Genomic DNA, 115,343 nt, shown 5'->3' with positions numbered 1-115,343 from the left:
GCTGTTGAGGCGCTGTTCCTGCTTGGACCAGTCAAAGGAGTGCTCCCAGTAAGCTGCCATGTCCTTCACAAACGAGAGCGGTGCTCCGTAATTCCAGCCTGCGCCCGGAAGCTCATCCGGCCAGCGGGTCATGCTTAAGCGCTGCTTGAGGTCCTGGATCTCTGCCTGCGTCGTCTCCAAGCGGAAGGGGCGGATCGTACCTGGATTGGTTGGGCTACTAGCGAACATTTTCATTTTTAACATCCTCCTTGGGGATTCTTATGTCTTTATTGTAGGCGCCCCATCTTGACAACAGTATGTCAGCGAGAAATGCAGTGGATATAAAAAGTGATCTTTTTTTGTGAATCGCCATTTCTTAGATGAAGGAGAGGGGTAGCTTGAAAGTAGAACGGCTGCTTGGCATTACGATGATCCTGCTGAGCCGGCGCAGGGTGAACGCCCAAACCTTGGCCGATAAGTACGAGGTGTCGCTGCGCACGATCTATCGCGACCTCGAGACGATCAACGCCGCGGGCATTCCGATTGTCTCCTACGCGGGAACGGATGGCGGCTATGAAATTATGGAGAAGTACCGGATCGAGCGGCAGATCGTCACTTTGGAAGACCTGAAATCGATTCTCGTCGCCTTAAAAGGCGTACAAGCTTCGCTGGATGACCGGGAAATGGACGATCTGCTGACCAAGATCAAGGCGCTTGTCGCCAAATCCGAGCAGGACCAAATGGAGGAAGAGGGCGAAACGCTCGTGTTTGACACCAACCTGTGGCATGGAGGAGGAATCAAGGACAAGTCGGTCCTCGTTTCGCTAAGGCAGGCGTCTAAGCACCGGTCGGTGGTATCCTTCCTATACACCAATACGGAAGGGACGGCCGAGCAGCGCGAAGTCGAGCCTATCGGCCTGGCTTGGAAGGGGTACGCCTGGTACTTATACGCCTACTGCCGAACCCGTCAGGATTATCGGACGTTTCGGGTTTCCCGATTGAGCGGCTTAAAGGTGCATCTGGAACAATTTCCGTCCCGCGGCGTGCGCATGGAAGAACTGGATGCAAGGTGGGGCAACCAGGAGACCGGACCGGCAGTTTCCCTCCTGCTGCGTTTTAAGCCGCGGCTGAGAGTACGGGTAGAGGAGGCTTTTGGCGTTGACAACGTGGAGACGGAAGCGGACGGATCGCTGCTGGTCCGGGCGAGTTACCCGGATAATCATTGGATGTACGGCATGCTGCTCAGCTACGGACCGGATTTGCGGGTGCTTGAGCCAGCCTATGTAGCCGAGAAGATCCGGCATATGGCGGTACAAACGGCGGGGAATTACGAGGATTAAGGCAGAAAATTTACATACGATTATCTAAAGGTCAAATAAGGTCAAAATAATAATTTTCACGATAAATCCACCATAAAACGAGTCAAATCAGGCTATAATCGCGTGTAATCATCTGTAATCGTTTTTGTCATTTCACACCCACAGGCATATAATAAAGTCGTAAGGTCAAACAAGGTCAAATTGAAAGGGGAAATGAAGCATGTTTGACTTGATTCCTTTTGGAAAACGCAGAGAAGATGCCTTTGGACAATTGGTGAAATCCTTTAACGACGTGTTCAGCGACGATTGGTTTACATCTTTCAAAGGATCGTTGACGTCCTTCAAGACCGATATCCGGGAAACGGAGCAATCGTATCTGGTGGAGGCGGAGCTGCCCGGTTTTCAAAAAGAAGATATCGAGATCAGCTACGCTGAGCCTTACCTGACGATCAAAGCCGTTCGCAAGGAAGACCATAGCGTGGACAACCAAGACGAACAAGTCGTCCGCAGAGAACGCCGCTATGGCGAATACACGCGCAGCTTCTACGTACCTGATATAAATGCAGACGGTATTAACGCATCCCTGAAAAATGGCGTACTGAACATGGAAATTCCAAAACAGCCGAACAACCGCACCAAACGCATTCAAATTCGCGAAGACATCTAATCATATAGTAAATTGATATGAAGCATCCCGGACGGGGTGCTTTTTGTTAAGATAATAATTTTGAGATTTTTTTCACAAACCCCTTGCAAAGGTGAGAGGTAAGGTGTATGATTAAGCCATAAAGAGGTTGTGATATAAATCACAAATAGATCAAGGCAGCTAAATCATCGGAAATATTTTTTTAAAGTATATTGTGCATTATTTCACAAATGAGCAGTGTCCTTCATTCCGCTGCTTATCCATTAAGTTATCCATTCCGTTTCACATTATCCATTTCATTCCCTATAAGGAGGAATTACCATGAAAGTCGCAGTCATTGGATGTACCCATGCCGGAACCGCCGCTGTGAAAAGCATTGCCATGCAGCACCCGGAAGCCCAAATTACGGTGTACGAACGCAACGATAACATTTCGTTCCTGTCGTGCGGCATCGCCCTTCACGTCGGAGGCGTCGTTAAGGACGCTGGCGGATTGTTCTACAGCAATCCGGAAGAGCTGGCCGGTCTCGGCGCTGTGACCCGGATGCGGCACGAAGTTCTGGCCGTCGACACCAACGCCAAGACGCTGAATGTCCGCAACCTGGTGACCGGCGAAGAGTTTACGGACAGCTATGATAAGCTGGTGGTCACCACAGGCTCGTGGCCGGTTATTCCGAAAATGGAAGGAATCGATCTGGACAATGTCCAGCTGTGCAAAAACTACGCTCACGCCCAGGACATCATTGCCCGCGCTGCGGATGCAGAGCGCATCACCGTCATCGGCGCCGGGTATATCGGCATCGAGCTGGTCGAAGCGTTCCGCGAGCTTGGCAAGCAGGTCACTCTGATCGACAACATGGACCGTGTCATGGCCAAGTACCTTGACCGCGATCTGACCGACTTGGCCGAGCAGACGCTGAAGGACCGCGGTGTGCAGCTGGCGCTGGGCCGGACGGTGGAAGGCTTCCGCGGCAGCGAAGGCAAAGTGTGCGAGGTCGTCACCACAGACGGCACGTTTGAAGCCGATATGGTTGTGCTGTGCATCGGCTTCCGCCCCGGCACAGATCTGCTGAAAGGCCAGGTTGACATGCTGCGAAGCGGCGCGATTATCGTCGACGACTATATGCGCACGAGCAACCCTGATGTACTGGCCGCTGGCGACAGCTGCGCCGTACGCTACAATCCGACGGGAACGGCGATGTACATTCCGCTGGCCACCAATGCGGTGCGGATGGGTACGCTGGCAGGTATGAACTTAGTGCAGCCGACCGTGCGCTACCAAGGTACCCAGGGAACGTCGGCCATCCGGCTGTTTGACTGGAACATCGCTTCGACGGGCATGACTGAGGCCGCCGCACTTGCTGCAGGCTTGAATGTGAAAACTGTAACAATCCATGAAAACAACCGTCCGGAGTTCATGCCGACCTACGATGATGTCATGCTGAAGCTGGTCTTCGAAGCGGACGGCGGCCGGATCGTCGGAGCCCAGGTGATGTCGAAGGCGGATATGACCCAAGCAGCCAATACGCTGTCGGTGTGCATCCAGAACCGGATGAAGGTGCAGGAGCTGGCTTTTGTAGACTTCTTCTTCCAGCCGCATTACAACAAGCCGTGGAATGTGCTGAATACGGCCGGACTGGCCGCCATGGAGGAAATGAAGAAGGAGCAGACGGCTCCGGAAGCCGCGGTCCAAACGAAATTAGCCGTTTAATGTAATAACGAGTTATTTACTGAATCATTCCAACCACGAGGAATTCCATTCCGGCGGGAAGCGGGATTGCCAGCCTGCTTCTTGCCAACACCATAACCATGCTTGATTCCGGCCCGAAGGGGCCGGGATTTTTTTTGCTTTTTCGCTGACGGGGGGCGGAATGTACTTTATTTCTTTTAAAAAAAACTTAAGGAATCTATTGACAAATCACCTCCGTCCGCATATTATCTTAGTTAATCAAGATATTATATGTATCAAGATAATTAATGGGTCCAGTTAATGTCAGCGAACCGTTTCTTGAATAGCAAAGAAATCCGCATAATCAGGCGGCCATTCAATCAAAGGAGATGAAGGAAGATGAACATGAATACAAATCAGGCGCAAGACCGGAAAGAAATTGAGCAGCTGTTTGAAAAGCTGAAATGGGCTTGGGGAAAAGGGGATGGCGAGGCCTACGGAGCATGCTTTACCGACAAGGCCGACTATGTTACTTTTCAAGGCGAGCATTTGCAAGGAAGAAAGGCGATCGCCGATGTGCATCAGAAGCTGTGGAACGGCGTATTGAGAGGGTCTACGCTGGACGGGGAGATTGCGAAAATCGATTTTATTACGCCGGAGCTGGCGATCTTTCACGGACTGGGCGCCGTCAAAATGAGATGGCAGAAGCAGGCGCCAAAGAAACGTGACTCCATTAACACGAATGTGGTTGTAAAGCAAAACGGCGAATGGCGCATCGCCGCGTTTCAGAACAGCCGGATTTCCGGACCGGGTTTGATGCAAAAAATATTCACGAAGATGAGCTCGCGGCGGGCTGTTCAGCAGCAGCTTCGTTGAGACAGGTACAGGAGGATGGCCTGATCGGTGCATCAGCCTGGGAACGATTGAAGCATTACCCGAAAGAGCAGCAGAGCAGCCGGTCTTTTCCCTCACCAAAGAACCCCTTTCGTCCGCCGGCTGTCGCTGCATCTAACCGAAAAAACGAAAGGGGAAACTATTATGATGATCACCTTAATACCAAACCTGACGGTTCCTAATTAAAGTCACGAGGGAGTATCGGTTGAAGATCGCCGTATCAGGCTTTCTTTTTCCGCGACCAGACGACAACCGGAATCAGAAGCAGGGACAGGAACCCTCCGGCCAAAGAAAGTGTAGAGTAGCTGGATTGGGCCACAACCATGCCGGATAAAGCTCCTCCAGAAGCCCCGGCTAAGGCAATGAGCACATCCACCGTGCCTTGGGTCTTCGCCCGAGTATGTGGAGGCGTCGCGTCAACAATGGCTGCCGTTCCGCTAATCAGACCAAAGTTCCAGCCCAGCCCAAGGAGGGCAAGCGCAAGAACGAGAAATACCATCGATTCTCCGGGCGCGAGCCCAGCCAACAAGCCTGCCGCAAGCAAGGTGATTCCGGAAGCATAGGACATCAGAGTGTGTCCGTACTTATCGACTAGAACGCCGGTAATCAGCGAAGGCAGAAACATCGCAGCCACATGGATGCCGATGACGAGGCCGACCTGGCCCAGCCCGTGTCCATGATGCTTCATGTGGACCGGTGTCATGGTCATAATGGCCACCATCACGATTTGGGTCAGCACCATCACCGTCGCACCGATCATGATTCCAGTTTTATTAATGGCCGCGTCATTTACACCGGTGTTCTGCGTTCCGTTCAGGCTTTCATCTGCCCGCTGTGCCTCCACCATGGCCTTGGCTACGATCAGCGGGTCTGGCCGAAGGAAGATGAGGAGGACGACGCCGGCTATAATAAATGCTGCAGCAGCCAGCATGAATGGACCCGAAAGCGCTGGGAAACCTATGGAAGTGGCAAACCGTCCCGTGATATTGACCAGATTCGGTCCGGCCACTGCACCGAATGTGGTGAAGACCATAGCGGCACTGATCGCTTTAGCCCGCTGTGTTGGCAAGGCCAAATCCGTTCCGGCATATCGAGCCTGTAAATTTGTAGCCGTACCGGCGCCGTACACCAGCAAAGAAATAAAGAGAAGTGCCAGATTGCTTATGAGGGCTGCCAAAACGACGCCTAGCGCACCAAGCCCACCTGCCAGGAAGCCCGCTGCCAACCCCGTCCGACGCCCTAACCGCTGGGACAGACGGCCGACGATCAGCGCTGCAGCTGCTGATCCTAACGTAATTAATGCGGAAGGAACCCCGGCATAGCTGTCGGATCCAAGCATGTCTTGGGCAAGCAGCGCTCCTACCGTAACCCCTGCAGCAAAACCGGCCCCGCCGAAAATTTGCGATATGATGACGATCAACATCGTCCTTTTATGGAGCTGCCGCTGCCTCTCAGGCGATTCAACGTACTGTCTTAGAGGTGCAGGGAGGGGATTCACCCTTTCTACAACCGTGGTCTCTGACATCTATTTTTCCTCCCTATATTAGACGAACCGATTGAAATATGATTGACAGCTCCCTCACTTCAGACGGTCCTGGAATAAAGAAATGACGGTCTCCACTTCTTCTGTGGTGGTGTACCGGCCCAAGCTGAACCGGATCGCTCCCAGCCCTTCGTAATCGCTAAGGCCCATCGCCCGCAGCACCGGTGAAAGGGTTGTGCTTCCGGAGTGGCAAGCGGATCCGGTGGAAGCGGCGATTTCCGGAAAACGGCCCAAAATCTCCTGCCCGCTCAGCCCGAGGAAGCTTACGTTGAGCGTGTTGGGCAGATGGTTGCCGGGATCGCCATTAAACCGGACCCGGTCTCCAAAGGCTTCCTTGAGCCCTTCCTTCAATGCCTCCCGGAGGTGTCGGATTTCACGGGAACCGACCTTCTGCGCTGCCAGTGCTGCGGCTTTGCCCAAACCGACGATATAAGGCACATTTTCCGTTCCTGCCCTCCGGCCGGATTCGTGACCTGCCCCATGTACGAACGGGGCAAGCGCCGTGCCTTCACGCACATACAGTGCGCCGATGCCTTTGGGGGCGTACAGCTTATGGCCGGCGATGGATAACAAATCGACGCCCAAGGCATCGACGTTCACCGGGATTTTGCCAAAAGACTGTGCAGCATCCGTATGCATCAGGATACCGTAGCGTTTGGCGATACTGGCCACCTCTTCAATGGGCTGAATCGTTCCAACCTCGCTGTTGGCGTGCATGACCGAAATGAGGATGGTATCCTCGCGGATGGCACGCTCGATATCTGCCGGTGACACCCGGCCCCAGTGATCAACGGGAACGTAGGTCACTTCAGCGCCCAGCGTTTCGAGGAAGGCACAGGGATTGAGAATCGCCGGATGCTCAATGGTTGTCGTGATGATATGTCTGCGGGGCTGGTTGGATGCAAAGTAAACCCCTTTTAAAGCGTGATTGTTGGCCTCGGTTCCTCCACTGGTAAAAATCACCTCACTGGATTTCGCCCCGATCGCTGCGGCGATCCGGCTTCTGGCGTGCTCGATCGTTTCTTTGAGTGAAGCCGCCGCCCAATGCGACGAAGAAGGATTGCCATAGTGCTGCTCGAAAAACGGCAGCATTTCCTGGAGCACTTCTGGATCTAACGGAGTGCTGGCGTTATGGTCCAGATAAATGCGTTTCGTTACCTCTGTGCTTGAAATTCCCGCCATTCGTAAACTCCTTCCTCCACCCGGAATGCTGTAAAGCCCTCACGCTGCAATTTCTCAACCGCCTCGGCCGCTGCAACGCAGTAAGGTCCGCGGCAATATGCAGCGATTGGAGTTTCCTTGGGCAGACTTTGCAGATATTGATGAAGCTCCTCCATCGGAACGGAGATCGCCCTGGGAATGTGTCCTGCCTCAAATTCATCGGCCGGGCGTACATCCAGTAAGATCATGCTGCCTTCGTCCATTTTGCGCAATACTTCATTTAAAGACAGGGTTTGTACATCCTCGCACTGACTCAGAAAGTCGGTTTTCACCCGGGTGATGTCGGCCAGCTGCGTTTCGCTCATTCGCCATAGAGCATTCAAAAAGCCCTCAATATGGGGACCAGCCAAGCAGTAGATGACATACGTCCCCCGCTTGCTATACTTCACCAGGTTGGCATCCAGTAAAATTTGGAGATGCCGCGATACGTTGGCTACGCTCATTTCAGTGGCCTCGGCCAATTTTTCAACAGACTTGGGTCCTTGGGATAACAAATGCATGAGCTCGAGCCGTTTATCGCTGGACAGGCATTTCCCGATTCGGGCAAACTGCCGGTACAAGTCGTCTTTGAAAGCACGAACGGGAAAATCATGGTCCATATCTATTCCCACCTTGCTATAATATTCAATTAATTGATTGAATTATAGTCGCGGTTATCATTGACCGTCAAGATCATAATGAGCTCATAGCTTGACTATATTTTACGAAAGTTCTAATGATGGTTAGGCAAACTTGTCTTGAATGGGTAATGAATGATAGCTAACTTGCTTCCTTTATCTGCAGACTGTGTTAGTCTTAGTAGTAAATTTCTTGGTTAATGGTTAGATTGAACTAAAGTACTGCACACGGGATTTCTATTATAGCGGTTCAATATGGCTTATATCATTCATTTCTTTAGTTCATTCTAAATGGTTGAAAATGTATTTTTAGGAATGATTGGTTTTTTGGTAAAATAGGATACTAGGTGGGAGAATACCTGCCACCAAAAAAGAAAAAGTATGAAGGGGACAACATTCGGCGTTGACCGAGAAGGGGAGGACACATGAAATTATCCAAAAAGGTATCATTATTTTCATTAGCGCTGCTGCTCCTCGTGGTGACCGGATGGTCCGGTTGGACGGGGAGCGCCGCAGCTGCGCCGGATTCCGGCAAAACCTATGTCATCGGTACCGACATTACGTTTGCTCCGTTTGAGTTTCAGGACGTCAGCGGCAAGTTTGTCGGGATCGACATGGATCTGATGGAGGCCATCGCCAAGGATCAGAATTTCAAGTATGAGATCAAGCCGCTGGGCTTTAACGCAGCCGTCCAGGCGCTGGAGTCGAACCAGGTGGACGGCGTCATCGCAGGGATGAGCATTACCGACGAACGGAAGCAGAAATTCGACTTTTCCGAGTCCTATTTCGAATCCGGAGTGGTGATGGCCATCAGCAAGAACAATGACACCATCAAGAGCTATGAGGATTTGAAAGGGAAAAAGGTAGCCGTAAAGACAGGTACAGAAGGCTACAGCTTCGCTGAATCCATCGCTCCGAAGTACGGGTTCACCATCGTCCCGTTCGACGATTCCTCGCAAATGTATGACGATGTCAAAACTGGAAACTCCGTGGCCTGCTTTGACGATTATCCCGTGCTGGCTTATGGCGTGAACCAGAACAACGGTCTCAAAATCGTAACCGAGAAGGAAGCAGGCGGCTCCTACGGCTTTGCGGTCAGCAAAGGCAAGAACCAGGAGCTGATGCAAAAGTTCAATACCGGCCTGACCAATCTCAAAGCCAGCGGGGAGTATGACCAGATTCTCGAGAAATATCTGGGTGAAAATGCGTCCGGACCGGCAAATCAAAGCCGCTGGGGACTGATTCAGGATTCGCTGCCACCGCTGCTGACGGGTCTGGGCAAGACGCTGCTGTACACGATCGTATCGCTGTTCTTCGCCTTTATCCTGGGGTTGATCTTCGGCTTTATGAAGGTGGGTCGCAATAAGTTCCTTCGCGGCTTGGCAACGGTATTCGTCGACGTCTTCCGCGGCATTCCGCTGATCGTCCTGGCTTTCTTTATTTACTTCGGTATTCCTCAGGCGTTCGGCTTCACGATGCCGCTGTTCCTGGCGGCCATTCTGACGCTGACCCTGAATGCCGGCGCTTATGTAACGGAAATCATCCGGGGCGGTATTCAGTCGATCGACCGCGGCCAAATGGAAGCGGCCCGTTCGCTCGGTCTGCCGTACCACAAGGCGATGATGAAGATCATCATCCCGCAGGCGATCCGTGTCATGATTCCGGCGTTTATCAACCAGCTGGTCATTACGCTGAAGGATACGTCGATTCTGTCGGCGATCGGTCTGGTCGAGCTGACGCAGTCCGGCAAAATTATTATCGCCAGAACGTTCTCGTCATTTGATATTTGGCTGGTTGTAGCCATCATGTATTTGATTGTGATCACGATCTTAACGAAACTTTCAGGCTTCTTGGAAGGGAGGTTGCGCCGTGGGTAAAATCAGAGTTGAAGGATTAAAGAAGAGCTTCGGCGCCAATCAGGTGCTGAAGGGAATCGATATGCAGGTCAAGGAAGGCGAGGTCGTGTGCGTAATCGGTCCTTCCGGATCGGGGAAAAGTACGTTTCTGCGCTGCATCAATCGGCTTGAGGACATCACTGCAGGCCGTGTCATCGTTGATGACCAGGATCTGAACGATTCGAAGACGGACATCAACAAAGCACGTGAGAACATCGGCATGGTGTTCCAGCATTTTAACCTGTTTCCGCATTTCAACGTGCTCAAGAACATCATGTTCGCTCCGATGGAGCTGGGCAAAATGAACGCGAAGCAGGCGCGCGAAACGGCGATGCGCCTCCTGGAGCGCGTCGGACTCGCCGACAAGGCGGACGCGTTCCCGAGCCAGCTGTCGGGCGGGCAGAAGCAGCGGGTGGCGATCGCCCGCGCACTCGCGATGAATCCCGACGTCATGCTGTTCGACGAGCCGACGTCGGCGCTCGACCCCGAGATGGTCGGCGAAGTGCTCGGCGTCATGAAGGATCTGGCCCGCGAAGGCATGACGATGATGATCGTCACGCATGAGATGGGCTTCGCCCGCGAGGTGGCGGACCGGGTCATCTTCATGGACGGCGGCTACATCGTTGAGGAAGGACCGCCGGAGGAAGTGTTCGGCCGGCCGAAAAACGAGCGTACGATCAGCTTCCTGGAGAAGGTGCTGTAAGCACGCTATAAGCATGAGTGAAGCCGCGTACGTGATGAACCGTTACCCGGTGATCACAGCGGTTTGGATGAAAGCCCGGTCGGGCAGCGTTGGCTGCTTGGCCGGGCTTTTGTCATTTTGTCCCCATCTATTGCCAATCCAAATGCTGTCCGATATACTCATATACATAGTATTACGATGTATTGTAAATCTAGGTATTAGGAGAAGATCATGGCGATTAATAAAGAGCTTCTCAAGGGCAGCACGGTCATTTTGCTGCTGACGGTGCTGAACAAGAAGGAAATGTACGGTTACGAATTAATCAAGGAAATCGAGATGAGCTCCGAGGGCGTCTTTTCCATGAAGGAAGGAACGTTATATCCCATCCTGCACTCACTGGAGTCGGAAGGCTGGCTGGAAGCGTACTGGAGCACACATGACGGCCGCAAACGGAAGTACTACCGGATAACCGACCAGGGTCGGAGTCAGCTGAAAGAAAAGCAGCAGGAGTGGGTCCGGTTCCGCACGGCGGTCGATACGGTGATCGGGGAGGGAATCTGATGCGGGCTGTGGAAAAGGATGCGGCGGTTCAGGAGTTTCTCGACCGGGTGTGCCGGCATATCCGCGTGAAATCCATGCATGCCGAAATACGTGAGGAGCTGGGGAGTCATATTGCGGAACGGATGGACATGCTGGCATCCGAAGGAGTTGCAGAAGAGCATTGCGCGCAGGAAGCGATTAAGCTGATGGGCAATCCCGACGACATCGGACGAAGCCTTCACCGGGCGCATAAACCTGCGTTCGACTGGAAGCTTGTTGTTCTATTAGGGCTGCTGACGATTGTGGGGTTGTTTGGATTACTGAATGTGCAGATGTCTGGTTTGCAGCTGTGGAGCTCCATCCAACTGGTCGAGAAGAAGCTCTTTATTGTTGTATTGGGGCTTGCAGGTCTGTTTATTTATTATTTTCTGGACTACCGAAAGCTGAAAAAGTATTCCGGTAACTTGTTCTGCGGGACCATCGTTTTAATGGTTTTACCGATGATGACAGGCAACAACATAAACGGGGAAAACGTGTACTTGGCCTTCGGTCCCTTCGGCATTAATGTGATGGCTGCATCCATATTGCCATTGCTCATTGCGGCTTCAGGACTGAACTATAAGTTCCGGCGCAGCGATATTGTCGGCTGGATCAAGTTCGGGGTCCAAATGGCCGTTCCGGTCGTGCTGTATTGGCAGAGCGGCTCCTTGCTGTACGGCTGCATTTATTTAGCGGGGTTCGGAATCATTGCACTGCGGCACAACCGGTTTCCACTGCTGGCTATCGGACTGCCGATCCTTTGTTTGTACATACTCAAACTGACGCAGACCCCTTACCTTGTGGAACGCCTGCACTCCTTTTTGAGCGAAAAGGATAAGGATTACCAGACCTTGCAGACGATCGGAGCGATCCGTTCGGCGGGGTGGACGGGCCACGGATTTGCGGCAGCGAACGAGACCCTCCCGTTTATCTATGACGAATCGATGTACCCGTATCTCATTTACTGTTTTGGATGGGGTGCCGGGATCGTCATCGGGCTGCTGGTCATTGGATTCATGATACGAATTTGGAAGATGAGTGTGTCCATTAGGGATGAATATGCCACCTGTATATTTTCCGCGTTCATCGTCGTATTTGGCATTCGGCTGTTGTGGCCGCTGCTTATGGCGTACGGCGTGGTGCCCATCGTGGGGCAGAGCCTGCCCTTTGTCGGCTATGGCGGGTTCACGCAGGTGATTGATTTTTGCGCCATGGGGCTGCTGTTATCGATCTATCGGCGCAAGCAGATGCTTCCCGCAAGGATGGAGACCGTTTGAAATTTAGGCCAAGCCCAATACTTTCGGGTTTTGGTCTTTTTGCTATTGCAATATACAGTGACACTGTATATAGTGTAATTATACAGTTGAACGATATAAAGTGTGACTGAGCAAAAGGGAGGCACTTCATTGAGCAGAGATAAACATTTACCGCTGACCGAAACGGTATATTATATTTTGTTGGCGCTGCTGGAGCCGGCGCATGGTTACCTGATTATGCAGAAGGTGGAGGAGCTCAGCGCGGGGCAGGTCCGGATGGCGGCCGGCACGCTGTACGGGGCGGTGGACAACCTGCTGAAGCAGAAATTCATCCAGCCGACTGCGAGCGAGGACAGCCGCCGCAAGGTGTATGTCATCACGGATCTGGGACGGGAAATGCTTAGACAGGATTACGAGCGGATGCGCCACATGATCGAAGTGACCAATATGCAGTGGGGCAAGGAGGAGTTGCTGCATGAAAAAATATAAATTTTTTACGAATTTGGACCAGGAAGAACAGTGGCTGAACGACATGGCCCGGCAGGGCTATACGCTAGTCCGGAAATCCTTCGGCTATCAATTCGAGCGAAGCGTACCGGAGGAAGCCAACTACCGGATCGACTTCCGCACGTTTAAGAATCAGCGGGACTTTGAGGATTATGTTGCCCTCTTCGAGGACAGCGGCTGGACGCATGTCGCCGGCACGAAGGGGTCGGGGGCTCAATATTTCAAGCAGAACGGTGACCAGGGGAACGAAGATATTTTCTCCGATGCCGACTCCAAGGCGGCACGGTGTAAGCGGATTTCCGACATGTGGATGACGCTGTGCTGCTGCTTTATCCCGATTTTCGCGGCGCTGATTTCGACCGATGCCATTGACGCGTCCGTCATCATGAAGCCCCAATCGCTGTATTACACGCCGGGATTGTGGGAAATGAGCGGCCCAAGATTTTGGCAGGCGTTCCTGTTCGAGACGCCGTTTGCGCTGTTCCGCGGAATCGTCTGGATGGTCATTCCGGCCATGATTATCGTCTACTCGGTTTTCGCTTACAAAGCCAAAAAGGAATACGACAAGTCCCAGCAGCAGTAATGCCGAATGGGAGTCAATAGGGAGGATGCTGCGCTTGCCGGCATCGTCCTTTTTTTTAAGCAGACGGCCCGGTGTATTTCTCCGGCTCCAGAAAAGCGCGAAGCGCGCTGCTCAACGGTACATCCCGGCGATAGATAAAATAGACCACGACCTCGCGGTAGGACTCCGGCAGCGTCAAGGCTTCAAGGTTCTTCTCGTTGGGGATCTGAACGGTGTTGGACCTTGGGAGAAGCGCTACTCCGAGGCCCGAAGCCACACCCCCAAGCACGGCTTCAAGCGAACCGAACTCCATGATTTGCGGATGCTGAACTCCGGCTTCGGCCAGCAGGCGCTCCACTCTGGAGCGGTGGGTGCAGCCTGTCGATAAAATGAGCATCGGCTTCTGCAGCTGTTCCTGCAGGCTGGCCGCTCCGGCCTCGGAGAGCAGCACGAGCTCTTCATCGTAGGAAGGAATCTGCTCCAGCTGGGAATGCGGGACAGGGCCGTACACAAAAGCGCCGTCCAGCTCGCGGTCCAGCACCTGCTGCATGAGCACGCGGGAATTGCCCGTGGCGAGGGACAGGCTGACATGAGGGTAGCGGGCGTAGTAAGCGGCCAGACGTTCCGGCAGATGAGCTGCCGCGGCCGATTCAATTGCCCCGATCCGCAGCGGCCCCCGCGGCGCATCCTCCGCCTGCACGGATTTCTCCGCTTCATCAAGCAAGTTCAGAATTTGACGCGCGTATCCAAGCAGGCGCTCGCCGGCCGGTGTCAGCTCCATCCCCCGGTTGCTCCGGATAAACAGTGGAGTCTGTAAACCTTCCTCCAGCTGGCGAATCCGGCCGGTGACGTTGGAGGGAACATATTGCAGCCTTTGGGCCGCCCGTGTAATGCTTCCTTCCTCCGCTACCGCACGGAATATACGCAAATCTCCACTTTCCATTCGGCTCACCATCCTGACTTCATTTTGACTGAACGCCATATTCACTACTAATCATTTTACATGCTCTAAAGCGGCCTATACAATGAATCCCAAAACGGCCCTACACAGGCCGGAAAAAAGGGAGAGATTCATTTGAAAGCAGCTATTCATCATGGCCGGAGCGGTCTGGACGGACTGCGGGTCGCCGACGCGGAAACGAAGCGGCCGGGTCCCGGGGAGATCAGGGTCCGTGTAAAGACGGCCGGACTCAATCACCGTGATCTGTTTCTGATGAAGGGACGCCGTGCGGCGGATGCACCGCTCATCCTGGGCTCCGACGGCGCAGGCGTCATCGATGCTGTAGGCGATGGAGTGGCTGGTTTGACCGCCGGTACGGAGGTCATCATCCATCCGACGATCGGTTGGGATCGAACCGAAACGGTACCGGTGGTGCCGCAAATCCTGGGCGGGCCTACGGACGGGACGTTTGCCGAGACGGTCGTCATCCCCGTGGACAACGCCTTCCGGAAGCCGGCGTACCTGACCTGGGAGGAGGCGGGAGTATTGCCCTTATCCGCGCTCACGGCCTACCGGGCGCTGTTTACGAGGGCGCAAATCAAGGCTGGCGAGCACGTGCTTATCCCGGGCATTGGAGGCGGGGTTGCAACCTGCGCCATGCTCATGGCCCAAGCTGCGGGGGCTGTCGTCAGCGTCACGTCCCGAAGCGAGGCCAAGCTTGAAGAAGCGCGGCGTTATGCTGTGCGGGGAGCTTTTTCCAGCAGTGGAGACTGGAACGAGGGGCTGCAAGGGGAGAAGGTAAACGTGATCCTCGACAGCATCGGTCCGGCCACCTTTTCCAAATACTTGGAGGTGATCAAGCCGAACGGCCGGATCGTGAGCTTCGGGGCCAGCTCCGGTGACACGGTGGAGGTCCCGCTAAGGGCGTTGTTTTTTCCGCAGCTGTCATGGATCGGTACGTCGATGGGGAGCCGCGAGGAGTTCGGAGAGATGCTTCGGTTCATGAAGGAGCACGCCATTCGGCCTCTGATCGACCGGATGTATCCGCTGGACGAAGCGCCGGCTGCGTTCCGGAGAATGACTGCCGGCGAGCAGTTTGGCAACATCGGGCTCTGCATCGGTTGAGCATGGATGCCCGTTCATGCCAGCGGACCGGCTCTTTAATCTTTCTTTAGATTTCCTTTAATATTAATTTCTGTTTGCTTAACATCCTCTCCCTATAATCAAAAGCATCTTAGGTTCACGCTCAGGCGCTCACGCGGAGCGGGCACCGGACCGGAAATGGGGAGAAAGAGATGCAGAAAAAAACGATCGCCGTGCTGTTTGGCGGCTGCTCAACAGAATATGAAGTCTCGCTGCAATCGGCGGCTTCCGTCATAGATCATTTGGACAAGGCCAAATATGAGCTGGTGCTCATCGGCATTACCCGGGAGGGAGCCTGGCTGAGGTACCACGGAGATCCGGAGGAGATCCGCAGGGACAGCTGGCATCAGCATCCGGGTTGCATCCCGGCATTTCTGCCGCCAAGCAGGGAAACGGGCGGAATCGTGGAGTTGGTCGGGACGGAATACCGATTGACGCCGGTGGACGTCGTATTCCCGGTTCTTCACGGCAAAAATGGGGAAGACGGCACGCTGCAGGGGCTGCTGGAGCTGTCGGGCATTCCTTTTGTCGGCTGCGGCACACTATCTTCCGCCCTTTGTATGGACAAGGAGGTTGCCAGCAAGCTGGTCAAGGCGGCCGGAGTGGAAGTGGCGGGTTCGGTCACGGTCCTCGCAGGAGACGACTTGTATGCGGCCGCCAAATCGGCTGAGACGCTGGGCTATCCCGTCTACGTTAAACCGGCCAAGTCCGGTTCTTCTTTCGGTATTACGAAAGCGTACGACAGGCTGGCGCTAATGGACGGCATCCGTGAGGCACTGCAGCATGACGACAAGGTGGTGGTCGAGCAGAACATTGCCGGATTTGAAGTGGGCTGCGCGGTTCTGGGTCATCGGGAACCGTTCATCGGAGAAATTGACGAGATCGAGCTGCAGGGCGAGTTTTTTGACTATACGGAAAAATACCAGCTGATTTCGTCTAAGATCCATCTGCCTGCCCGGATTTCGGAAGAAACGGCGAACCGGGTCAAAGAGACCGCGCGCCGCGTCTATCGGACGCTCGGCTGCCGAGGCCTGGCCCGGGTGGACATGTTTATTACCGAAGGGGAGCGGATTGTATTCAATGAGGTGAACACGATGCCCGGCTTCACGTCGGCCAGCCGCTATCCGAACATGATGCGGGCCAGCCACCTGCCGTACCCGGACCTGATGGACCGGCTGATCCAGCTGGCCGAAGCGATGGAGGTGGTCCGATGATCGGGGTTGTAGGCACGGAAGGCCGCGTGATTCATATCCAGCCGAGCATGGTTCACCGGGGTCACCTGGTTCTCATTAACAGCGAGCATCCGCTCCGCCAGGCGCCTTATTCCAAGAGCCTCGCTCCCGTGGAATCACTCGCTCATGCCAGCACTCATGAGCGGGTGATGCGTCTGGAACGCAGCTGCCTGCAGCAGCTGGAGACGCTGCTGGACGCCTGCGGGGGCCGGGGAGGCATCGGAGTGGTCAGCGGCTACCGCACCGCGATGGAGCAGCAGCGCATCTACGACCGGTCGCTGGTGGAGAACGGGGAGATTTTTACTGCGAGTTACGTGGCTCGTCCCGGAGAAAGCGAACACCAGACCGGGTTGGCGGCCGATGTGGGCGATAAGCATACGGGGGTCGACTATTTATGCCCTTCGTTTCCGGAGGGTGGCGTTTATGCCTCTTTCCGGAAGCTGGCAGCGGAGCATGGCTTCATTCAGCGTTACAAGCAGGGCAAAGAGCATCTGACGCACATTGCCTGCGAGCCTTGGCATTTTCGCTATGTGGGCGTGCCGCATGCCATCATCATGGAGCAGTATGGGATGTGCCTGGAGGAATACACGGACTACTTGAAGCAGTTCACCCTAGATGGTCCGCATCTGTTCAAAAAGGTGAAGGAACATCTTGTGGAGATGTACTATGTTCCTGTTCATGAAGAAGAGCAGGTGCTGACGATTAAGGTCCGCCCCGAAACGAGGGTGGAGTGCTCAGGGAACAATGTGGACGGCTGCATCATCACCGTCTTCCATGATTTGCGGAAGGGGCTGGTGGGTTGAGGGCGCATCGTCTTCGGGCAGATACATTCCCTGTGAGATGGGGATACTCGCTTACTTCTCCAGGCGAAAGGAGAGAGGCCCGGCCTTCCTTATCCCACCGGGCGTGGGCGGAAATCAGCCTGGATCACTTGCGGCATAACGCCGCAGAGCTCCAGCGGCTTCTCCCTTCCGGGTGCCGCCTGATGGCGGTGGTTAAAGCTAATGCATACGGACACGGTATTACGGAGATCGCGGGGCATTTGAACCGTTCGGGGATGGATAGCTTCGCTGTGGCGGAAATCGGGGAAGGGATCCTTTTGCGGGAACAAGGCATCCAGGGGGAGATTCTAATCCTTGGCTACACCGATCCAGAGAGGGCCGCTGATTTAGCCAGGTACCATCTGACGCAGACGATGGTAAGTTTGGAATACGGGCAGGCCTTGGAGGCGCTCGGTATCGACCTGGAGGTTCATGTCAAAATCGATACCGGCATGAACCGGCTCGGCGTGCCCCACCAGGATACGGAGTCGATTCTGCAGTGCTATGACTTTGTCAATCTTCGGGTGACGGGTATATTCAGTCATTTGTCCATGTCGGACGGACTTGGACCGGAGGAGACCGAATTTACGCGCCGGCAGATCGCTCACTTTGATGGTGTGGTCGCGCAAATCAAGGAAGCGGGCATCGATCCGGGCCTTGTGCATCTTCAGAGCAGCTACGGCATGCTGAATTACCCTGAGCTGCGCTATGACCGGGCCCGGCCGGGGATCGCACTGTACGGCCTGCTCAGCCAGGAGGGCGACGCCGTGCGGTGCCAAGCCGAATTGCGGCCTGTGCTGGCGCTCAAGGCGACCGTGACGCAGGTGAAGGAGGTGCAGGCCGGCCAGCCGGTCGGCTACGGACGCCGCTTCGTGCCGGAACGCGATATCCGGATCGCGACAGTGTCCATCGGCTATGCCGACGGCGTTCCAAGGATGCTGTCGGACGGGGGTGGACAAGTCCTGATCCGCGGGCAGCGGGCCTCCATCATCGGCAGCATCTGCATGGATCAGCTGACCGTCGACGTCACCGGTATCGACGGCGTAATGCTAGGGGACACCGTCACGCTGATCGGCCAAGATGGCGATGAGCAGATCACCGCCGGCGAGATCGCCGCACGCTGCGGAACGGTCACTAACGAAATCGTGAGCCGGATCGGCAGCCGGGTGCAGCGCATATATGTTGAATAGCCGCTGGGGACAGCGGCTTTTTTGCGTTTATAGCTATGGTTGGGTTACCCCGTCACTTCGTTGTATTTCGGCGCTTGAACTCTTTTATGATGAAGTTTTTTGCGGAGACGATCAGCATTTCCGGGATGAGAACGCACCCGATGTATAGCAGGATGATGAACGGAAGGGAGGCCGTGAAAATAGCGAAGGTTTGTTCTTCCTTTGGTGCTACGATGACCAACCATAGAGGAATTGCGATCACCCAGGTGAATAGGTTGGATATCAGCAGATAGGTGAGGTTTTCCCACAGCAAGCTAAATAGAATCAAAACGGTAATAGGGATCGCCCACGATTCCAGCGGCTGATAGAGACTCAAAAAGCAGAAGAAAGCCATGGGATAGAACAGAGTAAGAACGATTTGACTGGCCTCAATTCGACTCCGTTTCATTTGGCTCCCCTTTCTTTTCCGTGATGTAAAAAAACCACCGCCTTGTGAATGAACCTCCAACGGTTAGCGGATGCCTAACTACGAGAGAATAGTTCAATGCAGGCGGTGGTTCTTTACATGTTAGACCATTTTTAAGCGCAGAACCCTAGGATTGCTGATCGTCCATCAGGCGAAGCAGCATGACAATGGCCTCGGCACGGGTCGTTCTGGCAGCGGCCGCAAAGTTCCGGCCGTCGCGGCCCACGGTCAGGCTACGCTCCTCCAGGGCGACCGCTGCGGGCTTCGCCCACGCCGGAATCAGGGCGTCGTCGTTAAACGAGGTGCGCCCCGCGGCTTCCTGCGTCAGGCCCAGTGCCTTGGCGGTCATGACCGCCATCTCCGCACGGGATATGGGTGCCCAGGGCCGGAATTTTCCGTCCGGATATCCGGCAGTCACGCCCGATTGGTACGCGGCGTTCACCGCATCTACGGCCCAGAACCCGATCGAGTCCTGATCGGTAAACCGGTGCGGAGGGTTATCCTGACGAGGCTGCAAATTCAGCGTATGCGCCAGCATGACGGTGAATTCCGCCCGCGAAACCGGCATGTTTGGCTCAAACGTACCGTCCGGGTAGCCGCGGACCAGCCCCAGCTCCACCGCCCGGAGGATATCCGCACTGGCCCAGTGGCCGGCGATATCGCTGAACGGATCCGGTTCAGGCGTCGGCAGCTCCGGCTCAGGGTCCGGCTCGGCAGGAGGCTTCAGCTCCTGAAACGGCTGGGCAGGCGTAGTAGAAGGCCAACTGCTCGAGGAGCCGGATCCTCCGCCAGGCTTGCTGGCGGTTACGGCACTTCCCTTCAGCGGCAGGCTTTCGTTGCCGGCTGCATCCAGGGCGGTGACGCTGAACGTATAGGCGGTATCGGCCACCAGCCCGGCAACGTCATACGCATAGACACTGCTGCTGACTGTCACTGCGTCGCCTGAACCGGACGTGACACGGTAGGATGCTACGCTGGTGTCGTCCTTCGCCGCCGGCCAGTTCAGGGTCAGGCTTCCTGACGTGACACCGGAAAAGGTCAAGCGGCTATCGGTCGGCCACGCGGGAGCTGTGCAGTCGTCCGGATGGGATGCTTCCACTGTATACAGACCTGTCGTCCCATCCTGTGCGGTGACGATCAAGGAAACTTCCGTCGAGAGGGGTTTTAGCGAGACACGAGTCTCCTGTCCGCTTACCGCCAGACTGCCGTTGATCGTCATCGTTGCTTTCGAATCCGCCACCGTGGCTTTCAACGTCACTTCTGAAACGCCACAGGGCACCGACAATTTGTAAGCCGAGGCGGCAGGATCAAATTCCGGACTCAACTGCCCCGCCGAAAAAGTCAAACTGCTCAAATTAGCATTATTACTCAATGGTTGTTCTTGGATCGTAATATTGACTTTAGCTTCCGTGGAGACCAGGCCTGCATTGGTCTTGGCTCTCCAGGTGAATGAAGCCGTGCCTATGAAATCGGGTGCAGGGACAAATCTCAAATTCCCCAAATCGGAAACATCAATTTCTTCAGCCTCGACCACGTCTTTCGAGGTGTCCCCGTCTGTAAGCTCCAGTTTCCCCATAGCAGGATCAGGCAGTGAGACAATCCGCACGCTGTTCAAAGCGTCTTCTCCGCTCCCGCTAATGTGGCCTGCAAACATGTTTTCCGTAAACGCTAGAACCGAATTCTTCGTGGTCGCCAGATCAAAATCGCTCGCCTGGAGAGAGGACCTAAGCACCAAATGGATCGTGGATTCCTTCTGAATGTTATAATCCGCGAGCGTCCGGCCATCTTCAAGCTGCTTTCCGGCAAAAATCAGGCGCTGCTGGTCGGGTGGAATGCCCTCCTTATCCTGAATCTTCTGTTTAACCTGCTCTATTGAATCCGACGGTTCAACGTTCAGCGTAATGGTTTTTCCAGTCAGCGTTTTAATGAAAATGATCATGCCACTTTCCAGAAAAGCCCGCTGCGGAAAGGCCAGCGTAAGCAGCATGATCAGGGCAAGACACGCTGCAACAATGCCCGGCCTTATTTTTCTTGCCATCGATGAATCCTCCATCCTTATTCGTTTCAAAACTCCATTGTATTCGCTGCAGACCAACGAAATCCCTTTTAAACGGACCGGAATAAACTATATTTTCATGCCTTGAAAAAAACACAGAAATTAACCGTTGACAGGGACCACCCCCGGTGATAACCTCAACCAGAGGAAAAAAGCCAACCTGCTATACGATATGTAAGATTGATCCACGCGGCAGACCCTTGAGGAGCCGTTTTCTAAAGATTATAGAATATATAAATTTTCAGCGAAGCTGAACGATTCTATAATCGCAAGCAAAACTTCCTCTGGACGCGGTCTGTCTTCTTTGAAGGTACAGAATAGACGTTTTGCTTATGACGTTATGTCCTTTGTGGACCCCTAGATCCGCATACCTGGCAAGCCGACTCTTCTTTCCGAAGGGTTTTTTCATTTTATAAAAACGTGGGCATGCTGCCAGATGCCTAATCCGACAAAAAGAAAGTGATCCCTTGTATCAGCTAAAGTTTAAGGCGAACACCGAGCGCCTGCTAGACAAACATCTTACCGGTGAATCGATCGATTACCGGCAGATTATTTCCCTGTTCATTCCGATTCTGATCGACCAGGCGTTTATTATTTCGCTGAACATGGTCAACGCCGCCATGATCAGTTCGGCCGGAGTCGCCGCCATCAGCGCCGTCAATATGGTCGACTCGCTCAATATTTTTCTGGTCAGCGTCTTTATCGCCATGTCGACGGGCGGAACCGTCGTCGTCGCGCAGTATAAAGGCAGCGGCAATGACCTGATGGTTTCCAAAGCGGCTTCCAGCACCGTCTCCGCCTGCGCGATCCTGGCGCTGGCTCTCAGTCTGATCCTGGTCTTGTTCCACCAACCGCTGCTCAGCGTGCTGTTCGGAGCGGCTTCGCCGGAAGTGATGGACAATGCCAAAGTGTATCTGCTCGGAGGCGGAGTGTCTTTTGTGGGGATCGCCATTACTGAAGCGGTGTGCGGGGCGCTCCGCGGGATCGGCAAATCGAGGGCTTCGCTCATGCTGTCCCTGTTCATGAACCTGACCTACGTCGCGCTGAATTTGGTGTTTATCAACCTGCTGCACATGGGCGTGCTTGGCATGACGATCGCGATCAACATCGCCCGGTACCTGGCGGCCGCCTGCGCGCTGTACTTCCTGGTGAAAAGGGACACCGATCTGCATTTCCAGCTCCGGTCCATCGTTCAGGTGAACCTGAAGATGCTCCGCAAAATCTTTTCCATCGGCATCCCGTTTGCAGCGGAGCAGATGTTCTTTAACGGCGGTAAAATGCTGACCCAGATCTTCATCGTCGGTCTCGGCACCTATGCCATCGCCACCAATGCGATCAGCGGGTCGCTGGCAGGCGTCTCCCAAATTCCGGCGAACGCTCTCTCGCTCACGCTGGTGACGGTAGTGGGGCAGTGCATCGGACGGAGAAACGTGGAGGACGCGCGCAAGTTCACCAAGACGTTCCTGTGGCTGGCGTCCTTCTCCTTCGTGCTGACGGGTGTGATCATGATGGCCTTGTTCCATCCGCTGGTCAGCCTGTTCCACCCGCCGAAAGAGATCGTCGGGGACATCTTCACGGTCCTGCTCATCAACCTGATCGCGCAGGTACCGCTTTGGGCTATCAGCTTTATTATGCCGTCGGCGCTGCGGGCCGCGGGGGACTCCAAGTTCACTTCGCTGGTCTCCATGCTGTCGATGTGGCTGTTCCGGGTCATCCTGGGCTATGTGCTCGGCATTGTGCTGCATTGGGGAATCGTCGGCGTCTGGCTGGCGATGAACTGTGAGTGGGGTGTGCGCGGCACCGTCTTCCTGCTGCGTTTCATGGGCAAAAAGTGGTATCAGCACCGCTTGATCGATTGAATATATACGATATCCAGATTTACGGTAAAAAAAGGACTTTCCCCGGCTTGTCAGCCGATCAGGGAAAGTCCTTTCGCGTTAGGCGGTTTCTCCGCTATTCGTCCGCTATTCGTCTGCAATAATAAGCTTCGTCTGCGTCTTCTTAAATTTGGCGGCATAGCTGCGGTCCACCAGGTTGTCTGTCACGATCGCATCGATTTTGTCCAGCGGCGCGATCGCAATGGTGACATCCCGGCCGAATTTGCTGCTGTCGGCGGCGACGAAAACCTCTTTGGACAGCTCGATCATCTTTTTGCGCGTGGTCGCTTCCTCCAGATTGTAGTCGGAAATTCCCCGTTCGGTTGTGATGCCGCTGCAGCAAATAAACGCCTTGAGGACGTTCAGTTCATGAAAGTTGAAAATATACTCGAACGATACGACCGACTGCTCGTCTTTGCGGATTTTCCCCCCGATGATCATCAGCTCGATGTCGGTGTTCATCAGCTCGGTAATGACCGGGATGGAGTTGGTAATGACCGTCAGCTTCTTCTTGTCCTTGATGTATTTGGCAATATGGTACGTCGTCGAGCCGCTGTCGATATAAACGCAATCCCCGTCTTGAATGTATTCGCAGCATTTCCGGGCGATGGTTTCTTTCTCCTCCAGGCGGTCGATCATACGCTCATCCATGGAAGGCTCGCCATACTTGGGCTCGGCCAGCTTGATGCCGCCATAGATTTTGACGATTTTCCCTTGATTGGCCAGCACGTTGATGTCCCTGCGCAGTGTGTCCACGGAGATGTCCAGCTCTTCGGTCAGCTCGTTCATCTTCAGCACCTTGCGGACGGTCAGCAGGTCGATGATTTTCTTTTGTCGTTCTAATGGCAGCATGTTTTTCACCTGTATTTATGACGTGGAAGCCTCGATATTCAAAGTTAAGTCAATTCCAGTGTACTGATTACACCTTGCAACTTCAATACCGTTTATACCTTGGAGCCACAGGTTTCTGTTGAGCATCCTGCCCGAAACTGCATGGTCTTGCTTCAGCTAAAAAGGGCCGTTGCCGGCCCTTCTGAATTCAATCCGTGACCCGAAGCACGATTCGTCCCCGTCCATGGCCGGTTTGGCATAGCTCGTGAGCTTGCCTGATCTCATGCAGTGGAAATTCCCTTCCGACCGGTGCTTGTATTTGTTCATCCGCGATCAACTGCCCTATTTGCTGGAAAACGGTATCGGGTGCGAGCTCATTGCTGAACCGCGCAGTAATGCCCAATTGCTGAGCCCGCTCCGTAGAGGGGACGTCTACAAGCGAGAGCAAGGTTCCCCCGCGTCTCACGATGGACCAGGAGCGCTCCAGCGTGTCCCCGCCAACTCCGTCCAGAACCAAGTCCACGCCCTGTACTCTGTCCTCAAATCGGGTTGTTCGATAATCGATGACGGTGTCGGCACCCAGCGATTTGACATAATCGATATGGTCCCCCGAACATGTGCCGATGACTTCGGCGCCTTTCCATTTGGCCAATTGAACGGCATACGACCCGACTCCTCCGGCCGCCGCATGAACCAGAACACGCTGGCCTGGCTGCAAATGGCCATGAGCGAACAACGCCATCCATGCCGTGGTAGCACCTCCTGAGATGGTGGCTGCTTCGCGGAAGGAGAGATTTGGCGGCAAGCTTGCGAGGGTGTTCACCGTTGTTGTAATGAACTCCGCGCAAGCGCCTTGACTGGCTCTGCCGAATACCGCCTGACCTTTCCGAAATTTCGATACATGGGAACCGACATCGGCGACGACTCCTGCTACAGCTGAACCCGAGATAAAAGGAAGCTGCAGCGGGACATGCTCCTTCATCAGTCCTTGACGATACGCCCAATCCACAGGCAGTACGCCGACGGCGTGAACACGAATTAAAACTTCCTCCGGCTTAGGAACCGGTACAGGCAGTTGTTCCAGTCTCAGCTCCTCCGGTCCTCCATACTGGTGAATACGAACAGCTTGCATCAAGTTTGAAGTCATTCTTCCATCTCCTTCGAAATCATTTTTGTGTGCTGGATATGGATGATCCAACGGTTTTACGGGCCCGCAGCAGAATAGAATAAAGCGCGACAACTACGACCAAGACGGTGAAAAGCAGGGAAAACGCGTTGCTGTAGCTCATCGCTTGCTTGTGATAAAGCAGCGGATTCAGCTGTACGGATGCTCCTCCATCAAGTACTTTGCCAATCAACGAGGTAGAGATGGCCCCGAATATAAACGTCATCATGGTAAGAAAGCCCATCCCAACACCCACATGCTCCTGTGTCAAAGTGAGGGAAACGCTGTTTGACGTAGCTACCTGGATAAAGGTCTGCCCCGTGCTGGCTAGAATCAGGAAGATCCATATATAGGCGGGCGGCATCCCGGGGAATACGGACAAGATACCAAAGGAAACTAATAGCGGGGCTGCAGCCAGATAGAAGAGAAAGCCACTTCCCTTTTCATCGGCGAGTTTCCCGCCTGTTCTTCCCAGCAAAGCGGATGCCATGGCTCCCGGAAACATGACAAAACCAATGAATGCGGGAGATACGTGGCTTATGTTCGTGAGCAGCTGCGGCATAATGAAAGGCATCCCGGAACTCAGGCTCGCCGCTAACAAAGCAATCCCTACGCCCAGGACATAACGCCGATTATGAAACAGGGCGGGCTGAACAAACGGCTCCTCTGCGGACCGGATGCGAAGGATGAATAGAGCAAAGAAGACGAAGCCGGTACCAAAGAACAGCCATGAACTATAAGTGATAGCAAGAAGGATTAACGCAATGGTACCTGCGAGCAGAAATCCGCCGATCCAATCCAGCTTGCTCCCTGTCCGCTCCGGTTCTTCCTGCAAATATTTGCGAAATACAGGCAGAACCAGCAGGATGAACAAAGAAAAACAAAAAAGCATACGCCAATGAAGCATACCTGTCACCAGACTAGCCGCTATAGGGCTAATGGCCGTCCCAAGAGCCAGCCCGCTTACCATGGTGCCAATGGCCCGGCCTCTGTTTTCCGGAGGGAAATATTTGGCCGGTATAATCATGGATACGGCGGGGATCACCGCTCCTCCGGCAGCCTGCAACATCCGTCCAGCCACCATCATCCCATAATGCTGTGCCAACAGCCCTAAGAGCGAGCCCGTGACCATAAGGATGAAGCCGAAAGTCAGCAATTCCTTCAGACGGTAACGGTCTGCCAATTTACCGTAGGTCACTGAACCGATCGCATACATGATTCCATAGCCCGTGGTCATCCAGCTCACCTGTGAAGCCGTCAGCATAAACTCCTCGCGAATGGATGTGAGCACCACGTTAAAAATCGTTGCGTTCATGACCGATATGATCAAGGTGAAGTACATGATATGAAGCAGCTTATTGGCTGCATCCTTTTGACCCTCCATCTCCGTAAGTCCCCTTTCCTTTGCGTTCCATCGTGAAGATGGAGATTCATCCACATTATAAAGTTGATAAATGACCGTTAAAAATATAAATTGGTCATAAGTTCATAACTCTAAAGATATAAACTTGATTCGGTCCATCAGAATGGAAGGGTGGAATCCATGGAATTATTGCAATTGAAGTATTTTCAAACCGTCGCCCGGCTGGAACATATGACAAAGGCAGCCGAGGAATTGCATATCGCCCAGCCCGCCCTTAGCAAAACGATCGCCCGGCTGGAGCAGGATATAGGAGTTCCGCTATTCGACCGCCACAAACAAAAAATCCGCCTCAATTCGTATGGCAAGCTGTTTTTACAGCAGGTCGAGCCGGCCCTGACGATGCTGGAAGAGGGGAGACGCCAGGTTGCCGATCAGGCTGGCCTCGAGCAGGGACGTATTGTGTTGGCCACAACGAACCACAAGTGTGACGCGGAGTTTATCAGTTCATTTTTATCGGCGTACCCGAAGGTCAATCTTCGCCTTACCCAAACTACCTCGCACGAGGAGAAGATCGAGCTCCTTCTTGACGGCGAACTGGACTTTTGCATTACTTCACTGCCGATTGAACATGAGGAGATCGAAAGTATTGAATTTTTGCGGGAGGAGATTTTTCTGGCTGTACCCTCCGGGCATCCTTTATCGAATCGCACCAGTATCTGCTTGAGCGAGTTGGCCGGGGAACCCTTTATCGGTTTGGACAGGAAGCACAGCTACCGGGTGTTAACCGATCAATTGTGTAAATCGGCGGGTTTTGAACCAAAGATTTCATGCGAAGTTGACGATACGACCGTTATGAGTGCTTTTGTCAAAGCGGGAATGGGGGTTGCCTTATTAACCGAGCCGGCGAAATTAAAAGAACCCTCCCTTGTCCTGCTTCCGATTGAGCAGCCTGTGTGCCAGCGCACTTTTTTGTTGGCCTGGTCGAGACATCATTACCTATCCAAAGCGGCTCATACGTTTCGTGATTTCCTGATCCGCTATTATGCCGACTTCACAACAGAATTAGCACAGTAAGCCTGGTCAATGCCATAGCGCCAAATCGGTACTCCAAAGTACTGGTTTGGCGCTTTTTTACGTATATATGAGAAGAAATTAAGTCGATTTAGGATAAAGTTAGTCAAAATATATGAATAACATATGCATAATTTACTTCTATTTTACACAATGGCCGATTTGGATTGACATTCGCTTTTTATACTGGGGTTGTGTTTATGGGAGGTGAGCCGTCTGCTCAAGCTGCAGCATATTCGTAAACAATTCGACGAAAAGGTAGTTTTGGAAGACATCAGTCTCGAGATCGGCACGGGCGAAATTGTATCGCTCCTCGGTCCGAGTGGAAGCGGGAAGACGACCCTTCTCGGCATTATTCTCGGGTTAACCGATATGGATCAAGGCAAGATCCTGTTTAATGGCAACGACATCAGCCGGGTGCCCATGAACAAGCGGGGTTTCAATATCGTGTTTCAGGATTATGCCCTGTTCCCGAATTTGAACGCTTACGACAATATCGTATACGGGCTTCGCAACAAGAAGGGCATCAGCAAGGAGGAGGTTCAGGAAACGATCGATTTTCTGGAGCTCGGGCCCCATCTGAAAAAAAGAATCAGCGAGCTGTCCGGGGGCCAGAAGCAGCGGGTGGCTTTGGCCCGAACGCTGGTCACCAAGCCGAAAATCCTGCTGCTGGACGAGCCGCTCAGCGCCCTCGACGGGGTGATCAAGGAGTCGATCAAGCAGCGGATTCAATCGATCGCGCGGGAGTTCAAGCTTACGACGATCATTGTGACTCACGATCCGGAAGAGGCGCTGACCCTGTCGGACAAAATTCTGATTATCAACCAGGGCCAAATCGCCCAATACGGCACGCCGCAGGACATCATCCAGCAGCCGGCGGATGCTTTCGTGGAACAGTTTATTATCCGGCAGCTGCTAATCAAACGGCAGAACATTTACCAGCTTTTTGGTGCGGCTCATGCTTAAAGTCAAGCCTGAAATGCGGGTGATCTTCATCCTGATCGTGCTGCTGTTCGCCGTGTTTCTGTTCATCCCGCTGGTGGTGCTGCTCATTCGCTCTTTGGAAAATGACCAGGGCTTTACGCTTGCAAACTATATCGATGTGTGGAGCAACCGGGACCTGCCCCGTTCCATTCTGAACAGCGTCAGAATATCGGCGCTGACCGCACTCATCACGACGGTGCTCGGCTTTATTCTCGCTTATGGTATTCACTGTACCAACGTGTACCGGCCCATCAAGGGCGCAGTAAGGATTTTGGTTGCGCTCCCGATGCTCCTGCCCACGATTACCTACGGATTCGCCATTATGTACTCCTTCGGCAACCAGGGGCTGATCACCCGGATTACGGGACGGAACTGGTTTGAAATTTACGGATTCAACGGACTGCTGCTCGGCTATGTCATTTACACGCTGCCGCCGGCCTTTCTGCTGATCCACAATGCGTTCCGCTACGTGGACCGGAAGTTCATCATCGTGTCCAGATTGATGGGGGACGGCACGCTGCGCAGCTTCAAAAATACGGTGCTGCGGCCGCTGGCGGGAGCGCTGGGCGGTGCGTTGATCCTGTCTTTTATCCTGAGCTTTACCGATTTCGGGATTCCGGCATCGGTCGGCGGCACCTACGAGGTCGTTGCAGGGCAGCTGTACCAGGTGATGCTCGGCTCCATTCCGGATTTCAACCAGGGGGCGGTCGTTGCGATCGTTATGCTGATCCCGGCGGTGTTCGGTATCTGGCTGCTGCAGGCGCTGGAGAAGCTCAATTTCCACGTCGACAAAATGGCCGATACGCCGCTGCCCAAGCACCGCATACGGGATACAGGCTTCGGGATCCTCTCCCTGGTGGTCGTGCTCGGCATGCTCTCTATCTTTGCGGTTATGTTTATCGCGCCGTGGATGAATGGATATCCGTACGACCTTACGTTTACCTTCAAGCATGTGGCGAGTGTGCTGGAATCCGGAGATCTCACAGGGGTGTACAAGCATTCACTGTGGGTCGCGCTGTTGACGTCCGTCTTTGGCACCCTGGCTGCTTATGCCGCAGCGCTGCTCAATGTGCGTACGAACCTGCGGTGGCGGGGAGTTACGGATACCATCTCGATGATCACCAACACGGTGCCGGGCATGGTGCTGGGGATTTCGTACCTGCTGTTTCTGAACGGGAGCAGTCTGAAGGGGACGTTTACGATTCTCGTGCTCTGCAACATCGTCCATCTGTTCACGACGCCATATCTGATGGCCAAAAACGCCCTTTCCCGGATGAACCCTTCCTGGGAAACGACCGGGGAACTGCTTGGAGACAGCTGGCTGCGGACCGTCCGGCGGGTCGTGCTGCCGAATTCGGCCGCCACGGTGGTCGAAATGTTCGGGTACTTCTTCGTCAACGCGATGGTGACGATCAGCGGAATCATCTTTCTGGTATCGGCGCAGACGTCGGTGGTGGCGAGCAAAATCAAAGAACTGCAGCATTTCGCCAAGTTTAATGAAATTTTCGTACTGTCCATGCTGATCTTCGCAACCAACCTGTTTATCAAGGTGCTGTGCGAAATATTGCAAAGACGGAGGGCGGTGCAGCGGTGAGCCAGGTCGCCAAGCCCAGCGGAGGGGCCGAAATCGGTTTGGAGAAGCGCAGCGATCGGAAACCCGATTCGGACCCGGAGCGGCCTCAGAAGGCACGCAAGCAGCAAGCCAGCATTACCATCATTTTATTTGAAGCGAGGGAATTTACCCATGTCCATGTCCAAGTTCAAAACGTTCAAAGGCCTTCTGCTCACCCTGCTTGCCATCAGCCTCGTATTCGCACTAGTCGGATGCAGCAGCAGTAAAGCGGAGGAGTCCAAGAAGGTCGTCATCTACACCAACGGCGACGAAGAAGCGGTGGCCGCCATGGAGACTGCGCTGAAAAATGCCGGTTACGACGGCAAATACGTGCTGCAGTCGCTCGGCACTTCCGAGCTCGGCGGAAAGCTGATGGCGGAGGGCAGCGATATCGAGGCCGATCTCATCACGATGAGCTCGTATTTTATCGACAGCTCGCAGAGCAAATACCACATGTACAAGGACCTGTCTTTCACCACGAACGCTATGGATTCCTACCCTTCCTACTATACGCCGATTCTGGCCAATACCGGATCGATCTTCGTGAATACCGAGGTACTGAAGCAAAAAGGATTGGAGAAGCCGGCATCGATCAAGGATTTGACGAAGCCGGAATACAAAGGCCTGGTATCGATTCCGAACATTATGGACTCCTCCACCGGCTGGCTGCTCGTGCAGGCCGTCATCACGCAGTACGGAGAAGTAGAAGGCAAGCAGGTGCTGCACGATCTGATCGCGAACGTCGGCCCGCATCTGGAGAGCTCGGGCTCCGGCCCGATCAAGAAGGTCGAAGCCGGCGAGGTTGCTGCAGGCTTCGGACTGCGCCACCAGGCGGTCAAAGCCAAGGCTTCGGGCGCGCCGATCGATTATGTCGACCCGTCGGAAGGCAACTTCTCGCTGACCGAATCGATCGCGGTCGTCGATAAGAAGAACGCCACGACCGACCTCGCCATGAAAATGGCCGAGACGATCATCAAGGATGCGCGCAAGGACCTGATCACGAACTATCCGGTCGCCCTCTACCAAGGTGAGACGGTCGAAGACATCAACAAGCCGGCCAAATCGATGAAGTTCGCCAAACCGCTGACAGTGGAGCTCCTTGAGGAGCACCAGAAGTTTTTTAACGATGCCAAATAACAAGTGACGACGACCCAAGAATGAACCCAATACACCGCAGGGAGTGACTTACCCATGAACCAATACAAGCTGTTAACCCCGGGTCCGCTGACCACGACTCGTACGGTGAAGGAGGAAATGCTCCTGGACCGCTGCACCTGGGACGATGACTATAAATCGATCACGCAGCGGATCCGGTCCCAATTACTCGGCATCGCCGGTGCCGATCCCGCACAATACACCGCCGTGCTGATGCAGGGCAGCGGCACATTTGCAGTCGAATCGGTCATGACTTCGGCCATTTCTGACCAGGATAAGGTGCTGATCATCACGAACGGCGCCTACGGCGAGCGGATCGTCCAGATGGCGCGGTATATCGGCTTGAACTATGCGGAATATCGCATCGACTATAACCGGCATCCCGAAGAAACGGAGCTTCGTGGCTTGCTTGAAGCCGATCCTTCCATTACCCATATCGCGATGGTTCACTGCGAGACGACGACGGGCATATTAAATCCGCTCGAAACCGTATCTGCGCTGTCCCAAGCGTATGGCAAAACCCTGATCGTCGACGCCATGAGCAGCTTCGGCGGCATCGCGATCGATGTGCCGGGCCTCGGTATCGACTATTTGATCAGCAGCGCCAATAAATGTATTCAAGGCGTACCCGGCTTCGGGTTTGTCATTGCCAGGCTGGAGAAGCTGAAGGAGCTTCAGGGCACAGCCCGCAGCCTGTCGCTGGATCTCTACGACCAATGGAAGGGCATGGACAAGGACGGCAAATGGCGGTTTACCTCACCCACCCATGTAGTGGCAGCCTTTGCCAAGGCGATCGACGAGCTGGCGGAGGAGGGGGGCGTAACGGCCCGGTTTGAACGCTACCGCCGGAACAACCGGCTGCTCCGCGACCGGCTGGCTGGAATCGGGCTGTACGCCTACATCGAGGAAGCGAAGCAGTCGCCGATCATTACGACGTTTTTATTCCCTGAGGGGCAGCATTTCAGCTTTGCCGACTTTTACGCCTACGTGAAAGAAAGGGGCTTCGTCATCTACCCCGGCAAGCTAACGGACGTCGATACGTTCCGCATCGGCAACATCGGGGAGATCTATGAGGAGGACATCGAGCAGTTGTGCGGTATAATCGAGGAATATATGGGAGGGATGAAGCGATGAACCGGATTGAGGGCGTGATTTTGGATTGGGCCGGAACGGCCGTGGACTTCGGCTGCTTTGCGCCGGTGAACGTATTTGTCGATATTTTCAACCAGGCTGGCATTGAGGTTACGATGGAGGAAGCCAGAGCACCGATGGGCATGCTCAAAATCGACCATATCCGCGCCATGCTGTCCATGCCGAGGATTTCCGCTCTCTGGAAGGAGAAGTACGGACGGGGTTTCAGCGAAGAGGACGTGCACCGGCTGTACGCCGCGTTTGAGCCTGCGCTGATGGCCTCCCTGTCCGAATATACGGATCCGATACCCGGCGTCATCGAGGCGGTGGAAGCGCTGCGGTCGAACGGACTGAAGATCGGCTCGACTACAGGGTATACGCGCTCCATGATGGACGTCGTCACTCAGGGCGCACGGGACAAAGGGTATTTTGCCGACCATCTCGTCACCCCCGACGAAACGGGATCTTACGGCAGACCGTATCCGTACATGATTTTCCGCAACATGGAGCATCTGAAGCTGTCCGCATCCTGGAAGGTGGTCAAGGCCGGCGATACGGCCTCCGATATCCAGGAAGGCGTACAGGCCGGCGTATGGTCGGTCGGCGTCGTCATCGGCAGCTCGGAGATGGGCTTAAGCCAGGAGGAATACGACCGCTTGTCCGCGGCCGAGCGGGCCAAGGCGATTGAGCGCACGAGACGGGCGTTCCTGGCGAACGGGGCCGATTTTACGATCGATACGCTGGCAGAGCTGCCGGCCCTCATCGGAACGATCAACCAGATGTTGGCCAAAGGCGAACGTCCCGGCCAAGCACAGCGGCTGCAGACCGCAGAGCTGTAATAGCATACAGTGCAGCTGTTATCCAACCGCGCTTCGGCGCGGTTTTTTATATTGGCCTGCCCTGTTGAGTTCATGCAACCCTAAAGTTGCTTATTGTTGACATGCAACCTCGGAGTTGCCTATAATGGGTTTATGAATGGGGACAAAGACACTATATTCAAAGCTCTTGCCGACCCGACTCGGCGGCTTATGTTAGACGAGCTATCCGAGCGTAACGAGCTGACGTTGTATGAACTTACGGCACGTCTCATTATGAAGCATGAGCTCTCCATTTCGCGGCAGGCAATTGCCAAACATCTTGCTGCATTGGAAGAGGCAAGGCTCGTCAAGACTGAAAAAAAGGGAAAGTATCGAGTCATTATTTTCAACAACGAGCCGCTTAAACATTTGCTGGAAGGATGGGAGAGTAATTTAAAGGCGCCGGATTGTAACGAGAGCACCAACACCACAATTTCAAAGGAGGCACAAAGGATGAAAATCGTTGTGACCAGTATTTTTGTATCAGACCAGGATCGGGCACTTCAGTTTTATTCGGAAAAGCTGGGGTTTGTCAAAAAGGAGGACGTTCCCGTCGGCGAATACAGGTGGATCACGCTTGTTTCTCCCGACGATCAGAACGGCACCGAGCTCTTGCTCGAACCGAATGACCACCCTGCCGCTAAAGAGTATCAAACGAAGATATTTGCTGATGGCATCCCGGCAGCGATGTTTGGTGTGGAGGATATTCATAAAGAGTATAAGCGGCTGTTGGAAAAGGGCGTGAAGTTTACGATGGAGCCGACCCAAATGGGCGATCTTACGATAGCCGTCTTCGACGATACATGCGGCAACCTTATTCAGATTGTGCAAAAGTAAAATAGGAGGGCGGCTGAAGAAGCCCTTGCAATAATGTACTATCCGCCTGCCGGCTCCGCACCCTATAATGCTAAAAAATGATGGTGTGAGGAGTATCCAACATGAACATTGCTTCTTTTCTGCTGTACTGTGTCATTGTTACCTTTACGCCGGGGCCATCGAATATTGTGATTTTAGCGGCGGTCCGGCAGGAGGGCTTCAGGCAGGCGGCCAGATATATTGCCGGGGCTTCTATCGCTTACTCTTTGCTGGTGGCTGCTTCGGTCGTGGTGAACCGGGAGCTGGTTACGGGGATGCCCGTCGTCCTGACGGTGCTGCGGGTCGCCGGCAGCTTGTTCATTCTGTACCTGGCTTATCAGATTTATCGCATGGACGTGTCCAAGGCAGCGGCCAAGCAGACGGCGTCTTTTATGTCGGGTTTTTGGATGCAGTTTTTGAACCCGAAAGTGGTGCTGTTCACCATTACCGTCATTCCCATTTACGTCATGCCGTATTATTCATCAGGTTGGGTCTTGGCCCTGTTTGTGGGATTGGTCTCGCTGATCGGCGTTGCCGCCTATTTTTCCTGGGGACTGTTCGGCACGCTGCTGAAGGGTATTCTGCAAAAATACCAAAAAATCTCGAATATCGTTTTCGCCCTGCTTCTGGTATACTCGGCCATAATGGTATCCGGGATCACGGACATCGCGAGGGGGTGAGCGGAGGATGGAGCGATTCGAGTATAAGCAGGCGGCGGGCATTACCGCGCTGTCGGCGAGCATTGCCGATTTTACGTACAAAAAGCACTGCCACGAGGAGTACGCGCTCGGCGTCACTCTCCGCGGCGTTCAGCAGTACGACCTGGAAGGGAGCCTGCAGTCCTCCCACCGCAGCGGCGTAATGCTGTTTCATCCCGAGCAGACGCATGACGGCTGGTCGCAGGAACGCTCCGGCATCGATTATGTCATGCTCTACATTCACCCGGATCAATTCCTGGAGGCTTTGGGGAAAAAGGAAGTGCTCCGCTTCTCCGACCCCATCGTGTACGACGCGGGGCTGCGGCGCAGTATTCTCGATCTGTCCACCGCCATTGCCGGCGGCCAATCCGAGGATGTATGCAGCGAGCTGCTGTTTCGGGTTGCGGGCCACTTTTCGCAGGATATTTTGCGGCCGATGGACATCAAGGCCCCGTCGTTCACCCGCAAAGCCAAGGAACGGATCCACGAAAACCTGGAGCATGTGCTTCGCCTGGATGAAATCAGTGGAGAGTTCGGGATGTCCAAATACCAGTTCATCCGGGCATTTAAGGCCAATACCGGGCTCTCCCCTTACCAGTACTTCCTGAACTGCCGCTTGGAGCGGGCCCGGCAGCTGATTGAAAAGCACCGGGACATTTACCTGGCGGTGAGCAGCTGCGGTTTTGTGGATCTGGCCCATTTGAACCGCCATTACAAGCATGTGTACGGCACGACGGCATTCGAATATTTGTCTTACTTGGAGGGGAAGATCTGACCTCGTTAGATTCGTTCTAATAAGTTCGTTATACGGCATGTCATCCGAAAGGATGGCGTGCCTTTTTGCGTTTTGCGTTGGAGACACCGGACTGGCTCCCGGATGGCGCCCCTGTCTTACAGAGAGGTTCTTTCGTCATTTCCCCATGGATCTTCGGATTGAACGGTTGCTTATGTGAGCGACGTTTTAAAAGAGAATGTATCGGGAACAATGGATGTCATGAAATGTTCATGATTATAGTATAGGGTACTAGGGTATATTAGAAGAGGACAGTCATTCTGAAGACGAAAAGGAGTGCTGACATGCTGAAAAAACAATGGCTTATGCTCATCGCCGCGGCTATGCTGGTGCTGGGAGGGTGCCAGAACAATGACACCGCGTCGGAGCCGGCATCCGTGACCCCATCGCAGCACGAGCAGGCAGCGGACGATTCGGACATGAACATGGACCAGATGGACGAGATGCATCATTCCGGCTCCGGGGAAGTCCCCGCGGGGCTGAAAGAAGCGACGAATCCGGCTTTCAAAGTAGGAAGCCAGGCGATCATCGAGGCCGGCCACATGAAAGGGATGAAGGGCGCCAAGGCTACCATTGTCGGTGCCTATGACACGACGGCCTATGCCGTCTCCTACACGCCGACGGCCGGCGGTCCCAAGGTGACGAACCACAAGTGGGTAATCCACGAGGAGATCGAGAACGCCGGTGCCGAGCCGTTCAAGCCGGGAGATGAGGTTGTTCTGGAGGCGGACCATATGCCGGGAATGAAGGGAGCCAAGGCGACGATCGATTCCGCCGAGAAAACGACAGTGTATATGGTGGATTATGAGCCAACGACGGGCGGCGATCCGGTCAAAAACCATATGTGGGTTACGGGAAGCGAGCTGTCGGCTGCCAAATAACCGTCCCGAATACCCCTAGACCATCCAGGGCCACGATCAAGTGGCCCTTTGTTATTTTCCAGGCCGATGCTCGTAGAAAAATTTCTATTATGGATTCATCGCCCTCCTCGCAACATTGGATAAGCCTCGAAAATAAGAAAGCACCCTCTAAGGGTACTCACGCAAATTTGGATCGGATCCCAATCCCTACTTTCCGGAAAGGCTAATGAGTTACTCTCCGGAATATAGGCCGATACGGTTCCCGAGGGTCGACAGCCTCTTCGGCTTTTGGTCCAGCTCACCGGCCAAGACGGTCAGTGCTTCTTTGAGCTGCTGCTCGTTCCAATACACATAAGGACTTTTCCACTGGCCCTCGACGGTCTGCATCTGGATTTGGTCCGGTTTCATTTTTTTGTAGTTGAGGAGCCACCGCTCCATGTTCTTGGCGGGAATGTCCGTCTGAACCTGTTCCCCGATAATGTCCAGCACCTGCCCCCATTGGCTGATGCCTTTAAATGAAGTGAGCTTGTCCAGGACCTGGTTCAGCACCTGCTGCTGACGCCGGTTCCGGTCGAAATCCGAAGACGGCGACGAACCGTCGTTGGACTTCCGGTAACGGACGAAGTCGAGCGCCTGTTTGCCGTCCAGATGCTGCATACCCTTGCGCAGATTGATATCCGTGCCGTCCGCCGTATCTTTGTAGCGCATGTCCATGTCGACGTCAACATCGACGCCGCCGACGGCATCGATGATCTGCCGGAATCCTTCAAAGTTGATCATAACCATATAATCAACCGGAATGTGGAACAAGTCACCAAAGAACTCCTTCGTGTCGGCCATAGCCGCCTTTTTGTCCTTGATATAGTAATGGGCGTAATAGTAGTTGGCTTTGTGCGTCCCCAGCTGGGATTGGCTGACTTTTAAATCCCGGGGGATGGATATTAAGCTTGCCGATTTCTTTTCAGGATTCAGCGCCCCCAAAATCATCACATCGGTATTGATCGTTCCCCCGCTGCCTTCGCGGTTGTCGATTCCGGCGAGCAGAAAAGTCATCGGCTTCATGTCGGCCTCGGTTACGCTTTCAACCAGCGGCTCGCTGACGGCCTCCCCCTGTTCCTGCTGCTGGGACTGGGGTGCGTAATATTCGGCGGCAGCCGATATTTTATGTAAGGTTGATATCGCTTTATGATGCAAAAATCCAAGGAATCCGCCTACTCCGATCAGCAGGAGCGCGATTACAGCCGTGATGCTGAGCATCCACTTGCGGAGCCGGCTCATTTTCTTCTTTTTTTTGGAACGTGGTTGCATAACATCCTCCAATCCTGTTCTATATAGAATGAACTAAAGAAATGAATGTTCTAGGCTTCTATTAGGCCGCTATAACCGAAAGTTCAATGCAAAACTTTAATTCATTCTATCTATCAAAAAAAGCACTATACATATGTATACTATAATTTTTACAAGCGAGCAACTTTACATAGGTTTCATTATACAATGTACAAAAATCTGCTTTGAATACATCCGGCGAGTGGAACTTCAACCAAATGATCATTCGTTCCCTTGACAATCGGCATATTCTGGAATAAGATGGTTCCATGAATGACAGTAAGTACTGACAGTCATCTTTACTTGGTATTTAAGGAGGAAAGGAAATGGGAGATGATAAAATGGGCGGAAAACCGGTCGTGTGGGTCAATGCCTTTCAAGTGAAGCCGGGCAAGCTGGACGAATTCATGCGGATTCAGTCTGAGGAGCTGCGTTCTTTTGCAGAACAGGACACCGTAAACGGAGCGCTTGGGAGCCGACTTCTGCGCGCATCCCATCGGGACCGGGCCATAGCCATTGCACTGTTCGAGAGTGTAGAGGCCCACCAATCCTGGCTTAAACAGGCGGATTTCTCAGCGCATTACGACAAGATCAAGGATCTGATCGAAGGGGCGGAAGGCGATTATTATACGGTTGAGGCCGCCTACGGGGCAACCATTGAGTAAACAAGGCGGCGAGAGTCGGGTGACGGGATGGCTGTGAGTGAGTACCTGTGAATGAAATGTACCCTTAATGACAGTAAGTACTTACTGTAATCTATGAATGAACATTTATGAGCTACTAATCTATTTTGAATAATGGAAGGGGTTATTAAGTCATGATGAATATTGGAATTATTATTGGAAGTACCAGACCGGGACGCAACGGGGAGGCGATCGGCCGCTGGGTGCATGAAATCGCAAGCAGTCGGAGCGACGCCAGATTTGAACTGGTCGATATCGCGGATTACCGGCTGCCGCTGTTTGATGAGCCGATGTCCCCGATTATGGGGCAGTACTCCAAGGAACATACGGTGACGTGGTCGAAGAAAATCGCCGAGTTTGACGGCTTCGTGTTCGTGACTCCCGAATACAACAAATCCATACCCGGAGCACTGAAGAACGCCATCGATTTCCTGTACCATGAATGGAACAACAAGGCGGCAGGCATTGTGGCTTATGGCGGCGGCGGAGGCTCGCGTGCAGCGGAGGCGCTTCGATTGATCCTTGGTGAGCTGATGGTAGCTGATGTTCGCGCACAGGTGGGGCTGTCCCTGCATACCGATTTTGAAAATTACACGGTTCTGAAGCCGGGCGCCCATCAGGAAGCGGCGGTTCACGCCATGCTGGATCAGCTTGTGTCCTGGAGCGAGGCGCTGCACACCGTTCGGCAGAAGGAGAAAGCCCACGCCTAAAAGGGCTCTCCATGTTATGTTCTTTAAAGCCAATCCGGAGGATGATGCCGGGTTGGCTTTTTTTCTACTATATATATTGATGTTTGGAGCAGGGCAGTTTATCCTCCGACCGAGTATCCCTTGACAAGACGACCAGGGATCGTTAAGATTAGAATGAACGTTCTATCGTGATTCAAATTTCGAAAGCAGGCTGGAGGCTAAACCGATCATGTTTGAGAAATATAACAAAGTTCAGCAGGCAGTGCTGGAAACGACGCTGCGCATTATTATCGAAAAAGAGCTGCAGGCGACGTCGATGGCGCTGATCGCCAAGGAATCGGGCGTGTCTACCGGAAGTATTTATCATTATTTTTCAAGTAAGGAAGAAATTATAAACGAATTGTATCGAGCGATCGTTCTATACAACGGAGAGTATGTAACACGGGGGATGGACGCCAAGGAACCGATCCGGACCCGTTTTAACCGCGCCTGGGAGAAGGTGTTCCAAGTCAGCCTTACACATCCGGAAGGTTTTCAGTTTATCGAACAGTATTCGTTCTCCCCGTATATTAACGATGCCGTCAAAAGGGAATCGTATGATGGCGGATGGTGTAAGCCGATGGCGGCTTTGTACGCGAAAGCGATCGATTACCAGCTGTTCATTGAGCAGGAGCCGGCCATGATGGTGCAGATGCATTACGGCACGATGGCTTATCTGGTCAAAGGGCATTTGCAAAAGCATTTTACGCTGACGGATGAAGTGATTCAGACGGTCATTAACTCCTGTTGGAAGTCGGTTGCCAAATAACGCCGCACCATAGGTGTGGTTTTTTCAGCCTGTTAGAATGAATGTTCAATATAGCAATCGAAAGGAGCTTATACAATGAGCAAAACGATATTAATTACCGGAACCAGCTCGGGTCTGGGCAAATTAACGGCCATCCATTTTGCGAAAATGGGCTGGAATGTAGCGGCGACGATGCGCACGCCGGAAAAAGAAACGGAACTGACGGCATACAGCAACATTCAACTGTTCAAAATGGATGTGACGGATGTAGACCAGGTTCAAACCGCCGCGAAGCAGGCGATCGATGCCTTCGGCACCATCGACGTCGTCGTTAACAACGCCGGGATGGGCACTTACGGGGCGCTTGAGCTGGCAGAAGAAGAGGCGATTGACTGGCAGTTTGCCGTAAACACACGGGGACCGATCAATGTGATCCGGGCGTTGCTGCCGCATTTTCGGGCGAACGGGGGAGGGATGTTCATCAATATCAGCTCCTTCATGGGCGTGACGAGCGCGGTTCCGCTGGGCTCCTTGTACAACATGTCCAAGTTTGCTCTTGAGGGATTGACGGAGGGGCTCTATTACGAACTGAAACCGCTGAATATCGAACTGAGGCTTGTGGAGCAGGGAGGATCGTCGGGGAACAACTTTATGAACAATATGGTCTGGAGCACGAATCCCGACATTCACGACTACGATGAGCTCACGGCCCAGCTGAAGAAGCGGTTAGAACAGCCGGAGGGGGCCGACGCGGATGATCCTCAAACGATCGTGGATGTCATTTCGGATCTGGCGACCGGCAAGAACAAGCAGTTCCGTACGCTCGTGGGGAATGCGGCCCATGAATTGATGCGGCTCAGACAGTCCGTGCCGATTGAGGAATACTTGGAGACGATGCGAAAGACATTTTTGTAAAAATCGATCCCCTGTTCAACGCATGCGGCATGTCATGTATAAACAAAACTGTACGGCTTTGTTCCAACCAGATTAGAATGAACATTCTATCGGTAACAGCGGCCATTTCATATCTAAAAAAGATCAACTCCGGTGGGGTTGATCTTTTTCCTTTTCGCAAATGATAAGACATGATGATACCGGCTAGGGTTAGAACCATTTCTCGGCCCATTCTTCCACGGCTTGAAGTGCTCTGCCGAGTTCGGTTCCCTTGCGTGTCAGAGAATACTCCGTACGGATCGGCCGCTCGGTAATGACATTGCGGATAATGATCCCGTTATCCTCCAGCTCTTTAATGCGTTCGTTGAGCATGCGTTTGCTGAGATCAGGGATGTATGCATGAATTTCGCTAAAACGCTTTGGTTCCTCCATTAGGGTATGAACAATCAGGCTGACCCACTTCTTTCCCGTAATCTGGTGTGCGAGCTCGACCTTTTCGCATAAAAGCCTGGCGCGTTTCTCATCCATAGTGCTGACCCCCCTGTGTGCACTGGTTACTTAATATTAACAAGTTATGATCTCTGTGATCTCTGTCAGGATTCCCAAATCCAGCCGCCAATGGCCATACATTGCCATTATAATATCATAGAAAGCGCTGTCATCAAAGGGATTTTATTTCCGTTCATAATTTGGACAAGAATCTGTTGACTAATCGCTTAAATGGGTTTATGATTGCCAATGTGAATTCAACAGGTTATTAAAAGTAACCTTGTTGCAACGGATTTATCTGCCAGCATGCGCATGGTTTTTGGTGGGAATGGAATGGAGGAGTCATACGTGGACAACATGACATTTGTCTTGTTTGGAGGAACAGGGGACCTGGCAAAGAGAAAAATATACCCTGCACTCTACAATCTGTTTATAGATAAAAAGATGCCTGAAGCGTTCTCGATTATTGCCTTGGGCCGCAGAGAACAATCTAGTGCAGATTTTCAGCAAAACGTAGCGAAATCGCTGCAAACTTTTTCAAGAAGAACCGTAAACGATCCGGCCGCTTTGGAAGCTTTTCTCCAAACGATCCGGTATACCGTCCTTGATGCCAATCAAGTGGAGGATTACCATAAGCTGCGGAGCCTAGTAGAGTCGCGTGAACAGGAATTGAACATTCCTCAGAATCGCATGTTTTATCTCTCAGTGGCGCCGGAGTTTTTTGACGTGATCGCCTTAAATATTAAAGACAGCGGACTTGGTTCGACAAGCGGATGGAAACGTCTGATTATCGAAAAGCCTTTCGGACACGACCTGCAGTCTGCGCGCCATTTGAACGAGCAGCTCAGCAAAGCGTTTGATGAAAGCGAAGTGTACCGCATCGACCACTACCTCGGTAAGCCGATGGTGCAAAACCTGGAAATCCTCGAGTCTTCTAACCCGATTCTCAAAGCGCTGTGGTCCAACCATCACATTGCCAACGTCCAAATTACGGCAAGTGAGACCGTCGGCGTGGAAGAAAGAGCTGGATACTACGACAACTCGGGCGCAATCCGCGATATGGTGCAGAATCATTTGCTGCAAGTGCTGATGATGGTTAGTATGCGTCTTCCAGGCAGAGGCGATGCGAACGAAGTCCGCATGAAGAAGAAGAACGTCATGCAGTCCCTTCGTCCGCTGCAGAAGGAAGATATCGCGAAGAACGTGATTCGCGGCCAATATGCCGCCGGTCAAATGCAAGGGAAGCCGGTTCCCGGTTATCTTGATGAGCCTGGCGTCCCTGCGGGCTCGAAGAACGATACGTTTATCGCTACACGCCTCTGGATCGATAACTACTTCTGGAGCGACGTTCCGTTCTACATTCGCACAGGCAAGAGAATGAAGGAAAAATCTACGCGGATCGTCATTGAATTTAAGGAGCCGTTGAAGGGACAAAATACCACCAACGATCCGAATCTTCTCGTGATTGAAATCAATCCGAACGAAGGCATCTTTATGCAATTGAACAAAAAGAATCCGCGGAACGATTCCAAGCTGGAGCCGATGCGCATTCACTTCCATGAAAATGGAAAGGACGTACCGGAAGCTTACGAAAACCTGATTTTCGATGCGGTTCGCGGGGATTCCACGTTCTTTGCCCATTGGGATGAAGTCGAATTGTCCTGGCAGTACGTGCAGCCGATTCTGGATGCTTTCGAGGAGGACAGCGTTCCGCTTCATCAGTATCCTGCAGGTTCGAACGGACCTGAAGCGTCTGACCAGCTGCTGGCCGAGGACGGCTTCAAATGGTGGCTGGATACAGAGCCTGAAGTTGTGAAAGAAGAAGAAAAGGTACTTGTGGGTCAATCTTGATCCAGGTTGTAAACCATACTGGTAAAGGTTTCAATAAACAAAAATAGAGAAAATGCATGGTGTGGAGGGAATTATAATGAAAGTCGGATTGATTGGATTAGGCAAAATGGGTTTGAATTTGGGACAAAATTTGATGGATCATAACCACAGCGTCGTTGCATTCGATTTGAACACAGCCGCTGTTGAAGACATGAAGAGCAAAGGCGCCGAAGGCGCTGCAAGCATCAAAGAGCTTGTGTCCAAGCTGGAAACGCCAAGAATCGTGTGGATCATGGTGCCTCACTCCGTTGTAGACTCGGTTCTTGACGAGCTGAAACCACTGTTGTCCAAAGGCGACATCGTGATCGAAGCCGGCAACTCGCACTACAAAGAGTCGATTGAAAGATACAATCAAATGAAGGAATTCGGCGTAAGCTACCTCGACGTAGGTACTTCCGGCGGTATGGAAGGCGCTCGTAACGGCGCTTGCTACATGGTCGGCGGAGATCAGGAAGCATGGGACATCGTTGAACCGATCTTCAAGGACACCGCTGTAGAGAACGGCTATCTGTATGCTGGCAAATCCGGCAGCGGCCACTTCCTGAAAATGGTGCATAACGGCGTCGAATACGGCTTTATGGCTGCTATCGGCGAAGGCTTTGAAGTTTTGGAGAAGAGCGATTTCGATTTTGACTACGAAAAAGTGGCCCGTGTATGGAACAACGGCTCCGTTATCCGTTCCTGGCTGATGGAATTGACGGAAAAAGCCTTTGCCAAAGACGCGAACTTGGACGAAATTAAAGGAATTATGCAATCTTCCGGCGAAGGTAAATGGACTGTGGAGACAGCTCTTGACCTGCAGACCGCTACACCGGTTATCGCTCTGTCCCTGCTGATGCGTTACCGTTCCCTGGAGAACGATACGTTCACAGGTAAAGTAGTTGCCGCGCTGCGTAACGAATTTGGCGGCCATGCTGTAGTTAAGAACTAATCCTAAATAAAAGAAAAAATAAGTGGAGGTAGTGAAATCATGAAATTTTTCATCGACACTGCAAACCTGGACGACATTAAAAAAGCATATAAAATCGGCGTTCTTTCCGGCGTAACGACAAACCCTTCTCTGGTTGCCAAAGAAGGCGTGAAGTTCGAAGACCGCATCGAAGAAATTTTGAAGGCTGTTCCTGAAGTGGAATCCGTATCGGCAGAGGTTACTCCAGATGCGGAAACTGCGGAAGATATGATCGCACAAGCCGATGAACTGATCAAAATCAACGGCGGAGACAAAAACATCACGATCAAGCTGCCAATGACGCTGGCTGGTCTTGAAGCTTGCCGTTACCTGACGGAAAAAGGCGTAAAAACGAACGTAACCCTGATCTTCACCGTGAACCAGGCTCTGTTGGCTGCACGCGCAGGCGCAACGTACGTATCCCCATTCCTGGGCCGCCTGGACGACATCTCGGAAGACGGCGTGCTGCTCGTGGCCAAAATCGCTGAGCTGTTCCGCGTTCATAACCTGGACACTCAAATCATCGCTGCTTCGGTTCGCCATCCGGACCACGTAACCCGCGTAGCGATGGCCGGTGCGCATATTGCTACCGTTCCATTCAGCGTCATCGCTCAACTGGTAAAACACCCGCTGACAGATCAAGGCATCGAGAAATTTGCTGCTGACTGGAAAAACGCAACGAAGTAATACCTTAATCAACAGCTAAATAAGCTTTATATTAGGATAAGAAGGCTTCCTTTCTGCCGGGCCGCGGCGGAGGGGGGCCTTTTTAGCTTTTAGAAGTGGATGTGCTCAAGAGGCCCGCGCCAAAGGATCCGAATCAAGGCCGGTGCAAAAATACCGCTGGCAGGGAAATCTGCAGTCGTGCAAACCGAAGGGAGCTGGTGCTGACCAAAGTTCGATGTGTAAAATTTTTGTTATAAGTAAATTTTCCCTTTCTTGGGAGGGGCAAAGGGTGTATGATATTTCGTACCTAATAAGACGACTGAGAAGACAACAGAATTTGGAGGACTCATGGATACACTTCCAAAGGCAATCATGAACGCACTTGATCAGCACGGTGTGGCAAGCGAAAGCGTGCTCTGCTGGCTGCTGTGCGACCGGGCCCTGGAGAACGGGTTCAGGGATACGTATGTACTTTTGACCCGTGAGGAGCTGTTGATCTTGTCCCATGACGAGGCGCCGGCGCGGGAGAAGACATACAGCGGGTACGCGGCAAACAATTCATTGAAAGGGCTTTCTCCGGAAAAAGAGGCCGACTGGGAGCTGGAGGCGCTGAAGGTTCGGGACATCGAATCGCTGAGCATCGTCAATCTGGTAGCCTCCGGCATGGTCGTCATCAAGGCACCGGAGGAGAGGGCCGTTGCCGCGTTCACAAACGGCGGCATGCGGAGCGCAGCCAGGCTGGCCAAAATTTTCGAGAAGCTGAAGAAAAGCGAAGAGCTCGGTCCGGAAGAGCTGCGGGACGACCAGGAGCGGGCCACATGCCCGAAATGCGGCATGATCTACCCCGAAGAGGGGCGCCAAGTTTGCCCCAAATGCATGAAGAAGCACGCCGTCTTCGGCAGGCTGCTATCCTTTGCGGGCAAGTATAAAGTTTCAATGTTCTGGATCGTGCTGTTTATGCTGCTGAACTCGGCGGCGGGATTGGTCATTCCTTATTTTCAAGGTACGCTGCTGTTCGACCAGGCATTGGGCGGCAAAGGCACGTTCGCAGGCCAAATCGGGCTGGTCATCGCCCTTATTATCGTGTTCCGGACGCTCTCGCTGTTGTTTGGGGTCATCTTCGGCGTCATCAACGCCAAGATGGCGGCGAATATTGCCTTTGACCTGAAGTCGAGCGTGTTCCATGCCATGCAGCGGCTTTCCTTAAGCTTCTTTGAGAAGAAGCAGACGGGGCAGCTGATGACCCGCATCAACAATGATGCGACCGAACTGCAGTATTTTTTCGTTGACGGCATTTCGTATTTCGTGGTCAACGCCATGAACATCATCGGAATCGTCACCGTTCTGCTGATCATGGATTGGAAGCTGACCCTGCTGTGCCTGCTTCCTCTCCCCTTCGTGTTCCTGCTCGTCCGCAAAGTATTTCCTAAGCTGTGGAGGCTGTCCATCAGGCGGCATAAGCGGGTCAGCGCGATGAATGCCATCATCAGCGACACGATCCGCGGCACGCGGGTGGTGAAGGCGTTCGGGAAGGAGCAGATGGAGAATGCCCGTTTTCAGCGGGCCAGCGGGGCTTTTTCCGATGCGGAGCAGTCTTTTAACAAAATGGGCGTAACCTTGTTTCCGGTATTGAACATTCTGACGCAAATTGGCGGCATTCTCATTTGGGCCTTTGGCGGCTGGAAGGTCATGCAGGGGGATTTTACGTTCGGTAAAGTCATGACCTTCATGAACTACATGCTCCTGCTGTACGGTCCGATCCAGTTTATGAACAATATTATGAACTGGTGGTCCTACTGTATGTCCGCGGCACAGCGGATTTTTGAAATCCATGACGCGGTGCCCGACGTAGTGGAAAAGCCGAACGCGATGCAGCTTACGGAAATGCAGGGAGAAATCCGCATATCGAACGTCACCTTCGGCTACGAGCCGAACAAGGCGATCCTGAAAGGGGTGTCGCTGCATGCAAGGCCCGGTCAAATGATCGGCGTCGTCGGGCACTCGGGGGCCGGAAAATCGACGCTGGTCAACCTGATTCCGAGGCTGTATGACGTCAATGAAGGAGAGATCCGGATCGACGGCATCCCGATCAAGGATGTGTCCATGGCGTCCCTCCGGACGCATATCGGCATCGTATCCCAAGACGTCTATGTCATGTCCGGAAGCATCGCGGAAAATATCGCCTATGCCGATCCGGACTGCACCTTGGCCGACTTGATTCACGCTGCCAAAGTGGCCGGCGCACACGACTTCATCGAGAAGCTGCCGGACGGCTACGATACCATTGTCGGGACCGGAGGGCATAACCTGTCCGGGGGCGAGAAGCAGCGGCTAAGCATTGCCCGGGCCATTTTGCACAATCCGAAAATACTGATTCTAGATGAGGCCACCGCCTCGCTCGATACGAAGACCGAGCTCCAAATCCAGGAGGCGCTCGATACGCTGATCAAGGGAAGAACGACGATTGCGATTGCGCACCGCTTGTCCACGCTAAGAAACGCCGACTATCTGGTCGTGCTGGAGCAAGGCAAGATCGTGGAGGAAGGGACGCATGAACAGCTGCTGGTGAAGGAAGGGGCTTACTACGACCTGGTCAAAAAGCATGACGAGGCGCTGAAGATGAATGAGGTGATTACGGCATGACGCTTAAGGATGTAAGTGTTAGCGAGATTCTAAGGCCCGAGGACGGCGGGAGCAGCCCTGGCCTCGCGGAGGCGGCGCAAATCCGTTATTTGGCCCCGGACGATACGGAGTTTACCCTGACGGAAGGCCATATGCTGAACGTGAAGGCGGGGGGCAAGGAGCACGCCGGAGTGTACGTGCACTGCTCTTTTCCGCATACGAATAAGCGGATCTACCTATCGGTTCGAACCGTCGAGAATGAGGAGATCGGGATGATCCGCTCCCTGGACGAGTTCCCGGAGGAAACGCAGCGGATGCTGGAGGAGCAGGTGGAGCTGCGGTATTTTGCCCCGGAAATCTCGAAGGTTCTCTCCGTCAAAGAAGAGTTCGGATATTCGTACTGGGATGCGGAAACCACATCGGGGCGCTGCCGCTTTACGGTTCGCGGCGGCGGAGGGAGCGTCAAACTGATGACCGCAAGCCGGCTGCTGATCGTGGATGTGGACGGCAACCGGTTCATCATCCCGCATCTGGACCGACTGAGCGACAAGGAATACAAGATGGTTGAGGTATGCATGTAGGTTGAACTTCGACGCCTGTCGATACAAGGACGGAGGTATTCATGAACCTTAATTTTACACTGCCGGAGCGCGAGCTGGAGGCCGCCTCGCAGGCTGTGGGGGAGCATATCCGCTACTGCGTGCCTGTCGATTTGACGCTGGGCGGGCAGCGGACGGAAGGTTATTTCATAATTGGAGAGCAGAAATGGGCTCTGCTGCTGGAGGGCCGTGTGGTCGACAGCCGTCTGATAACCGACGCGAAGGAATACAAGGTGGTGCCGCTGATCGGCAGTGCCGTGCTGGAAGGGGACGAGGCCGGCACCAAATTTATTCTTACGAGGCTGTCCATGAAGCACGCAGCGAGGTACGGTTATATCGCCCAAATTCTGAACGATCTGTCCAGGCAGCGGACAATCCGCATTTACAACGATGAAGAGGAGCCGGTCTGCGCCAGCTGCGGCGGTTCGCTCATTCCGGGAACGAGGGTGTGCCCGAAGTGCATGAACAAGGCAGCTGCTTTCAAGCGGCTGGTCTCGGTAGCGATGAATCACAAAAAAACCTTTGCGATCGGGCTTGCAGTGACATTTGCGGCTTCCGCCATATCGATGGCCGGCCCTTACTTTCAAAAGCTGCTGGTGAATTCCTCGCTGCAGCCCCCTCCCGGCCAATCACCGAGCGTTCCCGTGTTCATCTGGGCCATTCTCGGCCTGCTCTTCGTCCTCGTCGGCGGAGAGGGGCTCGGCATCATCAAAGGGCGGATCATGGCTGGGGTCAGCTCGCAAATCGCGGCCGACCTGCGCAAGCTGGTCTATGAGCGGATTCAGACCTTGTCCCTCGGATTTCTGACCACGCAGCGGGCCGGGGACATCATGAACCGGGTCACCTCGGATACGGACCGGATCCGCAATCTGGTCCAGGAGCTGTTTACGACGGCCGTCTTTCAGCTCATTATTCTCGTGTCCGCGAGCGTGTTGCTCTTCTCAGCCGATTGGCGCCTGGCTTGCGTTGTGCTGCTGCCGGCGCCGCTCGTCGCCTACATCCAGCGGTATATTTGGAAAGGCGTGCTGTGGAAGCTGTTCCGCAAGCAGTGGAGAGTGTACGACAAGGCAAATTCCTTCCTGCATGACGTGCTGAGCGGGATCCGTGTCGTCAAGGCGTTCGGCAAGGAAGAGCGCGAGGTGAAGCGGTTCAAACAGTACAACGCCGAGTTTGCTGCGGCGACCATCCAGACCGAGAAAGTATTCAGCATCCTGTCGCCGATCTCGAACTATTTGATCCAGATGGGGCAGTATCTCGTGCTCCTCATCGGTTGCAGTATGATTCTCGGCAAGCAGATGTCCCTTGGGGAGCTGGTGCAGTTCAGCGGTTACGCCGGGATGATATACGGGCCGATTGCGTGGCTGATGTTTATGCCGCGATGGCTGTCCAATGCGATTATTTCGGTGGACCGCATCTTCTCGGTGATCGATGAGCAGCCGGAGGTAATGGATTCCGAGGCGTCCGTCAAGCATTCGATTCAGGGAACGATTACGTTCCGGAATGTGATATTCGGCTACAAATCGTATGAGCCGGTGCTGAAAGAAATTAATGTGGAGATCAAGCCGGGGGAAATGATCGGTCTGGTTGGGCATTCCGGATCAGGGAAGTCGACGCTGATCAACCTCGTCTCCCGGTTCTATGACGTAAATGAAGGCGAGATCCTCATCGACGGAGTGGACATCCGCCGGATCGAGCAGGCGCATCTGCGCTCGCAGATCGGCGTCGTGCTGCAGGAGACATTTCTGTTCAGCGGCACGATCCTGGACAATATCCGGTACTCGAAGCCGGAAGCGACGTACGAGGAAGTGCTTGAGGCGGCGAAGATCGCCAATGCGCATGATTTTATCCTGCGCCTGCCGGACGGCTATGATACACGCCTGGAGGAGAACGGCGGCAACCTGTCCGGCGGAGAGCGGCAGCGGCTGGCGATTGCCCGGGCGGTGCTGAACGACCCGCGGATCCTGATCCTCGACGAGGCGACGGCCTCGCTCGATATCGATACGGAGAGCGCCATCCAGGAGGCGCTGCAGCGGGTCACGCGCAACCGGACGACGCTGGCGATCGCGCATCGCCTGTCTACGCTGCGGCATGCCGACCGGCTGATCGTCCTCGACAAGGGCGAGATTGCCGAAATCGGCACGCACGCCGAGCTTGTGGCTAAAAGAGGGATCTACTACAACCTCATCACCGCGCAGCGAAACATGTCCAAGAAGGCAGAGGCGGTGGGGTAGACCGGTGGGGGGGATGGCTGCGCCGGGTGGCCTAGATCGATGTATGTGAAAAATGTATAGTTGTTAATCGCACTCCGACTCTACTACGTAGAGCCGGAGTATTTTTGTTTTAGTACGGGATGTCTTGGCAATTGTACTTATTGCGAATGTATCCGAATGAGGAAGGATCACAGCTAGTTATCTAGCTTTGCTTCTCCTTCATAAAGAGACCGATCAGCAAAAGAATCACCCCGGTCAAAAAGAACAGCGGAATCAGGAGCATCATGAGGCCGATGGCGGCGAACCCGTCATGGGCGATCCAGTCCCCATATATCAACGCAACGAGCCACGAAAATACAAATGCGATCGGCAGCATAGTCGTGATTCCCCACACCATGTATTTTCTTTTCGCCGATTTCCCCCGGCTGAGCTCAAAGGCTAAACTTAACGCAGCGAGTACGATGATCGCTCCGACGACTAATGCCATTGGTATCCCTCCTGGTAGTTAATTGTCTTATTTTTTGCTTGTCATAGATGAACTGCATGGCGACAAAGCTTAGGATGACCTGCTGATCCAAATTATAGCTTATGAATAGAACGCTTTAACATCCGAAGGGTTGGTTAAAAAATGGTTTTTCGCTGAATCGCAAAGGTAAAATCATCCATTTGTTGAATAGTATTTCAGTAAGGCCTTGGGCCAAGAAGCCTATTCTCGTAGGGGAGGAATACACATGGCGCGCCGATGGGTAAATTCGCCGTACGCCTTTGCGCTGGGGATGTTTGCGATGATGGTTCCGAGTCAGGCATTCAGTTCGTTTTACAGCTATTTTTACGTGGAAAAGCTGGGACTCGGCGTCGGGCTCGCCACGCTCGCCAGAACCATTTTCCTGATCTGGGATGCGGTAAACAATCCGCTGTTCGGCTATTGGTCGGACCGGACCGAAACGCGCTACGGCCGGCGCAGGCCGTGGGTATTTGCCTCCATTCCGCTGTTTATGCTTACCTTCGTGTTGGTCTTCTCCCCGCCGGGAGGATTATCGCAAAACGGGCTGTTCACCTGGTTTCTGGTGACGCTGGTGCTGTATGAGGCGGTAGCGACCGTTCTGTGGGTCAACTACGGGGCGCTGTTTCCCGAGCTGTTCCGCGGCGACCGGATCCGGGCCAAAGTCTCCGCCATCCAGCAGGGCTATCAGGTGCTGGCTCTTCTCATCGCCACTGCCCTGACGCCTATCATTTACGCGGCGATCAACCTCTCCAATATGGCGATCGTGTATGCTTTCGTGTTCGGCATCTGCATGCTCATCTGCATGCTTAGCGTGCGGGAGCAGCGGGACCCTGGCAATGCGGAACCGATGAAGCTGGGCGCCGCCTTTAAGGAAACGCTCAGCAACAAGAAGTTTTGGGTCTTCAACATTTCCAACTCGTTTGCCCAGACCGTGAACGGACTGGTCAGCTCCATGATCCCGTTCTATGCCAAATACGTGCTGCGGATTTCGGAGGGGCAGGTGTCGATTCTGCTGGCGGCCGTGTTTGTATCGGTCATTCCGCTCGTGGGCGTATGGTACTGGATCGTCCGCCGGATGGACGGCGTGAAAGCCTGGCGGCTGTCGCTCATCCTGTACGGTCTGTCGGTCATTCCGCTCTGGTTCGGCTACAACCTGGTGAGCGGCGTGGCAGCCGGCATTGCGGTAGGTTTTGGTTTGGCCGGTTTCCTCGTCACGCCGGCGATGGTCAGCGGACGTATTATCGACGAGGATGCGGAGCGGACCGGGCGGCGGCGCGAGGGCATTTATACGGCAGTCAGCGGGTTCATTACCCGGTCAAGCGGGCTGATTTCGGCGCTGGCTTTTTACGTAGTCGGCCTGATCTTTGGTTATGAAAGTGGTGACAATCCGGGATCGAATCCGGAAGCGACGTTTCGTTACCTGATCAGTGTCGTGCCGTTATGCTTATTGGTCGTATCGGTTGTGATATCTTTTATGGCTCGGTTTGATTTTCATATGACGGGGAAAGGAGAGGTGAAGCATGGCCAAGAGGCTCATCATCAACTGTGACGATTTCGGGCAGAGCCCGGCGATGAACCGGGCCATCATGCATCTGCTCGAGGAGGGCAAGGTCTCCTCGGCGACGATCATGGCGGTGGCGCCCGGTTTTGAAGAGGCGGCCGACTGGGCTGCGCGCCGGCAGCAGCCTAATGTGGGGCTGCACCTGACCTTGACGAGCGAGTTCGACGCCCTGCGCTGGAGCAGTCTGACCGGGCACCCGTCGCTGCATGACGCCGAGGGCAAGCAGTACCGGACGGTCAGGGAATTTGAGCTGGGTGCAGAGACGGGCGCTGTCGTGAAGGAGATCGACGCCCAGTACGAACGGGTCAAGCAGGCCGGCATCCGTATCAGCCATGTCGACAATCACATGGGCAGCCTGTACGGTATGGAGACGGGGCGCAGCCTGCTGCCCCAGACCTTTTGGAAAATTTCACGCTGGGGCCTGCCTTCCCGCTTTTTCCGCTACATCCACCCCGATGACCCGCTCCTTCGTTCGCTGAGCGGCATTGAACGCCCAGTAGCCAAAGCGGCGGCGTTGGCGGACACCTTCGGGGTGCCGATCCCCGATTATCTGCTGTCCCATCCCTTCGGATTGGTGGAAGGGGAAACGTATGACAGCTTCAAACGGTCGATCATTGCCAAGCTGTACGCCCTGCCGGAAGGGGTATCAGAGACCTACATTCATCCCGGCGCAGAGGATGCGTGGATGCTGGCCAACATTCCGCAGTGGGAGAAGCGGGTGTGGGAGTTCCGGCTGCCCTTTGATGACGACTTTGCGTACGGCTTGAAGGACGCAGGTGTAGAGCTGACCCATTACGGCTATGTCCAGGAGCATTTGAGACGGCCGCGCTTCAGGTCGGCTTTCCGGCTGATCCGGGAGCTGACCCGGAAATAGGGCGGCGGATTAGAGGGCACGGCAGCCGGTTGTGCGGAGAGGCTAGGGCTTCGATTTTTCGGCATAAATATGATCCTTTCGTGCATAGAAAACAGCCCTTCGCACACGATTGCGAAGGGCTGTATTGGCTTGTCCGGTTTATTGTTCGCTGCCCGCTGAGAATCAACGGTTCTATAAACCGCTCAAGCCGAGTTTAGATGTCCGACCAGTTCCGGTCGCCCGTCAGGAACTTCTCCGTCAGGATCGACAGCAGCTGAATGCCGACTTCGTTTTCCCCGCCTTCGGGAATGATGAGGTCGGCGTATTTTTTGGATGGCTCGATAAAGGCCTCGTGCATCGGCTTTACCGTCGCCAGGTACTGCTGGTGAATCGACTGGATGCTGCGTCCGCGTTCCTCAATGTCGCGCAGGACGCGGCGCAGAATGCGGACGTCCGGATCGGTGTCGACGAACACCTTGATGTCGAGCATCTCGCGCAGCTTCTCGTCCGAGAGGACGTGAAGGCCTTCGATGATGACGATATTGTTCGGCGTCAACTCCACCTTGTCGACTGAGGAGCGGGCGTGAACCGTAAAGTCGTACACCGGCGCGTAAGCGGTTTGGCCTTCTTTTAACTGGCTCAAATGCTCGATAAGTAGTTCATTATCAAAGGCGAACGGATGATCATAGTTGATCAGCTCCCGTTCCGCCAGGCTAAGATGAGGGTTGTCCTTGTAATAATTGTCCTGGGAAATGAAGGTGACCTTTCCCGAACCGAGACGATCGATGACCGAACGGGCCACCGTCGTTTTGCCGGAGCCAGTGCCGCCGGCGATACCAATAATAAGCATGACGAGTCGTGTACCCCCTAAATGAATTGCCACCTGCAACTATAACCCAAGTATTGTAGCACAGCTGCTGCTTTTTTTCACCTTATCGGGGTTATGAGAAAAATGGTAAGGTAGTTGAGTGAGCAAGGCGAGCGCAATGGAAAAACTTGTTAAGGATGAGTTAGCAAACCTTGTTGAGGATAGCTTCTTATTGGTTGCAGGCACGGGCAGGAAATAAAACGGTAACGGGCGAATGTAAGTAAGATTAAAAATTACTAAATTGACTTTGTAAACAAAGGAAGGTTGATGATTGTGCCACTCGTAGATATGCCGCTGTCCCAGTTGAAGCAGTATGAAGGAAGAAATCCGAAGCCGGATGATTTTGATACATACTGGTCGCAGGCACTGGAAGAAATGCGGGCTGTTGATCCGCAGGTAGAACTCGTTCCAGCGGATTTTGAAGTGCCGTTTGCCGAATGCTTTTCGCTGTATTTCACCGGGGTGAACGGCGCGAGAATTCATGCCAAATATGCCAGGCCAAAAGGGGCTGCCCAGCCTCACCCGGCCGTGCTGCAATTTCACGGTTATACGGGAGACAGCGGGGATTGGATGGATAAAATGGTCTACCCGGCGATGGGTTTCTCCATCGCGTCGCTGGACGTCCGCGGCCAAGGCGGCTTGTCCGAGGATAAGGGTGGTGTGGTCGGCAACACGCACCATGGACATATTATCCGCGGCCTAAGCGACAAAGACCCGCACAAGCTGCTTTTCCGTGACGTGTTCCTGGACACCGCACAGCTGGCGGCGATCGTGATGGGCTTCCCGGAGGTCGACGCAGACCGCGTGGGGGCGACGGGCTGGTCGCAGGGCGGAGCACTGACGATTGCGTGCGCCGCGCTGGAGCCGAGAATCAAGAGGGCGGCCCCGGTATATCCGTTCCTGAGCGATTATAAGCGGGTATGGGAGATGGATCTCAGCGTTCATGCGTACGAGGAACTCCGTACCTATTTCCGCAAGTTCGACCCGCAGCATCAGCGCGAGGACGAAATTTTCACCAAGCTTGGCTATATTGACATTCAGAACCTGGCTTCGCGCATTGAGGCCGACGTCATGGTTGGCGTAGGACTGATGGACACGATCTGCCCGCCATCGACCCAGTTCGCCGCCATTAACAAAATGAAGTCGCCTGTGAAGCTTGAAATCTATCCGGATTTCGGCCACGAAGGTCTCCCTGGCCTGAACGACAAGATCGTGCAGTTTATGAAGGGGCTCCAGCAGGAATAGTCGCGTATCATAGCCGCAGATGATAGCGGTGGATTGATTGGCTAGCTCTTAGGCTGTAAAAGAGGCTGCGTTTCATTCCGGCGTTGCTGTAATCGGATGCATGGCATCGTTCGGCAACCGGCTGTCATTGAGCGGATTTTTTGCACTCCTTTGTTTTTCTAACCTACATGCTCCTTAATCAAAGGCATTTCTTGAGGCTAAATATCGGCCAGGGAATGCCTTTTGGCGTCTGTTTAATGGTACGGGTTACGGAAATGGACAGTTTTTAGAATGGGGGTACGACCGGACAGAAAAAAATATCGAATTTTGGCGGCTCAGTTAACTTTCGTTAATTGTTGGTGCCTGTTTGCCTTGCTACGATAGGGATGCCTTTTTGATCCCGATTCAAAAGACCTAGACGGAAAGACTCATGCCGGCTTGGGGTTGGGACAATTTTCATATCCGAAAGAGCAAGGAGAGATAGGAAATGCACCGATTAAGAAAGCTAAGTCTGGGAGCCGTGCTTATGTTCGGCCTGCAGCAGCTGTACCCGGTGGCGGCATTTGCCGAAATTGCAGTGGAGCCACAGGAGGACCCGTTTGTTTTTTATGTTAGCGACAACGATTATGGCGAGGGATACAAGCTGAGGGTTAGATCCTATAACGATCAGGAAGACCTTTTGCACGAGGAGACCAGCGAGAACCCGCCGAATGAGCCTTTCGTCATTTCCATTAATCCGTACGAAAATCCATGGATTCCGCACGTTGATCTGGATGACCCGCATCCAATTACGTTCCGGGTGGAGACGATTAAAATGAACGGCAGCGGTTCGGAAGGGGATGGAGCATCCCCTGAGACCTCTGGCGGCACCGGCGGATCGAGCGGAGCAGATAGCGGCAGTGAAGAGCCGGGCAACCCTAGCGGCGAAGTCGGCGACGGCACCGGCGGAAGTGAAAGCGGCGAAAGTGAAACCGGAGATGCGGGGCAAGGCGATCCGATTCCCGGGAACTCCGGGGAGCCTGAAGGTTTGCCTGGAATCGGTATCGAATCGATTAGCTCCGATGTACCTCAAGGGGATAGCACAAGTGTGGCGGCGGTTCCCGGCAATGAAAACAGCGAAGAGATTGTGGACAGCGTCGATTATACGTGGAGCCCAATGGCGACCGTCGAAGGGGATATCCCTGCTGCACCCGGATCGGTGGACGACCTGAGAGTGTTGGTAGCGAGCGGAGACAGCCTCGGGACCTCCGTAAGCGAAGGCGATGAAGGATTTAAATACGATGAAGAAACACACATGGTCCATTATAAGGTAAGCCTGCCGAAGGGCGGACCCTACCTTGTGGAGGCCTCAGTTGACGGTGACCCTTATGGATCAGCTCTGGTGAAGCCGGTTACCGGGGTGAACCGTTTCCCAAGTAAAACGCTGCTCGAGGGCAACGAGATACATACTTACTTTGAAGTAGACGCTGATCATCTTGTCCCGTACACTGTAGAACAACTAAATGGGATGGACGGCAGCTTGAATGCGGCCGATGGACAGGCGGTCGATTTCGGCGGGCAAACCTATAATACGTCCAAGGAGGTCGAACTTCCGTTCGAATTTCCGTTTTATGGGGAGAAGCATGGCCAGATCTGGATCGATATCAACGGAGGAATTTATTTTGACAATTATTTCACTCCGGGTCCAGAGAATTATCCAGATGTAGATGCACCGCCTGCTCTGCAGGCCTATGTATCCGGTCTGAGGCTGAATCCTAACGATCCCGGTTCCAAAATCCTGACGAAAACGATCGGGGAGGAAGGGGACCGGAAGTTTATCGTCCAATGGAACAATATGTATTTTTATAACGCCGATGCCCCGATTACGTTCCAGGCGATTCTATTCGAAAATGGGGATGTCCAATATCAGTATCCGAATATCACGATAGAAAACCTCGAATACGATGACGGCGAGGCTTCAACGATCGGCATTCAAGCCGCTCAGGGCTTGTCCCTAAATTACCTCCTCTATTCGCATCGCATGTCCATGATCGAAAGCAACCAGGCGATCCGCTTCAGCCCGGTAACGGTCTCGGACGAGAATCCCTCCGATCCCGGTCATGGCCAGTACACAGTGACTTACAACGGTAATGGCAGCACAGCAGGCGAAGTCCCTGTAGACGAACAAGCTTATGGTACTGAGGATAGCGTAACCGTTCAGGGGAACTCCGGCGGCCTTAAGAAGGATGGGTACGATTTTGCCGGGTGGAGCCGGCATTCGGACGGAAGCGGTATGCTGTATAAGGAAGGCGACACCATTTCGGTCGGTTCGGAAAATATAACGCTCTATGCGGTATGGGCACCGGTAACTCCTCTAGGTAACGGTAGCGATAATGGGAACGGCGGAGGAGGAGATAACGGCTCCGGCGGAGACGGCGGTTCAGGTGGCGGAGGGGATCATGGCTCCGGCAATAACGGCGGTGGAAGTAACGGTGGAAATAATAGCTCGGGCGGCAGCGGCGGATCGAATAACGGCGGCGGCAGCACTGGCGGCTCAATCACGCCAGCGTCTTCGGGAAACGCCAGCGTTCCTTCGCCGATCGTGGTGAACGGTAAGTCTTACGATGATGTGCTTCAAACGACGGCTTCTACCAATAACGGGCAGACGTCCGTAACGGCGGTCCTTGATTCGTCGAAGCTGCAGGCCATGCTGAGCCAGGCCGGACCGGGACAATCCGTCACCATTCCGGTCATGCAGGCGGCAAATACAACGACGGTGGGGCTGACAGCAGAATCGCTGAGGGTTCTGGAAAACGGCGCCAGTCAGCTGGTGATCCAAACCGCAAACGGAAGTTATCAGATTCCGGTTTCTGAGATCGGCACGTCAAGACTAACCCGGCTCTTCCAAGCTTCAGGTGATGTTACGGGCATGAACGTCCAGATCACCATCGCCGGGTATGAAGCGGCAAAGGCAGCACAACTGCAGGCAGCCGCCCAAAAGATGGGGCTGCAGCTGGTGACCGGACCGGTCGATTTCCGGATTGCCGCTTCGTTCCAGGGTCAAACCTTAAACGTTAGCCCGCACAGCACTTATGTGCAGCACGTCCTGCCGATTCCGGCAGCAGGTGAAGGTATTGTGTCTACGGGAGTCATGCTGGACGAGAACGGAACCGTGCATCCGGTGCCTACCCGGTTGACCGGGGAGAACGGCAGCCGCAGTGCGGTCGTGAGCAGCGTAACCGGCGGTACGTTCGCCTTGGTTGCCTACAGCACAACCTTCAGCGATGTGAGCGGGCATATCCAAGAGGTCGTACAAAGCCTCGCGTCCCGCTTGATTCTGCAGGGAACGGGGGATGGCCGATTCAATCCTGACCATACGATTACCCGCGCAGAATTTGCGGCCATTCTGGTTCGCGCGTTAGGGCTTGTCGGCGGAGGCCAATCAAGCAGCTATGCCGATGTGAAGACGGGCGACTGGTATACGGAGGCCGTCACCCTCGCCCAAAAATACGGTATCGTGAACGGTTACAGCGACGGCACGTTCCGCCCCGGCCATACGATTACCCGCGAGGAGGCGCTGGTCATGTTCAACCGGGCCGGTAAGCTGACCCGCCTGAAATCCGGTGCCGATCAGGAAGGCTTAGGCCAAGCATTGTCCGTATTTACAGACAGCCAGGCTGTGTCGGGCTGGGCGGCCCAGGCCGTGGCCGAAGCGGCTCAGAACGAGCTCTTGAACAGCCTTGGCGCTCAGCTGCAGCCGAAAAAAGAGATCACCCGAGCGGAAACGGCTGAGATCCTTCAGCGTCTGCTGGAGAAGTCAGGCCTCATCTGATCTTATAAACACTATAGAACATGCAGAGGCAGCTGCCGGGAATATCCCGGCAGCTTTTTTGTTCCAGCTGCTGGGGCTCAGTCCATACCCACCAGCGCTTCAAGTTGAGCCCAAATGGCGCCGCGGGCGAATCCCCCATGATAACAAATGACGTTCTCGATCTCGTAATTCAGATACCTCTGCAGCGAACGTACCGCCGCGTCCATATCCGGCGTGGAAGGGCGGTGGGGTCCCATCAGCTTGCCGTTAACGCTGAACATCGCATCCCCGGCAACCAGCGTTTGGCTCCGGTGCAGATACAGACTGAGGTGTCCCGGCGTATGTCCCGGTGTATAGATCACCTCGATTCCTCCGCAATGGGGCAGCACCTGCCCGTCTTCCAGCGTGTGATCGACCCTGCCCTTAGGCAGGTTGGCGATCAGGATGGAGACGATCTGCGTGCGCTCACCTTCCGGCAAGCTTTCCAGCTGCCAGGCCATGTGCTCCATTGTGGCCTTCATTAGTGGGAGCTCGCCTTCGATATACGGCTTCTCCAACGGGTGGGCGTATACGGTGATGTTGAATCCGGCTTCCTCCAGAATCTCCGGCAGGCTGCCGATATGATCGATATCCTGATGGGTCAGCAATATTGCCCGCAGTTGCTCTGCCGGAACGCCGTGCCGCTCCATTTCGTTCCGGATCTGCCCCCACTGGCCGGGCGTACCGGTATCGATCAGCACCGCGTCTTGTCCGTCCCAAACAAGCGTAGGGTGTAACGTTTGGGGCCCGCCAAATCCGTCAATCTGCAGTTCCAGCATGATTGCACCATGTTCAATGATCAAGGGAACACCTCCTTTATAGTCAGTTCATAGCGAATGGGCTGCGAAGATACATCTCCCTAACAGAATAACGATCGAAGCGGGCGTAAAGATACGTGAACAGCGCGCCGCTCGAAAAAAACATTCCCGGACCAGGCAGCGAAGGGACCGGACAACACATAAAAAAAAGCGGCAAGGCCCATGGGCCTCCCGCTATACTCGCAAAACGTTAGGATTTTTTCTTGTCGGAGCCTCCAAAGTTCAGACCGAGCTCGCCGTCATGGCTGCCCACATTGCCGCCGACCTTAAAGCTGACGCCTTTACCGCCGCCAACCTGCGCTCCGGCATGCGCTCCAAGACCGTGATCGCCGCCCACATGGGCACCTGCGCTGACGCCGGCCCCCTGCCCGCCGCCAACCTGGCTGTTCACATAGGCGCCGACGCCGTGGTCTCCGCCAAGCTGGGCTTCCGTATTCAAGCCGATTCCCTGCTTGATGCCGACATGACCGTCGGCATGGACGCCCAAGCCATATTTGCCGCCCAGTTGGGCGCCGGTATCGAAGCTGAGGCCGTGGCTGCCGCTGACTCCGGCTTCACCTTGCATGCCAAGTCCGTAAGACTCGCCGCCGACATGCGTGCCGGCTTGGGTGCTGACGCCGGTGCTGTCCATCTGGCCACTGGCGCTGACTCCAACGCCGTGCTTGCCGCCGATTTCCATCGAGGTGTTCATCTGAACACCTTTTGTGGATTCGGCTTTTTGCTCACCCTTTACGGATTCGCTTTTCACAGGTTCTTCTTTTGTGGCCTTTTCCTTGACAGGTTCACTTTTTGCCGCTTCACTTTTCATGGGAGCTTCCTTTACGGCCTCAGGTTTGACTGCCGTATTCTCGGGCTTTGCCAGCTCCGTTTTCTCGGTAGCAGGATTAATCTTGAATTTGTAGCCTTGGGGCGTAGGTTCAACCCGGTTCCAATCATAGGGAAACGGTTGTGGAGCGATGGGGGCAAACGGATAAGGATAGGAGTTGAGCTGCCCGTTCGTGTCATATGCGTAGTACGTGCGGTAGGGAACCGGATAGACGTACTGGGGCCACGTATAGGGAAGGGCGTATGGATAAGAGGATCGCTGGTTGTAAGCATAAGCATACGGGTCCACGCATGGCTGCCAGCACGGCCCGTACGGATGTCCATTCGTAATCATGGGGAACCTCCATATTTGAATTTAATACTATAACCTATTCACATGGAGCCCGAGGTGACACCCGCCTATGGGTTGTTTCTTCGAAAGAGAAGATGTATTATTTCCGAGCCTCGCTAAGGTGCCTATTTCGCTTGTCTCTCACACCCCCGTATATGACGTTTGTCATACTCCCTACCTGATGTTCATGACTACTCGGTGACGGTTTGGTTTTCTATACTTAGGTATAAGACGTCCTCGGATGCCCCGAGTATGACGGCATGCTTCATTCAGGGAGGAAGACAGATGAAAACACAAACCAAGGTCACCAATCTAAAAAAAGAAATGGCCCCCTATGAGAAAAGCAATACGAAATCGAGCATCATGCAGGTTGTAACAACCCTAGGACCTTTGTTACTGCTCTGGTACGCCGCATATTTAAGCTTATCCGTATCATATTGGATAACGATTCCTATAACCCTTATTGCTTCCGGATTCGCCATTCGGACCTTTATTATTTTTCACGACTGCTGTCACTATTCTTTCTTTCAGAATCGGCGGGCCAATGAAATCATCGGTATGATTACAGGGATTCTGACGCTTGTTCCGTATCAGCAGTGGAAGAACGAGCACTCCATTCATCATGCCACGAGCAGCAACTTGGATAAACGGGGGATCGGCGATATGTGGGTGATGACCGTGGATGAATATGCCGCGGCGTCATGGACGAGGAGACTCGCTTACCGTTTCTATCGCCACCCGGTTGTTATGCTCGGACTCGGGCCGATCTTCGTGTTTGTCATATCGTACCGTTTTAACCGTAAAGGAGCGAAGCGGAAGGAGCGCATCAACACCCATGTGACGAATGCAGCGATCGTCGGTTTGTATGCAGCAATGTGCTGGGCGGTAGGCTGGGAGGCGTTCCTGATGGTACAGCTCCCGATTTTATTCGTATCCGGGATGCTGGGCATTTGGCTGTTTTACGTGCAGCATCAGTTTGAAGATTCCTACTTTGAAAATGAGGACGAATGGAGCTACGTAAAAGCTGCGGTGGAAGGAAGCTCATACTACAAGCTGCCCAAGGTGCTGCAGTGGATTACAGGCAATATCGGTTTCCATCATGTTCACCATTTGAGCCCGAAGGTGCCCAATTACAATTTGGAGAAGGCGCATAATTCGACGCCGCCGCTTCAGAAGGCTACGACAATTACGCTCGCGACGAGCTTGGCCTCTCTTAAATTCCGGCTGTGGGATGAGGAGAACAAAACATTTGTCAGCTTTAAGCAGATCAAACTTGGTCGGCGGCAAACCGAGCGTGGAGCTAAACCGATCAAAGCCGGCAGAGCAAGCATACAAGGGGAATAGCGCTGTTATCCGGCGTTTATGATAAACTACAAGGAAAAACTATCGTTCGTACGTCGGGGGGCAGCGGCCTTGCAGAAATGGTATCAAATTTTCCACAGGAGCACAGGACTGAGTCCTTATGTATGGGTCATCTTTTATATTGTCCCTTTTTACTTCATATTCCGTTCTTCGTCCACGGTTCATGTGGTGTTTGGCACTCTGATGATTCTGGCGTTCTTCGGCTGCTATGTGTTGTCGTTTGTATCCAAGGGCTGGTGGTTGTATTTTTGGACGTCCATTCAGATTCTGATATCCTTGGCCATGACCCTGATCTTCGGATATGTCTATTTCGCGCTCTTCGTTGCGTTCTTTATCGGAAATATTCATCACTGGGTTGGATTCGTTACGCTGTATACGATTCACCTCGTCACGACAATGGTTACGGTGAATTATGAATATGTGACGCAGAATCCCGTCATGATTACCCAAATTCCGTTCGTTCTGATCAGTCTGATTGCGGTGATTCTGCTGCCTGTCACCACATACTATCGGAACAAGCGAGGGAAACTTGAGGTACAGCTGGAGGATGCGAATAAGCGGATTTCCGAACTGGTGAAGCTGGAGGAACGTCAAAGGATTGCCCGCGACCTTCATGATACGCTCGGTCAGAAGCTGTCCCTTATCGGGCTGAAGAGTGATTTGGCCGGCAGATTAATCAGCACAGACCCGGCTCAGGCGCAGTCCGAGATCAACGATGTGCGTCAAACGGCAAGAAACGCTTTGAAAGAAGTGCGGGACATGGTCACGCAGATGCGCGGCACGCGCCTCGAAGATGAGATGTTCCGCATCAAGCAGATCCTTAAAGCGGCCGAGATTGAATTTGTCATGGTAGGAGACCCGATACTCAACAATACCTCGCTTCTGGTTGAAAATGTGCTGAGCATGTGCCTGAAAGAAGCGGTGACGAATGTAGTCAAACACAGCGGCGCCACCGTCTGCTCGATCGTCATCGAGTCGTCTGCAACCGAGCTGACGATGAAGATCATCGACAACGGGATTGGAATCCAGACGGACTCGGTCCTGGTCAGAGGAAGCGGTCTGCGCGGAATGAAAGAACGGCTGGAGTTCGTAAACGGCAGTATGGAAATCGCCGCGGGCGAAGAGCATGGCACGAAGGTGGTCATTAAAGTGCCGAACGCCGTTAAACACCCGGATAAGGAGGTCGTCATATGATCCGAATCGTTATAGCCGAGGACCAACGAATGGTGCGGGGCGCGCTTGCCTCGCTGGTCAATCTGGAACACGATATGCAGGTTGTGGGCCAAGCGAGCAACGGCGAGGATGCCGTGAAGCTGGTTCAGCAGCTGAAGCCGGATGTTTGTATCATGGATATTGAAATGCCGGGGAAAAGCGGTCTGGAAGCGGCCGAGGAACTGAAAGGCAGCGGCTGCAAGGTGATGATTCTGACGACCTTTGCACGCTTTGGCTATTTCGAGCGGGCCATTAAGGCCGGGGCATATGGATATTTGTTAAAAGACAGCCCCAGCGAAGAATTGGCAAGTTCCATTCGGAGTATCGTGGCGGGCAGACGGATTTATGCGACAGAGCTCGTCGACGATGCTTCCGGGCAAGAGAACCCGCTTACCCCACGGGAAAAGGACGTGCTCGGCCTGATTGCCGATGGCAAGAACACAAAGGAAATCTCCAGTCAATTGGATATCACGCAAGGAACGGTCCGGAACTACATTTCCGTCATTCTGGATAAGCTTCAAGTCACGAATCGGGTGGAAGCCATCACGCGCTTTAAAGAGAAGGGCTGGTTCAAATGATTCGATCCCGATGGCCCCTTGGAATGGATTTTGGATGAACCTTAAGGTTTGCCGGGTCCGTTTCCAGGGGGCATTTTTGTATTGGACCCTGTAGCCGTTGGAGCTGCCGGAAAGCTCATCGAGATCACAGCCCCGCCTTCCTGCCGGTTGCCTGCGGCAATGATCCCGCCGCAACGCTCCACAATCGCCCGCGAGATCGCCAGCCCCAGGCCGGACTCCCCGTCCTTGCCCTTTACGAACCGATGGAAAAGAAAAGGGAGAAGCTCATCCTGAATGCCGGGCCCGTCGTCGCTGATGGTCATTTCGATCCGACCCTCCACGACCTTGGCGTGTACATTCATTTGCTCAACGGCATAGCGGGCGGCGTTGGACATGATATTCAGCAGCGCCTGAAGCAGCTTGTCCCGGTCGGCAACGACCTCGAACGGCCCGGACGGCGGGGCGTAATCGATCTGCAGCCGGATCCCTTTCTTGACCAGCAGCGGATTCATGCGTTCCGAAGCTTCGGTGATCAGTTCCTTCAGGGACACAGCGTTCTTGCGGAATACATCTTCCTCGCTGTCCAGCTTCGCAAGCAGGGTCATCTCCGTCACCAGCTTCTTGAGCCTGCCGCTTTCGCTGATGATGATATCGAGGCCTTTGCGGATGCGCTCACCTTCAAATACCCCGTCACGAATGCCTTCCGCATAACCCGCGATGGACATCAGCGGGGTTTTCAGCTCATGCGACGCGTTTTGGAAAAACTGCTTCTGCACATGGTTAAACCGGTCCAGCTCCCCGGCCATGTCATACACGGACTCCGCCACGGAGCCGATCTCGCCCCCGGCTCTGACGAAGCGGACCTCGGAAAACCGGCGCTCCTTGACCTTGATCAGCTCCTCCTGCAGGCTCATGAGCGGTCTGATCAGCTTCTTTGTAATAAACAGGCTGAAAGCGACCATGAACGCGCCTCCGACGCCGAAAATAATCAGCAGCCGCTTCAGCAGCGCCTGTTCAATCGTTTTGACGCGGCTTAACGGCGTAAGCAGCGTAAGCGTTCCCTGCGGCATGACGCTCACGGACGTAATAAACCTCTTGTCCGTCCCGTCTACGATGTCCTTAAAGACCTGCTCGCCGGAAACGCCTTTTACAGCCTCAGTGATTTTCATGGCACTGTTCGGAGCGGTTACAGGCATGCTTTTCCCCTGGATATCCGTGAAAATGGCCGCAACTCCGCTGGTTTCCGCCATTTTAACCGGCAGGGCAGGGGCTGTGGACAGCTCCGCCGCAACGGTTTGAATGCTGTCGACCCGCAGCTTGGCGGATATGACGGCGCCCATAGCCTTCAGGTCCTCCTTCTGGGAGCCGATCAGGTGGTCCAGCAGGACGAAATGGATCACCACGGCCGTAACGGACAGGACCAGCAGCAGTGCGATCCCGAAGGCCAAATTAATCTGATGCACGAGCTTCATCGTGAGCGTCTCCTCCTTCGTGTCTTAACCGGTAGCCATGTCCCCAGATGGCTTCGATCGGCACATGCTCCAGCTTTTTACGCATCCGTTTGATCAAGTGGTCGACCGCCCGGTCGCTGCCGAAATAATCGTCACCCCAGACCCGGGTCAGCAGCTCGTCCCGCGTGAAGGCTCGGTTCGGATGCTCGGCCAGCACCTGAAGCATCGCGAACTCCTTGCTGGTCATGTCCACTTCTTCCCCGTGCCAGAATACGCGCCGTTCGTCGGGGATCAGCTGCAGCCCTCCCGTTTCGATCCGGGCCGGATGGGACAGGCCCGCTGCGGCATCGCCGGATCCGCTCAGCTTGTACCAGCGCTGGAGCTGCCGTCTGATACGCGCGACGAGCTCGCGGGGGCTGAATGGCTTGACGAGGTAATCGTCGCTGCCCAGCTCCAGGCCCAATATTTTATCAACCTCGTTGTCTTTGGCCGAGATCATGATGATCGGCACTTCCGCCTCCTGCCGGATCCGCCGGCAAAATTCGTAGCCGTCCATGCCCGGAAGCATGATATCCAGGACCCACATGTCCGGCGGTGACGTCCGCCACAGATTCCAGGCTTCCTCGGCGCTGCCGAGGCCGACCGTGCGGTAGTTTTCTTTTTGTAAATACGCCTCGACAAGATCCCTTATATGCTCATCATCATCGACCACGGCGATGACGTAACTGTTGATCATCCCATGTACCTCCCGGATTGGAAATTCATCTCCAGTATATCAAGCGGGCGCCTGCGTATGGAGCTCTGCCATTGTTTTTCCATAATTTCACCGGCGGGCTGCCACAATCGTTCCGTAGACTGGGACATGTAACACCCTATCCGAATTAAAGGAGTGCTGAATCAATGATTCGAAACGCATGGTTTAAAAAGACGGTCGCCTCTGCGCTGCTCATGTCCGCCGTAGCGGCCCCGGCCGTAACAAATGCAGACGCGAGTGAACAGCCCCAGGTTCCTTCCGATGTTCCAGCCAAGGTGGCTGCGATACCGGCAATCAAGGGAGCGGTTATAAAATCCGCCATAGCAGATCCGCTCGAGCTGGCCCAAAAATATGCGCCGGACACCGTAGAGGACTGGAAGCAGACATTGGAGCAGTTCAAAAAGGTGGCGGGAGAAGGTCCACGCTTCTTCAGCGTAATCAAGGCGGTTCCGGTGGAAGAAGCAGCGAAAGTAAAAGCGGGCGAAGCATCTCCGGTTACGGAGACGCTTCAGCCGGCAGCGGCAATTCCGGGGGAGAAGATCCGGATTGAAATCCTGGATAAGCTGAAGGACAAGGCGGCCGAGGTGCTGGGTCAGGCAAAGGATCTGGAGCTGGCCGATGTGCCGGGTCAGATCAAGGTGTTCGATAAAGCCGAAGTGCCAGGCCAGATCCTGGAATTGGACAAAGCTGAGGTATTGGGCCAGATCAAGGAGCTGGTGAAATCCGAAGCGGCGGAACAAGCCAAACCTGTGGATGAGGCCAAGGCGCTCGGACCTGCCAAGGTCATCATCTCCAAGCTGGGGGACCTGAAGGCAGAGGCTGCTAAGACTGAGCCGGCGGCGGCAGGCGACTCAGAGCATTCCAAAACTTTGAGCATTGCCGTCAGCAAGGAAGCAAGCGAGTCCGCCATTGCTTTTATGAAGGCCCACATCGCTTTGCATGACGCCGTGGAGTCCAAGGACGAGGCAGCCATCAAGGACGCGCTCGCCAAGCTGCTCGTTCAATACAAGGCGCAGATCAAGGAGCTTGAAGTGGCGGCTCAATCTTAATTGTTTCATTGAGCAGTCCATACAGACACATACAGGAGATATGAAGGCAGTCCCTGCTTCAGCACCGGCTGGAGCGGGGCTGTTTGCGTGCGCAAAAAATTTTGCATCTTCCTTTCAAGATTTAGTATGCTAAAGACAGCAAACAACGATCGTTGTTGAACATGCCACGTGAACGGCCGGACTTATGCATCGTCCGGTTGCAATGCGCGAGTTGAAAGGGAGTCGGTCCGGACGAATGAATACGGGTAAAACATTGGCAGAAGCAGGCAAGCAGGCAGAATATGTATTGGGAGGGCACGGCCCCCGAAATCTGGAAGTGCTGAAGGAGGCCTTCCGGGAGGTGGACGGGTCCCTTGGTGGCGATGCCTACGGCAAAGGCAAGGTAATTGAGGATTTTCAGAACAAGATGGCGGCGTACCTGGGAAAGGAATCGGCCGTCTTTTTCCCGAGCGGGACGATGGCCCAGCAGATCGCGCTGCGGATCTGGTGCGATGAGAAGCAGGTGAAGAAGGTGGCATACCACCCGCTGTGCCACCTGGAAATCCACGAGGAAGACGGTTTGAAAGAGCTGCATCATATTGAACCGGTGCTTCTGGCGGACAAGGATCGCCTGATCCGGCTGGAGGACGTTCAGCGGATGCCGGAGGACGTCTCCTGTCTCCTGCTGGAGCTGCCTCAGCGCGAAATCGGCGGCCAACTGCCGGACTACGGCGAGCTCGAAGCGATTTCCGCCTATTGCCGCGAAAAGGGCATTCGCCTGCATCTCGATGGAGCGAGACTGTTCGAGGTCACGCCTTACTATGGAAAAACCGCCGCGGAAATCTGCTCGCTTTTTGACAGTGTCTACGTTTCTTTTTATAAAGGCATTGGAGGCATTTCCGGTGCGATTTTGGCAGGAAGTCAAGATTTTACAGAGAATTCAAAGGTATGGAAAAGACGGCACGGCGGGGATCTGTTCAGCCTGTATCCGTATGTAGTCAGCGCCGATTACTATTTTGACCGGCGCATTGGACGGATGGAGCAGTATTATGAGGAAGCCAAAGAGCTTGCAGCGCTGTATAACGAATGCCACGGCGTCACCACAAGGCCGGCCGTTCCCGTATCGAATATGTTTCACGTCCATATCCAGCTTGGCAAAGAGCGGCTCGAAGGGCTGCTGGTGGATATCATCAGCGAAACAGGCATTCAATTGAATCATTATGTGAAAGATAACGGGGATTCGGAGTCCTCCTATGAAGTCAGCATCGGGGACTTGTACGCCAAGGTGCCCAAAGAACGGATCCGGGACACGTTTCGGGCACTTGACCGGAAGCTGAAGGAAGAGCTGGGCTAAGAAAGGGTCAAACTGTTGAGGATGGGATTCTCAATGGACCGGAAGGCGGCATAAGTTAAAAGGGGGGCCTGTCTGGCAGCGTGCCTTCAGGGCTTCAGCATGGACTATTTTTGCTGGGTATGGGAGGAACCGAAAGAGTATGGATACGTTGATGGGACTCATTGAGCAGGTGGGTTATTTTGCGTTCTTTTTCGTATTGTGCTTAGGCGTTATTGGCCTCCCGCTTCCGAACGAGGTGGTGGTCATGATCGGCGGGGTGCTTGCCGGGACGGGGCATCTGGCACCGGTCTCTTCGTTTATCACGATTTACCTGGGGATCTGTTCTGGCTTGACCGTCGGCTTTGTCGTCAGCCGTCTGGCGGCAAGCCGCCTGCTCGACCGTCTGACCAGGTCCAAGCGGATGGCCAGGTATATCGATAAAGCCGAGCTGCTGAACCGGAAATACGGTAATATGGCGATGTGCATCAGCGTATTCCTGCCTGTTCTGCGAAACGTGACGCCGTATGCCGTCGGCATGAAAGGAATGGCTTACCGCCGTTTTGCCCTGGTCTCTTATACGACGGCGTTCGTGTGGACGCTGCTGTATTTTCTGATCGGCAGCACGCTCGGCCTCCAGGTCGACGATATCAGTACGATGTTCGCCTAATGTTGAAGGGGGTGAAACCATTGCGCATACAGGATTCCGGATCCCATCATTCTCAAGAGCCAGGTGTTGCTCCGGAGATAGTGACGCTGGGGATGGGCTGTTTCTGGAGCCCGGAGGCATTGTTCGGCCATATGCCGGGGGTGATCCGAACGCGGGTTGGCTATGGAGGAGGAACGACATCAGACCCAACGTACCGGAACATGGGTGATCATACAGAGATGGTCGAGGTCGTGTATGACCCTGGCGTCATTTCTTTGTCCGACATTCTGAACGCGTTCTGGGACAATCATAACCCTTATAATATTAACGATTACAAAGGCAGGCAGTATTTGTCGCTGCTCCTCTATCGCGGTGAGGGACAGCTGAAGGCGATTCGCCAGGTCCTGGCCCGGAGGGAGGAGCAGGGCAAAGGACGGCCGGATACGGAAATCGCTCCCTTTACGGCCTGGTACCCGGCGGAAGAACGTCATCAGAAGTATTACCTGAAAAGGCATCCAGATGCGATCGAGCAGTTGAGCCGGCTCTATCCGACGCCTGAGGAGCTGGTGAGTTCCACGCTGGCCGCCAGGCTGAACGGACTAGCCAAAGGATACACGAGCCTGGAGCGAATACAAAAAGAGATCCATACCTGGCCACTCGCGGAAGAGGTGCGAAGCCTGCTGCTGGAAACGGCCAAGCGGATTAAATGGTGATATATAGCGGACGAAAAGACAAACCGAAGGAAGATAGGCTCCTTTGGTTTTTTTTGTGTAAACGTACAATTCACTTACAAATTGTTAGTTGGTCAAAATGGTAGGATTATCTCCAAATCATTTGCGTTCTTACGATTTGTTTGTACCTTTCATATAATTCAATCAAGCGAAAAGAACGACGCACGTTGATGTGCCAGACGTGGCCCGGCGCTGTGTCGGTCTTGCGCTCATTGAATCTATAATGTACCGGCTTCAGGGTGCGCCCAGGCATTGTGCCGGCTATGCCCCGGATTCACCGGCTGCCGGTCGTATATATGGAGGGTATGAATATGGTCCAACGAATGAATCGCTTATATATTTACTTATTGACGCTGGGCGTCTTCCTGACGGCCACATCGGAGTTGATCGTCAGCGGCGTGCTCAGTGAGATCGCTGGTGATATGAACGTTACCGTCGGTGCGGCAGGGCAGCTGATTACGGCATATTCCTTAGCTTTTGCGATTGGCACACCGGTCTTGATTTCGCTGACCTCCCGTCTCGGCAGAAAAAAAGTTATGCTGGGCGCGCTGCTGGTTTTCGCAGCCGGCTGCGGACTGTCCTTTGCCAGCACCCATTTTGTCCTGCTGATCGCGTCACGCATTATTCTGGGCATCAGTTCGGGTATGTACCTGGTGGTCGTGTTCAGCGCCGCTGCCAAGCTCGTTCCGGCGGAGAAGGTCGGCAGCGCCATCGGCACCATTATTCTGGGCTTCAGCTTGGCCATGGTGCTGGGAGTCCCGCTTGGCATCGCCATTACCGGCTGGATCGGCTGGAGAATGATCTTCGTCCTGCTGGGAGCGCTGAGCCTGCTGATCATGGCGGCGATTTACCGGCTTCTCCCGGCCGTGGAAGGTGATGAGCCCGTCTCCTTGGGACGCCAGCTGCGCCTGCTGGGCAGCGGAGTTATCGTGAGTGCCCTGTTCATTACGCTGTTCCGGGAGACCGGGAATTCGGTGATGTATACCTATATGACCCCGTTTTTGCAAAGCGTACTTCACATGAACGCCGCAGGCGTGGCGGTGACCATGCTGGGCTTCGGCATTCTCGGGGTGATCGGCTCCCGTCTGGGAGGCTACGCGGTGGACCGGTGGGGGGCCGTACGCATTCTGCTGGCCGGTCTGCTCGTCCATGCCGCGGCCCTGGCGCTGCTGCCGGCGTTTTCCTCCTGGCTCGTTCCGGACCTTATTCTGATCGGCGTGATGATGTTCGCCATGTTTGTAACGGCACCGGCCATTCAAACTTACTTTATCCAGCAGGCGCCGGAATCCTCCGATCTTGTGCTCAGCTTGAATACGTCGGTGACGCATTTAGGGCTGGCGGCGGGGGCAGGCATGGGAGGAGCTGTGATCAGCGCCACCTCCACCGTGCTGTACAATCCCTGGGTCGCGGGTCCGGTGGTCGCGCTGGGTTTGGGAGCCGCTATCGTCTGCTTCATTCTGGGCAGGAAGGCATACCGGAGGCTGGCGTGACGGTTGCGGCTGCGGCTGCCATCCTGAGCGTGTATGATCCATGCTGAGCGTGTATAACCCATGAAAAAGCGGCGGTACGCCGGGAGCGTCAGGGACGCTTTCCGGATACCGCCGCTTTGTCGTGCAGCAGGTGCTTCTAGAAGCAGGTGAACGATTGGATGGTTCTGAGGTCGAGCCCCGAGTACATCCAGAAAAATCCGTTCCAGCGGAATCCGGCAACGGAAGTCCGGCCGACGAAGACGGGATAGAACCAGAAGCCCGGACCGCGTACGGGCCAAATGAATGTATTGCGGAAAAGGCAGCCGGAGATCGCGCCGGGATCAACGGCGAGCGCCGATGCGCCGGTTTGTGCAGGCGTAAATTGCGGCGGCGGGGATGAAGGCGGCTGCACCTGGCCTTGAGGGCCGAAGGGAGGCATGAATGCCATGGGAATGACTCCTTTCTTTGCTCATTTGAGCATAGTTATGGCGAGCTTACGCTAATAAGCTGATGACTAGCAGTTCGTACAGGACCAGAGGCAGGATGGTTTGGTTAAAGAAAGGGGGGCGTCCGGGGATGAAAGCCCGGTGTCCGGATGACTGCGGAATTTGGATATACACGATACCCTTGTCGCAGTGCAAGAGGGTTCCTTCAAATACATCGCCGTCCAGCGTTTCGATCCGGACATGCTTATTGACATGTTGGCGGCACAACTGCTTGAAGCGCTCCCGAGCCGAATGAAGCGTTTGGCTCATATGAGGCTCTGCCTGGTACAGCGTTTGGTGCTGATAGCCTGAATATTGCACACTCATGACGTTGACCTCCGTTTGGAATTGACCTGCTGCATCCTATGCAGATGCCTAGACGGAAGTGTCTTAAAATAAACGAAATGTCATAAACATTAGTAGGGACGTTCCTTAATGACCGTGGATCAATGGATGTCGCTGAGTTTTTAAATAAAAATTTCTAGATATACGCTGTAAGTTGAAATAAAATTTCGCAAGCGATATAATAGGCACCAGAAATGTTAACATCTCAAGGCAGCATACAGGGCTTTTCGGCTCATTCGCGGGCGGTTACGGATTGCACCGTCTGTTCGGAGCATTTGCGCCTTTGAGTCTGCCGACGACCCTGGAGGGAGCCTGAAATCGGGAGGGAAGATCATGTACGCTGGTATAGCGGAAGGCGCCAAGGCGCTTGGCCTGGACCCAAAAGGGCTCGAGGCCGCCGGGCGTGCCATTGAGCGGGAGATGGCCGCTGGGGTGATACCCGGGGCGGTGCTGGCCGTCACCCGGCACGGGAAGGAATGGGTTTATGCAGCGGGGAGCGCAAACCCGGGTCCGGATCATCCGCTCCCGGCCGGGCCGGATGTCCTGTATGATTGTGCTTCGCTGACCAAGGTGAGCGTCACGCTGCCGCTTGTGCTCGGACTGATCGATGACGGCGTCCTGACGCTGGGTACAAAGGCTGCCGCCTGGATCCCTGAGTTTACCGGTGAGGGGCGGGAAGAGGCGACGATCGGGCAGCTGCTCACCCATACCTCCGGTCTGCCGGCGGATCGAAATATCCACGCGCACGGCTGGACGCAGCCCCAAATGTGGGAGGCGGTCACCGGCGTGGCTCTGCAGCATCCGCCGGGTACGGCCGCCGTCTACAGTGATCTCGGCTTCCTCCTTCTCGGCCGGATCGTCGAGAAGGCGGCAGGCATGCCTCTGGACCAGGCGGCCAAGGCTCGCATTTGGGAGCCGCTCGGCATGGCCGGCGCCGTCTTCGCCCCGCCGGCCGGGCTGCAGGCGCGGACCGCCCCGACGGAATATGACCGCGCTGCCGGAGGTCATCTCCAGGGGGTGGTCCACGACGAGAAAGCCCGCGCCCTCGGCGGCGTCTGCGGGCACGCCGGCCTGTTCGCCACCGCCGGCGACCTGGCGCGCTATGCGCGGATGTGGCTGGCCGGCGGAGCCGTGCCGGAGCCGGCCACGCCGGGCGGCCAGCCGCAGCGCGTCTTGTCGGCAGCGGCCGTGAGGGCCGCGATCCGGACCCATACCGCTGGCATCGCCGGGGCGAACCGGGGGCTCGGCTGGGTCCTGAAAGGGGACCGCTGGGACGCCTCTGGCGACTGGATGGGCCCGCGCAGCTACGGGCACACCGGGTTTACCGGGACCAGCCTGTGGGTGGAGCCCGATCTGGACCTGGCGGTGGTGCTGCTCACCAACCGGGTCTATTACGGCCGAAGCGGCAGCGTCAGCGTGCTGCGGGCAGCGGTGCACAACGCGATTACCGCCGCCGTTAGAGATTGATAACGATGCGAACGAGAACGAGCAGGGATGAGATCTGCTACGATACGATACGGGCAAAGGAGAGAGCATCATGAACGGGGGACTAGTCAGACTGCGAGAGATTTTGGACGACCTTACGCCCTCAGAGCGCAAAGTGGCTGAATACATTATCAGCTATCCGCACAGCATACTCGACATGTCCGTAGCGCAGCTGTCTGCGGAAAGCGGCGGCAGCCAGGCGGCGATCATCCGCTTGTGCAAATCCATGGGGGTGAAAGGATACCCGGAGCTGAAGCTGAAGGTGGCCGGGGACCTGAACCAGAACGAGGAGCGCTATGAGTACCGGGAGATTCGTCCGGGCGATTCCATGGAGCAAATTATCCAAACCGTGTCCGCCAACAACATTCAGTCGATCCGGGACACGGTAACGATTCTTGATCCGAAAACCGTGGACCTGGCGGTGGAGGCGTTAAGCCAAGCCTCCCGAATTTTTTTCTACGGCCTCGGGGCTTCCCATCTGATCGCGCAGGATGCGCATCACAAATTTTTGCGGATCAACAAGACAAGCCATTCCTTTACCGATCCGCATCTGGAGCTGACCTCGGCGGTCATGCTGAATCCGGGCGACGTGGCGGTCGGCATTTCGTATTCCGGCGAGACGGCCCACGTCATCGAATGCCTGAAGGAGGCGCGCGCCTGCGGAGCCAAGACAATTTCCATCACCAAGTACGGCAACAATGCCGTGTCGGCACAGGCCGATTATCCGCTCTACACGTCATCGACGGAGAACGAAATCCGCAGCGGCGCGATGTCGTCGCGGATGACCCAACTGAACGTCATCGATATTTTATATTTGGGCGTGGCCAGCCGGGAATACGATCAATCGGTCCGGTATCTGAAAAAGAGCCGGGAGATTATCAAGCGCCTGACGGGCCGCTGATCGAAACAGGTTATTGCTTATCCTTATCCTAGTACATCCTCTTTCCTGGGGCATTGACGGCTCTGCGGGAAGGGGATGATTTATTTTCAGGTAAAATCTTCATATTATGCGGACGCTTTCGTCCCAAAGGATGATAGAATAGAGGGAATTGAACGTCATCTTGGGATGGAATATCGGCATAAATGGGGTATAGGCAATGGATAAAGAGATAGACCAAATGGATGATCAGCAGATCATTGCAGCTTTTAACGCGCATTACAGGCAGCGGGGCCTCGATCCCGCCAAGTTTCCCGTTCTCAGCAAGCGCTACACCAAAGAGGAACTGGAGGAACGGTTGTCCTTTTATAAGGAATATATTGATATTATTCTTTTTTTCGTCAACAAGTTTCTGTCGACCATTCAAGGGACCCCGATCCTGGTCACGGTGACCGACCAATGGGGATATCTGCTGGAATGTTACGGCGAGCCGATGTTTCTCGAGGCCATCGCGGAGCTGGGCATTACCAAAGGGGTCCGCTACAACGAGGAGACCGGCACGGGCTCGGTCCCGCTGTGCCTGCGGTTTAAGCGTCCGTTCCAGACCTTGGGCGAAGAGCATTTCTTCGAGGCGCTCCATGGCATGGCCTGTTACTCGGCCCCTTTCCACCGGGAGGACGGGGCGGTGCTTGGAACGCTTTCCCTGATGACCGGGGTCGATTCGGCCCATCCGCACCTGCTGACCCTGCTGTGTACCATGGTCGATTCCGTTGAGCGGGAAATGCTGCTTCGCCGGAACAACGCCCACCTTCACACGTTGAACCAAGTGCTGCTGGAGGCGAATTATCAGGGGGTTGTCGTGACGGACGCCGCCGGCCGGATTATCGACATGAACGATCAATACTTGAGGATGCTCCGCTTGGACGGCGGGGACAAACATCTATACCTGGGCACGCCGGTGCTGGAGCACCGCCTGGTTTCCCCCTATTTCGAGCGGGTGCTGGCCAGACAGGAGGAATGCATCGGCGTGGAGCTGCAGGACACCCGGATGGACTCCGACAGCTATTATATGCTGGACGTTCTGCCGGTTTTTGATATGGGCGGCTGCCTCTGCCGCATTATCGGCACCCTGCGGGATATTACGGAAATGAAGAGGACCGAGGAGGTGCTGCGGAATACGGAGAAGCTGGTATTCGCCGGCCAGCTTGCGGTCGGGATTGCGCACGAAATCCGTAATCCCCTGACCACCGTCAAGGGCCTTATCCAGCTGGCGGGACCGACCGCGGGACTGCGGCATTATGACCTGATTATGTCGGAGCTGGACCGGATGAACCTGATCGTTGGCGAGTTTCTCATTTTAGGCAAACCGCAGGAAATCCGCTTCCGGGAAGATTGGTGCATGACGATTCTGCAGGAGGTGCTGAGCCTGATCGAAATCGAGGCGGCGAAGAGCAATGTCCGCATCCGCTGTACCTGCATCCGGGAGGAGATCATTTCCTGCGACCGCAATCAGATCAAGCAGGTGTTTCTGAACATCCTGAAAAATGCCATTCAAGCGCTGCCCGGCGGGGGCCGGATCGACATCGTGCTCGAGGCAGACGGCGATTACCAGCGGATCCGGTTCATGGACAACGGAATCGGCATGCCCGAAGAGGTGCTGGAGCGGATCGGGGAGCCATTCCATACGACCAAGCTGGAAGGTTACGGTCTGGGCATGATGATCGTGAAGAAAATTATCGCTTCCCACCGCGGCATCCTGAACATTACAAGCGAGCCCGGCAAGGGGACGACGGTCGAAATGGGACTGCCGATCGGCTGATCGGACAGTCCCTGATGGATAAAAATGGAGTTAAGCGAGGTGTCGCGAGATGAAGGCCATCTGGAGTTTTGTGGAAATCGTCAGAAATGTCGTGTATTTATTCCTTGGTTTATGCGTGTGCGGTTTTGCAGAAAAAAACCTGACGGCGAGAATCGACGGCAGAATGGATCTGGTGCTGCTGGTGCTGCTTGCAGATCTGATGCTGCTGTTCGTCTTCCACCGTCGGGTCATCGGCCCAAAAGCCAGCAAACTTCCCGTTAGAACGAGGAATTATTTAATCATAGCTGCGGTGCTGATCCTCCTCGCGGTTTATATGCTGAGCTGACATCCCGTTGACCGCTAAAACAACAGGTACCAGAAAACAGCCGTTTCCTGCGAATGCTCTTTAAAACCCCGGTATAGATAAGAATCAAAGCCTCCGATAACAAATCCGCAGCTTTCATAAAATTGGCACGCCCGCACGTTGTTGCTCTGCGTCTCCAGCATGAGGCCGGGCATATCACCGGCTTTGGCCCAAAGCACAGCCTGCTCGATCAATTTCCGGCCGACGCCGTGTCCCCGGGCACTCCGGTCCACCCGAACATCCTCGATATAGGCATACCGGTTCCAATTTTTCGCCAGCATGATCCGGCCGACGGCCCGATCTCCCGCTAAGGCCAGGTAGACCGCACGGTCCGGACGGCCGATGTACTCCGACAAATTTCCGCTGTCGCCCTGGTCCGCCTCGTCGGGGTAGCTTTTTTGGTAACTGGGCACGACGGGTTTAACCGTATAACCGATCCCTTGGTCCGTAACGGATAGGACGAGCTCGGAATCTACCGTAAAGCTGCCGTCGATCTGAATGTGCTCCGGGCGGTCCCGGTCTGTCATTTCCCTAATCTGAATATCCATTTTTCGTATCCTCCTGATTCGCGGTTGGATTTTGAACATAGGCCAAAATGTTACCGTGCAATCCGAAGGCGGGGCTCTGACTTAACGAAATACAAGCTGTGCCGTCATTACGGTTCTCCTCCTATTGGGCAGAATAAGGACACACCGGCTCTATCACAGCAAAATCCGGTGATCCAATATATTTTTCAGGCTGATATGCGATTTCGACGGGCCGAACCTTGCCAGGGCATCCTGGAAGTCGGCTATCTCGTCGACGGACCCCGTCTGGACGTGAATGAGATAGTTGTACTCCCCGCTGATACGGAACAAGCCCGTCACTTGCTTGGACTGCGTGCAAAATTCCACCAGCTCGCTGCATTGCTCGGTTTTCATCAGAATAAAAGAGGTCGTTCCCCGCTGCAGCTCCCGCAAATTCAGATCCGTGCTGTACCCTATGATCACACCCCGTTCCTCGAGCTTAACGATCCGCTCCTTCACGGAAGGCTGGGACATGGCAATCTGCTTGCTGATCTGGGCGATCGGCATTCGCGCTTCATGCTGCAGAAGCTTTAAAATTTTCAGGTCGATCTCGTCAACTGCCATGCTCAAATTCGCCATCTCTCCTGTACTTGATCTAAAGATAAGGTAAGCATACGAAAATAACTTATTTTATGCAAATCGGAAAGGCCCAATTCCTTATATCATGCATGTCGATCGCGGTAATGAATCTATAAAATGAAAGCGATACGAAAAGCACAAAAGGAGAGATGGTTATGAGCGTGAAAGGACTGGCCCATGCGGCCATTCAGGCAGAGGATTATGAAGGAACACTTGATTTTTATATCCGGGTTCTCGGGTTTACGGTCGGTCACTCATGGAGCCTGCCTGCGTTTAAAATTATGACGGCCTCGATGCTGGTTTCGCCTGACGGGCGGACCTGCATTGAGGTGTTCGACCGCGGCGCCGAAGTTCCGGCCGAGGGGGATAAGGCGCCTTCGCGCGAGGAAGTGAAGCACGGCGCCCTGCTCCATCTGGCATTCTACGTGGATAATGTGGACGAGATGGTGGACAAGGCGCTCGCTCACGGGGCGCGAATTTATGTGGAGCCGGGGAATTTGGAGCTGGGTGAGCCGCCGCTTAGGGTCCGCAATGCGGTCCTGCACAGCCCGAACGGCGAAATTATCGAATTGATCGAGGAAGTGGATTTTAACGTGGGAACCCGCTGAGGTTCTGTGTGATATGGAGGCAGCCGAAGGTTTCGGCTGCTTTTTTGTATGTCATATAACCTTACAAACTCGTTGATAAAAAATATGAAAGCACTTACAATATTGTTATTTAGACATGTTTCGCGTTGTGTTTTGTCGAATCGGCATCCCAGAATGAAGAGAGGAGAAGTGATCCATGCGATGGGCCAATGGATGGAAAATCCAGTACATTTTCGTTCGATTCATGATCCCTTATTTCTTGTTCATGCTGTTTACCCTGCTTGCAGGGGCCCTGTTTTACAGGCAAACCTATGATGTGGTGAAAAAGGAAGTTACGCACAGTAACTTGCAGATGCTGGATCAGGTGAAGGAAACGGTCGACAGCCGCTTCAACGAGATTAACCGGATCTCCCTGCAGCTGCAAAGCGATCCAGCCGTTCAGAGCTTTCAGCAGGTGAAGGAACCGTTCCGGGACACGACGGCGTACAAGGTGTATCGGACGCAAAAAAGCCTTTACAGCTACAATGCAGCTAATGGATTTATTCTTAACTACTATCTGATCTTCAAAAATAGCGATTTGGCGCTATCCCCGGATTCCACTTATGAACTTCCCTCGTTCTATCGTTACATGTTCTCTGAACCCAGCAAGGATTACACGACCTGGAGGAACGATCTCCTTGATAATTTCCGCAACCGGGAAATCATGTCGTCCGGATCCACGGTGTATCAAGGCAAGACGACGGATCTGCTGACATATGTCCAGTCTCTCGGATACCCCGGTCATATTCAGGGGGCGCTGATGATTTTGGTGGACAACCAGCGCTTGCAGTCGCTTCTTCGTGGAATTGACATATCCGACGGGGGCTGGGTATCCATCGTGGATGAGAAAGGACGCCTGGTTACATCCCTGTCAAGCGGTGGCATAGTGACCCGGCAGAGCCTGCCGCCGGGAGCGAAATCCGGAGTGATCGAAGCTTCAGCGGCTACCGGCGGCATGATGATGACCTATACCACCTCGTCCTATAACGGATGGTCCTATGTCGTCGCCCAGCCGCCCCATGTCGTTCTGAGCAAAGTGCTGGCCATCAAGCATACCACCGTGACCATCCTCCTGGCGTTCCTGATTTTTGGCCTCGTCCTTGCCTATCTGTTCGCCACCCGGAGCGGAAGGCCGATCGTGAACATCACGACTGCCCTGACATCCCGGCTGAACGGCGGGGAGTTGAAGCGGCCAAAGGATATGTACGGCTATATTCAGCACTCACTCGCACGCCTGATCGACAACAACGATGAACTGCAGCAGGAAATCGAGCGGCAGGCTCCGCTGCTGCGGGAGTCGTTCTTCGGGCGGCTTCTTCAGGGGGAATACCTGATGGCCGAACACGTTGAATCCTTGCTGAAGCATCAAAACGCCGATATTCAGGGCAGAGGCTGCGCCGTCGGAATCGTTCAGTTTCACCACGGCGGGCACCGGTTTCAGGAGGAGGAGCTGCGCGAGCTCGATATCGAACGCGTGATCATCCAGGATATGCTGGGCCGGACGCTGAAGGGCTGCCCTTTCACCTACCCGGTCGCCGAGGATAAAATCGCCGTCCTGTTCGTCAACGGACAAGGCGATCCCGGCGCCTTCCGAAAGACGGTGGAACGGGAGCTGCAGCAGCTGACGCTGGAAATCAGCCGCCACGGGCTTCAGGCGGGCTTTGCAGTGGGAGGCTACCGCCCTTCGCTCCTTGAAGTGCCGGAGTCCTTTGAAGAGGCGAGGCAGGCACTCTCCCGGCTGTATGAAGCCGGGACCGGCCAGTCCGTCTGGTTCGAGGATCTGGCCCATGATCACCGCGGTTTTTATTTTCCGGCGGAATCGGAAAACCGCCTTATGAATTACATCAAAGCAGGCGAGACGGATGAGGTCCGGAAGCTGCTCGCCTCCCTGTACCGGGAAAATTTCGAGGAGCGGCACCTTTCCTTGGCGATGCAGCAGCTGTTCGTTCTCGACCTGGTCGGCTGTCTGGTCAAAGTGCAGGATCAGCTGATGGTGAAGGAGCAGGCGGACATGAGGCATCTGCTGCAGCAGCTCGGCACGGCCAATCACCCGAAGCAGGCGTTTGATAACGCGACGGAGAGATTCGCGGAAATTTCGGACGACATCGATCGGCGCAAGAAGAGCCGCAACGTCCAATTGATCCGCGATACGGTGGACTACATTCATCACCAGTACGGACAGGCTGATCTCAGCCTGGATGCCGCGGCGGATCATCTGAATATATCCAAGGGGTATCTGTCGCAATTTTTCAAAGAGCAGACAGGGGTCAATTTTTCCGAATACGTTGAGAACCTCCGGATGGACAAAGCCAAGCAGCTGCTGTCCGAGACCAGGCTGCCGATCCGGGATATTGCGCAGCAGGTCGGGTACCACGCGTCCAGCACCTTCTGCCGGGCCTTCAAGCGCGGCAGCGGCATCAGCGCAACGGCGTACCGTGATATCGCACATAAGAAACCGGCTTCCCCTCTTCACCGTCAGGATGCATAAGCGTTTTTGGGCCAGGGATTTCCTGGCCTTTTCGCTTTACAGAGAACATCTCGCCAGCGGCCGCTGCCTAAGGCAAATACGCCCGAATCTAACGAAATGTATACAAGCCGGGCAAAGGTCAACGGCCTTTCTGAACGAGGGTTAACCCGCCGGGGAACAGGCAATTTACACCTTGGGCGGTCCCGGTCTATGCTGGGTCCAATCAAGGGGGTGAAAGTATTGAGCATGTCGGTGACCGAGCGAAAGACAAGGGCAGCGCGCAGAACGGGAAGGAGACCCGCCGTAAAGAAGCTGATCCACAGCTGGCAGTTATACGTGCTGATGGCGCTGCCGCTCCTGTATTTGATCATTTTCAAGTACGTACCCATGTATGGCGCACAAATCGCTTTCAAGAACTTTATTGTGACCAAAGGCATTTGGGGAAGCGAGTGGGTCGGACTGAAACACTTTGAGCGCTTTGTTCACTCGTACGACTTCTGGAGGATTTTGAAAAACACCTTGATCCTCAGCTTTTACAACCTGGCTGCGAGCTTTCCGTTTCCCATTCTGCTGGCGCTCGGCCTCAACTATTTGCGGGGGCGGGTATTCAAGCGGGCGGTGCAGATGGTCACGTATGCCCCGCATTTCATCTCGATCGTCGTCATCGTCGGGATTATCCGGGAGCTGCTCGACCCGAGAACGGGCATCGTCAACAAGCTCCTCGGCTTTATCGGTGTGGAACCGGTCAATTTTATGGGCGAGATTTCGATGTTCTCTTCCATTTATGTCTGGTCGGATGTCTGGCAGCATGCGGGCTTTAACTGCATCATTTTCATTGCGGCGCTTGCCGCGATCGACCCTGCCCTGCATGAAGCGGCCGTAGTCGACGGGGCCAGCAAGCTGCGCCGGATGTGGCATATCGACCTGCCCGGCATCATGCCCATGGCGATCATCCTTCTGATCCTGAGCACCGGGCATGTGCTCGACGTCGGCTTTGAGAAGGTGCTCCTTCTCCAGAATCCCATTAACCTGAAGGCATCCGAAATTATCGACACGTACGTGTACAAGGTCGGTCTGACCTCGCAGGTGGCGAATTACTCGTATTCGACCGCCATCGGTTTGTTCAAGTCGGTCATTAACCTGGTGCTGCTCATCGTGGTCAACAAGATCGCGCAGCAGTCGAAGCAGGCAAGTCTGTGGTAAGGAGGGAAGCCCATGAACGGCACTTTGCGCAATGACTCCCGGGGGGACAAGATGTTCTCGCTCGTGAACGGCGCCATCGTCACCCTGTTTTTTATCAGCGTGCTCTATCCGATCGTGTACATCGTCAGCGCGTCTTTCAGCGACTCTAATGCCGTTGTGTCCGGCAAGGTATGGTTGTGGCCGGTTCGTCCGACGCTGGAAGGTTATGCCGCCGTGTTTGACTACAAGATGGTATGGACCGGATTCAAAAACTCCGTCGTCTACACCGTGACAGGCACCGCCCTCAACGTCTTCCTGACGGTGCTGGCCGCTTATCCGCTGTCCCGTAAAGACCTGTACGGCAAAAACGTATTCATGATTCTGTTCATGTTCACGACGATGTTTACGGGGGGACTGATCCCCAGCTATCTGCTGGTGCGGGAGCTCGGTATGCTCGATACGATCTGGTCCATGATCATTCCGGGAGCGCTGACCGTTTGGAATGTCATCATCGCCCGGACTTATTTTCAAATGTCCATACCGGATGAGCTGCTGGAGGCGGCCCGGCTGGACGGATGCAATGACTTCCAGTTTTTATGGAAAGTGGTCATCCGGCTGTCGGGACCCATTCTCGCTGTGATTACGCTGTATTATGCGTCGGCTAACTGGAACCAGTATTTTAACGCGATGATTTATTTAAAATCCCAGGACCACTACCCGCTGCAGCTCGTGCTTCGCGATATCCTGATCCAGAACGATGTCGACACAGCGATGCTGGCGGCCGATCCGCAGGATGCGGCCCGCAGGGAGGCACTCAAAATTTTGCTGAAGTATTCCTTGATTGTGATTTCCATCTTTCCGCTTCTGGTCGTGTATCCTTTTGTTCAGAAATTTCTGGTAAAAGGCGTCATGATCGGCTCATTAAAGGGATAAGGAGATGATCGGTGTGAAAAGAAAGTTCCTGTCTTTACTACTCATATCCGCGGTCATGATCGGCCTGCTCGGCGCATGCGGCAGCGGGGATTCGGGGGGCGCGCCGGCGGCGGAGCCGGGTACCGGTGAAGCAGTGAGCGATGCGGGCGTGTTCCCGATCGTGAACGACAAACTGACGCTCAAGGTCATGATCGGCGCCAATCCGGCCGTCGAAGATTTCAACACAAACGAATTCACCAAATACTTCGAGGAGAAAACGAATATTCATGTGGAGTGGGAAATCGCCACCGCCGAGAAGCTCAACCTGGCGCTGGCGAGCGGCGACCTGCCGGACGTCATTATGAGCATGAACGTCACGCCGGAGCAGCAGGCGCTGTACGGGGAACAGGGGGTCATTCTTCCTCTGAACGATTACATTGAGAAATACGGCCTGAATACGAAAAAAATGTTTGAGGAAAGTCCGCTGGTCAAACCGACGATCACCTCGGCCGACGGGAACATATACGCCCTGCCGGCTCCGAACGAATGCTACCACTGCTCCATGCGCCAGAAGCTGTGGATCTACGAGCCGTGGCTGAAGGCGCTCAATCTGGAGATGCCGACCACGATCGATGAATTTTATAAGGTGCTGAAGGCGTTCAAGACCCAGGACCCGAATAAAAACGGGAAGGCCGACGAAATCCCGTTCTCGGGAGCGCCGCAAACGACGCAAAATTCGACCCTGACGACGAGCGTGGAAAACTTCCTGATGAGCTCTTTCACGTATGCACCGTATACACGGATGTATGTGAATGATGAGGGCAAAGTCGACGTTCCGTTCGTCAAGGACGGTTGGAAAGAAGGGCTGGCCTTCCTGCACAAGCTGTACGCCGAAGGCTTGATGGATCCGCAATCGCTGACTCGGGATCCCGCGCAGCTCGTTCAGCTGGGGGAAAATCCAGACGTGCCGATTCTGGGCGCCGCCTCCGGCCCCAATATGAGCGTGCTCACCCAACTGAGCGGTGCTAGTGGCCGGTGGAAGGATTATGTCGCCGTACCTCCGCTGAAAGGCCCGGAAGGGCTTCAGGTGACGCAGTACGATCCTTACCAGGTGGCTCCGGGGCAGTTCGTGATCACGAACAAGGCGAAAAATCCGGCTGCGGCCTTCCGCTTCGCGGACGCCCTGTACGACCGGGAAATGACGCTGCGCTCAACGATCGGAGAGCCGGATAAGGACTGGAGATGGGCCAAAGACGGCGAAATCGGATTAAACGGCAAGCAGGCGGTCTATAAAGACATGTCCCAATTCGGGGTGACGCAGAACAAGCACTGGGCGCAGACCGGCATCGCCTACCGTCCGAATTCGCTGCGCCTCGGCGCGGTGGAGGACAAGGAGAACCCGCTGGAATCGATCCTGTACAACGAGACGAAGACCAAATACGAGCCTTATCGCGTCAAAGTCGAGACGGTGCTGCCGCCGCTCAATTTTACAGTGGACCAATCGCAGGAGCTGGCTGACCTGTCCAAGACGATCTTCGATTACACGAACGAAATGATGGCACGGTTCATTATCGGCGACGCCGACCTCAGCGCCCAGTGGAACGAGTACCAGTCGACACTGAAGAGCATGGGGCTGGACCGGTACCTGGAGATCTACCAAGAAGCGTACGATGCGCGCAAATCCGTGACATCCGAGACCCAATCGTAAGGAGGAAACTTCGATCATGACCGCTATTCAATCGCAAGCCTTTACTGTTCCGGACAAGTGGAAGTGGTTTACCGAGAGCCGTTACGGGATGTTTATCCATTGGGGGCCTTACGCGCAGTACGGGCGCGGAGAACAGGTGCTGTTCCGTGAGCATTTGGATCACAAGGAGTATGCGGAGCAGGCCTGCGCATGGAACCCGAAGCATTACGATCCCGAACTGTGGGCCTATACGGCGAGAAAAGCCGGGTTTAAATATGCCTGCTTTACGACCCGGCACCACGACGGCTACTGCATGTGGGACAGCGTTTATACGGACTACTCCAGCGCCAAGCAGGCTCCGCAAAGGGATTTTGTCCGTGAATACACCGAGGCCTTCCGCAAGGAGGGGCTGCGGATCGGACTGTACTATTCGTGGATCGATTGGCGGCTGCCGGCGTATTTCGACGGTCCGGCCAAGGATCCGGAGGGGTGGGAGAAGGTCCGTGCCTATCTTCACGCCCAAGTCAAAGAGCTGCTGACGAACTACGGAAAGATCGACCATTTCTTCTTCGACGGAGTATGGCCGCGGAATGCGGATGATCTGCAGAGCGTGAAGCTGGTGGAGGAAATGCGGGCGCTGCAGCCGGATATTCTTATCAATAACCGGCTCGGTTATTCCGCCGCTCATGACGGGTATCGGGCTGACGGGGGCGTGGGTGCCGGCGATTCCGATACGCTCGGCGATTTCGGTACCCCGGAGCATGTGATCCATGCCGAGCAAAAGCGGCTGTGGGAGTCGTGCCAGGTGACGACATGGCGGCTCTGGAGCCATGTAATCGGCGAGCGGTGGCGTCCGGCGGACGTGCTGCTCGACATGCTGTGCGAAAGCGCCGAGAAAGGCGGCGGCCACGGAGGCAACCTGCTGCTCAACGTCGGCCCGACGGCGGACGGCCAGCTCCCGCCTGAATTCGTGGAGCGTGGGCTGGAGATCGGGCGCTGGCTGGAGGTACACGGCGAGGCGGTGTACGGCACGGACGGAGGCTCCGTCACCGAGTTTATCACCCGCGGACGGCAGACGACCCGCGGCAATAACTTGTATTTGATCATCCGGTTCTGGGACGGACGCCCGGACATGAGGCTGGCCGACTTGAACACCCGGGTGAAGGGCGTCACGCTCCTGACCACAGGGCAGGAGCTCGCGTTTGAACAGAACGGCGATGAGCTGTGGATTCACGGGCTGCCTCGGGAGGCGCCGACGCGGCTCTTCCCGGTGATCCGCGTGGAATGCGAAGGCAAGCCCGAGGCGAATCAGTGGGGCAGGGAGCGGCTGTGGGAAGGCGATCCCGCCCGGGTAGCCGACTGGGCGCGCTTGCGGGGCACATCGGTATTCGCCGATGGGGCCGAGCGTTAGTTCTCTCGGATTTAACTAAAATGCAAACCCTGACCCTGTAACCTTAGGGCCATCTCATACTAGGCAGCTGTGTGCTTTCCCTTGGAGTCTTTCTTCCGAGGAAGCATGCGCTGAGCCTTGGAGGGATGGCCCTTTTATTGTGAAGAACGATTCGGCGTTATTATATTCCTTTACATTTATATAACCAAAAGGTAATATAATAAGCATGAACACGGACAAACTGTTTGAAGCGTTATCCGAACCGAACCGGCGGAGCATTCTGGAATATTTACGAATGCGGGACCGTTCTGTGGGCGAGCTTGTGGAGCTGTCGTCCTTAAGCCAGCCGGGGGTGTCCAAGCATTTACGGATTCTGCGGGAAGCGGGGCTTGTGACCGTCCGCAGCGATGCCCAGAAGCGGATGTACAGCCTGAACGCGAAGCCGCTGGAGCAGCTTGACGATTGGCTTGGGCCCTACCGCAGGTTCTGGTCCGGCAAGCTGGATGACCTGGAGCGCTTCCTCGATGAAGAAGAGCCCTGAGCAGGAAATACCTGCCGCAGGGTATGGCAGAATTTAAGTTCTGTTGGGTATCCTGGCGGAATGACAAACTTTAAAGAGCATGTGAAAAAGGAGGATCAGCCGTGAATTCCAATGAATTGGCCGTGGTTGAGCAGGACGAGCAGGGAACCCGTGTGCGGTTCGTGCGGCATTTGAAGCACCCGGTGGAAAAGGTATGGGCGGCGCTGACCGAGAATGACCAGCTGAAGCAGTGGTTTGCGGAGCTTCGCATCGAAGATTTGCGTGAAGGCGGAGTCATCTCATTCGATATGCAGGACGGTACTTATGAAAAGTTCGAAATTTTGGAGCTGAAGCCCTTGTCGGTACTTGAGTATACTTGGGCGGAGGACCGCGTCCGGTTTGAGCTGTATCCCGAGCCGCAGGGCTGTCGCCTCGTCCTGATCGAGACGATCGTCCGAGTCACCGATCATACGCCTAAGGACGTTGCCGGATGGGATGTCTGCCTGGACGTTATCGAGGCGCTGCTCGACGGCCGGACCATTGCTTCCCGGAAGGACATCTGGGAAGGGAAATACGAGCGATACCGCAATCGGTTTGCGGAGCTGCGTCAGGGATAAGCCATGAGCGGCAGGCAGCCGAGATGTACAGCCAAGGAGCCCCCAGTCTAATAGGACTGGAGGGCTTTTTTTGGCGTGGCGTTGGCGTTGGGGACGATCTTCAGCCGGCGTTTCGGGCACCTCAAAGTGCACAGTCGACGGGCCGAAAGCCGGAGTCTGCAAAAATGGAAGGCGGTGCTTATCATCCATCCATCATGCTTATGCGAATTTCTGCTCCTCAGCTGCCAGAAGGCATCTGCTGCTCCCGGTAGGATCGGGGCGAGCAGCCGATTGTTTTTTTGAACATTTTGGAGAACAGGAACGGATCCGTGTAGCCGACCGAGCGGGACACGTCGCTTACCGACAGCTCCAGGTTGTGCAGCAGCACAGCGGCGCGCTTCATCCGGTACTCCAGCAGGAACGCCTGCAGCGACACGCCGAACTGGTCCTTGAACAGGCCGGACAGGTATGTCCGGTCCAGCCCGACGGAACGGGCGATGTCCTGGATGCTGATCTTCTGGCTGTAGCTGCTCTCGATATAGCCGACGGCCTTGCGGACGTAGGCTTCCTTCGAGGTGGTGGGCCGCGGGGCTTCGCCGTTGTCACGGCAGTCCCGAATCAGTTCGCCCAGCAGCCCGTACAGGATGCCCTGGCTGAGCACGTCGCCGCCGGGCCCTTCCATCGCGGCGCGCAGCTGTCCGTAAAACCGCGGAAAACCGCCGTCCGGACCTGCCTCGTAGACTGGATGGGACGCATTCAGGTGGGCGCGCTGCAGGAGCGTCTTGGCCAGCACACCTTGAAAGCCGAACCATGTATACGTCCACGGATCCGACTCGTCGGCCGTATATTGCACCAGCATATCCGGCACGATCAGGAATCCCTGTCCCGCGCCGAGCCGGTAGGTGGTGCCGCCGGTGGTGAAAGTCCCCGTGCCGCTGTGCACATAGTGCAGGATGTAGGCATCCCGCAGTCCGGGTCCCCACGAATGGTTCGGCAGGCATTCCTCCATGCCGAAAAAGTGCAGGCGGAGATCGGTTTGGCCCTGCAATGCGGGCATATAGTAGTCGACATTGATCCGGGTCATTTGCGCTCTGAGTCCCTCCCGTCTGTCTCGCAAACCTTTTTTAAGAGATCAGAAAGTATAAGTTTCGGAGCTTCCACTTCCTGATCTCGCAAGAAAAACTTCCGCTAAAGGCGGTCTGTCTTCTGTGAAGGTACGTCGATAGACGTTTTTTTTATAATATCAGAAAGTATAAACTCCAGAGCCACGGCTTCCTGATATTGCAAGAAAAATTACCTTTAAATGCGGTCTGTCTTCTGTGAAGGTACGTCGATAGACGTTTTTTTACATTATAACAGGTAAAACGGCTGTAAAACGAGATGAAAGCGAATTCTGAAATGGGATTATGACAGGTATTGCAGGGGTTGCTCCATGTTATTTCCAGGGCCGGGCCTATATATTTAGGTCATGCGACGGGCTTGAAGAAAGCCAACATTTACGGGAGGGATTGAATCAATATGGCCAAAATTACGTTTATCGGTGCAGGTAGTACCGTATTTGTAAAAAACGTGCTTGGAGACGTCATGTCGACTCCGGCGCTGCAGGGGTTTGAGCTTGCTCTTTTCGATATCGACATGGAGCGGCTGAACGATTCGGAACGGCTCCTGAACAGCATCAAGGAGACGCTGGGCAGCACATGCCAGATCAAGGCGTACACGGACCGTAAAGAGGCGCTGCGCGGCGCCAAATATGTCATTAACGCGATCCAGGTAGGCGGGTACGATCCTTGTACGATCACCGATTTTGAGGTGCCGAAGAAATACGGCCTGCGCCAAACGATTGCCGACTCGCTGGGCATCGGCGGGATTTTCCGCAACCTGCGTACGATTCCGGTCATGCTGGACTTCGCGAAGGACATTCAGGAAGTATGCCCGGACGCCTGGTTCCTCAATTACACGAACCCGATGGCAGTGCTGACCAATGTCATGAACACCGTGGGCGGTGTGAAAACGGTCGGTCTGTGCCACAGCGTGCAGCACTGCGTATCCGACCTGTTCAAAACACTCGAAATGGATCCGACCGGCGTGGAATCCAAAATCGCGGGCATCAACCATATGGCCTGGCTGCTCGAGGTCAAGAAGGACGGGGTGGATCTGTACCCCGAAATCAAGCGCCGTGCGGCTGAGAAGCAGAAGGAGAAGCATCATGACATGGTGCGCTTCGAACTGATGCTGCGTTTTGGCTACTATGTCACGGAATCGTCCGAGCATAATGCCGAATACCATCCGTATTTCATCAAGCGCAATTATCCCGAACTCATTGAAAGATACAACATTCCGCTCGACGAATACCTGCGCCGCTGCGTTAACCAGATCAACGGATGGAAGGAAATGCGCGAGAAGCTGTTTGCGAGCGAAAGCATTGGACACAGCCGTTCCAAGGAGTATGCATCCTACATCATGGAAGCGATGGAGACGAACCAGCCGTTCAAAATCGGCGGCAACGTCATGAACACCGGCCTGATCACGAACCTGCCGAAGGAAGCCTGCGTCGAAGTGCCATGCCTGGTGGATGCCTCCGGCGTGACTCCGACGTACGTGGGCGATCTGCCGCCGCAGCTGGCCGCGCTGAACCGGACGAACATCAATACGCAGCTGCTCACCGTCGAAGCGGCCGTCACCGGGAAAAAAGAGCACATCTACCATGCGGCCATGCTCGATCCGCACACGTCTGCGGAGCTGTCCATCGACGATATCGTGGCGCTGTGCGACGATCTCATCGAGGCGCACGGCAGCTGGCTGCCTGAATTCAAATAAAGGCGTCGCTGTGATGTAAAAAATGAACGGGCTTACCTCTCTCTGCTGCTTCATGGCAGAGACGGGTAAGCCCGTTTTTGCATTCCGGCCGATATTCGAGTGGCGAACGTGCCGCTGCGTTTCCCACCGATTAGTCCCGTACATCAAAACAGCCATACCAGCAGGATGATCACGGCCACAATGGCTAGACCGATCAGCAGATTGACCAGGTTCCAGAGAAATCCGCGGCCAGCACCTTGATTTACCTTTTCATCGTGGCGCTTCTTGTGCACGTCGGGGTCATACTGTCCGGGAGGGTTACGAAAATCCATAGCCATTCTCCTTTCGGTTGGAAATGATCTGGCCCTTGTTAGTGCCTGGCTCAGGCGACGGGAAGGGATATCCGGCATTTTTTCAATCGGTTGTTATTTATTATAACGTTTCCGGATACCGTTTTGTTGGAAGGTTTTCTAGCGCTTGGAAATATAGCGTCACGCCTCATTACTTTGGTTCACCGCAGTCTTTCTATCATTGCTATTTCATATGAATAATTAGTGGCTTATCTATCATAAAGTATCCTACTTCGAAAGTTTTGGGCTGCCTTCGATGCTCCTATCAATATATCGAAGAAGTACCGTTTCATAGAGGAGGATGCAGATTGAAAAGAAACCGATTGTTTTTTGCCGGAACAGGAACTATTCGCCCCATCGTACTAAGCACTCTCATTCCCGTAATTTTGATCATGGCCGCTTGCGGTTACTACGTCTTGAACAAGACAGAGCCGGCCGCACATGTCGTCGAAGCGGGAAGAACAACGGCTCAACCGGTGCAGCGTACATATGAGCCCGACGAAGAAAAGACGAATGTGAAAATGAATGAAAAGGTGAAAGAAAAGAAGGATGACAAGACCGACAGCGAGGCGATCGCACCGAACAACAGAGCGGACAAGCCGGTTGAGGCCACGGAAGCAAAAGAGCCAAACGGGCGGCCGGCTTCAGGCGCAGCCAAGACCACTGATCAGCTGCCGCGTTCCGGCAAAGGCATCACCGCCATCGGCGATTCCGTCATGCTGGACGCCGCGCCTTTCCTGGAAAAGATGCTTCCCGGCATCGTCGTGGACGGCAAGGTCGGCCGGCAAATGCGTCAGGCAGGGGAGGCGGTCGACCGGCTGAAAGCCCAGGGCCGGCTCGGCGACCGGATTATCATCGAGCTCGGCACCAACGGGCCTTTTAACAAAAAGCAATTAAGATCTCTGCTGCAGTCGCTGGGCGGCGACAAGCGGGTCCTGCTGGTGAATACGCGTGTTCCGCGGCAATGGGAGGCTGCCGTTAACAGGGATATCGCAGAAGTTGCCAATGAATTCAGCAATGCTGAGGTAGTAGACTGGTATTCGGCCAGCAAAGGCAAAGACGGCTTCTTTTCCCGGGATGGAGTGCATTTGAACCGCAGTGGTTCGGAATTTTACGCTACCCTGCTTGTAAAGACCCTTATGGCATACAACGAATAATTTATGTGCTCTCCGTGGTTCATCATTCCGACCGAGGTGATTTCAGACGCTTGGGTAAGCCGCAAGTATATCAAGTCATGCGAAGACCGGTAAGGGGGACACCTTTTGCCGGTCTTTATGTTTCCCGTACGGTTAAATTCACCAAAATCATAGGAACAGACACAAAAAGCTTACAAACACGCATCGTCATACGTAAGATTTTTCCAGTATAGTGAATGCGTAACTTGACATCTCCTTCCTAGAAACACAAATCCGGCACCAAGGCCCCGCCACAGATCCAACCATTTGTAGCGGTGGACTCTGCAGCAAATCAAAACCCCTTCGTATTCCAACAATTCGTCCCAGCCTGTCTTCCCATACCATCCCATCCCGAGAAGGGCGTCCGAACGAACACCAATATCTATCAACCTTGCTAAGGAGGTGAGGTCCAGAAATTACCGGGTTCCCAAAGAAATGAAAGCGGTTTATTTTTAGAAGCGGGGCAACTCCCATCGCAAATAGTCCAGATCCAAGTATCCCATTCAGGAGGATGATTATGAGGGCTCATCATTTTCAGGCTTTACGGAAAACGGCGCCTCTGTATGCGCTGATCTTTGTGTTCCTTATTTCGCAGTTTTTTTATTCCCCGTCTTGGAGTTATGCAGAACCCGTGGGGGCTGTACCTGCCTCCGGGAGCCAACAGCCGGGCGGCAATGACACTCCGGATCCGGCCGCCGGTAAGGGCCAGGTTGATTCTCCGGGCGAGGCTGCAGGCTCTGCAGACGCGGGCAATCCGGCCAATGGAGCTGCGGATACGCCGGATGGAAGCTCCGCCAGCGGGCTGAAGTCCCCAGAGTCTCCAGCCGCGGCAGAGGGCGCCGCTGCGGCCGCCGAGCCGGGCAACTTGGCGGCGGGCAAGAACATGAGCGCGAGCTCGTATACCCAGACCTACGCGCCGGCGAATGCGGGCGACTCCAATCAGGCTACATACTGGGAGAGTAATAATAACGCTTTTCCGCAGTGGCTTCAGGTTGACCTTGGCGGGTCCTACAATGTTAACAAAGTGGTCCTGAAGCTTCCGGTCAGCGGCTGGGAGAAAAGAGCTCAGACGCTGTCGGTACAGGGCAGCGCGGACGGGGCAGCCTTTACGAATTTGGCCGCCTCGCAAAGCTACACCTTCGATCCGGCCGGTAACAATACGGTGACGGTCAGCTTTACCGCGGCTTCTGCCAGATACGTCAAGCTGGTATTTACGGCAAACACGGGCTGGCCGGCAGGGCAGATTTCCGAGTTTGAGGTGTACGGCTCCGCCGCAGGCGGCGACACACAGGCCCCGTCCGCCCCGGGAAACCTGGCCTTTACCGAGCCGGCTTCCGGACAGATCAAGCTGACGTGGACCGCTTCCACGGACAATGTGGGGGTAACCGGATATGATATCTACGCGAATAACGCCTTGCGTGCGAGCGTTGCCGGCAGTGCTCTGACGTATACCGACAACCAGCCGGCATCGGCTACCGTCTCCTACTACGTCAAAGCCAAGGATGCGGCGGGCAACGTATCGGCCGCCAGCAACACCGTGACCCGAACCGGCACGGGCGGGGGTACAGGCACGAATCTGGCGCTGAACAAGCCGATCACGGCGTCCTCGAATGAATACATTTACGTGCCGGCCAATGCCAATGACGGCAGCTTGACCACCTATTGGGAAGGAGCTGCCAATGCGTACCCGAATACACTGACACTCAGCCTGGGCGCGAATGCGAATATTTCGTCCATCGTGCTGAAGCTGAATCCGGACAGCGCTTGGGGACCACGCACCCAAACGATCCAGGTGCTGGGCCATGACCAGAACTCGACCAGCTTCACGAATTTGGTCTCCTCTGCGCAGTACAGCTTCAGCCCGGCGTCCGGCAACACCGTGACGATTCCGGTGACGGCTACCGCCAGCGACATCCAGCTGAAATTCACCGCCAACTCGGGTTCGACCGGCGGCCAAGTGGCGGAGCTGCAGGTCATCGGAACGCCCGCTCCGAATCCGGACCTGACGATCACGGGCATGTCCTGGACGCCGGCATCTCCGGTAGAGACCGATGCGGTCACGCTGACGTCCACGGTCAAAAACGTGGGGACGGCTTCCTCCGGAGCAACGACGGTGAACTTTTACCTGGGCACGATCAAAGTCGGTTCCGCACCGGTGGGCGCTTTGGCGGCAGGAGCTTCCACGAACGTAACCCTGTCCATTGGCGCCAAAGACGCCGGGAGCTACCAACTGACCTCCAAGGTGGATGAAGAAAAGTCGGTCATCGAGCAAAACGAAGACAATAACGCCTTCACCAATCCATCCCCACTGGTGATTGCACCGGTATCGAGCTCCGATCTGGTAGCTTCTTCGGTGACCTGGACGCCGGGCAACCCTTCGGCCGGCAACACGGTGAACTTTACGGTGACGGTCAAAAATCAAGGAACGGCCGCCTCGGCGGGAGGCGCTCATAATATCAAGCTGACGTTAACCGATGCGACGACCGGCGCGGTGATCAAGACCTTGACAGGCTCGGTCAGCGGCGTCATCGCCAGCGGGGCTTCGGCTGCACCGGTCAGCTTAGGCAGCTGGACAGCGGCGAACGGGAAGTATAACGTCAAGACGGAAATCGCCGTTGACGGCAACGAACTGCCGGTGAAGCAGGGCAACAACGTCACAACGCAGTCCTTCTTTGTCGGCCGCGGCGCGAACATGCCGTACGATATGTACGAGGCCGAAGACGGCGTCGTTGGAGGCGGCGCGGCGATCGTCGGTCCGAACCGGAACATCGGCGACCTCGCCGGTGAGGCTTCGGGACGTAAAGCCGTGACGTTAAACAGCACGGGCAGCTATGTGGAGTTCACGACCAAAGCCAACACGAACACGCTGGTGACCCGGTTCTCCATCCCGGATGCACCCGGGGGCGGTGGTATCGATGCGACGCTGAACGTGTACATCAACGGCACTTTCGCCAAGACGATCAATCTGACGTCGCGCTACGCCTGGCTGTACGGCGACGAAGCGAACCCGAGCAACAGCCCGGGAGCCGGTGCGCCAAGGCATATTTATGACGAGGCCAATATCATGTTCGACAGCACCATCCCGAAAGGCAGCACGATCCGGCTCCAAAAGGATGCGGCCAATACGACGAATTACGCGATCGATTTCATCAGCCTGGAGCAGGTTGCGCCGATTCCGAATCCGGATCCGGCCAAATACGCGGTGCCGGCCGGCTTCACGCATCAGGACGTGCAGAATGCGCTCGATAAAGTGCGAATGGATACGACAGGCAATCTGGTCGGAGTATACCTGCCGCCGGGAACGTATCAGACCTCGAACAAATTCCAGGTCTACGGCAAGCCAATTAAAATCGTCGGCGCCGGCCCATGGTACACACGCTTCGTGGCCCCGGCGAACCAATCCAACACAGATGTCGGATTTACGGCCAACTCCACGGCGAACGGCTCCACGTTCGCGAACTTTGCCTACTTCGGCAACTATACCTCACGTATCGACGGTCCGGGCAAGGTGTTCGACTTCTCGAACGTGGCGAACATGACAATCGACAACATCTGGACCGAGCATCAGGTGTGTATGTACTGGGGAGCCAATACCGATTACATGACGATTACCAATTCGCGCATCCGCAACACGTTTGCCGACGGTATCAACATGACCAACGGCAGCACGAACAATCTGGTGCGCAACGTTGAGGCGCGGGCTACCGGCGACGACAGCTTCGCGCTGTTCTCGGCGATCGACGCGGGCGGGGCGGACGAAAAGGACAACGTCTATGAAAACCTGACGTCGCTCTTGACCTGGCGTGCCGCAGGCCTCGCCGTCTACGGCGGATACGCCAACACCTTCCGGAACATTTACATTGCCGATACGCTGTGCTACTCGGGCGTGACGATCAGCTCGCTGGACTTCGGCTACCCGATGAATGGCTTCGGCGCATCACCGACGACCAATTTCGAGAATATATCGATCGTCCGGGCCGGCGGGCACTTCTGGGGCCAGCAGACCTTCCCGGCGATGTGGCTGTTCTCGGCATCGAAAGTGTTCCAGGGTATTCGGATAAGCGACTTGGATATCGTGGACCCGACCTATCACGGCATCATGTTCCAGACCAACTATTTTAACGGACAGCCGCAAAATCCAATCAAGGACACCATTTTCACGAACGTTACGATTTCCGGAGCACAGAAGAGCGGCGATGCATTTGACGCCAAGTCGGGCTTTGGCATCTGGGCTAACGAAATGCCTGAGCCCAATCAGGGGCCGGCGGTCGGATCGGTGACCTTCAACAATCTGAAAATTGTGAACACGGCCACGCCGATCAAAAACAATACGTCGACCTTTACCATCAACGTGAATCCTTGATATCAAACGTTATAAGTTGAAAAATTGAATTGGATGATGGGGCAAGTACGTAAAATGCCCCTACGATCATTCTTGTTTTCGGATTTCCTGATTTGATTGAACCCGTGCAAGGTAGAAATCCGAAAGCCAGATACTCCCTTGCTTGCATCGGTATTCTTTAGTTCAATGGATATAGCCAGTAAAAAGGACGTACAGCCCCATACCGTTTCTTTGGGAATGGGGCCGTACGTCCTTTGCTGATTTTGTTAAAAAATAAAGAGCGTACGTCGTTAATAGACGTTAGTCTTTAGATATAAGAGCATATCGGTATTGGAGACTTTGCTTCTTTATATCGCTTCAGCCGAAGACGAGCTGCTGCCGGCCTTACCGGCTGCGCCCATGATCACCGAGTCTTTAGGCAGAAGCAGCGCGAACAGGCCGAGCAGCGGGAGAAAAGCGCATACCTGCGTCATCAGCGCAACCCCGTGCGAGTCCATCAGCCAGCCCATGATGACCGAACCCAGGCCGCCCATGCCGAAGGCCAGTCCGAAGAACAGTCCGGCGACGGTTCCCACATGTCCCGGCAGCATCTCCTGTGCGTACACGATAATGACCGAGAAGCCTGACATCAGGATCAGGCCAATGACCGCGCAGAGGATCACCGACCCGATCGGCCCGGCATAGGGCAGCAGGAGGGAGAACGGGGACGTGCCGAGGATGGAGAACCAGATGATTTTTTGACGCCCGAACCGGTCCGCCAGCGGACCGCCCAGGAACGTACCGGCCATGCCGGCGAACTGCAGGGCAAAAATACTCAGCTGCGCGCTGGTTAGCGGAAGGTGGTATTGATCCATGTAATAGAAGGCGTAATAACCGGTCATGCTGGCGAGATATACGAACTTGGAAAACAGCATGAGGATCAAGATCGCGAGCACATACACAATAAACCGCTTGCTGAAGCGGCTAGGCTCCTGGCGATGGATACGGTTTGCAGTCCGGGCGGGACGGGTCTGCCGGCTGTACCAGCGGCTGACGCCGAGCTGCAGCGCGATGCCGAGTCCGGCCAGCACGATAAACCATAGAAAACCGAGCTGCCCCTGCGGACTGATGATGAACGCGGCCATCAGCGGAGCAAACGCCTGGCCGGTGTTGCCCCCGACCTGGAATACGGACTGCGCCAGTCCTTTCCGCCGGTTCATGGCCAGGTGGGCGACCCGGGACGACTCGGGATGGAGCACCGAGGAACCGATCCCGATCAGGGCCGCCGACAGCAGCAGGTACCAAAACGATGGTGCCAGGGCTAAACCTGCCATACCGAGCAGGGTGAACAACATGCCAAGCGGAAGGAGCAGCGGCAGCGGGCGGCGGTCGGTATAGTACCCAATGGCCGGCTGCAGGATGGAAGCCGTAATATTGAGCGTGAAGGCAACCCAGCCGATCTCGGTATAGCTCAGGTGCATCTGCTGCTGAAAGAGCGGAAACACCGCGGGAACAACCGACTGCATCGCATCGTTCAGCAGGTGGGCGCAGCTGACGCCGAGCAGAACGGCCAAAGCCGTATTTTTCGCCGTATCCATGGTCATTTCAGATTGTGACATTTCTCCACATCCTCTTTTTTCTACCCATCATAGCGGATCAAACCCGAAGCTGTCGCAGCGAAAATTGCCTTTTGGACAGAGCACGATATGCTATACTGAAGCGGGGTGAGGGTACATGAGAATGCAGATCGTAATGCCGCAGCTGGAGGTTCACCGTTTCTCCAGCCCGTTCGTAAATACACCGCATACGCACGACGATCAATACCAGATCACGATTCCGCTTCAAGGGACCTGCCATTTTACACATGAGCATAAACAGCTGGCGCTCCCTCCCGGCGAAGGAATTGTGCTTCAGCCTAGCGACCGGCATTCCTTCTACATCGGCGACGGCACGGGCGTGATGGTGATCCGGATCCGGCCCGAGAGCCTGTACCCGGGTGATTCCTCGGTTTACAGTGAGCCCCGGCACAGAAAGCAGTTTGACGTGAGCCGGGTATCGAGGGTGTTTCGGCAATGGACAGCGGACATGATGGCTCTCGACATGACTGATCCGCTCGTGGAGGAGGAGCTGGAAGCCCGGATGATCTGCGATCTGAGGGAGCTGATTTGGGAGGGGACCGTTCCGGCCAGCCCCAAGATGGCCCATGCTGCCGCCGACCGGCATCTGGCACAGGTGCTCGAATATGTGCATGCGCATTTCACGGAACAGCTGAGCGTCAGCAGCCTCGCAGCGATGGCGATGCAGAGCCGGTACCATTTTATCCGGTCGTTCAAGTCCATGACGGGCGTGCCCCCGTATCAGTATGTGCTGCAGCTCCGGGTGAGGGAAGCGATGAAACAGCTGAAGAAGTCCGCGGACACTGTCACCGATATCAGTTTCAACCTTGGGTTCTCGAGCACGAGCCAATTTTTCCGGGCCTTTGCCAAAATGACCGGCATGACGCCGGAGCAGTACCGGAAATCGGGAAGACACCGCTTGATCTAAAAAACTTAAATTTGAGCTGTGATATCGAACCGTATCCGAGAGGGATGCGGTTTTTTGACGTTTTACTTGAAGCGGGGGAACATGGCTGGTAGACTCCTTGTAACCTGGTAATTAAAGGAGGAAGCCCCATGAACACAGATCTTCTTGGTGCAGTCCGGTTTATAAACAGCCGTTTCGGCAGCCGGGCCAAGGACATTGCTCCGGTGGGTGCCGGAGACTGGTCAACGGCTTACGGATTCACGCTGGACGGTCAGGAAATGGTGATCCGTTTCGGCGCTCATGTGGAAGATTTTCAAAAAGATCAGGTCATGGGTTCACTCGCCCCGCCAATGGTACCCGTTCCTGAGGTTACCTTGATCGGAGAGACATCCGAAGGTTTCTATGCCGTATCGAGGCGGGTCCGTGGCGGACATCTGGATGAGCTTGAGGCTGGGGAAATGCGGCTGATCCTTCCGGGGCTGATTGATGCGCTCTCGGGACTCCAGCAGGTAGATACAGGAAGTATAAGCCATGGTGGAGAGTGGCGTCTTGGGGGCCGTCGCGCAGGCTGGAGTGAGGAGCTGTTGTCCGTGGCCGGACCGAGGGACCGGCTTCCCGGCTGGCGGGAGCGGCTGGATTTATTCCCCACGGAGTCCAAAATCTTTGATAGCGGCGTCTCGGCTTTGCGGCGTCTCTCCCCCCGTCTTCCAGAGTACAGAGGTATCGCTCACTGCGATCTTTTGAACCGGAATGTATTGGTGGACCGCGGCGGGTTGACCGGTATCATCGATTGGGGAAATGCCATTTACGGCGATCCCTTGTATGACATTGCCTGGCTTTTATACTGGTGGCCTTGGTATCCGCAGTGGCAGGAGATCGATCTGCAGGAGGTTCTGAATGATGTTTGGGAACGGCAGGGAGGCTTTCCTTCGCAGATGGAGGAGCGTCTTCGCTGCTGTTTGCTCCACATTGGCTTGGACCATATCGCCTACTGCGCTTTTAGGCAGCGCACGGAGGATATGCGGCGTAATGCCGTGCAGCTGTTGGATTACATATAAAAATATATTTTACAAATAATTGGAAATCAGATAAACTAATAGAGAAACTAATATTAAAGCGCTTTAACTTTCGGAGGGGGTGGGACTGTGTTAATCCTGTGATCTGCTGCCCGCGCCGATGGCGTCCCGGGCGGTTACAGCTGAGATGAACCGAGGCATAACCTGTTTCCTAATCTATGAAATTAAAGGAGCGTAATGGGTGATGAAAAGAAATAAGAGATTTTCATTAAGCGGCAAAGCCGTTCTGATCTGTTGTCTCGCTTTTCTGATGGTTCCCGCCGGATTTGCGCTGGCGGCGCCGAACAAGCCTTTTCCTCAGCATACGACTTACACCAGCGGCTCAATCAAGCCGAGTCATGTAACCCAGACCACGATGGACGATGCAGTCAAATCCAAATGGGACAGCTGGAAATCAGCTTACCTGAAGCCAGCCGGGACCGGCAAATATTATGTGAAGTATGATGCAAGCGGCGCGACGGTGTCCGAAGCGCATGGCTACGGCATGCTGCTGACCGTGCTGATGGCCGGATACGACAGCAGCGCGCAGACCTATTTTAACGGCCTGTATAAGTACTACACCGAGCATCCCAGCGACAATAATCCGTACTTGATGGCATGGAAACAGAACAGCAGCTTTCAGAATGTTGAAGGAGCCGATTCCGCCACCGACGGCGATATGGACATCGCTTATTCGCTCCTGTTGGCGGACAAGCAGTGGGGCAGCAGCGGCACAGTGAACTACTTGCAGGCAGCCAAAAATATCATCAACGCCATTATGCAAAACGACGTGAACCAGACGCAATGGACCCTCCGGCTTGGCGATTGGGCTACCGACGGTTCCTACGCTACGGCGACCCGTCCTTCAGACTTCATGCTAAACCATCTGAAGGCATTCCAGCAGGCTACCGGCGATACCCGGTGGACCAAGGTCATTGATAAAACCTACTCCATTATCAATTCGATTTATACGAATTACAGTGCATCGACGGGATTGCTGCCCGACTTTGTCGTCTACTCGGGAGGCGCGTACAAGCCGGCGCCGGCCGACTTCCTGGAAGATACGACCGACGGCTCCTACGCCTATAATTCCTGCCGTACGCCTTGGCGGATTACGACCGATTACCTGATGACCGGCGACAACCGGGCCTTGAATCAACTGAATCAGATGAACAGCTGGATCAAAGGCAAGGTGAACAGCAACCCGGGCGCCGTCAAGGACGGGTACAAGCTGAACGGAAGCGTCATCGGTTCGTATAACAGCGGCGCCTTTTTCGCCCCGTTCGGCGTCAGCGCCATGACTTCCTCGTCGAACCAAACCTGGCTGAACTCCGTGTGGACGTATACGGCCGGCAGCTCAAGCGAAGGATACTACGAAGACAGCATCAAGCTGTTCTCGCTCCTTGTGATGTCCGGCAATTGGTGGACGTATTGATTTCTGGGGAAGCCTGTCTATGGGAAAATAACATGAACAGCCCCGGCCGCAATTTGGCCGGGGCTGTTTGGCTATCCCCAAGTGATGAAGTGGTTCAGACCTTCACCGTCTCGTTTTTGCTGTCAGTTTGCTCACCCGACTCCGATGAATCCGTCAGTTCCCCCTGCCACAGCAGCTGCATTTCCGTGCTGGACTCCAGCAGTTCGGCAAGGCTGCCTTCCGCTTCGATGCGGCCGTCCTTCATCACGATGATATGGTCGGCCTGCGCCAGCGCCGCCCGGCGGTGGGACACGGCGATGCAGGTGACGTCGCGTTCCTGAAACAGGCGCTCCCACAGCTTCTTCTCCGTCTCCACGTCGAGCGCGCTCGACAGATCGTCGAAGATAAACAGGTCCGACTCGGTCATCATCATGCGCGCTGTGGCAGCGCGCTGGATCTGGCCGCCGGACAGCATGACGCCTCTCGGGCCGACGAAGGTATCGAGGCCTTTCTCCAGGTCCTCGATATCTTTCTCCATGACGGCCAGCCGGATCGCCCGGGCGAGCGCATCCGCCTCGGGCGGGCTGCCCTGGACGATGTTCTCCTGCAGCGTATCGCTGAACAGCCGCGGAACCTGGGGCGTATAAGCGGAGCGCGGCGGAACCAGGAACGCCGCCGGATCGATGTCGCGGCCGTTCCAGCGCACATCACCGCCCGATTTGGGCAGCAAGCCGAGCAGCGTGCGGACGAGGGTCGATTTGCCGGAACCGATCCGTCCGGTAATAACGACGAACTGACCCCTTGTTACCGCAAAGCTCACATCGGCAATGCCATTCTCCGAGCCCGGATAGGTGTAGGAAAGGTTTCGGATTTCCAGCGTTTGCAGCTGGTCATCGGAGTTGCGCTCTACCACCGGCAGCTCGGGCGGTTCGCCATAAAGGTACGTTTCGCTGAAATCCATGATTCGCTCCTGCTCCCCCGGCCGGAAGAGAACGCTCATGCGGTCCAGGGACACCTTAAGTCTTTTATGCTGAAAAACCATATATCCAAACAGGGAAATACTGAACGCGATATTGGTCAAATAGGAGGTGAACAGGGCGAAATCGCCAACGGTAAACTGCCCGGCCTTCATCGCCGAGGCGCACATCAGCAGGATGATCCCGGTACAAATGCTGAGCACATGCTGATTGAGCGAGCGCATCCACTGCTTGAACAGGTTATCCTTCAGCGCTGCCTGCCGCCGCGATTCATTCAGCTCCACAAAGCGCCGGTGGACATGCTCCTCGGCCTGCCCCAGCTTCAGCGCCTGCACCGCGCCGAAAGACTCGGCAATGAAACTCGTAATGCGCCCGGTGGCTTCACGGTTCTGCTGGCCGTAGCGTCTCGCCCGGTTGCCGGACAGATTGTTCAGCAGCGTTACCGCAACCAGCGGCAGGATCGCGACCAGAGTGATCTGCCAGTTGATGCGGGCCATGATGACCAGGGAGATGACGGTAAACGCAAACCGTCCCCAGAAGTCGACCCAGGACTCCACATATTCGACCACTTCATCCACGTCTTCGCGGAACCGGCTCACGGCTTCGCCCGGTGAAGCGGGGAGGTTGCGTCCGGGCCAGCGCATGATGCCTTTCAGCATATTCGTGCGGAGAATCGCCTGGATGTCGTAAATATAGGTGACCCATTTAAAAAAGGCCCAGAAGAAGACGCCGGTCCGGGATATGCGGACGATCGCGATAAAGATGAGCGGGGCGACAAGCCACAAATAGTTATGCGACTCGCCGGTCGCTCTGTCGAAAAACCACTGCATGCCAAGGCCCAGCAGCAGCGGCATGGAATGGAACAGCCCCCACAAGAGGCCGTTCACAATAAACAGCGAGATGTTATACGTAAACAGGCGCTGGATAAACCGGGTTACGGTCATGCCAAGTCCTCCTCTCGTCCGGTAATCAGCAGCTGGGCGTAGTGTGAGGTTGGGTCTTTCGCCAATACCTCCCGTTCCCCGAATTCAAGAATCCGGCCGTCGCCCAGCACCATAATGTGGTCGACCTGCTCCAGCGTGGAGAGCCGGTGCGCGATCACGATGCCCGTGCAGTTCTGCATGAGCTGATCCACGGCAGACTGCAGCATCGCCTCGGTAGCGGCATCCAGCCGGGACGACGGTTCATCCAGAATCACCAGGCTCGGCTGGGTCAGAAAGACCCGTGTCAGGGCGAAAAGCTGCGCTTCCCCGGCGGACAGCGAGGCGCCGCCGGCCTTCAGGTGCGTATCCAGACCTTCCGGCTGCGAGTCGATCCATTGCTTGAGTCCGAGCCTTTCAGTGGTGCCCAGAATATAGTCGTCCGATATGCTGCCGTCAAACAGCGTCAGATTGTCCCGGAGCGTGCCGTCAAACAGCTGCACGTCCTGCGTGACCATGCCGACCCGGCGGTACAGCGCCTCGAGCTTCAGGTCGCGGATGTCTATGCCCCCCACCCGGACGGTGCCGCTGTTGATATTGTACAGGCGCAGCAGGACCCGGCTGAGGCTCGACTTACCGCTTCCGGTACGTCCGATGATGCCCAGGCGCTCGCCGGGCCGGACGGTGAACGTAATATCGTGGAGTACCGGCTTATCCGGGTTATAGCTGAAATGGACATGGTCGAATTCCAGACCAAGCGCTCCGTCAGGCAGCGCCGTTTGCGTTCCTTCCATGATCTCGGTGCGGCTCGCCAGCAGCTCCTGGGAGCGCAGCATGCCGGATTTGGCCTTTTGGAATTCCTGAACCTGATCCCCGAGCTGCTCGATCGGATCGTTCAGCATTTGGGTGTACTGATAGATCAGGAATAGCGTTCCGAGCGATATTTGGTCGGTCAGAAAATAATGAACACCGAGCATCAGCACCGCCGTCACGGCGATAGCAAACAGCACGACCGTCGTATTCCAGGGAATGACGCGCAGCATCCAGGCTTTGCGACCTTTGAGGAACACATTTCGCATGGAGCGGTAGAAGCGATTCATGACGTACGGCACGTTGCCGTTCGCCTGAACGTCCTCAATGCCGGCGATCCGTTCCTCGATCAGGCCGAACAGTGCCGCGCTGGCGCCGCGTTCATCTTTGGAGGAAGTGACGCCCAGATCGCGGATGAACACCATGGCCCCAATAGATGCCAAAGTGAACAGGGTCATGACCGAGGCAATCGGCCAATTGATCGTAAACATATAGCCGAGAATGCCGGCAAGGAGCACGAAGCTGCCGATGACCTTAATAATAAACATGGCGAAAAAGTTCGACATGTTGGTGACGTCCCCGTCGATCCGCTCAATCATTTCTCCAGGCGTTTTTAAGTTGTGAAACCGCATGTCAAGCCGCAGGCAGTGCTTCAGCAGGTCGCCGCGCAGCTGGTTGGTGGCGCGCCAGGATACGTCGTTGCCGAGATAGCTGATCGCCACGGTCAGGACCTGGTTCAGCACGGCAAAGACCAGGTAAATTCCCGCCAACACGAGCAGGCTGGAGACAATGCCGTTCGCGGCGGCTGTGTCGATAAAGCGCTGCACGATCTGCGGATTGACCAGCTGCGCCCCGGTCGAGGCGAGCAGCAGAATAAGCAGCAGGAGCAGCCGCCCCCGGACCGGCTTCAAATACTTCAGCAGCCAGGACATCGACGGCTTTGCGGATTGTTGCATGGTAAAACCCCCCAATTCCAAACGAAACCTTATGTATGTTGACTTGCTTTTGCCCGGCTTTCATAATTGACCGGATGCAAATAATATCCATCATACAATAATTTGGAAGCGATTCAAGATAAAGTTTGACTAAATCCAAACTTTATCGGCCCAGTCCGCAGCCTAAGCGTCACTGCGCATGCGGATCATGCCTCCGATCCCTGTTATTCCCGGATTTCCATGGAACGGGTAGAAGGTTGAAATCCGGGAATAAAGGGGACCACTTCGTTTCTCCAGCACGATTCCGCCTGCTCCGTTGAAGCCAGCTCACAAACCACACAAGGGAATAAAAGCTGGCTTAATCAAAAGAGGGGGGTAAGGGGAGATTTCGGAAGCATGATCCGCATGCGGAGCCCCTTCCGTTCATATTCAGTTCATAATGTAGGTTTAATCTTAGTACCGTTCACAAGCTCGGCACTGCTTGATGCAGGCCCCGGCTGGTGACCTAGAATCAAGGGAGGTATGAAGATGGAACCCATCATTCGCGTAGAACAATTGCGAAAACAATATAAAAGCAGCAAACGTCCGGCCGTGGACGGGATCAGCTTCGAGGTGGGGCGGGGCGAATTTTTCGCCTTCCTGGGCCCGAATGGGGCCGGGAAAACGACCACGATTTCGATCCTGACCACCACGCTGTCCAAAACCGAAGGCACGGTCATGATCGCCGGCTACGATGTGGAAAAGGAAGCGGCGAAGGTGCGCCGGAATGTCGGCATTATTTTTCAGAACCCGAGCCTGGACCTGGATTTGACGGCGGAAGAGAACATCCGCCTCCATGTCAGCATCTATGGCGTTTACGCCTACCGGCCGTTCTACAGCATGATGCCGAAGGAATACAAGCAGCGGATCGAGGAGCTGGCCGCCATTGTCGGCATTCACGACAATTTGTTCAAGAAGGTCAAAGGCTTCTCCGGCGGGATGAAGCGCAAGCTGGAAATCATGCGCAGCTTGATGCACAAGCCGCAAATTTTATTTTTGGATGAGCCGACGCAGGGGTTGGACGCCTCTGCCCGTCAATCGCTGTGGGCTTACCTGCAGAAGATCCGCAAGGAAGAAAACATTACGATTTTCCTGACGACACACTATTTGGAAGAGGCGGAGGAAGCCGACCGGGTATGCATGATCACACACGGCAAAGTGGCGGTGCTCGGAACGCCGGAAGAGATCAAGCACAAGCTGCTGGGTGACAAAAGTATGCTGATCGATGCCGGCGACCGGAAGGCGCTGCGGGCGGAGCTGGAGGAGCTTCAGGTTTCTTTTACCGAAGAGGAGCAGTGCTTCCGGGTCCGTTTTCAGGATAAAACGCCGCAGTCCCTCGTAGCCCGCCTGCAAACGCCATTAAGCCGGATGGAAGTGCACCAGCAGACGCTGGAGGAAGCCTATCTGAGACTGGTGCAGCAGAGTCAGAACGACGAATCGAGAAAGGGGGCGGTCTAAATGCTCATGACCAAAGCGCAAAAGGAAAGCAATGCGGTCGTGGCGATCGCCGCACGGGAAATTACGAAAGGGATCAAAAATCCGGTGCTGATGATCGTGAGCATCGTCTTTCCGATCATTTTCATCGGCATCTTCGGTGGAAGCCTGTCGCAGAACATGGCCGGCAATCTCGGCTACAATTATTTGCAGTTCATGATGATCGGCATGATCGTGAACAGCGTGTTCACGGGCCTCATCACGGGGATGAGCTCCCTGATCGAGGAAAGGAACCAGAATTTGACGCAGGAGCTGTATGTGTCCCCGATCTCCAGGTATTCCATTATCCTCGGTAAAATGATCGGTTCCAGCTTCACCAGCATCGTGGGACTGATCGGCATACTGATCGTGGCGCTTCTGATGCAAATTCCGCTGGGCGGCATGCATATTGTATGGCTGTTTCTCATTACGCCGCTGTTCTGCCTGATCGGCGGATCGCTGGGTATTTTCTTCATCGGGTTTGTCCAAGACAGTAAGACGGCGGATATCGGTTCGATGCTGCTCGTCATGCCGCAGATGTTCCTGTCGGGAGCGATGATTCCGATCCAGCATTCCACCGGCATTCTCGGCTTTCTAGCCCATATTATGCCGATGACGTACTGCATCGATTTGGCCCGGGCGGTGTTTTATTCCGGGACGCCGGTGTACTCGCAGGTCGTGCTGTACCATCCGGTGACGGATCTGCTCGTGATGGCCGGATTCTTCCTGGTCTTCACAATCGTCGGCACATTGATGTTTACGAGATCGGAACGGAATCGGTAAAATGCAGGTAGGACGCAAATGGCCCCTCCGGTTGGGGCATGGATGCACGGAAAGCATAAACGCGAACGTTCGCGTTCATTTCATATCTATTATAGAAAGGAGTGGGGCGACTTGGCTCATATACTGGTTGTCGACGATGATCCTCATATCCGGGAGCTCGTCAGCCATCTACTGAAGAATGAGGGCTATACGATAGCGGAGGCGGCGAACGGAAATGAAGCCTTGGAGGCAATGGAGTCGTTCAAGGCCGATCTGGTCATCCTCGATATTATGATGCCGGGCATGGACGGCTGGGAGCTGTGCCGTGAGTTGGATGCGGCCTATGACATTCCGCTGCTTATGCTGACGGCCAAGGGCGAGACCTCACAGAAGGTGAAAGGGTTTGAGCTCGGGACCGACGACTATCTCGTCAAACCGTTTGACCCGCTCGAGCTGACCGTCCGGGTGAAGGCGCTGCTTAAACGTTATAAAATATCGGCCTCGCAGGAAATCCAGTTTGGCGACGTGCGTCTGAACCGCAAAACGTACGAATGCTACGCAGGATCGGCTGCGCTGACGCTCCCGCTGAAGGAATTTGAGCTGCTGTTTTTGCTCGGCAGCTACCCGGGCAAGACGTTTTCCCGGGATCAAATCATTGAACATATTTGGGGCTATGACTATGAAGGTGACGAACGGACCGTCGATGTGCATATCAAGCGGCTGCGGGAACGGTTTGCCGACCAGCAGGACCGCTTTCAGATTCGTACGATCCGCGGCCTCGGCTACCGACTCGAGGTGCTGTCATGAAGGAGCGGGAGCAGGGGCCGGTTGATGCGTTCCAGGTTGACGGTACCGATGCCCGTTCCGGGAACCTGGAGCGAAGCGGGCCGGATCGTTACAGCACACAGCGGGAACGGATTCAGCGCCGCCGTCTGGATCGGGAGCAGAACGAAACGTGGCAGCACATGAATCACGCGAGGGGGACGAAGCCGGAGGACCGGCAGGAGGCCCGTCGGCTCAAGAAGGAAGAGCGGAGAAGAAAGCGGGAGGAAATTGCGAAGCGGAGAGAGGATGAGATTCGGGGCATGGACGGTGAGCCGCCGAACTTTTGGCTGCGCGTCCGGATCATCTTTTTCATGATCCTTGTGCTGTCAGCGCTCATCGTTTGCTGGACCGCCGCGTTCTATTTAACTCACGGCCTTCGCTGGCACATCTCACCCCTCGTGAGGCAGCTGCTGAATTCCGTGCTGGGATTCGTCATTTTCGGTGTTTCCATCTCGATTATTTCGCGTTTTGCGAAGCGGAGGCAGTCGGAGTTTTACCAATTGGTCATCGATGCGCTGAAGCGAATCTCCAAAGGTGATTTCAAGGTGGAAATTCCGGTGTTCGGTGAAAACGGTCATTGGGGCGGGATTGTGAAGGGGATCAACAACATGGCCGCCGACCTGAACAACCTGGAGCATATGCGCCAGGAGTTTATATCGAACGTGTCCCACGAGATTCAGTCCCCGCTGACTTCGATCAGCGGCTTTGCCCGCGTCCTGCGCGAGGAGAACCTGAGCCCCGGCCAGCGGGACCATTACTTGAACATTATTGAGGAGGAGAGCGTACGGCTCTCCCGGCTGTCGGAGAACATGCTGCGCCTGGCGTCGCTGGATTCCGACAAACATCCGTTTCACGCTGAACCCGTCCGGCTGGACAAACAGCTGCAGATGCTCGTTCTCGCCTGTGAGCCCCAGTGGCAGGGCAAGGACCTCGATATGTCCGTAGAGTTTGAACCCGTGACGATCGAGGCGGATCGGGATTTGCTCAGCCAGGTCTGGGTGAATCTGCTCCACAATGCGATTAAGTTTACGCCGGAGGGCGGAACGGTCCAGGTTTTTCTCGAGGAAAGCGGGCCGGAGGCCGTCGTTCGTGTCAGGGACTCGGGCATAGGCATTTCGGCCGAAGACCTCGAGCATATTTTTGAAAGATTCTTTAAAGCGGATAAATCAAGAACCCGCTCCGGCGGGGGAAGCGGGCTGGGACTGTCGATTATCCAGAAAATCGTGCAGATGCACGGCGGCAGCGTCTCGGTCCAAAGCGCTCAGGGAGAAGGCACGGAGATGACGGTCCGGCTGCCTAAGACAGCAGACCGAGCTGCCGGGCCGTAACGAGCGCCTGGGTTCGCGAGGATACGCCAAGCTTTTCGTACAGGCGGGATAAGTAGACCTTAATGGTCCCTTCCGACAACGCCAGCTCGGCGGCCATCTCCTTATTGCTGGCCCCTTGGCCGATCAGCCGGAGCAGCTCGGATTCGCTGCGGCTCAGCGGCTCGGCCGAGGCCGCCGGAGCTGCAACCGCAGCCGCCGTCTCCTGCATGGCCACGGGGAATAGCTCCATAAGGGCGCGGACATAATCCCCGGATACTTCCCCCGGGAGCCCGGCCACAAAGTCCTCATGGCTTCCACCGGACTCTCCGCGAATGACGACCGCCTCATATCGGCCAAGCAGCGACATCATCGGCTTGCTCTCATCCACGAAACTCCGGATATACCCGTTCTGTTCTCCCAGGAACAGGGCGGTATGAAGGTGGCGGAGGGCGGCCGTTTTTTGCCCCAGCTGTTCCTTCAGCAGCGCCTGCAGGATATGGTTCTCCACGATGCCGGAAACGAGCTGCTCGCGCTCCGATTGGGGCAGCAGATGCTCCAGAATCCGCAGCGCCTCGTTCTCCTTCCGCTGCTTGCCAAGCAGGCGCACAAGCGTCATCATTTCATACTCCCGCTGAAATGTCGGCTTGTCCTTTGCGGACAGTCCCAGCCGGGCCATCAGCTTCTTGGCGGCTGGCATCTGCCCGTCCGCAAGATGCATGCGGATTTTGAATGCCGTCAGCAGATGGACCCAGGGCGCACCCCAGCCGGCAGAAGATGAGAGCGGGGCATCCACCACTTCGTCGATGACGTCATGCGCCAGAGCGGTCCGCCCGTCCGCAATGAGCAGGCGGGCCTTCATGATCAGCATGGGGACGAGTAGTCCCGGTACGTTTAATTTTTCGGTCAGAGCTGTCATCTCCTGGAGCATTTGGCGACACTCGCCGAGACGGTTCCATTCATAATATCCTTCAACGAGCGACTGCTTTACATAAAGATGAATGAGCGACCCCTGCCAGCCATGGGCGGCGAGCACACCCATAAACAGTGTGCCGATTTTTTCCGTGTCCGCCGACAGAACTCCTTTTAACCCCAGTGCGGTCCGTCTCACAAGAGGCTCCGTTTTGTTGTAGTTAAACATATAATAAGTCGGGTCAGCCGGGAGGATCTCGTCCAGCATGGTACCGATGAAAGCAAACCAATTCGTGAAGTCACCGCTGGCGAACATCAGATTGGAACGGACGAACAGGATGCCGCTATGCAGCTGCTTCAGCCGCTCCGATTCCTTCAGCATCCGGGTCGACGCCTCCAGTAATCCGAGTCTGGCTTCAGCCTGGCCGAAGTGCCCGGTGAGCACCAGTACGAACGCGTACAGGAGCGACAGCTCCATAGACAGCTCATAGGCTGGCGGGAACCCCTCGAACCAGCGCAGCAGGACGGAAACTTCCCCGCGCTCCAGCACGGCTGGAATATGCTGCTCGAGCAGGCGGCCCACCTCGGCGTAATCTCCGGCAGCCATGGCGTGGTCTACGGCTTCGTCCAGCAATGCGCGGGACGCAAAGCCCCGGCTTGCCAGCCGGTTCAGCTGCAACCACTCATCGGGCTGATGCCGCTTGAGGTGTTCCCGGACGAATCCGGCGAATAGATGGTGGTAGCGGAACCATTCATGCTTCAGGTCCAGCGGGATGAGAAATAAATTGAACCGGCGGGCCGCGTCAAGCTTGTCCCCGCTGGCAGGGTCACCCGTGAGCAGGCTGCATATGCCTGCATCCATCCGGTCGAGAACGGCCGTCGTCAGCACGAACGATCTCAAGTCGGCAGGAAGCTGCGCAAGTACCTCCTGAAAAAGGTAATCGGCCACATCCCGGTGGTCCCCATAGAACCCTTCGATCCATCGGTCCACGTCTTCCGCCGTTCTTAAAGAGAGCGAAGCCAGCTGCAGACCGGCTGCCCATCCCTCGGTCCGTTCCGCAATCCGGTCGATCTGCCGCGGGGTCAGCCGCATGATGCCGGACTTGTGGTAAAACTGCTCGGACTCGTCCCGGGTAAACTGGAGCCTATCGGCGTCAATGACGATGCATTCCCGCTTGGAGAGCCATTTTGATGCAGGAAAAGGTACTTCCTTGCGGCTCGCGATCGTCACATGGAGGGTGGGGGGCATATAGTCGATCAGGTAAGACAAGCCGTTATGGATGCGGTCATCCTCTATCCAATGATAATCGTCCAATACGAGCTTTACAGGCTCGGACAGTCCATAAAGCTCATTTATTAACGCATCCAGGAAGGCGTCTGCCGACAGGGAAGGCAGGGCATCGGCCAGTTCCAGCATTCGCAGGGCTGCCGGGACCGGCAGGACTTCCGCCAATGCAAACGCCGCATAGCGCCAGAACCGGACCGGATCGTTGTCACGGCCGTCCAGCGCCAGCCATGCGCAGTTGACGCCTTCGCTTCGGGCCCACTGCGTCAACAGGGTGGTTTTGCCTGAGCCGGCAGGGGCGTAAATCAAGGTGAGTCTGCCATGAACTCCACCCGACAGAGATTGAAGCAGGCGTTCCCTCTCGACCAGGCCATCCTTCGGAAAGGGCAGGGTGATTTTTGTTTTTAAGATGATTGCATCGGTCCGCGTGATCATTGTATCCTCCAAATTTCCGACAAAATGGATGCCTTTTCCGTACTTTTTCTCTCATTATATAAAATAACGGCCGATCCGTTAACTTTCGTTAATCGCCAAAGGCCTGTTCTTCGGTTAAAATATGCGCAGATCGGAAAGTGAGACGATGAGCCGGTCACACCAGTTAACCAAACAACGCCATTCTCCCCACGCAGGGTCCCTGCTCCTGGCTCCTAGATCCCCCTTCCCCGCAACTCTGCCGCGAAGCTCCCCCTACAAACCGGGAACGGTCCCCCTGCCGGATTCCGGCGTTATGCAAAAACAGCCAATGCAGAGCATGCTCTGCATTGGCTGTTTTTGGTTAGGGAAGATGAATGGATTTGATATGATCCGTGTGAAGAAGGATGGTTCGGCCTCCCGCCTCGATCAGCTCTATAATATGACTGTCTACTTTTTTGAGGAGCCCGGCTTTAAGGGGAGATTCACCCAAATCGAACACGACCAGACCATTCTGGAATTTTTCAAGCTGCTGTTCCAAGTTCCGCGATAGGGCCGGTGTTCCCGGCTGCACGGGAAAATGCGAATCGCTCAAATCATAGGGGGTCATATTCGGAGGGTACGGAGACAAATATTTTACATGGTGCAGCGGGATATAGACGGTATGGTGAACAGGGGAGTAGAAAAGGAAATAATCATTCATAATGCTGGTTACATACCCATGAATCGAGCTGGCACCGCCAAGATGGATTTCCGTAAATATGCCTCTTGCATTCATCAGCATCTTGCGAAAAGAAATATGGGCATGGTCAAGAACGGGCTCTTTGTTGGCTTGAGACGAATCCTCGGCCTCCTCAATGACCTTCATGTGCTGAAGATGGTGCACCGGAGTGTAAATATATTTGTTTTCCGAGTAGAGGACCAAAATATCACTGCCGACATCAATGAGTTCACCGATGATCGGGATTTTATAGCCCGAGATCTTTAATTCTATTGTTTTTCCAAGTAGAGAACGGATGGACTCCATAGCTTGCCTCCTTTCATATGACATATTGGGTCCAGAGATAAAGGCTGGCGAGGCTGACGATTAGACCGACAGGTATCACAATGAACGTAACGCGCATATACTGCTTCCATGTGATATGAATTTTGCTGCTTCTTAACATGAACATCCATATCAAGGTAGCGAGGGTTCCGACGGGCGTCAACAGCGAACCGATGTCGCTTCCGATAATCGTTGCCATATAAGCGAGATGGACATGCTGCGGATCAAGTCCCATGCCGAGCACCGCTAAGGTTCCGATCATGACGGACGGCAGGTTATTCACGATATTGGACAACAGGGTCAGCAAAAGTCCGAATGCGGCGATCAGACTGGCTTCACCCATGCCGGCAAAAGGTTGTAATCCGTTGATTAAAGCGGCAGTTAACCCGGCGTTATCCAGGCTTTTGACGATAATATAGATGCTGAAGGCGAACAGCAGGATATGCCAGGGTGTCTTCGTGACGATGTCCTTGATCCCTGTTTTGGTCCGAAACCAGCGGACGAAAACGATGAGGGCAGCCCCGGTGATTGCGACATACTCGAGCGGTATACCCAAGCTTGCTGCTAGAAAAAAACCTGCCCGGAAGAGGACTACGATGCAGATGCTGACACGAAACAGCCACCAGTCGATTTGGGTTCGGGATTCGGTTGGCTGTTGAAGCGGGTGTATGTTAACCAATGAATAATCACGGGCGGGGTAACGGGAGATGGTAACGGGTATCTGTTTGCGGAAATAAAGGTAGAGCAGCATGGCGATCGTTGCGATCCCGATCATGGAGGGGACGAACATAATTAGGGTATAGCTGTTCAGGTCCAGGCCTACGATATTAAGCGCAATGAGATTCGCGAGGTTGCTCACGCCGATCGGTGCGCTGGATGCCGTTGCGATGAGTGCGCCGGAAAGGAGATACGGTATTTTTTGATGCGGCTTTAATTTCAGCATCGAGCAGATTTGAATAATGATGGGCGTTGTGATCAGGATGCTGCCATCGTTATTAAAGAAAATCGTCATTAGGAAGCAGAGCAGGATCACGTACCAGAACAGTTTTCGGCCGGAACCGTTTACTCGTTCAATCAGGTTGAGAGCAACCCAGCGAAAAACACCGACGCTGTCCAGCACCAAGGACATCACGATCGTAGACAGAATCGTCACAGCGGCTCCGGAAACGATGTTGAAAATGGTGATCAGGTCCGTTAAAGGGACGACCCCGGCGGCGAGCAGAATAAATGCTCCGGCGGTGGTTGAAATGGATTCGTTGATTCCGCGGGGACGCCACATTAAGAAAATGACGGTGATGGCAAATACGCCGACTGTTAACCACATTTGGTAGTCAGACATTTACTTTGACTCACCTCCCAGGGGGAGAACACTGGATACTGGCTGAATGACTGGATCTGCGGTCCGTGTAGCTTTTCCTGGACGAATCATCCAGTACAACGGGATTCCGGCAAGTAAAACTGCAATAAATACATACATGGTTTATTCCCCCCTTTGTGGATTGGATTCAACGCGAAGGGTCTATTTGGTTGAATGCAGTCATGGCTTATTTGCCGATTTTGCGCTTGCGTACCGTACGTTTAATCGTTTTGGTCTTTCTCCAGGATCTGTTAGCCCATTCCATGGCTCCTCTTGTCAGATTACCTTTGGTATGGTTACCGCGGGTTTTGTTGCCACGAGTTTGATTGCCACGAGTTTTGTTGCCACGAGTTTGGTTGCCGCGGGTTTGATTACCACGAGTTTGGTTGCCGCGAGTTTGGTTGCCTCTGGTTTGATTGCCCCGGGTTTGGTTGCCTTTGGTTTGGTTGCCTTTGGTTTGGTTGCCTTTGGTTTGGTTACCTTTACTTTGGTTGCCTTTGCTTTGATTGCCTCCAGACTGATTGCCTTTAGATTGGTTTTTATTACCGCCGCTCTTGTTCTTGTTTCCTCCACTGGTGTTCGAGCCGATTACCATAACGGATTTTACATGGAATATCGGAATACTGATGACTTCATCTTTTTTGGCTACCACCGTCAATGTGGATTGGTTCACATCCGCAACCACACCTTCGACTTTTTCGGGTCCGCCGCGATTAATCTGTACGCGTTGGTAGCGGAGCGCGTGCAGCAATCCAGCGAAGTTTCCTGCCATAATCGGGTCCACCGTCATGGCTTTTGCCCCTCCGGATTTGCCTGTGCTGCTGATGCTTTTGATATGGGTGCTGTTGACATAGACGATGCCTTCTTTTGTCGCAACGGCCAGGTAACCGTTTTGTATCCCCACCAGAACACCTACGATCGAGTCCGGCCCGCCGCGATTGATTTTCACCTCGCTCCCAATGGAGTTCATTGTGTTAAGACCTGCTAACGACATACCAATTACCCCTTCCAAGATAGTTTGGATAGTCTCATGAAGGGCTTTATTTGTCCTTCGAGTCTATCTGTAATCTATTTATATGTGTCTTGGAAAAAAGGGGACTAGCCGAAAATACTAGATTATCCAAAATCAGACCGGAGTCTATCTTTCTATGTCTGCCGAATAGTTTT

General features: G+C 54.6%; 100 protein-coding genes and 1 pseudogene (1 of these 101 running past the window's edge). 70 read left to right on the top strand and 31 right to left on the bottom strand.

The window, feature by feature from the left end; all coding sequences use genetic code 11:
• Window positions 1-234 carry the start of an epoxide hydrolase family protein gene (locus ABIE48_RS30515; RefSeq protein ID WP_354520295.1) on the bottom strand. 945 nt of this gene lie to the left of the window's left edge, so 234 of the gene's 1,179 nt are visible here — the first part of the coding sequence; it begins with the start codon at window positions 232-234; its stop codon lies off the left edge, out of view.
• A gap of 143 nt (window positions 235-377) precedes the next feature.
• Between ABIE48_RS30515 and ABIE48_RS30510 the strand changes: the two genes are divergently transcribed.
• The 4 genes from ABIE48_RS30510 to ABIE48_RS30495 all read left to right on the top strand — a co-directional run bounded on the left by ABIE48_RS30510 (window position 378) and on the right by ABIE48_RS30495 (window position 4,488).
• A complete protein-coding gene (locus tag ABIE48_RS30510; protein WP_192716142.1) occupies window positions 378-1,319 on the top strand; it encodes a helix-turn-helix transcriptional regulator in 942 nt (313 codons plus the stop codon).
• A 199-nt stretch (window positions 1,320-1,518) separates the two neighbouring features.
• Window positions 1,519-1,965: an Hsp20/alpha crystallin family protein gene (locus tag ABIE48_RS30505; protein WP_192716141.1), complete on the top strand. Its 447-nt coding sequence runs from the start codon at window positions 1,519-1,521 to the stop codon at window positions 1,963-1,965.
• A 300-nt stretch (window positions 1,966-2,265) separates the two neighbouring features.
• The gene (locus ABIE48_RS30500; protein WP_192716140.1) at window positions 2,266-3,654 is read left to right on the top strand and encodes an FAD-dependent oxidoreductase; all 1,389 of its coding nucleotides are present in this window, start codon (window positions 2,266-2,268) and stop codon (window positions 3,652-3,654) included.
• Between the two features lie 357 nt (window positions 3,655-4,011).
• Window positions 4,012-4,488, top strand: a complete 477-nt coding sequence (locus ABIE48_RS30495; RefSeq protein WP_354520292.1) for an SgcJ/EcaC family oxidoreductase — start codon at window positions 4,012-4,014, stop codon at window positions 4,486-4,488.
• A gap of 238 nt (window positions 4,489-4,726) precedes the next feature.
• Here ABIE48_RS30495 and ABIE48_RS30490 read toward each other — a convergent pair whose 3' ends face one another.
• Genes ABIE48_RS30490 through ABIE48_RS30480 form a run of 3 tightly spaced genes read right to left on the bottom strand, consistent with a single transcriptional unit; the run spans window position 4,727 to window position 7,869 of the window.
• Window positions 4,727-6,031: an MFS transporter gene (locus ABIE48_RS30490; RefSeq protein WP_192716139.1), complete on the bottom strand. Its 1,305-nt coding sequence runs from the start codon at window positions 6,029-6,031 to the stop codon at window positions 4,727-4,729.
• A gap of 54 nt (window positions 6,032-6,085) precedes the next feature.
• Window positions 6,086-7,231, bottom strand: coding sequence for a cysteine desulfurase family protein (locus tag ABIE48_RS30485; protein WP_192716138.1), 1,146 nt, complete (start codon window positions 7,229-7,231; stop codon window positions 6,086-6,088).
• Window positions 7,204-7,869 carry an ArsR/SmtB family transcription factor gene (locus ABIE48_RS30480; protein ID WP_192716137.1) on the bottom strand — a complete coding sequence of 222 codons (666 nt, stop codon included), beginning with the start codon at window positions 7,867-7,869 and terminating at the stop codon, window positions 7,204-7,206. The genes ABIE48_RS30485 and ABIE48_RS30480 overlap by 28 nt, the downstream gene beginning before the upstream one ends.
• A 443-nt stretch (window positions 7,870-8,312) precedes the next feature.
• Between ABIE48_RS30480 and ABIE48_RS30475 the strand changes: the two genes are divergently transcribed.
• From ABIE48_RS30475 to ABIE48_RS30450, 6 genes are all read left to right on the top strand, one after another.
• Window positions 8,313-9,764, top strand: a complete 1,452-nt coding sequence (locus ABIE48_RS30475; RefSeq protein WP_192716136.1) for an amino acid ABC transporter substrate-binding protein/permease — start codon at window positions 8,313-8,315, stop codon at window positions 9,762-9,764.
• Complete coding sequence (locus ABIE48_RS30470) at window positions 9,757-10,485, top strand: amino acid ABC transporter ATP-binding protein (protein WP_089549357.1); 729 nt, start codon at window positions 9,757-9,759, stop codon at window positions 10,483-10,485. The genes ABIE48_RS30475 and ABIE48_RS30470 overlap by 8 nt, the downstream gene beginning before the upstream one ends.
• 210 nt (window positions 10,486-10,695) lie before the next feature.
• Window positions 10,696-11,025, top strand: a complete 330-nt coding sequence (locus ABIE48_RS30465) for a PadR family transcriptional regulator (protein ID WP_192716135.1) — start codon at window positions 10,696-10,698, stop codon at window positions 11,023-11,025.
• Complete coding sequence (locus tag ABIE48_RS30460) at window positions 11,025-12,320, top strand: FtsW/RodA/SpoVE family cell cycle protein (RefSeq protein WP_192716134.1); 1,296 nt, start codon at window positions 11,025-11,027, stop codon at window positions 12,318-12,320. The genes ABIE48_RS30465 and ABIE48_RS30460 overlap by 1 nt, the downstream gene beginning before the upstream one ends.
• Window positions 12,321-12,449: 129 nt before the next feature.
• Entirely contained in the window at window positions 12,450-12,788 is a 339-nt protein-coding gene (locus tag ABIE48_RS30455; protein ID WP_116233052.1) for a PadR family transcriptional regulator, read from the top strand.
• Window positions 12,775-13,389: a DUF2812 domain-containing protein gene (locus ABIE48_RS30450; RefSeq protein ID WP_192716133.1), complete on the top strand. Its 615-nt coding sequence runs from the start codon at window positions 12,775-12,777 to the stop codon at window positions 13,387-13,389. The genes ABIE48_RS30455 and ABIE48_RS30450 overlap by 14 nt, the downstream gene beginning before the upstream one ends.
• Before the next feature lie 55 nt (window positions 13,390-13,444).
• On the opposite strand, the gene ABIE48_RS30445 is transcribed toward ABIE48_RS30450, so the two are convergent.
• A complete protein-coding gene (locus tag ABIE48_RS30445) occupies window positions 13,445-14,311 on the bottom strand; it encodes a LysR family transcriptional regulator (protein WP_192716132.1) in 867 nt (288 codons plus the stop codon).
• A gap of 132 nt (window positions 14,312-14,443) precedes the next feature.
• Here ABIE48_RS30445 and ABIE48_RS30440 point away from each other — a divergent pair, with 132 nt between their 5' ends.
• The 4 genes from ABIE48_RS30440 to vanT all read left to right on the top strand — a co-directional run bounded on the left by ABIE48_RS30440 (window position 14,444) and on the right by vanT (window position 18,694).
• Window positions 14,444-15,433, top strand: coding sequence for a zinc-binding dehydrogenase (locus ABIE48_RS30440; RefSeq protein ID WP_192716131.1), 990 nt, complete (start codon window positions 14,444-14,446; stop codon window positions 15,431-15,433).
• Between the two features lie 170 nt (window positions 15,434-15,603).
• Window positions 15,604-16,665 carry a D-alanine--D-serine ligase VanG gene (gene vanG / locus ABIE48_RS30435; RefSeq protein ID WP_192716130.1) on the top strand — a complete coding sequence of 354 codons (1,062 nt, stop codon included), beginning with the start codon at window positions 15,604-15,606 and terminating at the stop codon, window positions 16,663-16,665.
• Window positions 16,662-17,486, top strand: a complete 825-nt coding sequence (locus tag ABIE48_RS30430) for a D-alanyl-D-alanine carboxypeptidase family protein (RefSeq protein ID WP_354520287.1) — start codon at window positions 16,662-16,664, stop codon at window positions 17,484-17,486. Before vanG ends, ABIE48_RS30430 begins: the two co-directional genes overlap by 4 nt.
• On the top strand, window positions 17,483-18,694 hold the full coding sequence (vanT, locus tag ABIE48_RS30425) for a serine racemase VanT catalytic subunit (RefSeq protein WP_354520285.1): 1,212 nt from the start codon (window positions 17,483-17,485) through the stop codon (window positions 18,692-18,694). The genes ABIE48_RS30430 and vanT overlap by 4 nt, the downstream gene beginning before the upstream one ends.
• Before the next feature lie 52 nt (window positions 18,695-18,746).
• Here the strand turns inward: vanT and ABIE48_RS30420 are convergent, their stop codons facing one another.
• Together ABIE48_RS30420 and ABIE48_RS30415 are read right to left on the bottom strand one after the other, a co-directional pair.
• Window positions 18,747-19,121 carry a hypothetical protein gene (locus ABIE48_RS30420; RefSeq protein WP_192716128.1) on the bottom strand — a complete coding sequence of 125 codons (375 nt, stop codon included), beginning with the start codon at window positions 19,119-19,121 and terminating at the stop codon, window positions 18,747-18,749.
• 145 nt (window positions 19,122-19,266) lie between these two features.
• Window positions 19,267-21,177, bottom strand: coding sequence for an S-layer homology domain-containing protein (locus ABIE48_RS30415; protein ID WP_192716127.1), 1,911 nt, complete (start codon window positions 21,175-21,177; stop codon window positions 19,267-19,269).
• 485 nt (window positions 21,178-21,662) lie between these two features.
• On the opposite strand from ABIE48_RS30415, the gene ABIE48_RS30410 reads away from it, so the two are divergent.
• Window positions 21,663-23,054, top strand: coding sequence for an MATE family efflux transporter (locus ABIE48_RS30410; protein WP_145949772.1), 1,392 nt, complete (start codon window positions 21,663-21,665; stop codon window positions 23,052-23,054).
• A gap of 105 nt (window positions 23,055-23,159) precedes the next feature.
• On the opposite strand, the gene ABIE48_RS30405 is transcribed toward ABIE48_RS30410, so the two are convergent.
• The 3 genes from ABIE48_RS30405 to ABIE48_RS30395 all read right to left on the bottom strand — a co-directional run bounded on the left by ABIE48_RS30405 (window position 23,160) and on the right by ABIE48_RS30395 (window position 26,410).
• On the bottom strand, window positions 23,160-23,924 hold the full coding sequence (locus tag ABIE48_RS30405) for a DeoR/GlpR family DNA-binding transcription regulator (protein WP_192716126.1): 765 nt from the start codon (window positions 23,922-23,924) through the stop codon (window positions 23,160-23,162).
• A gap of 187 nt (window positions 23,925-24,111) precedes the next feature.
• Window positions 24,112-25,050, bottom strand: a complete 939-nt coding sequence (locus ABIE48_RS30400; protein ID WP_192716125.1) for an NADP-dependent oxidoreductase — start codon at window positions 25,048-25,050, stop codon at window positions 24,112-24,114.
• A 19-nt stretch (window positions 25,051-25,069) separates the two neighbouring features.
• On the bottom strand, window positions 25,070-26,410 hold the full coding sequence (locus ABIE48_RS30395) for an MFS transporter (protein ID WP_354520281.1): 1,341 nt from the start codon (window positions 26,408-26,410) through the stop codon (window positions 25,070-25,072).
• 201 nt (window positions 26,411-26,611) lie between these two features.
• Here ABIE48_RS30395 and ABIE48_RS30390 point away from each other — a divergent pair, with 201 nt between their 5' ends.
• From ABIE48_RS30390 to ABIE48_RS30340, 11 genes and pseudogenes are all read left to right on the top strand, one after another.
• Window positions 26,612-27,505, top strand: coding sequence for a LysR family transcriptional regulator (locus tag ABIE48_RS30390; RefSeq protein WP_192716208.1), 894 nt, complete (start codon window positions 26,612-26,614; stop codon window positions 27,503-27,505).
• Between the two features lie 213 nt (window positions 27,506-27,718).
• Window positions 27,719-28,468, top strand: coding sequence for an ABC transporter ATP-binding protein (locus ABIE48_RS30385; RefSeq protein ID WP_145162185.1), 750 nt, complete (start codon window positions 27,719-27,721; stop codon window positions 28,466-28,468).
• On the top strand, window positions 28,461-30,080 hold the full coding sequence (locus tag ABIE48_RS30380) for an ABC transporter permease (RefSeq protein WP_192716123.1): 1,620 nt from the start codon (window positions 28,461-28,463) through the stop codon (window positions 30,078-30,080). Before ABIE48_RS30385 ends, ABIE48_RS30380 begins: the two co-directional genes overlap by 8 nt.
• 150 nt (window positions 30,081-30,230) lie before the next feature.
• Entirely contained in the window at window positions 30,231-31,235 is a 1,005-nt protein-coding gene (locus ABIE48_RS30375) for an extracellular solute-binding protein (protein WP_354520279.1), read from the top strand.
• Between the two features lie 54 nt (window positions 31,236-31,289).
• Window positions 31,290-32,387 carry a 2-aminoethylphosphonate--pyruvate transaminase gene (gene phnW / locus ABIE48_RS30370; RefSeq protein ID WP_145027259.1) on the top strand — a complete coding sequence of 366 codons (1,098 nt, stop codon included), beginning with the start codon at window positions 31,290-31,292 and terminating at the stop codon, window positions 32,385-32,387.
• The gene (gene phnX, locus ABIE48_RS30365; RefSeq protein WP_192716122.1) at window positions 32,384-33,223 is read left to right on the top strand and encodes a phosphonoacetaldehyde hydrolase; all 840 of its coding nucleotides are present in this window, start codon (window positions 32,384-32,386) and stop codon (window positions 33,221-33,223) included. Before phnW ends, phnX begins: the two co-directional genes overlap by 4 nt.
• Before the next feature lie 132 nt (window positions 33,224-33,355).
• A pseudogene (locus ABIE48_RS30360) lies at window positions 33,356-33,625 on the top strand (ArsR/SmtB family transcription factor); the annotation flags it as partial.
• Between the two features lie 69 nt (window positions 33,626-33,694).
• Window positions 33,695-34,078, top strand: coding sequence for a VOC family protein (locus ABIE48_RS30355; protein WP_145027254.1), 384 nt, complete (start codon window positions 33,695-33,697; stop codon window positions 34,076-34,078).
• Window positions 34,079-34,179: 101 nt separating this feature from the next.
• A complete protein-coding gene (locus ABIE48_RS30350) occupies window positions 34,180-34,776 on the top strand; it encodes a LysE family translocator (RefSeq protein WP_145027252.1) in 597 nt (198 codons plus the stop codon).
• A gap of 7 nt (window positions 34,777-34,783) precedes the next feature.
• Window positions 34,784-35,569: an AraC family transcriptional regulator gene (locus tag ABIE48_RS30345; protein WP_145027250.1), complete on the top strand. Its 786-nt coding sequence runs from the start codon at window positions 34,784-34,786 to the stop codon at window positions 35,567-35,569.
• Between the two features lie 305 nt (window positions 35,570-35,874).
• A complete protein-coding gene (locus ABIE48_RS30340) occupies window positions 35,875-36,468 on the top strand; it encodes a YdhK family protein (protein ID WP_145027481.1) in 594 nt (197 codons plus the stop codon).
• A gap of 210 nt (window positions 36,469-36,678) precedes the next feature.
• Here ABIE48_RS30340 and ABIE48_RS30335 read toward each other — a convergent pair whose 3' ends face one another.
• Window positions 36,679-37,755, bottom strand: a complete 1,077-nt coding sequence (locus ABIE48_RS30335; RefSeq protein ID WP_354520276.1) for an LCP family protein — start codon at window positions 37,753-37,755, stop codon at window positions 36,679-36,681.
• 344 nt (window positions 37,756-38,099) lie between these two features.
• On the opposite strand from ABIE48_RS30335, the gene ABIE48_RS30330 reads away from it, so the two are divergent.
• The 4 genes from ABIE48_RS30330 to ABIE48_RS30315 all read left to right on the top strand — a co-directional run bounded on the left by ABIE48_RS30330 (window position 38,100) and on the right by ABIE48_RS30315 (window position 40,847).
• Complete coding sequence (locus tag ABIE48_RS30330; RefSeq protein WP_181153080.1) at window positions 38,100-38,438, top strand: antibiotic biosynthesis monooxygenase family protein; 339 nt, start codon at window positions 38,100-38,102, stop codon at window positions 38,436-38,438.
• Window positions 38,439-38,590: 152 nt separating this feature from the next.
• Window positions 38,591-39,166 carry an NADPH-dependent FMN reductase gene (locus ABIE48_RS30325; protein WP_145027248.1) on the top strand — a complete coding sequence of 192 codons (576 nt, stop codon included), beginning with the start codon at window positions 38,591-38,593 and terminating at the stop codon, window positions 39,164-39,166.
• A gap of 208 nt (window positions 39,167-39,374) precedes the next feature.
• The gene (locus tag ABIE48_RS30320) at window positions 39,375-39,953 is read left to right on the top strand and encodes a TetR/AcrR family transcriptional regulator (protein ID WP_116233032.1); all 579 of its coding nucleotides are present in this window, start codon (window positions 39,375-39,377) and stop codon (window positions 39,951-39,953) included.
• 75 nt (window positions 39,954-40,028) lie between these two features.
• A complete protein-coding gene (locus tag ABIE48_RS30315) occupies window positions 40,029-40,847 on the top strand; it encodes an SDR family oxidoreductase (RefSeq protein WP_145027246.1) in 819 nt (272 codons plus the stop codon).
• Window positions 40,848-41,036: 189 nt separating this feature from the next.
• Here ABIE48_RS30315 and ABIE48_RS30310 read toward each other — a convergent pair whose 3' ends face one another.
• A complete protein-coding gene (locus ABIE48_RS30310; RefSeq protein WP_076173085.1) occupies window positions 41,037-41,354 on the bottom strand; it encodes a winged helix-turn-helix transcriptional regulator in 318 nt (105 codons plus the stop codon).
• 309 nt (window positions 41,355-41,663) lie between these two features.
• On the opposite strand from ABIE48_RS30310, the gene zwf reads away from it, so the two are divergent.
• The 6 genes from zwf (at window position 41,664) to ABIE48_RS30280 (ending at window position 50,272) form a co-directional block, all read left to right on the top strand.
• Window positions 41,664-43,166 carry a glucose-6-phosphate dehydrogenase gene (gene zwf, locus ABIE48_RS30305; RefSeq protein ID WP_116233160.1) on the top strand — a complete coding sequence of 501 codons (1,503 nt, stop codon included), beginning with the start codon at window positions 41,664-41,666 and terminating at the stop codon, window positions 43,164-43,166.
• A 76-nt stretch (window positions 43,167-43,242) separates the two neighbouring features.
• Complete coding sequence (gnd, locus tag ABIE48_RS30300; RefSeq protein WP_076173084.1) at window positions 43,243-44,136, top strand: phosphogluconate dehydrogenase (NAD(+)-dependent, decarboxylating); 894 nt, start codon at window positions 43,243-43,245, stop codon at window positions 44,134-44,136.
• Window positions 44,137-44,175: 39 nt separating this feature from the next.
• The gene (fsa, locus tag ABIE48_RS30295) at window positions 44,176-44,841 is read left to right on the top strand and encodes a fructose-6-phosphate aldolase (protein WP_192716121.1); all 666 of its coding nucleotides are present in this window, start codon (window positions 44,176-44,178) and stop codon (window positions 44,839-44,841) included.
• Window positions 44,842-45,168: 327 nt separating this feature from the next.
• The gene (locus tag ABIE48_RS30290) at window positions 45,169-47,463 is read left to right on the top strand and encodes an ABC transporter ATP-binding protein (RefSeq protein ID WP_145027245.1); all 2,295 of its coding nucleotides are present in this window, start codon (window positions 45,169-45,171) and stop codon (window positions 47,461-47,463) included.
• The gene (locus ABIE48_RS30285) at window positions 47,460-48,023 is read left to right on the top strand and encodes a DUF1854 domain-containing protein (RefSeq protein WP_192716120.1); all 564 of its coding nucleotides are present in this window, start codon (window positions 47,460-47,462) and stop codon (window positions 48,021-48,023) included. Before ABIE48_RS30290 ends, ABIE48_RS30285 begins: the two co-directional genes overlap by 4 nt.
• 41 nt (window positions 48,024-48,064) lie before the next feature.
• Complete coding sequence (locus tag ABIE48_RS30280) at window positions 48,065-50,272, top strand: ABC transporter ATP-binding protein (RefSeq protein WP_192716119.1); 2,208 nt, start codon at window positions 48,065-48,067, stop codon at window positions 50,270-50,272.
• Window positions 50,273-50,453: 181 nt separating this feature from the next.
• Here ABIE48_RS30280 and ABIE48_RS30275 read toward each other — a convergent pair whose 3' ends face one another.
• Entirely contained in the window at window positions 50,454-50,738 is a 285-nt protein-coding gene (locus ABIE48_RS30275) for a hypothetical protein (protein ID WP_089549330.1), read from the bottom strand.
• Window positions 50,739-50,982: 244 nt separating this feature from the next.
• Here ABIE48_RS30275 and ABIE48_RS30270 point away from each other — a divergent pair, with 244 nt between their 5' ends.
• Both ABIE48_RS30270 and ABIE48_RS30265 read left to right on the top strand, forming a co-directional pair.
• Window positions 50,983-52,305, top strand: a complete 1,323-nt coding sequence (locus ABIE48_RS30270) for an MFS transporter (RefSeq protein WP_192716118.1) — start codon at window positions 50,983-50,985, stop codon at window positions 52,303-52,305.
• Window positions 52,277-53,191 carry a polysaccharide deacetylase family protein gene (locus ABIE48_RS30265; protein WP_192716117.1) on the top strand — a complete coding sequence of 305 codons (915 nt, stop codon included), beginning with the start codon at window positions 52,277-52,279 and terminating at the stop codon, window positions 53,189-53,191. The genes ABIE48_RS30270 and ABIE48_RS30265 overlap by 29 nt, the downstream gene beginning before the upstream one ends.
• Window positions 53,192-53,384: 193 nt before the next feature.
• Here ABIE48_RS30265 and udk read toward each other — a convergent pair whose 3' ends face one another.
• Window positions 53,385-54,020: a uridine kinase gene (gene udk, locus ABIE48_RS30260; protein WP_089549327.1), complete on the bottom strand. Its 636-nt coding sequence runs from the start codon at window positions 54,018-54,020 to the stop codon at window positions 53,385-53,387.
• Window positions 54,021-54,311: 291 nt separating this feature from the next.
• On the opposite strand from udk, the gene ABIE48_RS30255 reads away from it, so the two are divergent.
• Entirely contained in the window at window positions 54,312-55,283 is a 972-nt protein-coding gene (locus ABIE48_RS30255; RefSeq protein WP_116233159.1) for an acetylxylan esterase, read from the top strand.
• A 466-nt stretch (window positions 55,284-55,749) separates the two neighbouring features.
• Entirely contained in the window at window positions 55,750-59,073 is a 3,324-nt protein-coding gene (locus ABIE48_RS30250; RefSeq protein ID WP_192716116.1) for an S-layer homology domain-containing protein, read from the top strand.
• A gap of 77 nt (window positions 59,074-59,150) precedes the next feature.
• On the opposite strand, the gene ABIE48_RS30245 is transcribed toward ABIE48_RS30250, so the two are convergent.
• Both ABIE48_RS30245 and ABIE48_RS30240 read right to left on the bottom strand, forming a co-directional pair.
• Window positions 59,151-59,894 carry an MBL fold metallo-hydrolase gene (locus ABIE48_RS30245; protein ID WP_483312673.1) on the bottom strand — a complete coding sequence of 248 codons (744 nt, stop codon included), beginning with the start codon at window positions 59,892-59,894 and terminating at the stop codon, window positions 59,151-59,153.
• A 205-nt stretch (window positions 59,895-60,099) separates the two neighbouring features.
• A complete protein-coding gene (locus ABIE48_RS30240) occupies window positions 60,100-61,068 on the bottom strand; it encodes a hypothetical protein (RefSeq protein WP_145027233.1) in 969 nt (322 codons plus the stop codon).
• Window positions 61,069-61,350: 282 nt separating this feature from the next.
• On the opposite strand from ABIE48_RS30240, the gene desA reads away from it, so the two are divergent.
• The 3 genes from desA to ABIE48_RS30225 all read left to right on the top strand — a co-directional run bounded on the left by desA (window position 61,351) and on the right by ABIE48_RS30225 (window position 64,217).
• The gene (desA, locus tag ABIE48_RS30235) at window positions 61,351-62,409 is read left to right on the top strand and encodes a Delta(5) desaturase DesA (protein WP_145027231.1); all 1,059 of its coding nucleotides are present in this window, start codon (window positions 61,351-61,353) and stop codon (window positions 62,407-62,409) included.
• 69 nt (window positions 62,410-62,478) lie between these two features.
• Window positions 62,479-63,621, top strand: coding sequence for a sensor histidine kinase (locus ABIE48_RS30230; protein WP_145027229.1), 1,143 nt, complete (start codon window positions 62,479-62,481; stop codon window positions 63,619-63,621).
• Window positions 63,618-64,217, top strand: a complete 600-nt coding sequence (locus ABIE48_RS30225) for a response regulator transcription factor (protein ID WP_089549322.1) — start codon at window positions 63,618-63,620, stop codon at window positions 64,215-64,217. The genes ABIE48_RS30230 and ABIE48_RS30225 overlap by 4 nt, the downstream gene beginning before the upstream one ends.
• Before the next feature lie 41 nt (window positions 64,218-64,258).
• On the opposite strand, the gene ABIE48_RS30220 is transcribed toward ABIE48_RS30225, so the two are convergent.
• Both ABIE48_RS30220 and ABIE48_RS30215 read right to left on the bottom strand, forming a co-directional pair.
• Entirely contained in the window at window positions 64,259-65,668 is a 1,410-nt protein-coding gene (locus ABIE48_RS30220; protein WP_192716115.1) for a sensor histidine kinase, read from the bottom strand.
• Window positions 65,646-66,383 carry a response regulator transcription factor gene (locus ABIE48_RS30215; RefSeq protein ID WP_145027225.1) on the bottom strand — a complete coding sequence of 246 codons (738 nt, stop codon included), beginning with the start codon at window positions 66,381-66,383 and terminating at the stop codon, window positions 65,646-65,648. The genes ABIE48_RS30220 and ABIE48_RS30215 overlap by 23 nt, the downstream gene beginning before the upstream one ends.
• A gap of 164 nt (window positions 66,384-66,547) precedes the next feature.
• On the opposite strand from ABIE48_RS30215, the gene ABIE48_RS30210 reads away from it, so the two are divergent.
• The 5 genes from ABIE48_RS30210 to ABIE48_RS30190 all read left to right on the top strand — a co-directional run bounded on the left by ABIE48_RS30210 (window position 66,548) and on the right by ABIE48_RS30190 (window position 71,629).
• Window positions 66,548-67,450, top strand: a complete 903-nt coding sequence (locus ABIE48_RS30210) for a hypothetical protein (protein WP_145027223.1) — start codon at window positions 66,548-66,550, stop codon at window positions 67,448-67,450.
• A 235-nt stretch (window positions 67,451-67,685) separates the two neighbouring features.
• Entirely contained in the window at window positions 67,686-68,783 is a 1,098-nt protein-coding gene (locus tag ABIE48_RS30205) for a threonine aldolase family protein (RefSeq protein WP_145027221.1), read from the top strand.
• Between the two features lie 139 nt (window positions 68,784-68,922).
• Window positions 68,923-69,429, top strand: a complete 507-nt coding sequence (locus ABIE48_RS30200; RefSeq protein ID WP_076173067.1) for a DedA family protein — start codon at window positions 68,923-68,925, stop codon at window positions 69,427-69,429.
• A gap of 92 nt (window positions 69,430-69,521) precedes the next feature.
• Window positions 69,522-70,121 carry a peptide-methionine (S)-S-oxide reductase MsrA gene (locus ABIE48_RS30195; RefSeq protein ID WP_354520747.1) on the top strand — a complete coding sequence of 200 codons (600 nt, stop codon included), beginning with the start codon at window positions 69,522-69,524 and terminating at the stop codon, window positions 70,119-70,121.
• Between the two features lie 329 nt (window positions 70,122-70,450).
• Complete coding sequence (locus ABIE48_RS30190; protein WP_354520266.1) at window positions 70,451-71,629, top strand: MFS transporter; 1,179 nt, start codon at window positions 70,451-70,453, stop codon at window positions 71,627-71,629.
• A 136-nt stretch (window positions 71,630-71,765) separates the two neighbouring features.
• On the opposite strand, the gene ABIE48_RS30185 is transcribed toward ABIE48_RS30190, so the two are convergent.
• Together ABIE48_RS30185 and ABIE48_RS30180 are read right to left on the bottom strand one after the other, a co-directional pair.
• Complete coding sequence (locus ABIE48_RS30185) at window positions 71,766-72,056, bottom strand: transporter (protein WP_089549316.1); 291 nt, start codon at window positions 72,054-72,056, stop codon at window positions 71,766-71,768.
• 46 nt (window positions 72,057-72,102) lie between these two features.
• Window positions 72,103-72,420 (bottom strand): LSm family protein, encoded by a 318-nt coding sequence (locus ABIE48_RS30180; protein WP_089549315.1) that lies wholly within the window; start codon window positions 72,418-72,420, stop codon window positions 72,103-72,105.
• Window positions 72,421-72,771: 351 nt separating this feature from the next.
• On the opposite strand from ABIE48_RS30180, the gene ABIE48_RS30175 reads away from it, so the two are divergent.
• From ABIE48_RS30175 to ABIE48_RS30160, 4 genes are all read left to right on the top strand, one after another.
• Window positions 72,772-73,905, top strand: coding sequence for a serine hydrolase domain-containing protein (locus tag ABIE48_RS30175; protein ID WP_192716113.1), 1,134 nt, complete (start codon window positions 72,772-72,774; stop codon window positions 73,903-73,905).
• A 70-nt stretch (window positions 73,906-73,975) separates the two neighbouring features.
• The gene (locus ABIE48_RS30170) at window positions 73,976-74,824 is read left to right on the top strand and encodes a MurR/RpiR family transcriptional regulator (RefSeq protein WP_076173063.1); all 849 of its coding nucleotides are present in this window, start codon (window positions 73,976-73,978) and stop codon (window positions 74,822-74,824) included.
• A 196-nt stretch (window positions 74,825-75,020) separates the two neighbouring features.
• Window positions 75,021-76,619: an ATP-binding protein gene (locus ABIE48_RS30165; RefSeq protein WP_145027215.1), complete on the top strand. Its 1,599-nt coding sequence runs from the start codon at window positions 75,021-75,023 to the stop codon at window positions 76,617-76,619.
• Window positions 76,620-76,668: 49 nt separating this feature from the next.
• The gene (locus tag ABIE48_RS30160; RefSeq protein ID WP_192716112.1) at window positions 76,669-76,944 is read left to right on the top strand and encodes a hypothetical protein; all 276 of its coding nucleotides are present in this window, start codon (window positions 76,669-76,671) and stop codon (window positions 76,942-76,944) included.
• A 14-nt stretch (window positions 76,945-76,958) separates the two neighbouring features.
• Here the strand turns inward: ABIE48_RS30160 and ABIE48_RS30155 are convergent, their stop codons facing one another.
• Together ABIE48_RS30155 and ABIE48_RS30150 are read right to left on the bottom strand one after the other, a co-directional pair.
• Window positions 76,959-77,510, bottom strand: coding sequence for a GNAT family N-acetyltransferase (locus ABIE48_RS30155; RefSeq protein WP_192716111.1), 552 nt, complete (start codon window positions 77,508-77,510; stop codon window positions 76,959-76,961).
• A gap of 153 nt (window positions 77,511-77,663) precedes the next feature.
• Window positions 77,664-78,092 carry an Lrp/AsnC family transcriptional regulator gene (locus ABIE48_RS30150; protein WP_354520745.1) on the bottom strand — a complete coding sequence of 143 codons (429 nt, stop codon included), beginning with the start codon at window positions 78,090-78,092 and terminating at the stop codon, window positions 77,664-77,666.
• 170 nt (window positions 78,093-78,262) lie between these two features.
• Here ABIE48_RS30150 and ABIE48_RS30145 point away from each other — a divergent pair, with 170 nt between their 5' ends.
• From ABIE48_RS30145 to ABIE48_RS30110, 8 genes are all read left to right on the top strand, one after another.
• Window positions 78,263-78,715: a VOC family protein gene (locus ABIE48_RS30145; RefSeq protein ID WP_145027207.1), complete on the top strand. Its 453-nt coding sequence runs from the start codon at window positions 78,263-78,265 to the stop codon at window positions 78,713-78,715.
• A 175-nt stretch (window positions 78,716-78,890) separates the two neighbouring features.
• On the top strand, window positions 78,891-81,221 hold the full coding sequence (locus ABIE48_RS30140) for a helix-turn-helix domain-containing protein (protein WP_145027205.1): 2,331 nt from the start codon (window positions 78,891-78,893) through the stop codon (window positions 81,219-81,221).
• 225 nt (window positions 81,222-81,446) lie between these two features.
• The gene (locus ABIE48_RS30135; RefSeq protein ID WP_145027473.1) at window positions 81,447-82,403 is read left to right on the top strand and encodes an ABC transporter permease; all 957 of its coding nucleotides are present in this window, start codon (window positions 81,447-81,449) and stop codon (window positions 82,401-82,403) included.
• 12 nt (window positions 82,404-82,415) lie between these two features.
• Entirely contained in the window at window positions 82,416-83,315 is a 900-nt protein-coding gene (locus tag ABIE48_RS30130; protein WP_145027203.1) for a carbohydrate ABC transporter permease, read from the top strand.
• 13 nt (window positions 83,316-83,328) lie between these two features.
• Window positions 83,329-85,002: an ABC transporter substrate-binding protein gene (locus tag ABIE48_RS30125; protein WP_192716109.1), complete on the top strand. Its 1,674-nt coding sequence runs from the start codon at window positions 83,329-83,331 to the stop codon at window positions 85,000-85,002.
• A gap of 16 nt (window positions 85,003-85,018) precedes the next feature.
• Complete coding sequence (locus tag ABIE48_RS30120; protein WP_192716108.1) at window positions 85,019-86,392, top strand: alpha-L-fucosidase; 1,374 nt, start codon at window positions 85,019-85,021, stop codon at window positions 86,390-86,392.
• A 205-nt stretch (window positions 86,393-86,597) separates the two neighbouring features.
• A complete protein-coding gene (locus ABIE48_RS30115) occupies window positions 86,598-86,912 on the top strand; it encodes an ArsR/SmtB family transcription factor (protein ID WP_145027197.1) in 315 nt (104 codons plus the stop codon).
• Window positions 86,913-87,013: 101 nt separating this feature from the next.
• On the top strand, window positions 87,014-87,508 hold the full coding sequence (locus ABIE48_RS30110; protein ID WP_260869468.1) for an SRPBCC family protein: 495 nt from the start codon (window positions 87,014-87,016) through the stop codon (window positions 87,506-87,508).
• A gap of 217 nt (window positions 87,509-87,725) precedes the next feature.
• Here the strand turns inward: ABIE48_RS30110 and ABIE48_RS30105 are convergent, their stop codons facing one another.
• Entirely contained in the window at window positions 87,726-88,571 is an 846-nt protein-coding gene (locus ABIE48_RS30105) for an AraC family transcriptional regulator (RefSeq protein ID WP_192716107.1), read from the bottom strand.
• Window positions 88,572-89,005: 434 nt separating this feature from the next.
• On the opposite strand from ABIE48_RS30105, the gene melA reads away from it, so the two are divergent.
• On the top strand, window positions 89,006-90,304 hold the full coding sequence (gene melA / locus ABIE48_RS30100) for an alpha-glucosidase/alpha-galactosidase (RefSeq protein ID WP_192716106.1): 1,299 nt from the start codon (window positions 89,006-89,008) through the stop codon (window positions 90,302-90,304).
• 143 nt (window positions 90,305-90,447) lie between these two features.
• Here the strand turns inward: melA and ABIE48_RS30095 are convergent, their stop codons facing one another.
• Complete coding sequence (locus tag ABIE48_RS30095; protein ID WP_163880096.1) at window positions 90,448-90,615, bottom strand: hypothetical protein; 168 nt, start codon at window positions 90,613-90,615, stop codon at window positions 90,448-90,450.
• A 326-nt stretch (window positions 90,616-90,941) separates the two neighbouring features.
• Between ABIE48_RS30095 and ABIE48_RS30090 the strand changes: the two genes are divergently transcribed.
• Together ABIE48_RS30090 and ABIE48_RS30085 are read left to right on the top strand one after the other, a co-directional pair.
• Complete coding sequence (locus tag ABIE48_RS30090) at window positions 90,942-91,790, top strand: SGNH/GDSL hydrolase family protein (RefSeq protein WP_192716105.1); 849 nt, start codon at window positions 90,942-90,944, stop codon at window positions 91,788-91,790.
• A gap of 535 nt (window positions 91,791-92,325) precedes the next feature.
• The gene (locus tag ABIE48_RS30085; RefSeq protein ID WP_354520258.1) at window positions 92,326-96,171 is read left to right on the top strand and encodes a discoidin domain-containing protein; all 3,846 of its coding nucleotides are present in this window, start codon (window positions 92,326-92,328) and stop codon (window positions 96,169-96,171) included.
• Between the two features lie 326 nt (window positions 96,172-96,497).
• Here ABIE48_RS30085 and ABIE48_RS30080 read toward each other — a convergent pair whose 3' ends face one another.
• Window positions 96,498-97,748 (bottom strand): MFS transporter, encoded by a 1,251-nt coding sequence (locus ABIE48_RS30080; protein ID WP_192716104.1) that lies wholly within the window; start codon window positions 97,746-97,748, stop codon window positions 96,498-96,500.
• Between the two features lie 115 nt (window positions 97,749-97,863).
• On the opposite strand from ABIE48_RS30080, the gene ABIE48_RS30075 reads away from it, so the two are divergent.
• The 3 genes from ABIE48_RS30075 to ABIE48_RS30065 all read left to right on the top strand — a co-directional run bounded on the left by ABIE48_RS30075 (window position 97,864) and on the right by ABIE48_RS30065 (window position 101,142).
• Entirely contained in the window at window positions 97,864-98,673 is an 810-nt protein-coding gene (locus tag ABIE48_RS30075; RefSeq protein WP_354520255.1) for an AraC family transcriptional regulator, read from the top strand.
• A 128-nt stretch (window positions 98,674-98,801) separates the two neighbouring features.
• Window positions 98,802-99,710 (top strand): phosphotransferase family protein, encoded by a 909-nt coding sequence (locus ABIE48_RS30070; RefSeq protein ID WP_192716102.1) that lies wholly within the window; start codon window positions 98,802-98,804, stop codon window positions 99,708-99,710.
• Between the two features lie 202 nt (window positions 99,711-99,912).
• Window positions 99,913-101,142 carry a family 8 glycosyl hydrolase gene (locus tag ABIE48_RS30065; RefSeq protein WP_192716101.1) on the top strand — a complete coding sequence of 410 codons (1,230 nt, stop codon included), beginning with the start codon at window positions 99,913-99,915 and terminating at the stop codon, window positions 101,140-101,142.
• 94 nt (window positions 101,143-101,236) lie between these two features.
• Here ABIE48_RS30065 and ABIE48_RS30060 read toward each other — a convergent pair whose 3' ends face one another.
• Both ABIE48_RS30060 and ABIE48_RS30055 read right to left on the bottom strand, forming a co-directional pair.
• Entirely contained in the window at window positions 101,237-103,042 is a 1,806-nt protein-coding gene (locus ABIE48_RS30060; RefSeq protein WP_192716100.1) for an ABC transporter ATP-binding protein, read from the bottom strand.
• Window positions 103,039-104,784, bottom strand: a complete 1,746-nt coding sequence (locus ABIE48_RS30055) for an ABC transporter ATP-binding protein (protein WP_192716099.1) — start codon at window positions 104,782-104,784, stop codon at window positions 103,039-103,041. Before ABIE48_RS30055 ends, ABIE48_RS30060 begins: the two co-directional genes overlap by 4 nt.
• A gap of 507 nt (window positions 104,785-105,291) precedes the next feature.
• On the opposite strand from ABIE48_RS30055, the gene ABIE48_RS30050 reads away from it, so the two are divergent.
• The 4 genes from ABIE48_RS30050 (at window position 105,292) to ABIE48_RS30035 (ending at window position 109,190) form a co-directional block, all read left to right on the top strand.
• On the top strand, window positions 105,292-106,260 hold the full coding sequence (locus ABIE48_RS30050) for an ABC transporter ATP-binding protein (protein WP_192716098.1): 969 nt from the start codon (window positions 105,292-105,294) through the stop codon (window positions 106,258-106,260).
• Complete coding sequence (locus ABIE48_RS30045; RefSeq protein WP_094598014.1) at window positions 106,261-107,058, top strand: ABC transporter permease; 798 nt, start codon at window positions 106,261-106,263, stop codon at window positions 107,056-107,058.
• A gap of 111 nt (window positions 107,059-107,169) precedes the next feature.
• Window positions 107,170-107,844, top strand: a complete 675-nt coding sequence (locus ABIE48_RS30040; RefSeq protein ID WP_076173037.1) for a response regulator transcription factor — start codon at window positions 107,170-107,172, stop codon at window positions 107,842-107,844.
• On the top strand, window positions 107,841-109,190 hold the full coding sequence (locus tag ABIE48_RS30035; protein ID WP_354520251.1) for a sensor histidine kinase: 1,350 nt from the start codon (window positions 107,841-107,843) through the stop codon (window positions 109,188-109,190). Before ABIE48_RS30040 ends, ABIE48_RS30035 begins: the two co-directional genes overlap by 4 nt.
• Here ABIE48_RS30035 and ABIE48_RS30030 read toward each other — a convergent pair.
• From ABIE48_RS30030 to ABIE48_RS30015, 4 genes are all read right to left on the bottom strand, one after another.
• A complete protein-coding gene (locus ABIE48_RS30030) occupies window positions 109,159-111,798 on the bottom strand; it encodes a winged helix-turn-helix domain-containing protein (RefSeq protein ID WP_192716097.1) in 2,640 nt (879 codons plus the stop codon). The genes ABIE48_RS30035 and ABIE48_RS30030 overlap by 32 nt on opposite strands.
• Before the next feature lie 340 nt (window positions 111,799-112,138).
• Window positions 112,139-112,801, bottom strand: a complete 663-nt coding sequence (locus ABIE48_RS30025; RefSeq protein WP_145027181.1) for a DUF2642 domain-containing protein — start codon at window positions 112,799-112,801, stop codon at window positions 112,139-112,141.
• 13 nt (window positions 112,802-112,814) lie between these two features.
• The gene (locus ABIE48_RS30020) at window positions 112,815-114,158 is read right to left on the bottom strand and encodes an arsenic transporter (protein ID WP_145027179.1); all 1,344 of its coding nucleotides are present in this window, start codon (window positions 114,156-114,158) and stop codon (window positions 112,815-112,817) included.
• 205 nt (window positions 114,159-114,363) lie between these two features.
• A complete protein-coding gene (locus ABIE48_RS30015) occupies window positions 114,364-115,170 on the bottom strand; it encodes a hypothetical protein (protein WP_192716096.1) in 807 nt (268 codons plus the stop codon).
• Window positions 115,171-115,343: the final 173 nt, after the last annotated feature.

Source organism: Paenibacillus sp. OAE614 (assembly GCF_040546645.1).
In the GTDB taxonomy this organism is placed as follows: domain Bacteria; phylum Bacillota; class Bacilli; order Paenibacillales; family Paenibacillaceae; genus Paenibacillus_AQ; species Paenibacillus_AQ favisporus.
This window is presented reverse-complemented; position numbering and strand designations above follow the sequence as displayed.

Coding starts and splice junctions, on each gene's coding strand:
- ABIE48_RS30030 (WP_192716097.1), bottom strand. CDS start 111,798: ATGATCACGCGGACCGATGCAATCATCTTAAAAACAAAAATCACCCTG.
- ABIE48_RS30085 (WP_354520258.1), top strand. CDS start 92,326: ATGAGGGCTCATCATTTTCAGGCTTTACGGAAAACGGCGCCTCTGTAT.
- ABIE48_RS30135 (WP_145027473.1), top strand. CDS start 81,447: ATGTCGGTGACCGAGCGAAAGACAAGGGCAGCGCGCAGAACGGGAAGG.
- ABIE48_RS30015 (WP_192716096.1), bottom strand. CDS start 115,170: ATGTCGTTAGCAGGTCTTAACACAATGAACTCCATTGGGAGCGAGGTG.
- ABIE48_RS30185 (WP_089549316.1), bottom strand. CDS start 72,056: ATGGCATTCATGCCTCCCTTCGGCCCTCAAGGCCAGGTGCAGCCGCCT.
- ABIE48_RS30210 (WP_145027223.1), top strand. CDS start 66,548: ATGATTCGAAACGCATGGTTTAAAAAGACGGTCGCCTCTGCGCTGCTC.
- ABIE48_RS30315 (WP_145027246.1), top strand. CDS start 40,029: ATGAGCAAAACGATATTAATTACCGGAACCAGCTCGGGTCTGGGCAAA.
- ABIE48_RS30195 (WP_354520747.1), top strand. CDS start 69,522: ATGGGCTGTTTCTGGAGCCCGGAGGCATTGTTCGGCCATATGCCGGGG.
- ABIE48_RS30170 (WP_076173063.1), top strand. CDS start 73,976: ATGAACGGGGGACTAGTCAGACTGCGAGAGATTTTGGACGACCTTACG.
- ABIE48_RS30120 (WP_192716108.1), top strand. CDS start 85,019: ATGACCGCTATTCAATCGCAAGCCTTTACTGTTCCGGACAAGTGGAAG.
- ABIE48_RS30070 (WP_192716102.1), top strand. CDS start 98,802: ATGAACACAGATCTTCTTGGTGCAGTCCGGTTTATAAACAGCCGTTTC.
- ABIE48_RS30415 (WP_192716127.1), bottom strand. CDS start 21,177: ATGGCAAGAAAAATAAGGCCGGGCATTGTTGCAGCGTGTCTTGCCCTG.
- ABIE48_RS30395 (WP_354520281.1), bottom strand. CDS start 26,410: ATGTACTTCACCTTGATCATATCGGTCATGAACGCAACGATTTTTAAC.
- phnX (WP_192716122.1), top strand. CDS start 32,384: ATGAACCGGATTGAGGGCGTGATTTTGGATTGGGCCGGAACGGCCGTG.
- phnW (WP_145027259.1), top strand. CDS start 31,290: ATGAACCAATACAAGCTGTTAACCCCGGGTCCGCTGACCACGACTCGT.
- ABIE48_RS30430 (WP_354520287.1), top strand. CDS start 16,662: ATGATCGGGGTTGTAGGCACGGAAGGCCGCGTGATTCATATCCAGCCG.
- ABIE48_RS30080 (WP_192716104.1), bottom strand. CDS start 97,748: ATGTCACAATCTGAAATGACCATGGATACGGCGAAAAATACGGCTTTG.
- ABIE48_RS30155 (WP_192716111.1), bottom strand. CDS start 77,510: ATGGATATTCAGATTAGGGAAATGACAGACCGGGACCGCCCGGAGCAC.
- ABIE48_RS30270 (WP_192716118.1), top strand. CDS start 50,983: ATGGCGCGCCGATGGGTAAATTCGCCGTACGCCTTTGCGCTGGGGATG.
- ABIE48_RS30475 (WP_192716136.1), top strand. CDS start 8,313: ATGAAATTATCCAAAAAGGTATCATTATTTTCATTAGCGCTGCTGCTC.
- ABIE48_RS30020 (WP_145027179.1), bottom strand. CDS start 114,158: ATGTCTGACTACCAAATGTGGTTAACAGTCGGCGTATTTGCCATCACC.
- ABIE48_RS30485 (WP_192716138.1), bottom strand. CDS start 7,231: ATGGCGGGAATTTCAAGCACAGAGGTAACGAAACGCATTTATCTGGAC.
- ABIE48_RS30445 (WP_192716132.1), bottom strand. CDS start 14,311: ATGGAAAGTGGAGATTTGCGTATATTCCGTGCGGTAGCGGAGGAAGGA.
- ABIE48_RS30330 (WP_181153080.1), top strand. CDS start 38,100: ATGGGAGATGATAAAATGGGCGGAAAACCGGTCGTGTGGGTCAATGCC.
- ABIE48_RS30200 (WP_076173067.1), top strand. CDS start 68,923: ATGGATACGTTGATGGGACTCATTGAGCAGGTGGGTTATTTTGCGTTC.
- ABIE48_RS30505 (WP_192716141.1), top strand. CDS start 1,519: ATGTTTGACTTGATTCCTTTTGGAAAACGCAGAGAAGATGCCTTTGGA.
- ABIE48_RS30165 (WP_145027215.1), top strand. CDS start 75,021: ATGGATAAAGAGATAGACCAAATGGATGATCAGCAGATCATTGCAGCT.
- ABIE48_RS30035 (WP_354520251.1), top strand. CDS start 107,841: ATGAAGGAGCGGGAGCAGGGGCCGGTTGATGCGTTCCAGGTTGACGGT.
- ABIE48_RS30075 (WP_354520255.1), top strand. CDS start 97,864: ATGAGAATGCAGATCGTAATGCCGCAGCTGGAGGTTCACCGTTTCTCC.
- ABIE48_RS30450 (WP_192716133.1), top strand. CDS start 12,775: ATGAAAAAATATAAATTTTTTACGAATTTGGACCAGGAAGAACAGTGG.
- ABIE48_RS30105 (WP_192716107.1), bottom strand. CDS start 88,571: ATGACCCGGATCAATGTCGACTACTATATGCCCGCATTGCAGGGCCAA.
- ABIE48_RS30480 (WP_192716137.1), bottom strand. CDS start 7,869: ATGGACCATGATTTTCCCGTTCGTGCTTTCAAAGACGACTTGTACCGG.
- desA (WP_145027231.1), top strand. CDS start 61,351: ATGAAAACACAAACCAAGGTCACCAATCTAAAAAAAGAAATGGCCCCC.
- ABIE48_RS30140 (WP_145027205.1), top strand. CDS start 78,891: ATGCGATGGGCCAATGGATGGAAAATCCAGTACATTTTCGTTCGATTC.
- melA (WP_192716106.1), top strand. CDS start 89,006: ATGGCCAAAATTACGTTTATCGGTGCAGGTAGTACCGTATTTGTAAAA.
- ABIE48_RS30045 (WP_094598014.1), top strand. CDS start 106,261: ATGCTCATGACCAAAGCGCAAAAGGAAAGCAATGCGGTCGTGGCGATC.
- ABIE48_RS30220 (WP_192716115.1), bottom strand. CDS start 65,668: ATGAAGCTCGTGCATCAGATTAATTTGGCCTTCGGGATCGCACTGCTG.
- ABIE48_RS30355 (WP_145027254.1), top strand. CDS start 33,695: ATGAAAATCGTTGTGACCAGTATTTTTGTATCAGACCAGGATCGGGCA.
- ABIE48_RS30345 (WP_145027250.1), top strand. CDS start 34,784: ATGGAGCGATTCGAGTATAAGCAGGCGGCGGGCATTACCGCGCTGTCG.
- ABIE48_RS30375 (WP_354520279.1), top strand. CDS start 30,231: ATGTCCATGTCCAAGTTCAAAACGTTCAAAGGCCTTCTGCTCACCCTG.
- ABIE48_RS30320 (WP_116233032.1), top strand. CDS start 39,375: ATGTTTGAGAAATATAACAAAGTTCAGCAGGCAGTGCTGGAAACGACG.
- ABIE48_RS30215 (WP_145027225.1), bottom strand. CDS start 66,383: ATGATCAACAGTTACGTCATCGCCGTGGTCGATGATGATGAGCATATA.
- ABIE48_RS30250 (WP_192716116.1), top strand. CDS start 55,750: ATGCACCGATTAAGAAAGCTAAGTCTGGGAGCCGTGCTTATGTTCGGC.
- ABIE48_RS30065 (WP_192716101.1), top strand. CDS start 99,913: ATGAAAAGAAATAAGAGATTTTCATTAAGCGGCAAAGCCGTTCTGATC.
- ABIE48_RS30190 (WP_354520266.1), top strand. CDS start 70,451: ATGGTCCAACGAATGAATCGCTTATATATTTACTTATTGACGCTGGGC.
- ABIE48_RS30325 (WP_145027248.1), top strand. CDS start 38,591: ATGATGAATATTGGAATTATTATTGGAAGTACCAGACCGGGACGCAAC.
- ABIE48_RS30310 (WP_076173085.1), bottom strand. CDS start 41,354: ATGGATGAGAAACGCGCCAGGCTTTTATGCGAAAAGGTCGAGCTCGCA.
- ABIE48_RS30050 (WP_192716098.1), top strand. CDS start 105,292: ATGGAACCCATCATTCGCGTAGAACAATTGCGAAAACAATATAAAAGC.
- ABIE48_RS30055 (WP_192716099.1), bottom strand. CDS start 104,784: ATGCAACAATCCGCAAAGCCGTCGATGTCCTGGCTGCTGAAGTATTTG.
- ABIE48_RS30180 (WP_089549315.1), bottom strand. CDS start 72,420: ATGAGTGTGCAATATTCAGGCTATCAGCACCAAACGCTGTACCAGGCA.
- ABIE48_RS30285 (WP_192716120.1), top strand. CDS start 47,460: ATGACGCTTAAGGATGTAAGTGTTAGCGAGATTCTAAGGCCCGAGGAC.
- ABIE48_RS30145 (WP_145027207.1), top strand. CDS start 78,263: ATGAGCGTGAAAGGACTGGCCCATGCGGCCATTCAGGCAGAGGATTAT.
- ABIE48_RS30390 (WP_192716208.1), top strand. CDS start 26,612: ATGGAATTATTGCAATTGAAGTATTTTCAAACCGTCGCCCGGCTGGAA.
- ABIE48_RS30290 (WP_145027245.1), top strand. CDS start 45,169: ATGGATACACTTCCAAAGGCAATCATGAACGCACTTGATCAGCACGGT.
- ABIE48_RS30500 (WP_192716140.1), top strand. CDS start 2,266: ATGAAAGTCGCAGTCATTGGATGTACCCATGCCGGAACCGCCGCTGTG.
- ABIE48_RS30400 (WP_192716125.1), bottom strand. CDS start 25,050: ATGACTTCAAACTTGATGCAAGCTGTTCGTATTCACCAGTATGGAGGA.
- ABIE48_RS30380 (WP_192716123.1), top strand. CDS start 28,461: ATGCTTAAAGTCAAGCCTGAAATGCGGGTGATCTTCATCCTGATCGTG.
- ABIE48_RS30490 (WP_192716139.1), bottom strand. CDS start 6,031: ATGTCAGAGACCACGGTTGTAGAAAGGGTGAATCCCCTCCCTGCACCT.
- ABIE48_RS30025 (WP_145027181.1), bottom strand. CDS start 112,801: ATGGAGTCCATCCGTTCTCTACTTGGAAAAACAATAGAATTAAAGATC.
- ABIE48_RS30280 (WP_192716119.1), top strand. CDS start 48,065: ATGAACCTTAATTTTACACTGCCGGAGCGCGAGCTGGAGGCCGCCTCG.
- ABIE48_RS30405 (WP_192716126.1), bottom strand. CDS start 23,924: ATGCTGCCATTAGAACGACAAAAGAAAATCATCGACCTGCTGACCGTC.
- ABIE48_RS30265 (WP_192716117.1), top strand. CDS start 52,277: ATGGCCAAGAGGCTCATCATCAACTGTGACGATTTCGGGCAGAGCCCG.
- fsa (WP_192716121.1), top strand. CDS start 44,176: ATGAAATTTTTCATCGACACTGCAAACCTGGACGACATTAAAAAAGCA.
- ABIE48_RS30150 (WP_354520745.1), bottom strand. CDS start 78,092: ATGGCAGTTGACGAGATCGACCTGAAAATTTTAAAGCTTCTGCAGCAT.
- ABIE48_RS30465 (WP_192716135.1), top strand. CDS start 10,696: ATGGCGATTAATAAAGAGCTTCTCAAGGGCAGCACGGTCATTTTGCTG.
- ABIE48_RS30225 (WP_089549322.1), top strand. CDS start 63,618: ATGATCCGAATCGTTATAGCCGAGGACCAACGAATGGTGCGGGGCGCG.
- ABIE48_RS30095 (WP_163880096.1), bottom strand. CDS start 90,615: ATGGATTTTCGTAACCCTCCCGGACAGTATGACCCCGACGTGCACAAG.
- ABIE48_RS30205 (WP_145027221.1), top strand. CDS start 67,686: ATGAATACGGGTAAAACATTGGCAGAAGCAGGCAAGCAGGCAGAATAT.
- ABIE48_RS30460 (WP_192716134.1), top strand. CDS start 11,025: ATGCGGGCTGTGGAAAAGGATGCGGCGGTTCAGGAGTTTCTCGACCGG.
- ABIE48_RS30175 (WP_192716113.1), top strand. CDS start 72,772: ATGTACGCTGGTATAGCGGAAGGCGCCAAGGCGCTTGGCCTGGACCCA.
- ABIE48_RS30115 (WP_145027197.1), top strand. CDS start 86,598: ATGAACACGGACAAACTGTTTGAAGCGTTATCCGAACCGAACCGGCGG.
- ABIE48_RS30160 (WP_192716112.1), top strand. CDS start 76,669: ATGAAGGCCATCTGGAGTTTTGTGGAAATCGTCAGAAATGTCGTGTAT.
- ABIE48_RS30275 (WP_089549330.1), bottom strand. CDS start 50,738: ATGGCATTAGTCGTCGGAGCGATCATCGTACTCGCTGCGTTAAGTTTA.
- ABIE48_RS30335 (WP_354520276.1), bottom strand. CDS start 37,755: ATGCAACCACGTTCCAAAAAAAAGAAGAAAATGAGCCGGCTCCGCAAG.
- ABIE48_RS30060 (WP_192716100.1), bottom strand. CDS start 103,042: ATGACCGTAACCCGGTTTATCCAGCGCCTGTTTACGTATAACATCTCG.
- gnd (WP_076173084.1), top strand. CDS start 43,243: ATGAAAGTCGGATTGATTGGATTAGGCAAAATGGGTTTGAATTTGGGA.
- udk (WP_089549327.1), bottom strand. CDS start 54,020: ATGCTTATTATTGGTATCGCCGGCGGCACTGGCTCCGGCAAAACGACG.
- ABIE48_RS30240 (WP_145027233.1), bottom strand. CDS start 61,068: ATGATTACGAATGGACATCCGTACGGGCCGTGCTGGCAGCCATGCGTG.
- ABIE48_RS30350 (WP_145027252.1), top strand. CDS start 34,180: ATGAACATTGCTTCTTTTCTGCTGTACTGTGTCATTGTTACCTTTACG.
- ABIE48_RS30130 (WP_145027203.1), top strand. CDS start 82,416: ATGAACGGCACTTTGCGCAATGACTCCCGGGGGGACAAGATGTTCTCG.
- ABIE48_RS30495 (WP_354520292.1), top strand. CDS start 4,012: ATGAACATGAATACAAATCAGGCGCAAGACCGGAAAGAAATTGAGCAG.
- vanG (WP_192716130.1), top strand. CDS start 15,604: ATGCAGAAAAAAACGATCGCCGTGCTGTTTGGCGGCTGCTCAACAGAA.
- ABIE48_RS30420 (WP_192716128.1), bottom strand. CDS start 19,121: ATGAAACGGAGTCGAATTGAGGCCAGTCAAATCGTTCTTACTCTGTTC.